This is a genomic window from Methylobacterium sp. Leaf100, from assembly GCF_001422845.1.
Taxonomy (GTDB): Bacteria; Pseudomonadota; Alphaproteobacteria; order Rhizobiales; family Beijerinckiaceae; genus Methylobacterium.
Genome location: NZ_LMMW01000001.1, coordinates 447,930 through 558,151, shown reverse-complemented (window position 1 = coordinate 558,151; position 110,222 = coordinate 447,930). Strand labels below are relative to the sequence as shown.

Annotated in this window: 118 protein-coding genes and 1 pseudogene (1 of these 119 only partly in view); 68 read left to right on the top strand and 51 right to left on the bottom strand. The window is 68.9% G+C overall.

The genetic code is table 11. The features are described 5' to 3' along the window. Window positions 1-434, bottom strand: partial view of a polyphosphate kinase 2 gene (ppk2, locus tag ASF25_RS02690; protein WP_056303058.1) — the 5' end (the start) only. It extends 490 nt beyond the left edge of the window; the window shows 434 of its 924 coding nt (coding positions 1-434); the start codon lies at window positions 432-434; its stop codon lies beyond the left edge, outside the window. Between the two features lie 234 nt (window positions 435-668). Between ppk2 and ASF25_RS02685 the strand changes: the two genes are divergently transcribed. Then, window positions 669-3,011: an Orn/Lys/Arg decarboxylase N-terminal domain-containing protein gene (locus ASF25_RS02685; RefSeq protein WP_056166256.1), complete on the top strand. Its 2,343-nt coding sequence runs from the start codon at window positions 669-671 to the stop codon at window positions 3,009-3,011. Further along, window positions 3,011-3,616: a GNAT family N-acetyltransferase gene (locus ASF25_RS02680; RefSeq protein WP_056303055.1), complete on the top strand. Its 606-nt coding sequence runs from the start codon at window positions 3,011-3,013 to the stop codon at window positions 3,614-3,616. The genes ASF25_RS02685 and ASF25_RS02680 overlap by 1 nt, the downstream gene beginning before the upstream one ends. A gap of 16 nt (window positions 3,617-3,632) precedes the next feature. On the opposite strand, the gene ASF25_RS02675 is transcribed toward ASF25_RS02680, so the two are convergent. The 3 genes from ASF25_RS02675 to ASF25_RS02665 all read right to left on the bottom strand — a co-directional run bounded on the left by ASF25_RS02675 (window position 3,633) and on the right by ASF25_RS02665 (window position 5,327). Continuing rightward, the gene (locus ASF25_RS02675) at window positions 3,633-4,448 is read right to left on the bottom strand and encodes a metallophosphoesterase (RefSeq protein ID WP_056303053.1); all 816 of its coding nucleotides are present in this window, start codon (window positions 4,446-4,448) and stop codon (window positions 3,633-3,635) included. An 8-nt stretch (window positions 4,449-4,456) separates the two neighbouring features. Beyond that, a complete protein-coding gene (locus ASF25_RS02670) occupies window positions 4,457-4,672 on the bottom strand; it encodes a hypothetical protein (protein WP_056166264.1) in 216 nt (71 codons plus the stop codon). An 85-nt stretch (window positions 4,673-4,757) separates the two neighbouring features. Further along, window positions 4,758-5,327 (bottom strand): helix-hairpin-helix domain-containing protein, encoded by a 570-nt coding sequence (locus tag ASF25_RS02665; protein WP_056263303.1) that lies wholly within the window; start codon window positions 5,325-5,327, stop codon window positions 4,758-4,760. Window positions 5,328-5,562: 235 nt separating this feature from the next. Between ASF25_RS02665 and ASF25_RS02660 the strand changes: the two genes are divergently transcribed. Continuing rightward, entirely contained in the window at window positions 5,563-7,443 is a 1,881-nt protein-coding gene (locus ASF25_RS02660; RefSeq protein WP_056166925.1) for an ABC transporter ATP-binding protein, read from the top strand. 18 nt (window positions 7,444-7,461) lie between these two features. Here ASF25_RS02660 and ASF25_RS02655 read toward each other — a convergent pair whose 3' ends face one another. Beyond that, window positions 7,462-7,911 carry a response regulator gene (locus tag ASF25_RS02655; RefSeq protein WP_056166270.1) on the bottom strand — a complete coding sequence of 150 codons (450 nt, stop codon included), beginning with the start codon at window positions 7,909-7,911 and terminating at the stop codon, window positions 7,462-7,464. Beyond that, window positions 7,908-9,041, bottom strand: coding sequence for a histidine kinase dimerization/phosphoacceptor domain -containing protein (locus ASF25_RS02650; RefSeq protein WP_056166277.1), 1,134 nt, complete (start codon window positions 9,039-9,041; stop codon window positions 7,908-7,910). Before ASF25_RS02650 ends, ASF25_RS02655 begins: the two co-directional genes overlap by 4 nt. A gap of 413 nt (window positions 9,042-9,454) precedes the next feature. On the opposite strand from ASF25_RS02650, the gene ASF25_RS02645 reads away from it, so the two are divergent. Continuing rightward, window positions 9,455-10,639 (top strand): patatin-like phospholipase family protein, encoded by a 1,185-nt coding sequence (locus ASF25_RS02645; protein WP_056263307.1) that lies wholly within the window; start codon window positions 9,455-9,457, stop codon window positions 10,637-10,639. Window positions 10,640-10,815: 176 nt separating this feature from the next. Beyond that, window positions 10,816-12,441 (top strand): ABC-F family ATP-binding cassette domain-containing protein, encoded by a 1,626-nt coding sequence (locus tag ASF25_RS02640; RefSeq protein WP_056303051.1) that lies wholly within the window; start codon window positions 10,816-10,818, stop codon window positions 12,439-12,441. Between the two features lie 194 nt (window positions 12,442-12,635). Here ASF25_RS02640 and ASF25_RS02635 read toward each other — a convergent pair whose 3' ends face one another. Then, on the bottom strand, window positions 12,636-12,764 hold the full coding sequence (locus ASF25_RS02635; RefSeq protein WP_056087800.1) for a hypothetical protein: 129 nt from the start codon (window positions 12,762-12,764) through the stop codon (window positions 12,636-12,638). 145 nt (window positions 12,765-12,909) lie between these two features. Between ASF25_RS02635 and ASF25_RS02630 the strand changes: the two genes are divergently transcribed. Continuing rightward, on the top strand, window positions 12,910-14,160 hold the full coding sequence (locus tag ASF25_RS02630) for a nucleoside transporter C-terminal domain-containing protein (RefSeq protein ID WP_056303049.1): 1,251 nt from the start codon (window positions 12,910-12,912) through the stop codon (window positions 14,158-14,160). Window positions 14,161-14,239: 79 nt separating this feature from the next. Here the strand turns inward: ASF25_RS02630 and minE are convergent, their stop codons facing one another. From minE to minC (ASF25_RS02610), 4 genes are all read right to left on the bottom strand, one after another. Further along, complete coding sequence (gene minE, locus ASF25_RS02625) at window positions 14,240-14,506, bottom strand: cell division topological specificity factor MinE (protein WP_056087796.1); 267 nt, start codon at window positions 14,504-14,506, stop codon at window positions 14,240-14,242. Next, window positions 14,503-15,318 (bottom strand): septum site-determining protein MinD, encoded by an 816-nt coding sequence (gene minD, locus ASF25_RS02620; RefSeq protein WP_056166289.1) that lies wholly within the window; start codon window positions 15,316-15,318, stop codon window positions 14,503-14,505. The genes minE and minD overlap by 4 nt, the downstream gene beginning before the upstream one ends. Window positions 15,319-15,332: 14 nt before the next feature. Continuing rightward, window positions 15,333-16,034 carry a septum site-determining protein MinC gene (gene minC, locus ASF25_RS02615; protein ID WP_056303047.1) on the bottom strand — a complete coding sequence of 234 codons (702 nt, stop codon included), beginning with the start codon at window positions 16,032-16,034 and terminating at the stop codon, window positions 15,333-15,335. 180 nt (window positions 16,035-16,214) lie between these two features. Beyond that, window positions 16,215-16,874 carry a septum site-determining protein MinC gene (gene minC / locus ASF25_RS02610; RefSeq protein WP_056166294.1) on the bottom strand — a complete coding sequence of 220 codons (660 nt, stop codon included), beginning with the start codon at window positions 16,872-16,874 and terminating at the stop codon, window positions 16,215-16,217. 454 nt (window positions 16,875-17,328) lie between these two features. On the opposite strand from minC (ASF25_RS02610), the gene ASF25_RS02605 reads away from it, so the two are divergent. The 7 genes from ASF25_RS02605 (at window position 17,329) to ASF25_RS02575 (ending at window position 24,857) form a co-directional block, all read left to right on the top strand. Then, complete coding sequence (locus ASF25_RS02605; RefSeq protein ID WP_056166297.1) at window positions 17,329-17,664, top strand: hypothetical protein; 336 nt, start codon at window positions 17,329-17,331, stop codon at window positions 17,662-17,664. Beyond that, window positions 17,661-19,181 (top strand): PepSY-associated TM helix domain-containing protein, encoded by a 1,521-nt coding sequence (locus tag ASF25_RS02600; protein ID WP_056303045.1) that lies wholly within the window; start codon window positions 17,661-17,663, stop codon window positions 19,179-19,181. The genes ASF25_RS02605 and ASF25_RS02600 overlap by 4 nt, the downstream gene beginning before the upstream one ends. Next, complete coding sequence (locus ASF25_RS02595) at window positions 19,178-19,516, top strand: DUF3325 domain-containing protein (RefSeq protein ID WP_056166302.1); 339 nt, start codon at window positions 19,178-19,180, stop codon at window positions 19,514-19,516. Before ASF25_RS02600 ends, ASF25_RS02595 begins: the two co-directional genes overlap by 4 nt. An 82-nt stretch (window positions 19,517-19,598) precedes the next feature. Further along, window positions 19,599-20,891, top strand: a complete 1,293-nt coding sequence (locus ASF25_RS02590; protein ID WP_056303043.1) for an ArgE/DapE family deacylase — start codon at window positions 19,599-19,601, stop codon at window positions 20,889-20,891. Between the two features lie 114 nt (window positions 20,892-21,005). Further along, a complete protein-coding gene (locus tag ASF25_RS02585; RefSeq protein ID WP_156368830.1) occupies window positions 21,006-22,445 on the top strand; it encodes a hypothetical protein in 1,440 nt (479 codons plus the stop codon). Window positions 22,446-22,631: 186 nt separating this feature from the next. Beyond that, a complete protein-coding gene (gene typA, locus ASF25_RS02580) occupies window positions 22,632-24,452 on the top strand; it encodes a translational GTPase TypA (protein ID WP_056166316.1) in 1,821 nt (606 codons plus the stop codon). A 135-nt stretch (window positions 24,453-24,587) separates the two neighbouring features. After that, window positions 24,588-24,857: a hypothetical protein gene (locus tag ASF25_RS02575; RefSeq protein WP_056303039.1), complete on the top strand. Its 270-nt coding sequence runs from the start codon at window positions 24,588-24,590 to the stop codon at window positions 24,855-24,857. A 103-nt stretch (window positions 24,858-24,960) separates the two neighbouring features. Here the strand turns inward: ASF25_RS02575 and ASF25_RS02570 are convergent, their stop codons facing one another. From ASF25_RS02570 to ASF25_RS02560, 3 genes are all read right to left on the bottom strand, one after another. Then, on the bottom strand, window positions 24,961-26,616 hold the full coding sequence (locus ASF25_RS02570; RefSeq protein ID WP_056303037.1) for an acyl-CoA synthetase: 1,656 nt from the start codon (window positions 26,614-26,616) through the stop codon (window positions 24,961-24,963). A gap of 124 nt (window positions 26,617-26,740) precedes the next feature. Further along, the gene (locus ASF25_RS02565) at window positions 26,741-26,929 is read right to left on the bottom strand and encodes a hypothetical protein (protein ID WP_056303035.1); all 189 of its coding nucleotides are present in this window, start codon (window positions 26,927-26,929) and stop codon (window positions 26,741-26,743) included. Window positions 26,930-26,953: 24 nt separating this feature from the next. Next, window positions 26,954-27,904: a LysR family transcriptional regulator gene (locus ASF25_RS02560; protein WP_056166326.1), complete on the bottom strand. Its 951-nt coding sequence runs from the start codon at window positions 27,902-27,904 to the stop codon at window positions 26,954-26,956. A gap of 99 nt (window positions 27,905-28,003) precedes the next feature. On the opposite strand from ASF25_RS02560, the gene ASF25_RS02555 reads away from it, so the two are divergent. Together ASF25_RS02555 and ASF25_RS02550 are read left to right on the top strand one after the other, a co-directional pair. Beyond that, window positions 28,004-28,363 (top strand): hypothetical protein, encoded by a 360-nt coding sequence (locus ASF25_RS02555; protein WP_056263322.1) that lies wholly within the window; start codon window positions 28,004-28,006, stop codon window positions 28,361-28,363. Between the two features lie 186 nt (window positions 28,364-28,549). Next, a complete protein-coding gene (locus ASF25_RS02550) occupies window positions 28,550-29,659 on the top strand; it encodes an asparaginase (RefSeq protein WP_056166331.1) in 1,110 nt (369 codons plus the stop codon). Window positions 29,660-30,170: 511 nt separating this feature from the next. Here the strand turns inward: ASF25_RS02550 and ASF25_RS02545 are convergent. The 4 genes from ASF25_RS02545 to ASF25_RS02525 form a co-directional block, all read right to left on the bottom strand. Next, window positions 30,171-31,637 carry a methyl-accepting chemotaxis protein gene (locus tag ASF25_RS02545; protein WP_056303033.1) on the bottom strand — a complete coding sequence of 489 codons (1,467 nt, stop codon included), beginning with the start codon at window positions 31,635-31,637 and terminating at the stop codon, window positions 30,171-30,173. Window positions 31,638-32,698: 1,061 nt separating this feature from the next. Next, the gene (locus ASF25_RS02535) at window positions 32,699-33,619 is read right to left on the bottom strand and encodes a bestrophin family protein (protein WP_056303030.1); all 921 of its coding nucleotides are present in this window, start codon (window positions 33,617-33,619) and stop codon (window positions 32,699-32,701) included. A 188-nt stretch (window positions 33,620-33,807) separates the two neighbouring features. Further along, a complete protein-coding gene (locus tag ASF25_RS02530; RefSeq protein ID WP_056166344.1) occupies window positions 33,808-35,784 on the bottom strand; it encodes a CoA-transferase in 1,977 nt (658 codons plus the stop codon). Between the two features lie 293 nt (window positions 35,785-36,077). Continuing rightward, entirely contained in the window at window positions 36,078-36,527 is a 450-nt protein-coding gene (locus ASF25_RS02525; RefSeq protein WP_056166346.1) for a tellurite resistance TerB family protein, read from the bottom strand. Between the two features lie 337 nt (window positions 36,528-36,864). On the opposite strand from ASF25_RS02525, the gene ASF25_RS02520 reads away from it, so the two are divergent. Continuing rightward, window positions 36,865-37,545, top strand: coding sequence for a response regulator transcription factor (locus ASF25_RS02520; RefSeq protein ID WP_056166348.1), 681 nt, complete (start codon window positions 36,865-36,867; stop codon window positions 37,543-37,545). Between the two features lie 114 nt (window positions 37,546-37,659). Here ASF25_RS02520 and ASF25_RS02515 read toward each other — a convergent pair whose 3' ends face one another. Both ASF25_RS02515 and ASF25_RS02510 read right to left on the bottom strand, forming a co-directional pair. Beyond that, window positions 37,660-39,081, bottom strand: a complete 1,422-nt coding sequence (locus ASF25_RS02515; RefSeq protein ID WP_056166351.1) for a flagellin — start codon at window positions 39,079-39,081, stop codon at window positions 37,660-37,662. A gap of 413 nt (window positions 39,082-39,494) precedes the next feature. Next, entirely contained in the window at window positions 39,495-39,800 is a 306-nt protein-coding gene (locus ASF25_RS02510) for a PilZ domain-containing protein (RefSeq protein WP_056263332.1), read from the bottom strand. A gap of 151 nt (window positions 39,801-39,951) precedes the next feature. Here ASF25_RS02510 and ASF25_RS02505 point away from each other — a divergent pair, with 151 nt between their 5' ends. The 11 genes from ASF25_RS02505 to ASF25_RS02455 all read left to right on the top strand — a co-directional run bounded on the left by ASF25_RS02505 (window position 39,952) and on the right by ASF25_RS02455 (window position 49,536). Then, window positions 39,952-40,494 (top strand): hypothetical protein, encoded by a 543-nt coding sequence (locus tag ASF25_RS02505; protein ID WP_244472870.1) that lies wholly within the window; start codon window positions 39,952-39,954, stop codon window positions 40,492-40,494. A gap of 96 nt (window positions 40,495-40,590) precedes the next feature. Next, complete coding sequence (locus tag ASF25_RS02500; RefSeq protein WP_056303029.1) at window positions 40,591-41,805, top strand: DUF1217 domain-containing protein; 1,215 nt, start codon at window positions 40,591-40,593, stop codon at window positions 41,803-41,805. Between the two features lie 3 nt (window positions 41,806-41,808). After that, window positions 41,809-42,534, top strand: a complete 726-nt coding sequence (flgF, locus tag ASF25_RS02495; protein WP_056303027.1) for a flagellar basal-body rod protein FlgF — start codon at window positions 41,809-41,811, stop codon at window positions 42,532-42,534. 4 nt (window positions 42,535-42,538) lie between these two features. Further along, window positions 42,539-43,894 carry a flagellar protein export ATPase FliI gene (gene fliI, locus ASF25_RS02490; RefSeq protein WP_056303172.1) on the top strand — a complete coding sequence of 452 codons (1,356 nt, stop codon included), beginning with the start codon at window positions 42,539-42,541 and terminating at the stop codon, window positions 43,892-43,894. 85 nt (window positions 43,895-43,979) lie between these two features. After that, on the top strand, window positions 43,980-45,206 hold the full coding sequence (locus ASF25_RS02485; RefSeq protein WP_056303024.1) for a flagellar hook protein FlgE: 1,227 nt from the start codon (window positions 43,980-43,982) through the stop codon (window positions 45,204-45,206). A gap of 108 nt (window positions 45,207-45,314) precedes the next feature. After that, window positions 45,315-46,775: a flagellar hook-associated protein FlgK gene (gene flgK / locus ASF25_RS02480; protein ID WP_056303022.1), complete on the top strand. Its 1,461-nt coding sequence runs from the start codon at window positions 45,315-45,317 to the stop codon at window positions 46,773-46,775. 5 nt (window positions 46,776-46,780) lie between these two features. After that, the gene (locus ASF25_RS02475; RefSeq protein ID WP_056303020.1) at window positions 46,781-47,803 is read left to right on the top strand and encodes a flagellar hook-associated family protein; all 1,023 of its coding nucleotides are present in this window, start codon (window positions 46,781-46,783) and stop codon (window positions 47,801-47,803) included. A 103-nt stretch (window positions 47,804-47,906) separates the two neighbouring features. Beyond that, entirely contained in the window at window positions 47,907-48,254 is a 348-nt protein-coding gene (gene flaF, locus ASF25_RS02470) for a flagellar biosynthesis regulator FlaF (RefSeq protein ID WP_056166375.1), read from the top strand. An 8-nt stretch (window positions 48,255-48,262) separates the two neighbouring features. Beyond that, entirely contained in the window at window positions 48,263-48,724 is a 462-nt protein-coding gene (gene flbT, locus ASF25_RS02465) for a flagellar biosynthesis repressor FlbT (RefSeq protein ID WP_056303018.1), read from the top strand. A 28-nt stretch (window positions 48,725-48,752) separates the two neighbouring features. Continuing rightward, a complete protein-coding gene (flgD, locus tag ASF25_RS02460) occupies window positions 48,753-49,172 on the top strand; it encodes a flagellar hook assembly protein FlgD (RefSeq protein ID WP_056166380.1) in 420 nt (139 codons plus the stop codon). Window positions 49,173-49,269: 97 nt separating this feature from the next. Further along, entirely contained in the window at window positions 49,270-49,536 is a 267-nt protein-coding gene (locus ASF25_RS02455; RefSeq protein WP_056166382.1) for a flagellar biosynthetic protein FliQ, read from the top strand. Between the two features lie 60 nt (window positions 49,537-49,596). Here ASF25_RS02455 and ASF25_RS02450 read toward each other — a convergent pair whose 3' ends face one another. Together ASF25_RS02450 and ASF25_RS02445 are read right to left on the bottom strand one after the other, a co-directional pair. Then, window positions 49,597-49,896, bottom strand: a complete 300-nt coding sequence (locus ASF25_RS02450; protein ID WP_056263352.1) for a hypothetical protein — start codon at window positions 49,894-49,896, stop codon at window positions 49,597-49,599. A 176-nt stretch (window positions 49,897-50,072) separates the two neighbouring features. Next, on the bottom strand, window positions 50,073-50,360 hold the full coding sequence (locus ASF25_RS02445) for an MTH1187 family thiamine-binding protein (protein ID WP_056303016.1): 288 nt from the start codon (window positions 50,358-50,360) through the stop codon (window positions 50,073-50,075). 162 nt (window positions 50,361-50,522) lie between these two features. Here ASF25_RS02445 and flhA point away from each other — a divergent pair, with 162 nt between their 5' ends. The 6 genes from flhA to ASF25_RS02415 all read left to right on the top strand — a co-directional run bounded on the left by flhA (window position 50,523) and on the right by ASF25_RS02415 (window position 55,234). Then, window positions 50,523-52,610 (top strand): flagellar biosynthesis protein FlhA, encoded by a 2,088-nt coding sequence (gene flhA / locus ASF25_RS02440; protein ID WP_056166391.1) that lies wholly within the window; start codon window positions 50,523-50,525, stop codon window positions 52,608-52,610. An 11-nt stretch (window positions 52,611-52,621) separates the two neighbouring features. Beyond that, complete coding sequence (gene fliR, locus ASF25_RS02435; RefSeq protein WP_056166392.1) at window positions 52,622-53,377, top strand: flagellar biosynthesis protein FliR; 756 nt, start codon at window positions 52,622-52,624, stop codon at window positions 53,375-53,377. Window positions 53,378-53,380: 3 nt separating this feature from the next. After that, a complete protein-coding gene (locus ASF25_RS02430; RefSeq protein WP_056303014.1) occupies window positions 53,381-53,782 on the top strand; it encodes a hypothetical protein in 402 nt (133 codons plus the stop codon). Window positions 53,783-53,897: 115 nt separating this feature from the next. After that, window positions 53,898-54,419, top strand: a complete 522-nt coding sequence (locus ASF25_RS02425) for a rod-binding protein (protein ID WP_082502433.1) — start codon at window positions 53,898-53,900, stop codon at window positions 54,417-54,419. Between the two features lie 11 nt (window positions 54,420-54,430). Continuing rightward, on the top strand, window positions 54,431-54,760 hold the full coding sequence (locus ASF25_RS02420) for a hypothetical protein (protein WP_056166399.1): 330 nt from the start codon (window positions 54,431-54,433) through the stop codon (window positions 54,758-54,760). 27 nt (window positions 54,761-54,787) lie between these two features. Next, complete coding sequence (locus tag ASF25_RS02415) at window positions 54,788-55,234, top strand: hypothetical protein (protein WP_056303012.1); 447 nt, start codon at window positions 54,788-54,790, stop codon at window positions 55,232-55,234. A 42-nt stretch (window positions 55,235-55,276) separates the two neighbouring features. On the opposite strand, the gene fghA is transcribed toward ASF25_RS02415, so the two are convergent. The 3 genes from fghA to ASF25_RS02400 all read right to left on the bottom strand — a co-directional run bounded on the left by fghA (window position 55,277) and on the right by ASF25_RS02400 (window position 60,177). Next, the gene (fghA, locus tag ASF25_RS02410; RefSeq protein WP_056303010.1) at window positions 55,277-56,110 is read right to left on the bottom strand and encodes an S-formylglutathione hydrolase; all 834 of its coding nucleotides are present in this window, start codon (window positions 56,108-56,110) and stop codon (window positions 55,277-55,279) included. 76 nt (window positions 56,111-56,186) lie between these two features. Further along, window positions 56,187-57,323, bottom strand: a complete 1,137-nt coding sequence (locus ASF25_RS02405) for an S-(hydroxymethyl)glutathione dehydrogenase/class III alcohol dehydrogenase (protein WP_056303171.1) — start codon at window positions 57,321-57,323, stop codon at window positions 56,187-56,189. Between the two features lie 190 nt (window positions 57,324-57,513). Further along, complete coding sequence (locus ASF25_RS02400) at window positions 57,514-60,177, bottom strand: heparinase II/III family protein (RefSeq protein ID WP_056303008.1); 2,664 nt, start codon at window positions 60,175-60,177, stop codon at window positions 57,514-57,516. A 194-nt stretch (window positions 60,178-60,371) separates the two neighbouring features. Here ASF25_RS02400 and flgB point away from each other — a divergent pair, with 194 nt between their 5' ends. From flgB to ASF25_RS02320, 16 genes and pseudogenes are all read left to right on the top strand, one after another. Next, window positions 60,372-60,773: a flagellar basal body rod protein FlgB gene (flgB, locus tag ASF25_RS02395; protein ID WP_082478753.1), complete on the top strand. Its 402-nt coding sequence runs from the start codon at window positions 60,372-60,374 to the stop codon at window positions 60,771-60,773. Beyond that, window positions 60,773-61,189: a flagellar basal body rod protein FlgC gene (gene flgC, locus ASF25_RS02390; protein ID WP_056166410.1), complete on the top strand. Its 417-nt coding sequence runs from the start codon at window positions 60,773-60,775 to the stop codon at window positions 61,187-61,189. Before flgB ends, flgC begins: the two co-directional genes overlap by 1 nt. Window positions 61,190-61,199: 10 nt before the next feature. Then, entirely contained in the window at window positions 61,200-61,550 is a 351-nt protein-coding gene (locus ASF25_RS02385) for a flagellar hook-basal body complex protein FliE (protein WP_056303006.1), read from the top strand. Window positions 61,551-61,622: 72 nt separating this feature from the next. Continuing rightward, on the top strand, window positions 61,623-62,411 hold the full coding sequence (gene flgG, locus ASF25_RS02380; RefSeq protein ID WP_056166416.1) for a flagellar basal-body rod protein FlgG: 789 nt from the start codon (window positions 61,623-61,625) through the stop codon (window positions 62,409-62,411). 125 nt (window positions 62,412-62,536) lie between these two features. Beyond that, window positions 62,537-63,034: a flagellar basal body P-ring formation chaperone FlgA gene (gene flgA, locus ASF25_RS02375; protein WP_082483590.1), complete on the top strand. Its 498-nt coding sequence runs from the start codon at window positions 62,537-62,539 to the stop codon at window positions 63,032-63,034. Beyond that, window positions 63,034-64,134 carry a flagellar basal body P-ring protein FlgI gene (gene flgI, locus ASF25_RS02370; protein ID WP_056303005.1) on the top strand — a complete coding sequence of 367 codons (1,101 nt, stop codon included), beginning with the start codon at window positions 63,034-63,036 and terminating at the stop codon, window positions 64,132-64,134. Before flgA ends, flgI begins: the two co-directional genes overlap by 1 nt. Before the next feature lie 434 nt (window positions 64,135-64,568). Beyond that, window positions 64,569-64,955, top strand: a pseudogene (locus ASF25_RS23955) (MotE family protein); the annotation flags it as partial. Then, window positions 64,955-65,671 carry a flagellar basal body L-ring protein FlgH gene (gene flgH, locus ASF25_RS02360; protein WP_056166424.1) on the top strand — a complete coding sequence of 239 codons (717 nt, stop codon included), beginning with the start codon at window positions 64,955-64,957 and terminating at the stop codon, window positions 65,669-65,671. The pseudogene ASF25_RS23955 and the gene flgH, both read left to right, overlap by 1 nt. 27 nt (window positions 65,672-65,698) lie before the next feature. After that, window positions 65,699-66,184 carry a flagellar basal body-associated FliL family protein gene (locus ASF25_RS02355; RefSeq protein WP_056303003.1) on the top strand — a complete coding sequence of 162 codons (486 nt, stop codon included), beginning with the start codon at window positions 65,699-65,701 and terminating at the stop codon, window positions 66,182-66,184. Window positions 66,185-66,257: 73 nt separating this feature from the next. Further along, the gene (gene fliP / locus ASF25_RS02350) at window positions 66,258-67,016 is read left to right on the top strand and encodes a flagellar type III secretion system pore protein FliP (RefSeq protein WP_056166428.1); all 759 of its coding nucleotides are present in this window, start codon (window positions 66,258-66,260) and stop codon (window positions 67,014-67,016) included. Between the two features lie 123 nt (window positions 67,017-67,139). Beyond that, window positions 67,140-68,834: a flagellar basal-body MS-ring/collar protein FliF gene (fliF, locus tag ASF25_RS02345; protein WP_056166431.1), complete on the top strand. Its 1,695-nt coding sequence runs from the start codon at window positions 67,140-67,142 to the stop codon at window positions 68,832-68,834. Between the two features lie 125 nt (window positions 68,835-68,959). Then, window positions 68,960-69,508, top strand: coding sequence for a hypothetical protein (locus tag ASF25_RS02340; protein WP_156368829.1), 549 nt, complete (start codon window positions 68,960-68,962; stop codon window positions 69,506-69,508). A gap of 4 nt (window positions 69,509-69,512) precedes the next feature. Beyond that, a complete protein-coding gene (locus ASF25_RS02335; RefSeq protein WP_056303000.1) occupies window positions 69,513-70,847 on the top strand; it encodes a MotB family protein in 1,335 nt (444 codons plus the stop codon). Between the two features lie 77 nt (window positions 70,848-70,924). Continuing rightward, complete coding sequence (locus ASF25_RS02330) at window positions 70,925-72,265, top strand: chemotaxis protein MotC (protein ID WP_244472868.1); 1,341 nt, start codon at window positions 70,925-70,927, stop codon at window positions 72,263-72,265. After that, the gene (locus ASF25_RS02325) at window positions 72,262-73,962 is read left to right on the top strand and encodes a flagellar hook-length control protein FliK (RefSeq protein ID WP_056302998.1); all 1,701 of its coding nucleotides are present in this window, start codon (window positions 72,262-72,264) and stop codon (window positions 73,960-73,962) included. Before ASF25_RS02330 ends, ASF25_RS02325 begins: the two co-directional genes overlap by 4 nt. Further along, a complete protein-coding gene (locus tag ASF25_RS02320) occupies window positions 73,916-74,503 on the top strand; it encodes a lytic transglycosylase domain-containing protein (protein WP_082478751.1) in 588 nt (195 codons plus the stop codon). Before ASF25_RS02325 ends, ASF25_RS02320 begins: the two co-directional genes overlap by 47 nt. Window positions 74,504-74,527: 24 nt before the next feature. Here the strand turns inward: ASF25_RS02320 and ASF25_RS02315 are convergent, their stop codons facing one another. The 9 genes from ASF25_RS02315 to ASF25_RS02275 all read right to left on the bottom strand — a co-directional run bounded on the left by ASF25_RS02315 (window position 74,528) and on the right by ASF25_RS02275 (window position 81,275). Next, entirely contained in the window at window positions 74,528-75,214 is a 687-nt protein-coding gene (locus ASF25_RS02315; RefSeq protein WP_056302996.1) for a response regulator transcription factor, read from the bottom strand. Window positions 75,215-75,702: 488 nt separating this feature from the next. Beyond that, window positions 75,703-76,176 (bottom strand): hypothetical protein, encoded by a 474-nt coding sequence (locus ASF25_RS02310; protein WP_244472867.1) that lies wholly within the window; start codon window positions 76,174-76,176, stop codon window positions 75,703-75,705. Beyond that, window positions 76,176-77,234: a flagellar biosynthesis protein FlhB gene (gene flhB, locus ASF25_RS02305; RefSeq protein WP_056166451.1), complete on the bottom strand. Its 1,059-nt coding sequence runs from the start codon at window positions 77,232-77,234 to the stop codon at window positions 76,176-76,178. Before flhB ends, ASF25_RS02310 begins: the two co-directional genes overlap by 1 nt. 68 nt (window positions 77,235-77,302) lie before the next feature. Further along, window positions 77,303-78,358 carry a flagellar motor switch protein FliG gene (locus ASF25_RS02300; protein ID WP_156368828.1) on the bottom strand — a complete coding sequence of 352 codons (1,056 nt, stop codon included), beginning with the start codon at window positions 78,356-78,358 and terminating at the stop codon, window positions 77,303-77,305. Then, on the bottom strand, window positions 78,351-78,731 hold the full coding sequence (gene fliN / locus ASF25_RS02295; RefSeq protein ID WP_056166453.1) for a flagellar motor switch protein FliN: 381 nt from the start codon (window positions 78,729-78,731) through the stop codon (window positions 78,351-78,353). Before fliN ends, ASF25_RS02300 begins: the two co-directional genes overlap by 8 nt. 79 nt (window positions 78,732-78,810) lie before the next feature. Beyond that, window positions 78,811-79,122 (bottom strand): hypothetical protein, encoded by a 312-nt coding sequence (locus tag ASF25_RS02290; RefSeq protein ID WP_056263474.1) that lies wholly within the window; start codon window positions 79,120-79,122, stop codon window positions 78,811-78,813. Next, window positions 79,119-80,072, bottom strand: coding sequence for a FliM/FliN family flagellar motor switch protein (locus tag ASF25_RS02285; RefSeq protein WP_056263476.1), 954 nt, complete (start codon window positions 80,070-80,072; stop codon window positions 79,119-79,121). Before ASF25_RS02285 ends, ASF25_RS02290 begins: the two co-directional genes overlap by 4 nt. A 2-nt stretch (window positions 80,073-80,074) precedes the next feature. Then, window positions 80,075-80,947, bottom strand: coding sequence for a flagellar motor stator protein MotA (motA, locus tag ASF25_RS02280; protein ID WP_056302994.1), 873 nt, complete (start codon window positions 80,945-80,947; stop codon window positions 80,075-80,077). Window positions 80,948-81,032: 85 nt separating this feature from the next. Further along, the gene (locus ASF25_RS02275) at window positions 81,033-81,275 is read right to left on the bottom strand and encodes a hypothetical protein (RefSeq protein WP_056302992.1); all 243 of its coding nucleotides are present in this window, start codon (window positions 81,273-81,275) and stop codon (window positions 81,033-81,035) included. 100 nt (window positions 81,276-81,375) lie between these two features. On the opposite strand from ASF25_RS02275, the gene ASF25_RS02270 reads away from it, so the two are divergent. Then, a complete protein-coding gene (locus tag ASF25_RS02270) occupies window positions 81,376-82,122 on the top strand; it encodes a YebC/PmpR family DNA-binding transcriptional regulator (protein WP_056166467.1) in 747 nt (248 codons plus the stop codon). Between the two features lie 106 nt (window positions 82,123-82,228). Further along, window positions 82,229-83,173, top strand: a complete 945-nt coding sequence (locus ASF25_RS02265) for a glutaminase (RefSeq protein WP_280137317.1) — start codon at window positions 82,229-82,231, stop codon at window positions 83,171-83,173. Between the two features lie 37 nt (window positions 83,174-83,210). Here the strand turns inward: ASF25_RS02265 and ASF25_RS22480 are convergent, their stop codons facing one another. Then, window positions 83,211-83,402 carry a DUF2735 domain-containing protein gene (locus ASF25_RS22480; protein ID WP_056166471.1) on the bottom strand — a complete coding sequence of 64 codons (192 nt, stop codon included), beginning with the start codon at window positions 83,400-83,402 and terminating at the stop codon, window positions 83,211-83,213. A 29-nt stretch (window positions 83,403-83,431) separates the two neighbouring features. Between ASF25_RS22480 and ASF25_RS23335 the strand changes: the two genes are divergently transcribed. The 4 genes from ASF25_RS23335 (at window position 83,432) to ASF25_RS02245 (ending at window position 86,416) form a co-directional block, all read left to right on the top strand. Beyond that, a complete protein-coding gene (locus ASF25_RS23335; RefSeq protein WP_156368827.1) occupies window positions 83,432-83,593 on the top strand; it encodes a hypothetical protein in 162 nt (53 codons plus the stop codon). Between the two features lie 277 nt (window positions 83,594-83,870). After that, entirely contained in the window at window positions 83,871-84,911 is a 1,041-nt protein-coding gene (locus tag ASF25_RS02255) for a glutamine synthetase beta-grasp domain-containing protein (RefSeq protein ID WP_056166474.1), read from the top strand. A 203-nt stretch (window positions 84,912-85,114) separates the two neighbouring features. Further along, entirely contained in the window at window positions 85,115-85,684 is a 570-nt protein-coding gene (gene ruvC, locus ASF25_RS02250; protein ID WP_056263481.1) for a crossover junction endodeoxyribonuclease RuvC, read from the top strand. A 156-nt stretch (window positions 85,685-85,840) separates the two neighbouring features. Beyond that, entirely contained in the window at window positions 85,841-86,416 is a 576-nt protein-coding gene (locus tag ASF25_RS02245; RefSeq protein WP_056263484.1) for a PilZ domain-containing protein, read from the top strand. Window positions 86,417-86,455: 39 nt separating this feature from the next. Here the strand turns inward: ASF25_RS02245 and ASF25_RS02240 are convergent, their stop codons facing one another. After that, window positions 86,456-87,121: a YceI family protein gene (locus tag ASF25_RS02240; RefSeq protein WP_082478748.1), complete on the bottom strand. Its 666-nt coding sequence runs from the start codon at window positions 87,119-87,121 to the stop codon at window positions 86,456-86,458. 74 nt (window positions 87,122-87,195) lie between these two features. Here ASF25_RS02240 and ruvA point away from each other — a divergent pair, with 74 nt between their 5' ends. From ruvA to bfr, 3 genes are all read left to right on the top strand, one after another. Beyond that, complete coding sequence (ruvA, locus tag ASF25_RS02235) at window positions 87,196-87,813, top strand: Holliday junction branch migration protein RuvA (RefSeq protein WP_056166485.1); 618 nt, start codon at window positions 87,196-87,198, stop codon at window positions 87,811-87,813. A 239-nt stretch (window positions 87,814-88,052) separates the two neighbouring features. After that, window positions 88,053-88,322 carry a (2Fe-2S)-binding protein gene (locus ASF25_RS02230; protein ID WP_056302990.1) on the top strand — a complete coding sequence of 90 codons (270 nt, stop codon included), beginning with the start codon at window positions 88,053-88,055 and terminating at the stop codon, window positions 88,320-88,322. Between the two features lie 62 nt (window positions 88,323-88,384). Continuing rightward, complete coding sequence (gene bfr, locus ASF25_RS02225; protein WP_056166488.1) at window positions 88,385-88,882, top strand: bacterioferritin; 498 nt, start codon at window positions 88,385-88,387, stop codon at window positions 88,880-88,882. A gap of 41 nt (window positions 88,883-88,923) precedes the next feature. Here the strand turns inward: bfr and ASF25_RS02220 are convergent, their stop codons facing one another. Beyond that, window positions 88,924-89,508, bottom strand: coding sequence for a Uma2 family endonuclease (locus ASF25_RS02220; protein ID WP_056302988.1), 585 nt, complete (start codon window positions 89,506-89,508; stop codon window positions 88,924-88,926). A 125-nt stretch (window positions 89,509-89,633) separates the two neighbouring features. Between ASF25_RS02220 and ruvB the strand changes: the two genes are divergently transcribed. The 6 genes from ruvB to tolB all read left to right on the top strand — a co-directional run bounded on the left by ruvB (window position 89,634) and on the right by tolB (window position 95,403). Beyond that, window positions 89,634-90,719: a Holliday junction branch migration DNA helicase RuvB gene (gene ruvB, locus ASF25_RS02215; RefSeq protein ID WP_200918674.1), complete on the top strand. Its 1,086-nt coding sequence runs from the start codon at window positions 89,634-89,636 to the stop codon at window positions 90,717-90,719. A 38-nt stretch (window positions 90,720-90,757) separates the two neighbouring features. Next, the gene (gene ybgC / locus ASF25_RS02210) at window positions 90,758-91,201 is read left to right on the top strand and encodes a tol-pal system-associated acyl-CoA thioesterase (protein ID WP_056166494.1); all 444 of its coding nucleotides are present in this window, start codon (window positions 90,758-90,760) and stop codon (window positions 91,199-91,201) included. Between the two features lie 190 nt (window positions 91,202-91,391). Further along, the gene (gene tolQ, locus ASF25_RS02205; protein WP_056089202.1) at window positions 91,392-92,108 is read left to right on the top strand and encodes a protein TolQ; all 717 of its coding nucleotides are present in this window, start codon (window positions 91,392-91,394) and stop codon (window positions 92,106-92,108) included. 24 nt (window positions 92,109-92,132) lie between these two features. Then, window positions 92,133-92,579, top strand: coding sequence for a biopolymer transporter ExbD (locus ASF25_RS02200; RefSeq protein ID WP_056263490.1), 447 nt, complete (start codon window positions 92,133-92,135; stop codon window positions 92,577-92,579). A 13-nt stretch (window positions 92,580-92,592) separates the two neighbouring features. Further along, window positions 92,593-93,951, top strand: coding sequence for a cell envelope integrity protein TolA (gene tolA / locus ASF25_RS02195; protein ID WP_244472866.1), 1,359 nt, complete (start codon window positions 92,593-92,595; stop codon window positions 93,949-93,951). A gap of 129 nt (window positions 93,952-94,080) precedes the next feature. Further along, the gene (tolB, locus tag ASF25_RS02190) at window positions 94,081-95,403 is read left to right on the top strand and encodes a Tol-Pal system beta propeller repeat protein TolB (RefSeq protein WP_082478747.1); all 1,323 of its coding nucleotides are present in this window, start codon (window positions 94,081-94,083) and stop codon (window positions 95,401-95,403) included. A gap of 17 nt (window positions 95,404-95,420) precedes the next feature. On the opposite strand, the gene ASF25_RS02185 is transcribed toward tolB, so the two are convergent. From ASF25_RS02185 to ASF25_RS02175, 3 genes are all read right to left on the bottom strand, one after another. After that, window positions 95,421-96,482, bottom strand: coding sequence for a nucleotidyltransferase domain-containing protein (locus tag ASF25_RS02185; RefSeq protein WP_056302986.1), 1,062 nt, complete (start codon window positions 96,480-96,482; stop codon window positions 95,421-95,423). 132 nt (window positions 96,483-96,614) lie between these two features. Continuing rightward, window positions 96,615-97,847 (bottom strand): MFS transporter, encoded by a 1,233-nt coding sequence (locus ASF25_RS02180; RefSeq protein WP_056302984.1) that lies wholly within the window; start codon window positions 97,845-97,847, stop codon window positions 96,615-96,617. Window positions 97,848-97,875: 28 nt separating this feature from the next. Then, a complete protein-coding gene (locus ASF25_RS02175; RefSeq protein ID WP_056263496.1) occupies window positions 97,876-100,032 on the bottom strand; it encodes a protein-disulfide reductase DsbD domain-containing protein in 2,157 nt (718 codons plus the stop codon). A 153-nt stretch (window positions 100,033-100,185) separates the two neighbouring features. Between ASF25_RS02175 and ASF25_RS02170 the strand changes: the two genes are divergently transcribed. Then, on the top strand, window positions 100,186-100,971 hold the full coding sequence (locus ASF25_RS02170; RefSeq protein ID WP_056166969.1) for a 3-hydroxybutyrate dehydrogenase: 786 nt from the start codon (window positions 100,186-100,188) through the stop codon (window positions 100,969-100,971). Window positions 100,972-101,017: 46 nt separating this feature from the next. On the opposite strand, the gene ASF25_RS02165 is transcribed toward ASF25_RS02170, so the two are convergent. The 3 genes from ASF25_RS02165 to meaB form a co-directional block, all read right to left on the bottom strand. Continuing rightward, on the bottom strand, window positions 101,018-101,371 hold the full coding sequence (locus ASF25_RS02165) for a CsbD family protein (protein WP_056166510.1): 354 nt from the start codon (window positions 101,369-101,371) through the stop codon (window positions 101,018-101,020). Window positions 101,372-101,441: 70 nt separating this feature from the next. Beyond that, window positions 101,442-102,122, bottom strand: coding sequence for a hypothetical protein (locus ASF25_RS02160; protein WP_082502432.1), 681 nt, complete (start codon window positions 102,120-102,122; stop codon window positions 101,442-101,444). After that, window positions 102,119-103,123, bottom strand: coding sequence for a methylmalonyl Co-A mutase-associated GTPase MeaB (meaB, locus tag ASF25_RS02155; protein WP_056302983.1), 1,005 nt, complete (start codon window positions 103,121-103,123; stop codon window positions 102,119-102,121). The genes ASF25_RS02160 and meaB overlap by 4 nt, the downstream gene beginning before the upstream one ends. A gap of 244 nt (window positions 103,124-103,367) precedes the next feature. On the opposite strand from meaB, the gene ASF25_RS02150 reads away from it, so the two are divergent. Together ASF25_RS02150 and ASF25_RS02145 are read left to right on the top strand one after the other, a co-directional pair. Then, window positions 103,368-104,408: an alpha/beta hydrolase gene (locus ASF25_RS02150; protein WP_244472865.1), complete on the top strand. Its 1,041-nt coding sequence runs from the start codon at window positions 103,368-103,370 to the stop codon at window positions 104,406-104,408. Between the two features lie 170 nt (window positions 104,409-104,578). Next, a complete protein-coding gene (locus tag ASF25_RS02145; RefSeq protein WP_056166514.1) occupies window positions 104,579-104,944 on the top strand; it encodes a hypothetical protein in 366 nt (121 codons plus the stop codon). Between the two features lie 130 nt (window positions 104,945-105,074). Here the strand turns inward: ASF25_RS02145 and flaF (ASF25_RS02140) are convergent, their stop codons facing one another. Further along, window positions 105,075-105,536, bottom strand: a complete 462-nt coding sequence (flaF, locus tag ASF25_RS02140) for a flagellar biosynthesis regulator FlaF (RefSeq protein WP_244472864.1) — start codon at window positions 105,534-105,536, stop codon at window positions 105,075-105,077. A 78-nt stretch (window positions 105,537-105,614) separates the two neighbouring features. On the opposite strand from flaF (ASF25_RS02140), the gene ASF25_RS02135 reads away from it, so the two are divergent. After that, window positions 105,615-105,878, top strand: coding sequence for a hypothetical protein (locus ASF25_RS02135; protein ID WP_056302981.1), 264 nt, complete (start codon window positions 105,615-105,617; stop codon window positions 105,876-105,878). Between the two features lie 43 nt (window positions 105,879-105,921). Here the strand turns inward: ASF25_RS02135 and ASF25_RS22470 are convergent, their stop codons facing one another. The 7 genes from ASF25_RS22470 to ASF25_RS02105 all read right to left on the bottom strand — a co-directional run bounded on the left by ASF25_RS22470 (window position 105,922) and on the right by ASF25_RS02105 (window position 110,173). Next, window positions 105,922-106,077 carry a hypothetical protein gene (locus ASF25_RS22470; RefSeq protein ID WP_156368826.1) on the bottom strand — a complete coding sequence of 52 codons (156 nt, stop codon included), beginning with the start codon at window positions 106,075-106,077 and terminating at the stop codon, window positions 105,922-105,924. Window positions 106,078-106,168: 91 nt separating this feature from the next. Further along, window positions 106,169-106,483: a hypothetical protein gene (locus ASF25_RS02130; protein ID WP_056302979.1), complete on the bottom strand. Its 315-nt coding sequence runs from the start codon at window positions 106,481-106,483 to the stop codon at window positions 106,169-106,171. Window positions 106,484-106,605: 122 nt separating this feature from the next. Further along, a complete protein-coding gene (locus ASF25_RS02125) occupies window positions 106,606-107,142 on the bottom strand; it encodes a metallophosphoesterase (protein ID WP_056263505.1) in 537 nt (178 codons plus the stop codon). 73 nt (window positions 107,143-107,215) lie between these two features. Continuing rightward, a complete protein-coding gene (locus tag ASF25_RS02120; RefSeq protein WP_056302977.1) occupies window positions 107,216-108,289 on the bottom strand; it encodes an energy transducer TonB in 1,074 nt (357 codons plus the stop codon). A gap of 4 nt (window positions 108,290-108,293) precedes the next feature. Further along, on the bottom strand, window positions 108,294-108,785 hold the full coding sequence (tolR, locus tag ASF25_RS02115; RefSeq protein WP_056166527.1) for a protein TolR: 492 nt from the start codon (window positions 108,783-108,785) through the stop codon (window positions 108,294-108,296). A gap of 185 nt (window positions 108,786-108,970) precedes the next feature. Then, the gene (locus ASF25_RS02110; RefSeq protein WP_056166530.1) at window positions 108,971-109,663 is read right to left on the bottom strand and encodes a MotA/TolQ/ExbB proton channel family protein; all 693 of its coding nucleotides are present in this window, start codon (window positions 109,661-109,663) and stop codon (window positions 108,971-108,973) included. Between the two features lie 27 nt (window positions 109,664-109,690). After that, window positions 109,691-110,173 carry a hypothetical protein gene (locus tag ASF25_RS02105; RefSeq protein WP_056263509.1) on the bottom strand — a complete coding sequence of 161 codons (483 nt, stop codon included), beginning with the start codon at window positions 110,171-110,173 and terminating at the stop codon, window positions 109,691-109,693. Window positions 110,174-110,222 lie beyond the last annotated feature (49 nt).

The window sequence follows — 110,222 nt, the reverse complement described above, 5'->3', positions numbered from 1 at the left end:
TCGAACAGCACGATCTCGCCGCCGGCGGGCAAGTGGGTCACGTAGCGCTGGAAGTACCATTGCGTGCGCTCGCGCTCGCTCGGGGCCGGCAGGGCGGCGACGCGGCAGACGCGGGGGTTGAGACGCTGGGTGATGCGCTTGATCGCCCCGCCCTTGCCGGCGGAATCCCGGCCCTCGAAGATCACGACGACGCGCAGCTTCTGAGCCTGCACCCAATCCTGCAGGCGCACCAGCTCGTGCTGGAGCCGGAACAGCTCGCGGAAATAGCGCCTGCGGTCCATCTGCGGCGCGCGTGGACCGTCCCCGACGGCATCGGCGAGGCGTTCGAGACGCTCCTCCTCCATCTCCATTTCGAGTTCTTCGTCGAAATCGTCGGCGACTTCACGGCGGATCGCCTCGATGTCGAAGGTGCCTGCCCGTTGCCCCTGATCCATTGCCGCCGTCCCGCCCGTCGCTCGAATCCCGATCGCTGGCGTTAGAGCAGGCGCGTGTGACAGTGCTGCTACGGGCGATCGGTGCGCCATCGGTCTATGGGTGATGCCGCCGGCCGCCGGCGCCGAACCCGGCCGTGTCGCCCTCGAAAAGCCGCCGCCCCTCCGCAACTGTCATCGAAGCGTCACGTCCCGTCGCGAACGGTGCGCGCCAAACACCACGGAGCCTTTTCCCGCATGGACTTCTTCCGCCGCTTCACCGTGCTGATGTGCGCGCCGAACTTCGATCCGGACGATCTCGAGGGCGTGCGCGTCCAGCAAATCCTCACCTCCATCGAGAAGCTCGGCTTCGAGGTGGTGCGGGCGCGGCGCGTCGAAGATGCGGCCATCGCGGTCCAGACCGACGCCGCCATCGGCTGCATGGTGGTGGATTGGGGCAAGCGCGGGCTGGACGGCAAGGCGGCGGCGCTCATCAACCTGATGCGGAAACGCGGGCTGGAAATGCCCATCGTGATCATGGTCCGCCGCAAGCGCCTGGAAGACATCCCCGTCGAGGTGCTGGACTTCATCGACGGCTACATCTTCCTTGCCGAAGAAACCCCCGAATACATCGCCCGCGGCCTCGTCAGCCGGGTGAAGCAATACGCCGAGACCCTGAAAACGCCGTTCTTCGGCGCGCTGGTCGACTACGCCGAGCAGGGCAATCAGCTCTGGACCTGTCCCGGCCACAACGGCGGCATCTTCTACAACCGCTCGCCCATCGGCCGCATCTTCGTCGAGCACCTCGGCGAGGCGATCTTTCGCGACGACCTCGACAATTCTGTCCTCGATCTCGGCGACCTCCTCGTCCACGAGGGGCCCGCCCTGAAGGCGCAGAAGGAAGCCGCCGTCATCTTCGGGGCGGAGAAGACCTACTTCGTCCTCAATGGCACCTCGGCCTCGAACAAGATCGTGCTGTCGGCCCTGGTGGCGGAGGGCGACCTCGTGCTGTTCGACCGCAACAACCACAAGGCCGCGCATCACGGCGCCCTGTTCCTCGGCGGCGCCGTACCGGTGTTCCTCGAGACCGATCGCAACTGCTTCGGGTTGATCGGCCCCATGTACGCCGAGGCCCTGGACGAGACGGCGATCCGCGAAAAGATCCGCACCAATCCCCTGGTGAAGGACCCCGACGCGTGGAAGCGCGAGCGCCCGTTCCGCGTGGCGGTGGTCGAGCAATGCACCTACGACGGCACGATCTACAATGCGCAGATGATCCTCGATCGGATCGGGCACCTCTGCGACTACATCCTGTTCGACGAGGCCTGGGCGGGCTTCATGAAGTTCCACCCGCTCTTCGCCGGGCGCTTCGCCATGGGCCTGAAGGGGCTGGACGAGACCTCGCCGGGCATCATCGCCACGCAATCGACCCACAAGCAGCTGGCGAGCTTCTCCCAGGCCTCGCAGATCCACACCAAGGACAGCCACATCCGCGGCCAGACCCGCCGCATCGAGCACCGGCGCTTCAACGAGACCTTCCTCGTCCACGCCTCGACCTCGCCGTTCTATCCCCTGTTCGCCTCCCTCGATGTGGGCGCGCAGATGATGAAGGGCCGCTCCGGCGTCGTCCTCTGGGACGACACCATTCGGCTCGGCATCGAGTGGCGCAAGAAGGTCCGGGCCATCCGCCGCGAGTTCGAGGAGAAGGAGGGCGATCCCCTCCGCCGCTGGTTCTTCGACCCCTTCGTGCCCGACACCGTGAAGGGCCCGGATGGCAAGGTGCCGTGGGAGAGCATCTCCACCGACGAACTCGCCAGCAACGCCAAGTACTGGGAATTGACTCCGGGCGCGGCCTGGCACGGCTTCACGCACGTGGTGCCCGATTATGCCATGACCGACCCGAACAAGCTCACGGTGCTCACCCCGGGCTTCGACCGGCGTACAGGTGAATACGCCGAGCACGGCGTGCCCGCGCCCATCGTCGCCCAGTACCTGCGTGAGAACCGTATCGTGCCGGAGAAGAACGACCTCAACTCGCTGCTCTTCCTGCTGACGCCGGGCGTCGAATCCTCCAAGGCCGGCACGCTGATCTCGGGCCTCGTCGCCTTCAAGCGCCTGCACGACGACAACGTGCCGCTCGAAGAGGCGATGCCCGAGTTCGTCCGGCGCCGGCCCAACCGCTACAAGGGCGTGCGCCTGCGCGATCTCTGCGCCGATTTCCACGCCTTCCACCGTGAGGCCGGCACCAGCGCCCTCCAGCGCAAGCAGTTCGAGCCGGGGCACCTGCCCGAGATGGTGATGACGCCCAAGGAAGCGGTCCAGCAGCTCACCCGCAACAACGTCGATTACGTGCCCATCGCGGAGGCGGAAGGGCGCGTGGCGACGACCTTGCTTCTGGTCTACCCGCCGGGCATCGGCACGGTGCTGCCGGGCGAGCGATTGGACGAGCGGGCGAAACCCATGCTGGACTATTTCAAGATGTTCGAGCGCTCCGCGAACCTGTTCCCCGGGTTCGAGGCCGAGATCCAGGGCGTGTTCCGCAACGTGGATCCGGACGGCACCATCCGGTTCCACACGTATGTCATGCGCGAGACCCGCTGATGCCGGCGCTGGCCGGCGACCCCGACCTCGTCATCCGACCCTCGTCGGATGCCGACGTGGCGGACATGGTGGACATCTACGCCCACCACATCCGGCGCGGGGTCGGCGATGTCGGCGATTTCGAGGAGGATCCGCTCCATCCGGACGACCTCAAGAAGCGCCGCAAGGCCATGCGCAAGAAGCGCCTGCCGCACCTCGTCGCCGACCGCGACGGGGTGGTGGCCGGCTACGCCTACGCGGTGCCGTTCCGCAAGCGGCCGGCCTACCGCTACACCCTCAAGCACTCGATCTACGTCCACCACGAGCACCTGCACGCCGGCATCGGCCGGCGCCTGCTGCCGGCCCTCATCGAGGCCTGCGCGGCCGGCGGCTACCGCCAGATGATCGGCTACATCGACGCGAAGAACGAGGCCTCGTTGCGCCTGCACGAAGCCTGCGGGTTCGTGCGCGTCGGGCTGCTGCCGGCGGTGGGCTACAAGTACGGCCGCTGGAGCGACAGCGTCATGGTACAGTGCGCCCTGGGCTCCGGCGCGACCGACCAGCCCGGCACCTGGACGCGTCCCGTCGAGGCGGTGGTGGCCGGCCACGACTGGATCGGCAAATAGCCGGTCACCGAGGAACCTACTCGGCGTCCCGCCAACCGCTGCCATGCCACAGCCGCACGGTCACGGTGGCGGCGCCGTCCGCGATGACGATGCGGTTGTAGGCGTTGGGTTCGGAGCCGCGCAGGCGGGTCGAGGTGGCCGAACCCGCTTGGACCGCGAGCAGATGCCCGCGTCGGCCCCGCATGACGCCCCGGTCCACCGTGTCGTTCGCAGCACCCGAGGCGTCGGCTTCGGCGAACCGGGCGTAGTGCCGGTGGAGGTGGCCGGCGAGGGTCAGTCCGACGCCCTGGCGCCGGAACGCGGCGAGCGCCAAGTCGGCGCGGCCGACGAGGCGGGCTTCCTCGTCCCAGGGCGGCGGCATGAACGGGTGATGTCCCACCACGATCCGGAACACGTGCGCCGGCATGGCGGCGAGCCGCGCCTCGGCCTGCACGATCTGGCGCCGCCGGATCTTGCCCTGCGACCAGTCGGCCTCGGGCGCCCAGGTCCGCACTGTGTTGAGGCAGACGATGCCGATCTCGTCGTCGAGATGGGTCGGCTCCGTGCTGGGCGCGATGTAGCGGCGGTAGCGCGCGAACGGCCGGAGGAAGCGCTGCACGAGGTGGAACGGCGAGATGTCGTGGTTGCCCGGCACGGCGATCCACGGCGCGTCGAGGCGTGCCAGGAAGGCCCGGGCCGCCGCGTACTCCACCCTGCGCGCACGCATGGTGAAATCCCCCGACGCGATGACGAGGTCGGGACGATCGCGGTTGAGTTCTGTGATGAGCCCCTCGACCACGGCCGGGTTCGTTCGGCCGAAATGCAGGTCCGAGATGTGGGCGAGGCGCCGCAACGCCTGTTTTATTGCTGGGCGCGGTTGATGATCGCCTGGAGCGCGCGGGCCACGGGCTCGGTGACGGTCTTGCGGTACTTGCGGTGAACCAGCTGGCCGTTGTGGTAGATGTCGTGCTCCACGTAGAGCTTCTCGCCGTCCCAGCGGACGATGTTGTCCGTCTCGGTGGTCTCCTCGACGCCGAGATCCTCGCGGAAGGTCACGCCACCGGCTTGCGCAAACATGGTCGGTCCTGGGCTCGATACGGCTGGCGTCGCCGCGGTGTCAGTGTAGGCACCCGCCGCGCCCGACGCTACCCGTCCCGCATCCTCAACGCACCGTGACCTGATCCTTGATCCGCTCGTAGGTCGCCCGGCTCAGGACGCGCTTCGACAGGAGCTGATCGACGGACGCGTAGGGCCGCTTCTGCACGATGGAGCGGCCGATCATGCCCCCGCCCTTGAGCCCGTTGAGCTCGGCGACGCTCGCGGTGTTGAGATCGGCGATGGCCATGGCGCGCGGGCCGGCATTGTCGGACGCGCTGGCGACCTCCCCTTCGCCCGCGGCGATCGAGGGCTCGAACGTCAGGGGGGCGGATGGGGCGGATCTGGCGGGCACGGACGGCGTCGGGGGCGTGGGCGTCGGTGCGAGGGGAGGGGGCATCGGAGCGGCGGATGCGACAGGGGCCTGCGGTATCGGCTGGACGGGCGCCGGGGGGGCTGCCGGAACGGGCGCAGGGTCGGCACGGCGCACGGTGCGCGGTGGATCCACCGGCACGGCCGCGGGCCCCGGATCGGGGTCGACGGTCGCGGGCGACCAGTAGCGCTGGACGATTCCAGCCAGCCCGGCCGCCACGATCAGGAGAACCACGACCCGCAGGAAGGCTGAACCGCTGAGCATTCGGTGGCGGCCTCGGATACGAGAAACGATCCCTCGTTTATCATGGGTTACAGGTCGATGCCCCGGCGCGGACGCGACGGGCGGCAATCTCCTGTCGATAAAAGCCCCTTTTGCCACCCGTCCGATCGCACGGGGATAGTCCGATCTCTCAAGGCACCGGCGCCACGGCCTGCGACAGCCCGGCACCGCCGGCCGGGATCGACGCATGGGCCCGGCCCCGCCATGGTCCGCGCCGATGCCAGCACCCCGTCCCGACCCCGCTCCCTCCACCGCGCCGCCGGACGGTGCCCTCGCCGAGCGCTTCGGCGCCCTGCGCCATCTGCCGGCCCTCGCCCGCCTCGTCTACGCCGCGAGCCCGCGCCTGCTGCCGGCGAGCCTCGCCCTGCGGCTCGCCCGGGCGAGCCTGCCCGTGTCGATGCTCTACGTGGCGAAACTCATCCTCGACGCCATCGTGGCCGAACATGCCCGACCGCACCCCATCGGCCTCGGCATCGACGCCTGGATGGCCGATCCGGCCTTGAGGCACCTCGCCGGACTCGTCGTCCTCGAATTCGGACTGGCGATCCTGTCCGATCTTCTGGGCCGTGCCAGCACCCTCGTCGACGGCCTGGTCGCCGATCGCTACGGCAACGCCGCCAGCCTCCGGCTCATGCGCCACGCCGCCGACCTCGATCTCGCCCAGTTCGAGGATGCGGCCCAGCAGGACCGCCTGGAGCGGGCGCGCCGGCAGGTCACCGGCCGCTCGAACCTGCTGTTCCAGCTCTTCGGCCAGGGCCAGGACCTCATCACCCTCGCGGCCTTCGCCATCGGGTTGGCGGCCTATGCGCCCTGGCTCATCCTCCTCGTGGCCCTGGCCCTGGTGCCGGCCTTCCTCAACGAGACGTACTTCAACCGCCAGGGCTACCGCCTCGCCTGGACACGCACGCCGGAGCGGCGACAGATCGATTACCTGCGGACGCTGGGTGCCAGCGTCGAGTCGGCCAAGGAAGTGAAGCTGTTCGGCCTCAACGGCTACATCGCCGAGCGTTACGGTGCCCTCGCGGAAAAGCTCATCGCCGACAACCGGGACCTGGCCCTGCGCCGCGCCGCCTGGGGCGGCGGCTTCGCGGCCCTCGGCAGTCTCGCCTATTACGCAGCCTATGCCACCCTGGTCTGGCGTACGGCGGCCGGACAGTTCTCCATCGGGGATCTCGCGTTCCTGGCCGGATCGTTCCAGCGCCTGCGCTCCCTCATCGAGGGCCTGCTGCAGGGGGTCTCGCAGATCGCCTCCGGGGCACAGTACCTCGACGACCTGTTCGCGTTCTTCGCCCTCGTGCCGTCCGTCCGCTCGCCGGCCTCGCCGATTCCACTCCCGAACCGTATGGTCGAGGGAATCGTCTTCGAGGATGTGGGCTTCCGCTATCCGGGCACGGATGTCTGGGCGGTGCGCCACCTCGGGTTCCATCTTCGCGCCGGCGAGGTCCTGGCGCTCGTCGGCGAGAACGGCGCCGGCAAGACGACCATCGTCAAGCTGCTGACCCGGCTCTACGACCCGACCGAGGGCCGGGTTCTCCTCGATGGACGCCCTCTCCCGGACTACGATCTCGACGCGCTGCGCGCCCGCATCGGCGTGATCTTCCAGGATTTCGTGCGCTTCAACCTCACCGCCGGCCAGAACGTCGCGGTGGGCCGGATCGAGGCCCGCGCCGACGAGGCGCGCATCGCCCGTGCGGCGCGGCGCAGTCTGGCCGACGCCGTGATTGCACGCCTGCCGCTGGCCTACGACCAGCCGCTCGGCAAGCTGTTCGCCGAAGGCGTCGACCTCTCCGGCGGCCAGTGGCAGAAGATCGCGCTCAGCCGCGCCTACATGCGCGAGGCCGAGATCCTCATCCTCGACGAGCCCACGGCAGCCCTCGACGCACGGGCCGAGTTCGAGGTGTTCCAGCGTTTTCGCGACCTCAGCCACGGGCGCACGGCGGTGATCATTTCCCACCGCTTCTCCACGGTCCGCATGGCCGACCGCATCCTGGTTCTGGATGGTGGCCGGGTCCTCGAAGCCGGCACCCATGCCGAACTGCAGGCCACGGGCGGCCGATACGCCGAACTGTTCGAGCTGCAGGCAGCCGGCTATCGCTGACGCCGTCCCGCGCCCGCGTCAGTCCCGCAGGCTGTCCATCTGCGCCCGGTAGTCCGGGGCCAGGTTCAGGCCCAGGGGCGCGTCCATGGTGGGTGGCGGATTGCGCACGCAGGCCTCCAGATACGCGATGGTATCGAGGATCACCGCTTCGCTGAAGGGTTTGGCGATCACACCGACCGCTCCCTCGAAATCCTCGGAGAAGCGCCGGGCGTTGGCGGTGACGAACACGAGCATGGCATCGGATTCGTCCCGCAGGGTCCGGACGATATCGAGGCCGGACGAGCCCCCGCGCAATTGCAGATCGACGAACACGATGTCGGGCTGGGTTTCGCGCGCCAGACGGATCGCGCCCTGTGCCGTGTCGGCGGTCCCGACGACCGCGTGACCGCAATCCTCGAGGAGAAATTCGAGCTGCATCGCGACGAGGGCTTCGTCTTCCGCGATCAGGACCCGAAGGGGTTCGCTCACGCTGTCTCCCTGCTGGTGGCGGTCTCGAGCGGCAGGCGGATGTCGATCCAAGTTCCGGGCCGCGCTCCGGTATTGGCAGGCTGCCAAGCGATACTCGCGTTCAACTGACGTGCCAAGCTTTCGATGAGGCGTTTGCCGAAGGAACGATTGCCCAGGACTTCGCGCGGCATCCCGACCCCGTCGTCGGAGATCCCGACGATGAAATGATCGCCGTCGGGTTTCACCACGATGGACAGCAAGCCCTGCGCTTCGCCCGGAAAAGCGTGCTTCAGGGCGTTGGTGATGAGCTCGTTCATGATCAGGGCGATGGGGGGCGCCTTCTCGACCGGGACCTCAACCGCTTCGAGGTCGAAATGCAGGCCGATGCCGGCCCGGCCCGAACCGCGGACAAGATCGGAGGCGAGCTCGCGGGCGAATTCGGCCACATCGAAGCGACGCACGTCCTGTGATTGGTACAGCCGCTTGTGGACCGTCCCGAGGGCTTCGATCCGGGTCAGCATCGTCTTCATCGCCTCGCGCGCCGCCGGATCGACGATGGCACGGGTTTGCATGGTCAGGAGCGAGGCGATCATCTGAAGATTGTTCTTCACGCGGTGGTCGACCTCGTGGACCAGCATGGTCTTCGCCGCCAGCGCCTCGGTCAGATCCTGTGTCCGCTTGCCGACCTCGCGCTCGAAATGTTCCTTCTCGTGCTGGATGCGCTTCTGGGCATCGACGCGTTCGGTGATGTCGAGCTGCGAGGCGAAGAAGTAGAGCAGTTCGCCCGCCTCGTTGATGACCGGGCTCATGTAAAGGGCGTTCCAGAACGTCGTCCCGTCCTTGCGGTAGTTCAGGATGTCGATGGAGATGTCGCGCCGCGCATCGACGGCCTCGCGGATCTGGCGAACGGCGTTGGGATCGGTGTCGGCGCCCTGCAGGAATCGGCAGTTGGTGCCCATGATTTCGTCTCGGCGATAACCCGAGAGCCTGAGGAAGGCGTCGTTGACGAACACGATGGGATTGTCGCCCCGGCGCGGATCGGTGACGATCATCGCCATGCGCGTCGCGCGAATGGCGGCGGCGAAGGGATCGCCCTTGCCGTGCTCAACCATCAGGTCGTCCGTGAGGTGCCAGGCGTCGTCCCGTTCCATCGTCCTGCCTTCTGCTGGAGGCCCGGGACCCCCGGGCGATCCTGTTCGTGCCGCTCGTTCTCGCTGTGCACCCGCTTGGTGTCCCCGCTTGCCGAAAGTCCCGGCGCGCGGAGCCGCAGGGTTTGCGCCTCGGGCGATGGCGCCGAACGGGTTTTCGTGACGGGTTTTCGTGGAGGCGCCAGTCCGATCCGGTTCGTAACCGTGACCGTGCACCGCTTTAAATTCGGGACGCGGGTGAAAGTTCAATCCGTCCAGTAACCTGAAGCGGCGACCACGCCTCAGGCCGCCGGCGACCGGATGTGTCCCCGATACCACGCCTCGACGGAGAAGCGAGACGGGCCGGAACACCCCAACGGCCAAGCTGGTTCTCGTGCTACGTAGATCCGGTGGGATCGGGCGGTTAGGAAATATCGATGTCTCGTCGTCTCGGGTGGTCGCGCGGCGTCCTCGCCCTTCTCCTGGCCGGTCAGCTCGGCGCCTGCGGCTCCACGCCCCGCGTTTCCTACACGGCGAGCGAGGCCGCCGCCGCCACGGTGCCGGGCATGGACCTGTCCGTGCGCGCCTACGCGGACGCGTCCGAGACGACCTTCACGGAGATGGCCGCCCGGCCCGAGAACAAGAAGGTGCCGTTCGCCTATCTCGCCCTGTCGGGCGGCGGTGGCGACGGGGCCTACGGCGCCGGAATTCTCAACGGCTGGACGGAATCCGGCAAGCGCCCGGAATTCTCCCTCGTCTCGGGTGTCTCCACCGGAGCGCTCATCGCACCCTTCGCCTTCGTCGGCCCCGAATACGACGCGGTCCTCAAGGATATCTACACGAGCGGCGTCGCCTCCACCCTGGTTCAGTCGCCGAGCGTCGCCAATGTTCTGTTCGGCTCCGGCCTGTTCGGCGATGGGCGACTGCGCGACCTCGTCCGCCGTTACGTGACGCCGGACCTCCTCGCCGCCATCGCCACCCAGCACGCCAAGGGCCGCCGCCTCCTCGTGGTGACCACCAACCTTGATTCCCAGCGCGCCGTGATCTGGAACATGGGCGCCATCGCGACCAATGGCGGACCCACCGCCCTGGACCTGTTCTCGGACGTGCTCACGGCCTCCGCCAGCATCCCGGCGGTGTTCCCGCCCCAGCTCCTCGACGTGCAGGCGGAGGGCCGTGCGTTCCAGGAAATGCATGTGGACGGCTCGGTGGTGACGCCGGTGTTCACCCTGCCGCAATCGTTCCTGCTGCGCGACGGGCGCTTCAAGGCCGGCGCGAAATCCGACATCTACGTGATCATCAACGGTCGTCTGGAGCCGGAATTCGACCTCGCGCAGAACAACACCCTGTCCATCGTCGAGCGCTCATTCACCACGGCGAGCCGTGCCCGCAGCCGGGCCACCATGGCTACGACCTACGCCTTCACCCGGTCCAACGGCATCGGCTTCAACCTCACCTACATCGACGAATCGGCGCCCAACACCACCGCGGCCCGGGGCTTCGACACGGGCTACATGCGCAGCCTCTACGAGAGCGGCTTCCAGGCCGGACGCACCGGCACGTTCTGGCGCAAGAACGTGCCGACCGCGCCCCTGCTGAAGACCGTCGCGGAAGCCCGCTGAGGCGGCACCACGCATCACGAGGGCCACCCCTGTTGGGGTCGGCCCGGGTCTCCGGAGCCGAGAACGAGGGCCACCCCTGCGGGGGTGGGTCTCGTGTCTCATGCTGCAATGCGATAGGAAGCCGGTTCCCCGTGGGTCGCTCGTGAGCCCGCGCCCCTTCGGCGAACCGTGGCTGCATGATCCAGATCGAAGACCTCACCTTCAGCGCCTGGGGCCGGCGCTTTTTCGACCGCGCGAGCGTCGCGGTGCCGCCAGGGTCCAAGGTCGGGCTCGTCGGTCGCAACGGGGTCGGCAAATCGACCCTGTTCAAGATCATCCTCGGCGAATTCCAGCCCGATGGCGGCGCGATCCTGCTGCCGAAGACCGCCCGTGTGGCGAGCGTCGACCAGGAGCACCCGGCGACGCCCATCAGCCTCATCGACACGATCCTCGCCGCCGACACGGAGCGCGAGGCCCTGAACGCCGAGCTCGAGACCGCCGAGCCCGAGCGCATGGGCGAGATCTACGGCCGCCTCATCGAGATCGACGCCGACCGGGCGCCCGCGCGCGCCGGCGAGATCCTGGCCGGCCTCGGCTTCTCCGTGGCCGACCTCGAACGCCCTATGGCCGAGTTCTCCGGCGGCTGGCGCATGCGGGTGGCCCTCGCCGCCGCACTGTTCGCCGAGCCGGACATGCTGCTCCTCGATGAGCCGACCAACTACCTCGATCTCGAAGGTGCCCTGTGGCTGGAGGCGCGGCTGAAGCGCTATCCGCACTCGGCGCTCATCATCAGCCACGACCGCGAACTCTTGAACAATTCCGTCGACGCCATCCTGCACGTGGCCGGCGAGAAGCTCGAGCTCTACACGGGCGGCTACGACGACTTCGAGAAGCGCCGGGCGGAGAAGGCCCGTCTCCAGGCCTCGACCAAGGTGAAGCAGGAGGCCGAGCGCGCCCACCTGCAGAGCTTCGTCGATCGCTTCAAGGCCTCCGCCTCCAAGGCCGCACAGGCGCAGTCGCGGATGAAGCGTCTGGCCAAGATGGAGCCCATCGCCACCACCATCGAGGAGCACGTGGCCCCGTTCCACCTGCCGTCGCCGAAGCGGCCCCTGGCGCCGCCCCTCATGCACCTCACCGGCGCCAGCATCGGCTACGGCGACGACGCGCCGATCCTGCGCGACCTCAACCTAACCCTCGACGTCGACGACCGCATCGGGTTGCTCGGCGTCAACGGGGCGGGCAAATCCACCTTCGCCAAGATGGCGGCCGGTGCCTTGTCCGTCCGCGACGGCCGGATGGTGCGCGAGGGGCGCGTGCAGGTCGGCTGGTTCCACCAGCATCAGATCGAGGCCCTCGATCCGAAGGACACGCCGCTCGCCATCATCCGCCGCGAGCGGCCCGACGACAGCGAATCCGCCCGCCGCGCCAAGCTGGCGAGCTTCGGGCTTCCCTTCGACAAGCAGGAGACCACCGTGGACGCCCTGTCGGGCGGCGAGCGGGCGCGCCTGCTTCTGAACCTCGTGGCCATGCAGGCGCCGCACCTGCTCATCCTCGACGAGCCGACCAACCACCTCGACATCGACAGCCGCCGGGCGCTCCTCGATGCGCTCAACGATTACGGCGGGGCGGTGATCCTCATCACCCACGATCGCTCGCTGATGGAGCTCGTGGCGGACCGCCTGTGGCTGGCGGCGGACAACACCGTGAAGCCGTTCGCCGGGGATATGGACGATTACGCGAAGTTCGTTCTCGACCGCACCCGCGCGGGCCAGCGCGCGCCGGGGCAGGGGCGGGAGAAGAAGGGCAAGCGCCGGGCGGCGTGAAACTGACGCTTCTTCGACCTCGAACTTCATCCTGAGGTGCCGCGAAGCGGCCTCGAAGGAGGGCTCCAGGGAACGCGGCGCCTTCTGGAACCCTTCTTCGAGGCCTCCGCTTCGCTCCAACGCCTCAGGATGAGGAGGCGGGAGGGGAACACTGAAACGCCGCCATCCCGAGGGACGGCGGCGCTTTGAAATTCCTACTTGCGCAGCAGCTTGGTGACGAGGCGGCCGATCGGGCTGCTCGACTCGTAGTTGCGCTCGTCGCGCACCACGGGGCGGTCCTCGTTGCCGAGGATCTTGGTGACGAGGCGTCCGATGAGGCTCATGGCTGGCTCCGGGTGTCGAGGGGGAGCGCCGGCGATAACGGCGCAGCTTGACCCATCAACACGCAGGTCCCGATACCTGTTCCCATGGGGCGCGCGCCGTGACGGCATCGGCCTTGCTGGCGAAGGCCGAAACACGCGAGGCCGGATGACCGACAAGCTGCTCCACGCCGGCGCGAGCCTGGCCTTTCTCCTCGCCGTCGGGATCCTGTTCTCGACCGACCGCCGGGCGATCCGCCCCCGGGTGGTGCTCTCGGCCCTCGCCCTTCAGATGACGCTCGGGGCCCTCGTGCTGTTCGTGCCCTGGGGACGGGCCGGGCTCGCGGCGGCGGCCGGCTTCGTCCAGACCGTGCTCGGCTATGGCGACCGCGGCACCGCGTTCCTGTTCGGCGGCCTCGTCGAACCCAGGATGTTCGAACTGTTCGGCGGCAGCGGCTTCATCCTCGCCTTACGCATCCTACCGCAGATCCTCTACGTCTCCGCCCTCATCGCGGTCCTGTACCATTTCGGCGTGATGCAGGCGGCGGCCCGTGCCGTCGGGTCGGTGCTGCAGCGCGTGCTCGGCACCTCGCCCATCGAGACGTTCTCGGCCGTCATCACCATCGCCATCGGCCAGAGCGAGATCGCCATCGCGCTGCGACCCTTCCTCATGGCGCTGACCTCGGCCGAACTCTTCGCCGTGATGTCGAGCGGGGCGGCCTCGACCGCCGGTACCATCCTGGCCGGCTACGCGGCGCTCGGCGTACCCATGGAGTACCTCTTGGCGGCGAGCGTCATGGCGATTCCGGGCGGCCTGCTCTACGCCAAGATCCTGGTGCCGACGACGGAGCCGACCCGCATCGTCTCCACCCACGTCACCTTCGGCGAGACCCGGGCCGTCAACGTAATCGAGGCGGCGGCCGACGGCACCCAGAAGGGGCTGGGGGTGGCCGTGTCCGTGGGGGCGATGCTTATCGCGTTCACGGGCCTCATCGCCCTGCTGAACGGCTTCGCCGGCTGGGCCGGCGGCGTGTTCGGATGGCCCGGCCTCAGCCTGGAAGGCGTGCTCGGCGCCGCCTTCGCGCCCCTGGCCTGGCTTCTGGGGGTGCCCTGGAGCGAGGCCGGCTTCGTCGGAGGTGCGCTCGGCCAGAAGATCGCCTTCAACGAGTTCCTGGCCTACGCCCGGATCTCGCCCGTCCTCAAGGACGGCAGCCTCGATCCCCGCACGGGCGCGATCCTGTGCTTTGCCCTGTGCGGGTTCGCCAACCTCACCTCGGTGGCGATCCAACTCGCCAGCCTGTCGAGCCTGGCGCCCGAGCGCCGTCCCGAGATCGCCCGGTTCGGCCTGCGGGCGATCCTGGCCGGGACCCTGTCCAACCTCACGAGCGCGGCCCTGGCGGGCCTGTTCATCGGAGGGTGAAACGCGAAATTTCCGTCTGAAATGCGAAGCGCGCGCGGAGGGCTGCACCCCGCGCGCGCTTCGAATTGTCGAGCCTGGCTCAAGCCGCCTTGCGGGCCACCAGGGGGACGGGCAGTTCGATGTCGACGCCGAGGGTCGAGACGTCCTTGCCCCGGTCCAGGCGGATCTGGACCTTGTCCTGTTCGACGATGACGTGCTTGGCGATCACCGCGAGGATCTCCTCGCGAAGAATCATCACGAGGTCGGAGCCGCCGGCATTCCCGCGCTCATGCGCGAGGATGAGCTGCAGGCGGTCCCGCGCCACCGGCGCGGACCCCCGCCGGTTGAACATCTTGCGAAGGCTCATGCCGCCCTCCGGGTGAACAGCTTGTTGAGAAGGGACTTCTTGTCCGACGGAATCGCCATCGGCACCGTATCGCCCTTGAGGCGGCGGACCGCGTCGATATAGGCCCGCGACGGGGCGCAGAGCGGGTTGTTGAGGGTCACCGGGCAGCCGACGTTGGAGGCGCGCAGGACTTCCATGCTCTCGGGGATGATGGCCAGCAGCGGGATCGAGAGGATCTCGAGCACGTCGTCGATCTTGAGCATGTCGCCCCGGTCGGCCCGGGCGGCGTCGTAGCGGGTGAGGATGAGGTGCTTCTCCATGGTCTCGCCGCGCTCGGCCTTGAGGGTCTTCGAATCGAGGAGCCCGATGATCCGATCCGAATCGCGCACCGAGGAGACTTCCGGATTGGTCACCACCACGGCGAGATCGGCGTGGCGCATGGCCAGCGTCGCGCCGCGCTCGATGCCGGCGGGCGAATCGCAGATCACCCAGTCGAACTTTTCGCGCAGCTCGTTCATGACGCGGGCGACGCCCTCGTCCGTGAGCGCGTCCTTGTCGCGGGTCTGCGAGGCGGGCAGCAGGGAGAGGTTCTCCAGGCGCTTGTCGCGGATGAGGGCCTGGTTGAGCTTGGCGTCGCCGTTGACCACGTTGATGAGGTCGTAGACCACGCGGCGCTCGGCGCCCATCACGAGGTCGAGGTTGCGCAGGCCGACGTCGAAATCGACCACCGCCACGCTCTGGCCCGCCTGCGCGAGCGCCGCACCGAGGGCCGCCGTCGTCGTCGTCTTGCCGACGCCGCCCTTGCCTGATGTCACGACCAGAATCTTGGCCATACGAGCTGTCTCCCTCAATCCAAGGATGCGAATTTGATGGCGCCGCCATCGAGCCAGATCTGCACGGCCTGGCCGCGCAGGTGGGTGCCCATGTCCTCGGCCGTGCGGACGAGGCGGTCGATGCCGAGGAGTTCGGGCTCGAACTTGCGGCAGCAGATGCGGGCGCGGGGGTTGCGGGCGGCGCCGGCGATGGCGCGCCCCCGCAGGGCGCCGTAGACGTGGATGGACCCGCCGGCGAGGATCTCGGCCCCCGAGGAGACCGAGCCCATCACGGTGACGTCACCGGTGGGGTGGACGATGGACTGGCCCGACCGCACGGACCCTTCGATGGTCAGCGAAGTCGTGGCCGGCTCCGGAGGCGTCGGCGGCTCCTCCGGCACGGTCGGGATCTCGACGGTCGAGACCCCGCGGCCCGCGCCGAGCCAGGGCGGGCGCCCCGGACCGATGAGGGGCAGTTCCGAGCCCTCGATGCCGAGGATGCGGATGCGGCGGCTGCCGAGATCGGCGAGCAGCCGGTCGAGGCCGGGGGCGTCCGGCGCGAGTGCCGCGACGTCGAGGATCAGGGCGCGCCCGTCGAACAGCGTCGGCGAGCGCTTCAGGGCCTCGTCCAGATCGGCGAACCAATCGGGAAGCGGCAGCTCCGGGGCCAGGACGAGCGCCTTGAAGGCACGGCCACGAAGCTCAACGGATCGGCGGGGAGTGGGGGCGCTGGTCACGGCGTCTCGCGATTCCTTACCAGACCATTGATGCCCGGTATGGTTACCGCTTCGTTAACGAGCCGTGTTCAAAGGATTAAAGATTGCCCCTGTCCCGGGATACCGTGATCCCCGGAGCACAGGACGGGCCCGGTGAAGGAAACAGGCTGGGCCGAAGCGGGGCGCCGGGCCGAGGCTCGCTCAGTCGAGAGCCGCCACCTTGATGGTGTCGCCCTCGAGCCGCACCTGCGCAGGCAGGCCGCGCTGGACGGGCCCGAGGTCGTCGGCCGTGCGGTAGAGGCCGTCGATGGCGATGAGTTCGGGCTCGAACTTGCGGCAGGTGATGCGTGCCTCCGGGTTCCCCGCCGCCCCCGCGATGGCCCGCCCCCGCAGGGCGCCGTAGACGTGAAGCGAGCCGCCCGCGATGATCTCGGCGCCGGACGCCACGGAGCCCATCACGGTGATGTCGCCGTCGAGGTGCAGCACCGTCTGGCCGGAGCGCACGGGCGCGTCGAGGATCAGGGAGCGGGCCGGCGCCGGTGACGAGGCCACCGACATCCGGGCCTCGGGCGCCTCGGCCTCCGGAGCCGCAACCTCCTCCACGGGGCGTCCGCCGGCCAGGGGCGGCGGCAGGCCGTCGCCCAGGAGACCGTGCGCCGCGCCCTCGATGCCCATCACGGTGACGTTGCGGCCGGAGAGGTCCGCCACGAGGGCCCGCAATCCCTCCCGGTCGAGGCCGGCGCCCGAAATTTCGAGGATCACCGGCCGCCCGACGAAGAAGGCCGGCGAGCGCCGGGCGAGGGCGTCGAGTTCCTCCAGCCATTCGGCCACCGGCGGCACCGGCGCGAGGACGAGGGCCATGAACGAACGGCCGCGAAAGCGGATCGGGGGGCGGGCGGGGTTCGACGGACTGACAGCGGAACTTGCGGACACGACATCTCTCTTCCGAGGGGAGGGGCCGCGGCCCGTTGTGAACGGAAGCCCCGAAATGGTTCTTGGCCGGCGAAGTGGTTCTCGGCCGACATGTTAACCCGGAGCGAGTCTCCGAGTGGACCTCCATTCGGACCGTCAACACGATTTGAAACGGCTTATTCCACGGCTGCGCTCTCGGTCAGAAGGAGGGCTGCGGGAGGTTTCGGCAAGGACACCGATATTCAGCAAAGCAACTTTGGAATGGTTCCATAACATACTGATTGCCCGCGTAAGTGGGAGATCGGTATAGCGGAGCGCATCCAATCTGAGACGGCAATGCGTAGCCTCGGGGCGATGGTCCCGGCCTTGCCGTCCGTGCGACCGCCGATCGAAAGTGCCGCCGATGCCGGACGAAACCGCCCTGCGAAACCCCGGTCGAGGCCTTGGCTGGCGTGTGCGTGCCGCCGTCGCCGGCCGCGTCGTGCTCGCCACCTTCGGCGGTTACGCCATTGCGGCGCTTTCCACCGCGTTCCTGTCCCTCGTGCTCCCCATGGTCCGCTCCGAGGCCGTGGCGACGGCGACCCTGCTCAGCTTCGCCGTCATGGTCGGCGCCGTGGTCTGGGTGTTCGCCGCCCGGACCCTCGTCCGGGCCGCCCTCGGCCTCGCCATTCCGGGCATCCTGCTGGGCGGTGGCCTGTGGCTCGCCCTCGCCCTCGTGGACACGGCGTCGCCGGCATGAAGCAGGGGTTCCGCCAATCCATGGCGTGGCTGCACACCTGGGCCGGTCTCGTGACCGGCTGGGTGATGTTCGCCGTCTTCGTGACCGGCACAGCGACCTACTACCGGACCGACATCTCCCTGTGGATGCGCCCCGAGCTGCGGGCCGCCGCCGTCGAGCCGGGAATCGCGGCCGAGCGCGGCGCAGCCTACCTCAAGGTCCACGCGCCGAAGGCCGTGTCGTGGTTCGTGTCCGTGCCGCACGACGACCGGCCCCTCATCGGGGTGTACTGGCTCGACAGCTTCGAGGCGCCGATCCAGCAGGCGACCCTGGACGCCGAGACCGGCGCGCCGACCACCGCGCGGGCGACGCAGGGCGGCGATTTTCTCTACCGCTTCCACTACGAACTGCAGATGATGCCCGAGGTCGGGCGCTGGATCGTCGGGGCCAGCGCCATGGTGCTGCTCGTCGCCCTGGTCTCCGGCATCGTCACCCACCGGCGGATCTTCGCGGACTTCTTCACCTTCCGGCGGGACCGATCGGCCCAGCGCGGCTGGCTCGACGCCCACAACGTCACGGGTGTGCTCGCCCTGCCGTTCCACCTCATGATCACCTACACGGGCATCGTCACCCTGGCGTTCACCCTCATGCCCTGGGGCGTCGCCTCCGCCTACAAGGGCGACGCCATGCGGTTCTTTGTGGAGACCGGGCAGACTCCGGCCTGGCGCGCCGCCGCCGGGCGCCCCGCCGAGGCCCTGCCCCTGGCACCCCTCATGGCGCGGGCGCAGGCGGAGGTGTCCGAACCCCTCGAAATGGTCATCGTCAACAATCCGGGCGACGCCGCCTCTACGGTGGCGGCTGTCTTCGAAGAGCCCAAGGGCCTCGCCCACCGCCACCCGCAGGTAGTGTTCGAGGCGGTCTCGGGCGCGGTGATCGCGCGCCTCGGGACCTTGAAGCCCGTCGCCCACGTCTTCACGAGTTTCCTCGGCCTGCACGAGGCGCATTTCGCCGGGCCCGCCCTGCGGGTGCTGTTCTTCCTGTGCGGCCTCATGGGTTCGGCCACCATCGCCACGGGCCTCGTCCTGTGGGCGGTGGCGCGAGCGCCGAAACCCGGCACCGCGCCGGACTTCGGCCTGCGCTTCGTGCGCGGCCTCAACCTCGGTACCATCCTGGGCCTGCCCATCGGAATCGCGGCGTTCTTCCTCGCCAACCGGCTCCTGCCCGTGGCCCTGGAGGCGCGCGCTACCTGGGAGGGCGGGGTGTTTTTCGGTGCCTGGGGGCTCGCTGCCGTCGTCGGTCTCCTGCGCCCCCACGACCGGACCTGGCGTGAGATGGGCACGGCCGCCGCCCTCCTGTTCCTCGCGATCCCCCTCGTGAGCGCCCTCACCACGGACCGAGGCTTCGACTTCATCGGGTTCGACGCCGCGATGATCGCCATCGGCCTCGCCCTGGCCTGGGGCGCCCGCAAGGTATCGCGGTATCGCGGTCCGGCCCGCACCCGCCCGGCCACCGCCCCCGAATCCCTGGCTCGCGCATGACCCCGTCCTCCGTCGCCCTCAATCTCGCCCTTAGCTTCGCGGGGCTCGCCGCCCTCTGCCTCGCCATGGACCGCCACCACCGGGCGATCTTCCACGGCGCCCCTTCGCGGGCACGGGCGCGGGCCCTGCGCTGGACCGGCTGGTGCGGGATCGCCGCCTCCTTCGCCGCCGCCGTGATCACGGCGGACTGGAATTTCGGACCGGTGCAGTGGATCGGGTCGCTCACGGGGGCGGCGCTGATCCTCGTCGGCCTGGTCTCGTACCGGCCGCGCTGGATCCGCCCGGCGGCCCTGGCCGCCCTGCCGCTCGCCGCCGCCGCGGCTTTCCTTACCTGAAGTGTCCTGCCTCACCTGAAGCGTCCTGCCTCGCCCGAGGCGCCGGGGCGTCCTATCGTCGGCCGATCCGACAGGAGTGCCGATGCCCCTCGACCCCGCCCTCACCGCGCGCATCGCCGCCTCCGTCGCGGCGGGATTCCCCGAGCAGGTCGCCCACACCCAGGCCCTGGTGAGGTTCGGGTCCGTCCGGGGCCATGAGGGCGCGATCCAGGATTTCGTGTTCGATGCCTATGCGGCGCGCGGCTACGCGCCGGAGCGCCTCGCCCTCGACGGACCGGCGCTGGCGGCCCATCCGGGCGCCGGACGGGTGACGGAGGCGCAGTCGCGCGCGCCCCTGGTGATCGCGACGCATCGGCCCCGCGACCCCGTCGGCCGCTCCCTCATCCTCCAGGCCCATGTCGACGTGGTGCCGACCGGCCCCGCCGATCTGTGGACCCACGCGCCGTTCGATCCGGTCATCGACGGCGACTGGCTGTACGGGCGCGGCGCCGCCGACATGAAGGCCGGTCACGCCGCCAACCTGTTCGCCCTCGATGCCCTGCGCCGCATCGGCCTCCAGCCCGCCGCACCGGTCATCCTGCAATCCGTGGTCGAGGAGGAATCCACCGGCAACGGCGCCCTGATGACCCACTTGGCGGGATACCGCGCCGACGCCGTGCTGATTCCCGAGCCCGAGGACGAGAAGCTCGTGCGCGCCAATGTCGGCGTGCTGTGGTTCACCGTGGCGGTGCAGGGCCGCCCGACCCACGTGCGCGCGATGGGCGCCGGCGCCAACGCCATCGATGCCGCCTACCGGGTCGTCGGAGCCCTGCGCGCCCTGGAGGCACGCTGGAACGCCGACAAGGCTGGCCGGCCCCACTTCGACGGCGCGGCGGACGCCATCAACCTCAATGTCGGGCGGATCGAGGGCGGCGACTGGGCTTCCTCGGTGCCGGCCTGGTGCCGGATCGCCTGCCGCATCGGCCTGTATCCGGGCGTGGCGGCGGCGGACGCCGCCCGTGCCGTCGCGGACGCGGTGGCGGCGTTCGCCCGCACCGACCCGTTCCTCGCCGCCGCCCCGCCCGTCGTCACCTTCGACGGTTTCTTCGCCGAGGGCTACGTCCTCGAACCGGGCTCGGAGGCCGAGGCGGTGCTGGGCGCAGCGCACGCGGGTGCCACGGGCCAGCCGCTCCAAAGCTTCATGTCCCCGAGCTACCTCGATACCCGGGTCCACGCCCTCTACGACCGGGTGCCGGCCCTGTGCTACGGCCCCATCAGCCACGATATTCACGGCTGCGACGAGCGCGTGAGCCTCGCCTCCGTCCGGCGCGTCACCACGGCGATCGCGCTGTTCGTCGCCGAATGGTGCGGGGTCGAGGCGATCGCGGCGGACTGATCCGGCCGACCGCCGCCGGGTGACGGCCCCGTCCGCGACGCCATGTGGACGGGTGGGTCTGCGTCCGATCGGACCCCTTTTGCCGGTCCCGCGCGCACGCTACCACTCTCGCCCGTGACACAGTTCCGCTTCATCCCCCGTCTGGTACGCCGCGCGACGCGCTTGTTCCTTCTCGCCATCGGGCTCCTGCCCCTGGCGACGCCGGGTGCGGCCCAGGCCCCCGACCCGGCCTGCTTCCCCACCGCCGGGGGCGCCCTGGAGATCTGCCGGGGCGGCGAGGCCGAGGGCGTGTTCTTCGCGCCCCGGGCCTGCGAATCGGCCTCGAACGTGCAGATCGTCCGCACCGCCGGACGCACCGGGCGGCTACAAGCCATCTACCAGGCCGAGGCGCCCATGGGTGGACGGCGCGGGGGCGAAACCTGCCCGGCGCGCCGCGTCGTCAGCCCCCTCGATGGCGGAGCCGTCCGGTCGGGCGCGATGCCCGAGCAACTCGCTACGGTCATGCCGCCGACGGAGGCGCGCCTGTGGGAACTGGCCCGCGTGGTCCGCCGCGAGCCGCGGAGCCGCCGGCGCGGACGCGAGCAGGCTCCGGTCATCGTCGAGGCGGCGCCCGAGGGGATCGCCGCGCGCCATCCCATGGTGGTGGCCGGACGCGATTGGAGCGGGGACGACTACTCCTACGTCTTCCTCCTCACCACCGTCCCGGGTCCGAGCGGAAATCGCCATGCCCTGATGCAGGCCCGCACCGCGGATTTCGAGCGTTTCGACATCCGTGGGCGAGCCGAGGACGGGGTCGCCTGGGTGCCGTTCACCCCGGAGGGCGGCAAGCGGCGCCGATCCCGGCGCGGCGGCGCCGCGCCCGCCCCCAGCGCCGTCCTCGACGAGACCGGCGCGCCCGTCGTCGGCCATTGCCCGGGCGAGGGCTTCGACCGGAACGACCTCGTCGGCTCCATCAGCGTGGTCGATCGGGTCTACCACTACTTTTACACCGACGTGCTGCCCTCCGATTGCGACGCTCCCATCGCCCGGCGCCGCCTCGGCCTCTACCTGCGCACGAGCCGGGACCTGACGGCCGACCGGCCGTGGTCGTCGGCCCGCCTCGTCGCCGAGCCCCTGCCGGGCCAGGCCCTGGTGCGCGTGGCCAAGGCCAAGGGCATGGACCGATGGGCCGTGGCCTACAGCTGCAACCGGCCGGCCAACACCATGGACGGCCCGGTGGCGGACCTCTGCGTCCAGTACACGGCCGACCTCGCCATCGGATCGCTCGCCGGCCTGACGTGGTATTCCGAGCCCGTGGCGATCATGCGCTCCCCGGCCTATCTCGGCCTGCGTTCGGGCGGCGACGGCAGCGGCCGCTACGGACGAGCGCAGCATTTCTGGATGACCGACCGCTACGGCAACCTCGACACCCCGGGGAGCTATCCGGCGAAGGCCGGCTTCATCACTTGGCTCGACCGTCTCGCCCCGGGCTACGACGAACCGGGTCCGTCCTCGGTCTTCGGCCGGCCGGTCTACTGGGGCACGTGGTCCGTGCGGCCGGTGGAGGCGCGGTGAGCCTGCCCCGAGCCCGGCTCCGCGTCCGGCGGGGAGCCGCCATGCCCAGGCTCGGAGCTCCGCCCCCTTGCCGGAACGCCCGACACCTTCTATTGCGACGCGATAGCTCGATCCCGTGACCCGGCGCAGCCGGCCGCATTCCTGCGGCCCGTCGCGTGACGGGCTCTTCTCGCTTCCGGATACCCTATGAAGCTTCGCAACATCGCCATCATCGCCCACGTCGACCACGGCAAGACGACGCTCGTCGACAAGCTGCTGTCGCAGTCGGGCTCGTTCCGCGAGAACCAGCGCGTCGAAGAGCGCGCCATGGATTCCAACGACCTCGAGAAGGAGCGCGGCATCACGATCCTGGCCAAGGCGACCTCGGTCGTCTGGAAGGACACCCGCGTCAACGTCGTCGACACCCCCGGCCACGCCGATTTCGGCGGTGAGGTCGAGCGCATCCTCTCCATGGTCGACGGCGTGATCGTGCTGGTGGATGCCGCCGAAGGCCCGATGCCCCAGACCAAGTTCGTGGTCGGCAAGGCCCTCAAGATCGGCCTGAAGCCGATCGTGGCGATCAACAAGGTCGACCGCCCCGACGCCCGCATCACAGAGGTGGTGAACGAGGTGTTCGACCTCTTCGCGGCCCTCGACGCCACCGACGACCAGCTCGACTTCCCGATCCTGTACGGCTCGGGCCGCGCCGGCTGGATGGCGACCTCGCCCGACGGTTCGCAGGAGGACGGCCTCGCGCCCCTGTTCGACCTCGTGCTCGCCCACGTGCCCCAGGCCAAGGTCGAGGAAGGCGCGTTCCGGATGCTCGGCACCCTGCTCGAGGCCAACCCGTTCCTCGGCCGCATCATCACCGGCCGCATCGCGTCCGGCACGGTCAAGCCGAACCAGGCCATCAAGGTCATGGACCGCACGGGCAAGCTCGTGGAGACCGGCCGCGTCTCGAAGATCCTGGCGTTTCGCGGCCTTGAGCGTTCGCCCATCGAGATCGGTGAGGCGGGCGACATCGTCTCCATCGCGGGCCTCGTGAAGGGCACCGTCGCCGACACGTTCTGCGATCCGCAGGTCGAGACCCCGATCCAGGCCCAGCCGATCGATCCGCCCACCGTCACCATGTCCTTCATCGTCAACGATTCGCCCCTCGCCGGCACCGAGGGCGACAAGGTCACGAGCCGCATGATCCGCGACCGCCTGTTCAAGGAGGCCGAGGGCAACGTCACGCTCAAGATCGAGGAGGCCGAGGACAAGGATTCGTTCTACGTCTCGGGTCGCGGCGAATTGCAGCTCGCCATCCTCATCGAGACCATGCGCCGCGAGGGCTTCGAGATCGCCGTGTCGCGTCCCCGCGTGGTGCTGTCGAAGGACGAGGACGGCGGCGTGCTGGAGCCCGTCGAGGAGGTCGTGATCGACGTCGACGAGGAGTATTCCGGCGTCGTCGTGCAGAAGATGTCCGAGCGCAAGGCCGAGATGATCGAGATGCGGCCGTCGGGTGGTTCCCGCCTGCGCCTCGTGTTCCACGCGCCCACCCGTGGCCTCATCGGCTATCAGGGCGAGCTCATGACCGACACGCGCGGCACCGCGATCATGAACCGCCTGTTCAAGGCCTACGAGCCCTACAAGGGCGAGATGATGGGCCGCCGCAACGGCGTGCTGATCTCCAACGACAAGGGCGAGGCCGTGGCCTACGCCATGTGGAACCTGGAGGATCGCGGCCCGATGATGATCGAGCCCGGCGCCAAGGTCTATCAGGGCATGATCATCGGCGAGCACAACCGCGAGAACGACCTCGAGGTGAACGTGCTCAAGGGCAAGAAGCTCACCAACATCCGCACCACCTCGAAGGACGAGGCCGTGCGCCTGACCCCGCCGATCCGCATGACCCTGGAGCGCTCGCTCGCCTGGATTCAGGACGACGAGTTGATGGAAGTCACGCCGAAGTCGATCCGCCTGCGCAAGACCTACCTCGACCCCAACGAGCGCAAGCGCTTCGAGCGCTCGGGTGGCGCCGCGTAACGCGCCGCACCATTGGACTGGGGAAAAGGCCGGGCATTTGCCCGGCCTTTTCTTTTTTTGCGAAACTCGCGCGCGGACAACATCGGGTGTGCCGATGTCCGTGCGACATCGAAACGCCGCAGCGGAGGTTTCGAAGTGAACCACCCCAAGCTGTCGGCGCTGCTCGTCGGCGCCCTGACCGCGATCGGTACCTTCGCCGCTGGCCTCCTGGCGTTCAGTCTCGGCATTCGCTGGCTTGCGACGGGCGACGGGGAGAAGGCCGCGTTCATGATCTGGATCTTTTCGCCCGTTCTGATCCTAGCCCTTCTAGGGAGTGCTGGGCTGGGCCTCTGGCAATCGCATCACCGTTATCGCCGCAGTCTGAATGGGCGCCATTGCGGATCGAAAAGTCCGGCGGGGTCGTGATGAGATCGACTTCGGATCGCGCGAGCGCGACCGGCTCCCCCGCCTGGAAGGTGTGGGGACACCCGTTTCACCACGTCACCGAACTCATCCGGCGGCGACCATGTCATTCGGCCTTCGCCCGCTCCCGCAAAAGATACTTCTGCACCTTGCCCGTCGCGGTCTTGGGCAAGTCCCCGAACACGATGTGGCGCGGCAGCTTGTAGCCTGCCAGCCGCTCGCGGCACCAGGCGATGAGGGCGTCGGCCTCGAGGGTAGCGCCGGGTTTGAGTTCGACGAAGGCCATGGGGGTCTCGCCCCATTTCGGGTCCGGCCGGGCGACCACGGCGGCGGAGGCGATCGCCGGGTGGCGGAACAGGGCGTCCTCGACCTCGATGGAGGAGATGTTCTCGCCGCCCGAGATGATGATGTCCTTCGCGCGGTCCTTGAGCTGGATGTAGCCGTCGGGGTGCTTCACCCCGAGGTCGCCCGAGCGGAACCAGCCGCCCTTGAAAGCGGCCTCGGTGGCGGACGGGTTCTTGAGGTAGCCGCGCATCACCACGTTGCCGCGGAACATCGCCTCGCCCATGGTCGTCCCGTCGGCCGGTACGGACTCGCAGGTTTCGGGATCGCGGATGTCGAACCCTTCGAGCACGGGGTAGCGCACGCCCTGGCGCGCCATCTTCTCGGCCCGCGCATCGGCATCGAGGGCGTCCCAGTCCTGGTGCCAGGCGTTCACCACCGCCGGTCCGTAGGTCTCCGTCAGCCCGTAGAGGTGGGTCACGTCGAAGCCGGCCGCCCCCATGGCGGCCAGCACCGCCTGGGGCGGGGGCGCGGCGGCGGTGAGGAAGGCGACCCGGTGGGGGAGGGGGCGGCGCTCGCCGTCGGAGGCTCCGAGGAGGAGCTGCATGACGATGGGCGCGCCGCACAGATGGGTGACGCCGTGCTCGGCGATCGCCGCGTAGAGCGCCCCGGCCCGCACCTGCCTAAGGCAGACATGGGTGCCGGCCACCACCGAGAGGGTCCAGGGGAAGCACCAGCCGTTGCAGTGAAACATCGGCAGGGTCCAGAGATAGACCGGATGCTGCCCGAGGTTGCCGGTGATGACGTTGCCGAGCGACAGCAGGGCCGCGCCGCGATGGTGATAGACCACCCCCTTGGGGTCGCCCGTGGTGCCGGAAGTGTAGTTCAGCGCGATCGCGTCCCACTCGTCCGCCGGCATCGCCCAATCCGCCGCCGGATCGCCCTCGGCCAGAAGCGCCTCGTAACCGAGGCTGCCGACGGCCGAGCCGTCGCCGGTGAACACCGGATCGTCGACATCGATGACGAGGGGTTTCACCGTCGCCTGCGCCAGGGCGCACGCGACCACCGTGGAGAACTCCCGGTCGATGACGAGGATCTTCGCTTCGCCGTGATCGAGGCAGAAGGCGAGGCCGGCGGCGTCGAGGCGGGTGTTCAGGGTGTTGAGCACGGCGCCGGTCATCGGCACCCCGTAATGGCACTCGATCATCTCGGGCGTGTTGGCGAGCAGCACCGCCACGGTGTCGCCCCGGCCGATGCCGCGTGCGGCCAGGGCCGCGGCGAGGCGTCGGCTGCGCGCGTAGAGGTCGGCGTAGGTCCGGCGCAGGGGCCCATGGATCACCGCGACGTGGTCGGGAAACACCCGCGCCGCGCGATCGAGGTAGCTCAATGGCGTGAGCGGCTGATGGTTGGCCGGGTTCTTGTCCAGATCCCGGTCATAGATCGAGGGTCCGGCGGCCGGGGCCGAATCGGAGGCGTTCATGGCGTGTCTCCCTTTCGGGATACCGTACCGGTCGGCCTTCGGCCGACAAGTGGCCCCCGGCCGGCAAAGGTCCTTCGGTCGACAAGGGGCCCCGGCGGGCAAGGGACGCCCCGCAAAGGGCGCGTCAGCCGCCGCCGGGATCGGTCTCGTCGTCCGGCGTGCCGCCGCCCTGGGGACCCGCGCCGGGCTTGCCGTCGGTCTTCTCGTTGGGGTCCATCACCGCGTCCGGGGCCGCGTTGGCGGGCTTACCCTCAGGGGCCTTCCGGGTGTCTTTCGCGGCATCCTGAGACGTGTCGTCGTGATCGTCGGCCATGGGCGTCCTCCTCGGTGTTCGCTCCTAACGCGCCGCACCGAAGGCGGTGCCCGGCGCCTCGGCCTCGGCAAGGCGAAGGATGGTGGCGCGCAGCCAGCGATGGGCCGGATCGTCGTCGTAGGAGGCGTGCCACAGCATCGAGATCGCCACATCCTCCAGCTCCACGGGGGCCGGGCTGACGCTGAGCCCGAGTGCCCCGGCGAAGAAGGTGGCGAGGCGCGCGTGCATGGTGGTGATCACCGGGGCGCTGCGCACGAGGAACGGCACGGCGAGGAAGCGCGGCGTCGTCACCGCCAGGGTCCGGCTCATCCCGAGTTTCGCCAGGGCGTCGTCCACCACCCCGTGGGCGGTCTCCTTCAGGCTGGTTAGGACGTGGGGGAAGCGGACGTAATCGGCGAGCGAGATCGGGGGCGTGATGCCGACGAGGTCGGCGTTGAACATGCAGAGGTAGTTGTCGCGGTAGAGCAGGCGGCGCTTATGATGCGTCTGCCCCTCCGTGAAGAAGCCGATGCCGAGGTCGACCCGGTCGGCGTCGAGCTCCTGCAGGATGCGGATGCGGTCGATGGAGCGCAGCAGCAGGCTGATCCCGGGCGCCTCCGCCCTCAGGTAGGCGAGCAGCCGGGGCCCGAGCAGCACCTCCGCGCTGTCGGGCAGGCCGATGGTGAAGGTGCGCGTGACCGTGCGCGGGTCGAACACCGCGTCGCGTCGGACCAGGGACTGCACCTGCCGCAGCAGGGTGCGGACGGGCTCGGCGAGCGCCAGGGCGCGCGGCGTCGGGCGCATCCCCTCGGGCGCCCGGGTCAGGAGTTCGTCGCCGAACAGCACCCTTAGGCGCGCCAGCGAAGAGCTCATGGCGGATTGGCCGATGCCGATGCGTGCGGCCGCGCGGGTGACGCCGCGCTCGGACAGGAGGGCGTCGAGGGCCACCAGGAGGTTGAGGTCGATCCGTGATAGATCGACATGGTCAATAGTCATTATCGATGCGTTCTGTTTGATCCATGGTGCACCGCACTGCATATCGGGTCCAGACGCAAGGGCACACCGCTTCTTGCCCACACCGCGAGACCCGACACCATGACGTTCCGGACCTTCACCGCCGCCGCCGCCCTCGCCGCCGCCCTCACGGGCACCGCTTCGGCCGAGACCATCAAGCCGCTCGATGGCGGCAGCATCAACCTCGGCGAACTCGCCGGCGTGGCCTATTACACCGCCGAGCCCAAGGGCTACCGGGTCGTCGTGACCCTGGCCCGCACGGATGCCGCCCGCGCCGTCCGCTTCGAGACCGTCCTGGCCTCCGGCCAGAGCGTGACCCTCTCGACGCCGCAGGAACGCGGCGCGGCCGCCGAGGCCGTCGAGATCAGCCGCACCGGCGACACCGTCGCCGTGTCCCGGCCACGCCCGGCTCCGACCCGGGAAGCGGCGGCCCTCGACTGAAGGGTCTCGCCGTTGCCGCCCTTCGCTCTCCCGGCCCGTCCCGGCCGGGAGAGTTTTTCGTCGATCCGGTGACAAGTCGGGCGTGCTGCACCCCGAATGGTGCCCATCGCTGTCTTTTTCACCTGGGCGCGGGTGGTTGCACGGGCCACAATAGCGGGAACACCGTCACCGACCCAGGACCGATTCATGCGACGCACCGCACCGGCCACCCTTCTGGCGCTCCTCATGGCGGGAAGCCTGCCCGTCGCCGCCCTGGAAGGCCCGGCTCCCGCCGCGCCCGGCACCACCGCCCCGGCGGCTGTGACGGCAAAACCACGCGTCGTCATCGTCGCCACCGGCGGGACCATCGCGGGGGCGGGGGCGGATGCGGCCAACAGCGCCACCTACCAAGCCGCCAAGGTGCCGGTGGACAAGCTCATCGCCGCCGTGCCGGCCATCGCGGGCGTGGCCGACGTGCGCGGCGAGCAGGCGTTCCAGATCGCCTCCGAGAGCTTCACCAACGCCCAACTCATCCAGCTCGCCAAGCAGATCTCGGCCCTGGTCAAGCGCGACGACGTCGACGGGGTGGTCGTCACCCACGGCACCGACACGGTGGAGGAGACGGCCTACTTCCTCGACCTCGTGGTGAAGACCGACAAGCCCATCGTGATGGTGGCTTCCATGCGCCCCTCCACGGCGATCTCGGCGGACGGGGCCCTCAACCTCCTCGACGCCGTCGTGGTGGCGAGCGCCAAGGAGGCGCGCGCCAAGGGCGTGCTGCTGACCATGAACGACGAAATCCAGGCCGGCCGCGACAGCACCAAGCGTGTCAACATCAAGCCCTCCGCCTTCTTCAGCCAATGGGGACCGCTGGGCATGGTGGTCGAGGGCAAGACCTACTGGTTCCGCGCCCCGGTGAAGCGCCACGGCACCACCTCCGAGTTCAATATCGACGGGATCGACAGCCTGCCCGAGGTCGCCATCGTGTACGGCTCCGGCAACATGCACCCGGAGCCCTACACCTCGGCGGTCGCGGGCGGCGCCAAGGCGATCATCCACGCCGGCACCGGCAACGGCTCGGTGGCCGGGTACCTCGTCGACACCCTGAAGGACCTCCGCGCGAAGGGCGTGCAGATCATCCGCTCGTCGCGCGTCGGCGACGGCTTCGTCCTGCGCAACGCCGAGCAGCCCGACGACAAGTACGACTGGGTGGTGGCCCACGACCTCAACCCGCAGAAGGCCAAGATCCTGGCCGCGGTGGCGCTGACGAAAACGCAGGACACGAAGGAGCTGCAGCGGATCTTCTGGGAGTATTGAGTGGCGGATGACCGGCGGTCGAGGGACGGCGGCGGACGTGCCGCTCGACACCCGTCCCCTCGATTCCGGAAGATCTCGGAGGCGGATATGGGTCTTCCGTCTCACGACGCCTGTTTTAAGATGCCAACCGGATGAGGCTTGGCGCTATCGACCTTGCGGTTTGCAACCCGCCCCACGGGCCGCTCCGTCCGCGCTCCGAATGCACCAACTCGACGTCTTCTGCCATGCTTCGGCTCGGGTTCGGGCAATGCTCGGTTCGCAAGTCCGAAGCGCTCCGTCCTGTTCCAGCTAGTTCCAGGGCACGCGCTTCGTTCATCACGAGCAGTGCTGCGAACCGACTCCACAGGTACGAACCGGCCGGATTGAGTGGTCGACCCGAAGCCGCATCGGACTTTCGTGGATTCCGATCGGCGTCCAGCAGGCCGTCGACCCGGATTGCCCTTGCTAGGCGACGGCTCGGGAGAAGCCACGTCGCGCCCTCACGCCCTGGCGCGTCAGGCAGCCTTCACAATCAGGCCGCCTTGACGGTTTGGAGGAACCGGTTGACCTCGCCTCCGAGTTGATTGGCTTCCTGCGCCAGTTCCGAGGCCGAGGCGAGGGCCCGGGCCGCCGCCTCGCCGGTCTCGCCGGCCGAGTGGGCGACGCCGCCGATGACGGCCGTGATTGCCCCGGTACCGGTGGCTGCCTCAGCCACATTGCGAATGATCTCCTGGGTCGCCGATCCCTGCTGGTCTACCGCCGAAGCGATGGCGTCCGCCGTCCGGCTCATCGTGCGGATCTGCGCAACGATCGCCTCGATGGCCGTTACCGCCTCACCGGTCGTGCCTTGAATCGCGTTGATCTGCTGCGTGATGTCCTCGGTCGCCCGGGCGGTCTGGTTGGCGAGCTCCTTGACCTCTGCCGCCACGACCGCAAAGCCCCGTCCGGCTTCCCCGGCGCGCGCCGCTTCGATGGTTGCGTTGAGGGCCAGGAGGTTTGTTTGGCCGGCAATGCCGGAAATCATTCCGACGACGTCTCCGATCCGGGCTGCGCCCGTGCTCAAAGCATGAACCAGGTGACCGGTGGCGTTGGCTTGACCCACCGCGCCCTGTGCCACCCGCGCCGATTCCGCCACCTGGCGACCGATCTCCTGAACGGAAGCGCCGAGTTCCTCGGCGGCACAGGCCACTTGGCTGACGTTGTGCGCGGCCCTCTCGGCGGCGCCGACCACGGACATGGCCCGGTCCGTCGTGCCCTCCGCCGTCCCCCGCATGACCCGGGCGGTGTCCTGCATCGCCGCCGCCGCTTGCGTGACCCGGCCCAGGATGCCGCTCACCGTGGATTCAAAGTAGTGGGCGGTCTGCTGCATGGCGGCCCGGCGCTGCGTATCCGCTCCGGCCCGCATCAGCACGGTCTCCGATTCCAGTGCCCGCATCCGCTCCATTTGCTCCCGGATCGCGCCCTCGGCGGCAGCTTGTGCGGCGAACACCGTCGCGATGGTGCGCGCGATCCAGGCCAGCACGCACGTCTCGAAGATTAGCATGACAGCATGGAGTACCACGCGTGCCGTGTCCGAGTTCTTGGCTCCACCGGGAAAGATCAGCGCCGGCATCGCGATGTTCACCGCGAGATGGTGACCGGCGATGGCGGCGGCGCAAACGACAAGAACGGTCCAGTCGCACCACGCGACCAGCACTGCCAGGCAGACGAAGAAGTACATGTGCAGGTCGATCTGCCAGAGATGCCCCGTCAGCGCAGAGATCAGGATCGCGGCCATTTGAACGAGCGATAGGCTGCAGACCAGGCGGGTGGCCAAGCCTGTCGGCGAGTTCCACCACACCAAGGTGCTGAGTCCAGCCAGGAGGCCGGCGACCACGAGGGGTACCGTCGGCGCATTTCCAGCGACCCAGGCGCTGAATGCGATGACCGGGAGATGCATCCAGAGGAGGGTGATGAGATATCGGCCGAAAATTTGCCGGAGAGAATCCAGGTTCGTCATCGCGGGCCGGGGTCCATTGCGCTGGTCAGATTCGGGAGGATGGCGTGCAGGCTGTGGCAAACTGGGCGTCTATGACGAGCCAAGCTCCGGAGGCGTAGAGGCGAGCGACAAAATCGGTCGACCCGGCCCGCACCACGAGGACATTGTCCCAGCCGCCGAGACGCAGAATGGTGCCTCTAGCCCGTGCCACGATGGCTGCTGTGTCGCGCCCAGGCGGACCAATCACAGCCACGGTGTCCGAGGTCGGGACCGCCATGACGCTGACCGGGAGAACCAGGATCGCGAGCGCCGTGCCCCAGAGGAGGAGCAAGCCTGCGCGATTGGATGATGTGACTTGTGTCACTGGCGAAACCGGATCGATTGAATATGATCTGTGTTAGTAGGGACTACGTTCTAAAAAACCGTTACGGATTGTTTTTATTGTTGAATTGTATTCGCTCGGATCTCTAGTAAATACGAATATACGCAAGACTAAGTCATTGCATTTGATCTCTTGTTTTTGTGGCGATCGATTCCACCGGAGGTTATGCTACAGGTGCCCTCGAAATAAATAACAACCGAAATTTATCGAGCCTAGATCGTATTGCGGTACCTGTTGCGAGACTTGGAATCTGACGATATCGAATTATGGTCGGACCAGGCGCGAGGCCGCGGTATTTGCCGCCTAGCATCATGCGCACTGCGTGCCGTCTCCCATTTCGCGAGTTTCTCATCGTGCTTTCCGCCATCGCGCGTCGGTTTCCGCAGCGTGATAGAAACGTCTGGCTGATACGAAGAAGCGGGACTCGTCGTACAGTTCGTCCCTGGATACCTGCACGACCCGCTGAACTATCTCGCATTCGACGACCTGCACGGACGAGCGAGGCGTCGCATTCGATCGCCGCACTGTGAACCGCTTGGTTGTGGTCGTCGCCCCGTCGACCAATGCGCCACGACGGCAAATCTGCGTCCTCAGGCCTGCATCGGCGGTGCGGCTGCCGAATGGGGACGGGCGGAATGCTATTCCTGGCTGGCGATCGAAGGGGCAGCCTGCCTCTGCCGACAACGGCGACGTCGGTCTCTCACGTCAGCCAATACCGCTCCGGCTTGAGCGCCGGAGGGGCCGGCTCGCCGAGCGCGTCGAGGACGACGCCGTCGAGGGTGTGGAGGAGCGCGTCCAACGGCAGATCGTTGGGCTCCGTGCCGAACGGCTCCTCGAGTTCGTCGCCGAGGGCATCGAGGCCGAAGAACGTGTAGGCGACGAGGGCCACGGCGAGCGGCGTCGCCCAGCCGAGGGAGGCCGCGAGGCCGAACGGCAGCAGCAGGCAATAGAGCCACGCCGTGCGGTACAGGAGCAGGGTGTAGGCGAACGGCAACGGCGTGCCGTGGATGCGCTCGCACACGACCTGCGCCTGGGAGAGGGCGGCGATCCGCTGTTCGAGGAGGCCGAACAGCACGTCCGTGAGGGCGCCGGTTCGGTAGGCCCCGGCCAGATCGGCGGTGAGGCGCACCAGCACAGCATCGGCCGCGCTCGGCCCCCGGACGAGGGCGTCGGCCTCGCTGGGCGGAAGCCAGGGGCTCGCGGCCGCGACCTCGTTTCCGCCCCGCACCTGCGCATGGAGGGCATGGGCGAACCCCGAGATCCGCCGCAGGACCCGTCGCCGCAGGTCCTGATGCTCCGGCTCGGGCAGGAGTGCGGCCAGCAGGCGGGCGATCCCCCGCGTCTCGACGATGAGCGAGCCCCAGGCCCGGCGCGCCTCCCACCAGCGATCGTAGCAGGCGCCGTTGCGAAAGCTCAGGAAGATCGAGAGGGCCAACCCGATGAGGGTGAACGGCCCAACCCCGGCGGTGATGGGGAATGCTTCGGGCCACCGCATCTCCGCCGCCACCACGGCGAGCGCCACGGCGGTGATGCCCAGAACCTTCGGCGCCACCTGCGGCAGGATCGAGCCGCGCAGGGTGAACAGGATCGTCAGAAGACCCGGACGCGAGCGGACGATCATTTTTTTGGGTGCTTCGGTGTTCGAGCGCGAGACCCCTCCCCCCGCTGCGGGGGAGGGTGGCCCGCGTGAGCGGGTCGGGAGAGGGGAGCGCTGCCCTCTGCGAAAAGGTCGCGCCCCCCCTCTTGCGGGACTTCGTCCCGGCCCGCCCGTTCCGTAGGCACCCTCTCCCGCAGGCGGGAGGGGGTTTTTTACGCCGCCGACGCGATGGCCGTGGAGGCGCGGCGGACCTTCTTGTCGAGGCCGTCCACGAAGGCGTGGGCGTCCTCCTTGCGCTCGAACACGTGCGGGGCGAGCCCGCGCCGGTTGAGGGCTTCTTCCATCTTGAGGCGCAGGAAGGCGCTCGTGGCGTAGCGGGTGGTGGTCGCGTAGTAGTTCGCCGCCAAGTATTGGATCATGCTCGCGTAGTCGTCGTAGAGGTTCTCGTTGATGCGGAACCCGTCGTGGTTGACCACGGAGTTGACCCGCTGGCCGGCCTTCTTGCAGGCGCCGACCAGAACCTTGCGCAGATCGTCGATGTCGCTCTTCACGCGGGCATGCCAGCCCTCGAGGTTGACGAACAGGATGTTGCGCTCGGAATCGTAGCTGACGCGCTCCGACAGGTTGAGGTTCAGGAGATCGGCGAGGAGCTCCATCGGCTCGTCGCGGAACAGGCGCGCATCCATGAGCGCCGGCTGCTTGATGATGGGCGTGAAGCCCATATGGGGCAGGATGTCCCGCTCGATGTCGATGCCCGGCGCCACCTCGATGAGTTCCAGGCCTTCGTCGGTGAGCTGGAACACGCAGCGCTCGGTCACGTAGATCACCGGCTGCGAACGCATCTGCGCGTAGGAGCCGCTGAAGGTGATCTGCTCCACCTGGGGCAGGAACTTCTGCGCGCGCCCCTCGGTGACGATGCGGAGCTTGCCGTCCTCGATCACCGTCTCCAGGCCGCCCACCGTGAACGTGCCGGCGAAGACGACGCAGCGGGCGTTCTGCGAGATGTTGATGAAGCCGCCGCAGCCGTTGAGGCGGCCGCCGAACATGCTGGTGTTGACGTTGCCGTGCTGGTCGCACTCGGCCAGCCCGAGGCAGGTCATGTCGAGGCCGCCGCCGTCGTAGAAGTCGAACATCTGGTTCTGGTCGATGACGCAGTCGGCATTCGTCGCCGCGCCGAAGCTCGACCCGCTGGCCAGCACGCCGCCCACCGCCCCGGCTTCCGTGGTGAGGGTGATGTAGGGCGTCACCTTTTCCTCGTTGGCCACCGCCGAGATGCCCTCCGGCGCGCCGACGCCGAGATTGACCACACCGTTGGGCGGCAGCTCGAAGGCGGCGCGCCGGGCAATGATCTTGCGGGCATCGAGCGCCATCTTCTTCATGCCGGTCACCGGCACGCGGATCTGGCCGGCGAGCGCCGCATCGTGCTGCACGCCGTAGTTCATCCGGTGCATCTCGGGCTCGGCCAACACCACGCAGTCGACGAGGATGCCGGGTACCCGCACGTCCTTCGGCAGCAGGAAGCCGTCGTCGACGATGCGCTCGACCTGGGCGATGACGATGCCGCCGTTGTTGCGCGCCGCCATGGCCTGGGCGAGGCAGTCGAGGGTGAGCGCCTCCTTCTCGAAGGAGATGTTGCCGGCGGGATCGGCCGAGGTGCCGCGGATGAAGGCGACGTCGATCTTGGTGGCGGTATAGAACAGCCACTCCTCGCCATCCACGTCCACCACCTTGACGATCTCGTCCTGCGTCAGGGTGTTGACGCGGCCGCCGCCGTGCCGCGGATCGACGTAGGTGTGGAGGCCGACCTTGGAGAACAGTCCCGGCTGGCCGGCGGCGCAGGCGCGGTAGAGCTGCGAGATCACGCCCTGGGGCAGGTTGTAGCCGGTGATCTTGTTCTCCTGGGCCGCCTTGGCGACCTTCGGCATCCGGCCGAAATTCGCCGCGATGACGCGTTTGAGCAGGCCCTCGTGGTGGAGACGCCCGGTCCCGAGGCCTTTGCTGTCGCCGGCACCAGCGGTCATGATCAGGGTGAGGTCGCGCGGGGCGCCGGTCTCGACGAAGCGCTTCTCCAGGGCGGCGTGCAGCGCCTCCGGAATGCAGCTCTGAACGAAGCCCGTTGTGGTCACGACATCGTTCTGCCGGATGAGCGCGATGGCCTCTTCCGCCGAGATGACCTTATTTTTCTTCATTGCCCCGTTCTCCTCCCCGTGCCTCCACTGTCGATGTCAGGCGGCAGGATCTATTGTGCCGGTTTCGGTGTCGTGGAAGTCTTGTTGGCTGAGCCGAGCGTAGAGGCCGCCCCTCGACTTCGCAAGAGTGTCACGGATCGTGGTGCGGTGCGTTTAAGCGCTGTTGCGCTGCACATATGCATTGTGCCCGAACTATCCCCGGGACCTGTTTCCAGGCCCTGGAGGGGCTCGGGACGGGTATCGCGGCTGGCCATGACTGGCGAAGTCGCTGATCGGCCCAAGATTATACATTATTACGCGCCGGATTGGCCTCCGAGAAGCCGGTCCTTGTCCACGCTCAGGGCCGTGGCGATCTCGGCCAGGGCGCGATGCTCGACGGCGCTGATGCCGGCCTGATCGGCGACATCGGCGGCAATGAGGAACACCGCCTCGCGCTGGCCCGCCTCGCGCCCGACGAGCCCCGCGACGTGCTGGAGGTTCTCCGCGCGGCCCGCCCGGGTGCGCGCTCGCTCCAGGGCCTCGAACAGTTCGGCTTCGAGCTTCAGCGTGTCGTAGCCCTTCTCGAGGATCGGGTTGGCCCGCATGCCCGCGAGTGCCGTCTCGACCTCCTCTTCGTCGATCTCGCTGTCGGCCAGGATGACGTTGGCGGCGGCCGAGACCGCCGCCTCCATCAGCACCCGGTCGCCGACATAGGCGGCGACGTTCTGCGTGAAGCGTCCGACGAGGTCCTGGATCAGTCCCATGATGCTCCCTGTTTCGGTTTGGCGTTTCGACTTCGTTTCGGCTTGGCGTCACGCCTTGGCGGTACCGGGTGCGGCGCGACCGCAACAGACGGCCGGACAGTGACGGGGCGCCACCCCACTTAACAAAAAATTAACCATTTTCTTAACAAAACGATACCACCAAACGGCGCCGCGTCGCGGCGGATGTGTCGAGGATAGTCCAGGTTTCGTCCGGGTTATCCAAGTGTCCGTCGACGCCGTGCGAAGTGCGATTCAAGATCAAACCGAAATCGAAGCAGATCGGGTGCACGGCTGTGCTTGGCCGGGCGAACCCGCATGCGTGGAGCGAGACGGCGTCATGTACATCGTGGTCGATGAGCGTAGCTGCGTGGCGAGCGAGACCGTTGCGGGCTTCGGCGCCCAGGGCGTCACCGCCCACAGCCTCGCGGCGGACGCGTTCCAGGCCTGGCTCGACACCGCCCCGGCCGGAGACCTCGCCGCCGTGCAGGGTTTCGTGCTCGGAGAATCCGCGAACCGGACCCGCAGCACCGCGGCGATCCGCAGCCTGTCGCACGCCCCGATCATCGCCCTCAACGAGACCCGCTCCCTGGAGCAGACCCTCGACCTGTTCACCGCCGGCATCGACGACGTGGTGCGCCGCCCGGTCCATGTCCGCGAGATCCTCGCCCGTGCCGAAGCCATCCGCCGGCGGATGGGCCGGGGCGAGGGGCAGGGCGCGGCCCAGGACAAGGCCGGCCGCCTCAAGATCCACACCGACGGCCGTGATCCCGAGATCGACGGCACCAGCCTGACGCTGCCCCGGCGCGAGCGCCACATCCTCGAATATTTCGCGCGCAACCGCGGCCGCCAGCTCACCCGCGCCCAGATCTTCAACGCCGTCTACGCCGACCACGGCAGCGACGTGGAGGAGAGCGTCGTCGAGGGCCACATCAGCAAGCTGCGTAAGAAGCTGCGCATGCGCCTGGGCTATGATCCCATCGAGGCCAAGCGCCTGGCGGGGTACACCTTCGTCGGCTGACGGCGCTTTCTGTATCCGCTCAAACGAAAGAACCCGCGCTCTCGAAGGAGAACGCGGGTTCTTTCGTTCGAGCGCGACCGTCCCCGGAGCGGAGCCCGGGGACGATGCTCGATCTTACCGGAACAGCGAGAGCACGCCCTGGCTGGAGGAGTTCGCGATGCTGAGCGACTGAACGGCCAGCTGCTGCTGGGTCTGAAGGGCCCGGAGCTTGGTGGACTCCTCTTCGATGTCGGCGTCGACCAGGATGCCGATGGTGCGGTCGTTGGCCTTCATGAGCGTATCGACGAAGCTCTTCTGACCGTCGATCTGGGTCTTGCTGGCACCGAGCTTCGTGCCCGAGTCGGTCACGGACGCGATGGCTTTGTCGACCTGTGTGATGATCGCACTGAGGCTGGTGTCACCCGCCGTGCCGACGAGGCCCGAAATGTTGATGGAGGCGATGGAGAACCCGGTACCCACGTTCACGGTATCGAGGATGCCCTGTCCGCTGGTCGTGGACGCGGCCGTGCCTTCGCCCTTTCGGGCGTCCGTCGCAGCAACGCCGGTGCCGAAACCGATCCCGAGTTTCACGCCCGCCGTGATTCCGCCATCGTTCACGGCAGCCAGGTTGAGGATGGTGAGCTTGGCGTTGGTGCCCGTGCCGGTCGCAGTGGTCTGGAAGGTCAGCCGGCCACCGGAATCGAGGGAGGCCTTGACCTTGCCGGCGAGCGGCGTCACCGCCGTGTCGGCCGCGATCTGGTTGTTGATGGCTGAAATCAACTCTTCCGTCGTCACCTTCGCGAGGTTGGATACGGCCGAGGCAAGGGTGGATTGATCGAGGCGGATGGTCGCCGTGTTGCCGTCGTCGAGGGTCAGGCTGAAGATTTCCTGGTTCTGTCCGCTGAAGTTGGCAGTCCCACGCGTTGCAACGGGATCCGCCGGACGAAATGCGGCGGTGCCGGTGAGGGACGTCGATCCAACGACGCTACCGGCGGTGCCCGTCGATACGACCGTTGAACTCGTCACATCGTAGAGCTTGATTGCCTCGACATCGATGTTGACCTTCGAGAAGTTGATCGTTCCGGTCGTGTCACGCGAGAAACCCGCGATCACGGAACGCTCGTCCTGATAGGATGCGGCGCTGGAATCCACCGAGAGCCAGTTCTGGCCGCTCGACACCGATGAGTCGGCCGTACCCTTCATCTGATTCTGAATGGCGGCGACTTCGGTCTGGACCTTGGTCCGATCCACGCCGGGCTGGAGGGCGGTCTGCAACTTGGCGCGCAGGTTCTGCAGGTTGGAAAGGACACTGTTCAGGCCGTTATAGGCGGTGTCCACCGCCGACGAACCGAGACCGAGGGAGTCCTTCACGGCGCTGAGGGAGGCGTTGTCGGTGCGCACCGTGGTGGCGATGGACCAATAGGCTGCGTTGTCGGAAGCGTTCGACACGCGCTGGCCGGTGGAGACCCGGTTGCTCGTCATGTCGATCTGCGAATTGATGCTCTTCAGGGTCGTCAACGCCGTCATCGCGGCGTTGTTGGTCAGCAGGCTGGTCATGGCGGGTGTGATCCGGGACTGAAATTCTACGGGAGTTTCTGTAATTCGGCAGTCGGCCGACCTGTCGTGAAAAGCGCCCGAAGATAAAGGTCTTCGTTCTCAAGTCACGATTCATTACATTCCGGGTTTTCGCCGGACCAGTGGGGCGACGTCATGTCTATGAACCAGATCGGTTCATCCACTGCACTCGCATCGAACTCGTGCCGGTTCCGTGGGGAGAACCGTTTGTCGATGGATGCATTCTGCGGGGAGCGCGTTAGCAAGCGCTTAAGCGCACCGGCCCGGCCCTGTGCCCGAATGCACCGTCTCACACCAAATCCGGTCGATCGCTTCGCGATGCGGATTTGGGCTTCGCTCAGGCGCCGCGCGGGCTGCCTGAGACTGTCTCCGAATGGATCATCCGGAAAACAGTCTCAGGGGGCGGGATCGCCTGCCGGTGCGAACCGCACGCCCGCGACCTCGCCCCGCTGCCAGCGCAGGCGGACCGACACCGTCCTGAGGTCGTGGGCGGCGATGACGAGATCGAAACTGTCCGGCAGGGGGATGGGTCGCGACAGCACGATCTTGGCGCCCGCCGGTGAAAGATCGCGCACCACGCAGGGCAGGAGCGTGTCCGGCCCGAGGACGATCCGGCCCTGCTGCATCACCCGGTGGCGTCGGGGCGAGCGCGGCCGTACGGTCCCGGCCCGACCCTCCGCCTCGCGCTGTCCGTCCGTCATTCGCCCTGACCCCCACGCCGCTCGCTGCGGCTATCACCCATCATCGTTAACGACTCGGCCGCATGCGCCCGGGGAGGCCGGCCGGATTAACCTTTCGTAAACCATATCCACGCAACGTTCGGGGCTCAGGAACTCCTTCGCTCCAGGCGCCATGCCCGTTCGCCTCACACCCGTGCCCGCCCATCGCCGCCCGCTCGCCGGGGCCCAGGCCCTGCGGCGCGCCCGCGACGCGGCGTTCGAGCGGGCGGCCATCGGGGTCTGCCTCGTGCTCGCCGCGGCCTCGAGCGGGTTCGCCGTCTACACCATCACCAGCGGCACCCACGACTACGCCGTGCAACGCTTCCTCCCGGCCTCCATCGGCACCTTCGCCTGGAAGAAGCCCGTCGCACCTGTGCGGACCGCCGTCCTCGATCTCGACCCGACCACCACAGGCGCGCTGCCCGATCGGCCCGCCGGCCCCGAACTCGGCCGTTCCGACCCCGCGGACCGGGCCGGACCCGGCGTCGCGGCGCGCGGCTACGTCCTGCGCCGGGTCTCCGGCGACGGGGCCTGGGTCGAAGGTCCGAACGGCCTGAGACAGATCGTGCCCGGCGCGGTCCTGCCCGGCGCCGGCCGGGTCATCTCGATCCAGCCGACGGGGGCCGGCTGGGTCGTCGTCACCTCCGAGACCATCATCGGGCCGACACGGCTCTGACCCCCGCCCCTCATCCAGGCCGGATCAAACGATGATCGCCCGCGCCGCCCCTATCCTCGTGCGCGCGCCCCGGGCCGCCGACCGGGAGACCTTCGCGTGCTGAGCACCTTCACCAACTACACGCTGATCACCAAGGACCTGACGGCCTCCCTGGCCCGCAAGGCGGCAGCGCCCGAAGTCGCGCGCGAGACGGCGTATTTCCAGGCCAACATCGGCAGCGTGACCTCCATCGACGCCTTCCTCGGCGACCGCCGCCTCTACACCTACGCCATGAAGGCGTTCGGCCTCGAGGACATGACCTACGCCAAGGCGTTCATGCGCAAGGTCCTCACCGAGGGAACGGACACGCGGGCGAGCTTCGCCAACCGCCTCGCCGACGACCGCTACGTCGCCTTCGCGCGCGCCTTCGACTTCGCGCAGGGCGCCTCCGCCACCGGCCGTGCGGGCACGATCACCGAGGCGGGCCCGACCGCCGCCGGCACCGCGCAGCTGAACGGTGCCCTCGACCTGTCCGGAACCTTCGACTTTTCCGGCACCAACGCGGTCTCGTTCCAGCTCTCCACCCGTGTCGATGCCGCGACGACGAGGTCGGCCACCATCGTCCTGTCGAACAAGACCCTGGCGTCCGTCGTCCAGAATCTGTCCCAGGTCACGGCCGAGGAGATCGCCGCCGCCATCAACGGGCAGATCGCCGCCTCGGGAGACGGCAACCTCGCGGGCAAGGTCCAGGTGGGCATCGGTGTCCGCAGGAACCTGTTCTTCGAGACCACGGCCTACGCCAACCTGGGCGCGGATGGCGTCGCGGGCGGCACCGGCCTCGCGGCCGACACCCTCTACGAGGCCGGCGGCACCAACCGGACGCTCGCGATCCGCAACGTCGCCCCGTCGGGGGCCGGGCAGACCCCCCTGGACATCGGCTTCGGCACCGATCTGCCCATGGACGCGAAAGCCAAGAGTGTCACCGAGGCCTACCTGCGCCAGACCCTTGAGAGCGATGCCGGCGCCGAGGACACCGGCGTGCGCCTCGCCCTCTACTTCGCCCGCATGGCGGGGGGCGCCACCAGCGGCTACGCGATCCTCGGCGACTCGGCCCTGTCTCAGGTGGTCAAGACCGTGCTCGGCCTGCCCGCCGGAGGAACCTCGTCCGAGGCCCTCGCCCGGCAGGCCGAACTCATCGAGAGCAAGGTCGATCTCGCGAGCTTCCGGGACCCACAGAAGCTCGATCAGTTCATCAAGCGCTTCACCGCGATCTGGGATGCGCAGAACAACACCGCGTCCGATCCGATCCTCGCGCTGTTCGGGAACGCCTGAGCCATGCAGAACGCCCTCTACGTCGCGCTCTCGGGCCAGATCGCCGTCGAGAAGCGCATGAATGCGGTGGCCAACAACGTGGCCAACCTCGCGACCTCCGGCTACCGCGCCGAGGACACCAAGTTCTCGGCCCTCCTCGCCCAGGCGAGCAAGGGCGCGATCGCCTTCGCCTCCTCGGGCGACACCTACCTCCAGACCAAGTCCGGCCCGGTGACCAAGACCGATTCCCCCCTCGACGTGGCGATCCAGGGCGATGCCTGGTTCAGCGTCGGCGGCGCGAGCGGGCCGGTCTATACCCGCGATGGCCGCCTGACGATGGACGCCACGGGGCGCCTGCGCAACGTCAGCGGCCTGCCGGTCCTCGACGCGGGCGGCGGCCCGATCCTCCTCGATCCCCAGCAGGGACCGCCGACCATCGGCCGCGACGGCAGCGTCTCGCAGGGCGTGAACCAGGTCGGCTCCATCGGCCTGTTCACCCTCGACCCCAAGGGCACCCTGCGGCGGGCGGAATCGAACGGCGTGGCTTCGAGCCTTCCGGCCCGGCCCGTCCAGGATTTCACCCGCACCGGCATGGTCCAGGGCTTCGTCGAAGGTTCGAACGTCAACCCGATCCTCGAGATGACGAAGCTCATCACCATCCAGCGCGCCTTCGAGAGCGCGGCCAACCTCACCGCCGAGACCGAATCCTCGTTCCAGGGTTCCATCCGTTCCCTGAGCCCGCAGGGCTGAGGTGATGCAGGGCGAACCCACCGAAGCCGCTGCCGGCCCGGACGTCATCGACCGGCTTGCCGCCGCCCTCGCCTCCGGGCGCGAGGCCCTGCCCCTGGTCCGGGTCGCGGGTCCGATCCAGGAAGTCACCGCGACCGCCGCCCGGGTCGGCGGCGTCGCCCCCTTCCTCAAGCTCGGCGACCGGATGGGTTTCCGGGTCGGCGGCCGCGAGCAGGTCGGCGAGGTGGTCCGCATCGATGCCGGCGGCGTCACCCTGAAGCCGTTCGAGGCGCGCATCGAGGCGGGGATCGGCACGCCGGCCTATCGCCTCGGCGACCCGACCCTGCGGCCCCATGCGGGCTGGAAGGGCCGGGTCATCGACGCGCTGGGGCGCCCCATCGACGGGCGTGGCACGCTCGTGCCGGGACCGCGCGCGGTGCCCATCGACGCTGCTCCGCCGCCCGCCATGGCGCGCGGCCGGGTCGAGGCGCCGCTTCGCACCGGCGTGCGGGCCCTCGATCTGTTCACCCCCCTGTGCCTCGGGCAGCGCATCGGCATCTTCGCGGGCTCGGGCGTCGGCAAATCCACGCTGCTCGCGATGCTCGCCGGCGCCACCGGCTTCGACAGCGTCGTCGTCGCCCTGGTGGGCGAGCGCGGCCGCGAGGTGCGCGAGTTCCTCGAAGGCCCGATGGCAGGCAACCTCGACAAGGCCGTGGTGGTCGTCTCCACCGGCGACGAGAGCCCGATGATGCGGCGCCAGGCGCCCAAGGTCGCCATGGCCATCGCCGAGGCATTTCGCGATGCCGGCGACTCCGTGCTGCTCATCGTCGATTCCGTGACCCGCTACGCCCATGCGGCCCGCGACGTCGCCCTGGCGGCGGGCGAGCCGGCGGTGGCCCGGGGCTACCCGCCGAGCGTCTTCTCGGACTTGCCGCGCCTCCTCGAACGGGCCGGCCCCGGCCGCGACGGTTCCGGCTCCATCACCGGCATCTTCTCCGTGCTGGTGGACGGCGACGACCACAACGACCCCGTCGCCGACTCGATCCGCGGCACCCTCGACGGTCACGTGGTCCTCGACCGGGCCATCGCCGAGCAGGGCCGCTACCCGGCCGTCGATCTCCTCGGCTCGATCTCGCGTCTCGCCACCGCCGTGTGGACGCCCGAGCAACGCGAACTCGTGCGTCGCCTCAAGGCGATGATGGCGCGGTTCGAGGAGACCCGCGACCTCAGGCTCATGGGCGGCTACCGCGCCGGCGAGGACGCCGAACTCGATCAGGCCATCCTCCTCGTGCCGCGCATCTACGAGGCCCTGCGCCAGGAGCCCGGCATGGCCCCGAGCGCGGACGCCTTCCTCGAACTCGCCCAATCCCTGCGGAGCTGACGCCCAAGGACGCGACCAGCCCCGCGCAAGCCATCCTGCCTTTAGTGCCGTCCAGCACGGCCCGCCGTTTCACCGAGGTCATCCCATGAGTCTCATCAGCGTCCTGCGCACCGGCGTCTCCGGCATGAACGCGCAGTCGAGCCGCATCTCGACGGTGGCCGAGAACATCCAGAACGCCGGCACCACGGGCTACAAGCGCACCGGCACCGAGTTCTCGTCCCTCATCCTCGATTCCAGCAGCACCGGCGATTACAATTCCGGCGCCGTCGAGACGGTGATCCGCCGCTCGGTCTCGGCGCAGGGCCCCGTCTCCTTCACCACCTCGAAGACCGATCTCGCCATCCAGGGCAACGGCTTCTTCGTGGTGCGCGACAGCAACAATGCCACGTCGCTGACCCGCTCGGGCAACTTCGTCGAGGACGGGCCGACGGGAAACCTCGTCAATTCCGGCGGCTTCACCCTCATGGGGTACGCGGTGGGCGAGAACGGCGAGGCGACACCGGCCCTCAACAGCACCGCCAACATGGTGCCGGTCAACGTCTCCACCCTCGGGATGAGGGCCACGGCGACCAAGGCGGCGACGATCAGCGGCAACCTGCCGGCCGACGCTGCACCCCTGGCCGCCCCCCTGTCGGATACGGTCTACACCAAGAAGACCTCCATGGTGACCTACGATCAGCTCGGCAACAAGGTCACGCTCGACATCGTCCTCGGCAAGTCCCCCACGGCCAACCAGTGGCAGGCGCAGGTCTACGTCCCGGGCAACAACACGGCCCTCGCGACCGTGACCCTGGGCTTCGATGCCAACGGCCAGATCTCCGATCCGGCGGCCGTCACGGCGGCGGTCTCCCGGTTGGCCGCCGCCAACGGCACGTCGATCAACCTCGATATGTCGAAGATCACCCAGCTCGCCGGTAGCTACGATCTCAAGGGCACCGCAGACGGCAAGGCGCCCTCGGCGGTGACGGGCTCGGACTTCGCTTCGGACGGCTCCGTCTATGCCCTCTACGAGGACGGCAGCCGCGCCCTCGCCTTCAAGGTGCCGCTGGCCAACGTCGCGAGCCCCGACAACCTCGAGCCGCGCGCCGGCAACATCTACCTGCCCACCAGCACCTCCGGCGACCTCCAGATCGGCTTCGCCGGCCTTTCCGGGCTCGGTTCCATCAAGTCGAGCGCCCTGGAGCAGTCCAACGTCGACGTCTCGTCCGAACTCACGGCCATGATCGAATCCCAGAGCGTCTACACGGCGAACTCGAAGGTGTTCATGACCGGCAACGAGCTCCTCGAGACCCTGATGAACCTCAAGCGCTGACGCGTCGGCCGGCACCATCGCGGCGGCCGGCCCCGCGCCGATCCCTGGACGTCCCGGCCTCTCCGTCCGCATCGCCTCCGACACGCCCGCTCCCTCAGGAACCCCACGATGGGCCTCTCCCTGGCGCTCAACAGCGCCCGCACTTCCCTGGCGGCCTCCGCCGCGCAGATCGCCGTCACCGCGCGCAACACCGCCGGGGCGAACGATCCGTACTATGCGCGCCGGATCGCGACGGTTGTCACGGCGGGGGGCGGAAGCGCCGTCAACGTCCTGCGGGCCGCCGACGCGGCCCTGTTCGGCCGCAAGATGCTCGCGACCTCCGAGGCCGCCGGCAGCCAAGCCGTGCTCGATGGTCTCCAGACCTTGAGCCAGACCATCGGCGACACCGATTCGACAACGTCGCCGGCCGCCCGCCTCGGTGCTCTCAACGCCGCCCTGCAGGCGGCGGCCAACAAGCCCGATTCCGTCGAGTTGGCACGCAACGCCGTCGAGGCCGCCCGCGATCTCGCCGGGAGCCTCAACACGGCCGCCGCGGCCGTCCAGACCGTGCGCCAGCAGGCCGATACGGCCATGGCGACCTCCGTGGTGCGGATCAACGATCTGCTCGTCTCCTACGAGGCGGCGAATCAGACCGTCACCCGCGGCACCGCCATCGGCGCCGACGTCACCGATGCCCTCGACGACCGCGACCGCATCCTCACCCAGCTCTCCGAGGAGATCGGCATCACCACCGCCGTCCGCGCGGGCAACGACGTGGCGATCTACACTGACAGCGGCGTGCCCCTGTTCGAGCGCGGCGCACGCAAGGTGACCTTCGAACCGACCGCTGCGTTCAGTGCCGGTTCGACGGGCAAGGCCGTCATGATCGATGGCGTGCCCGTCACCGGGGCCGCCTCGCCGATGCCCGCCCGCTCGGGCCGGATCGTCGGCCTCGCCACGCTGCGCGACGACGTCGCCGTGCGTTACGAGACCCAGCTCGACGCCCTCGCGGGCGGGCTCGTCACCGCCTTCGCCGAACCCCGCACGAACGGCACGGGACCGGCCGCCCTGATGGGCCTGTTCACGGACGGATCCGCGGGGGTCCCGGCCCGGTTGCCCGTCGCCGAGACGGGGCTCGCCGCCAAGATCCGCATCAATGCCGCCGTCGATCCCCGCATGGCCGGCAGCGCCCTCGACACCCTCCGCGACGGCGGGATGAACGGGGCCGACTACCGCAGCAACACCGGTGCCGCCGCTTATGCCGACCGCCTGCGCGGCTTGGTGTCCGCGCTCGGCGCCGACCGCACCTTCGATGCCGCCACCGGCCTGCGCACCAGCGACAGCCTGCTGTCCTTCGCCACGGGGTCGGCCGGTTGGCTCGAAGGCCAGCGCAAGTCGGCCGCGTTCCTGGCCGATTACGAATCGACCCTGCTGGCGCGCACGAGCGACGCCCTGTCCAACGCGGTGGGGGTGAACACCGACGACGAGACGGCGAGGGCGCTCGAACTCGAACGGTCCTACACCGCCTCGGCCAAACTGCTGACCCTGGTGAACGACCTTCTCAAGACCCTGATGGATGCGGTGCGATAATCGCCATGCGGATAAATGCCACCTCGACCTTGAGTCTCTGGAACGCACCGCGCACCGGCGCCCAGCGAATGCAGACGGAGATCGCACAGGGCACCAAGGAGCTCGCCACGGGCCGTCACGCCGATGTTGGCCTCGAACTCGGCAGCCGGACCGGCCTGGCCCTCGGACTGCGCCAGCAGAAATCGGAGCTTCAGGCGCTGCAGGACGGCAATGCCGGGGCGACCCTGCGTCTGAGCACGACCCAGGCGGCGCTCCAGCAGATCCAGGCGGCCGCGGATTCGACCCTCAAGACCCTCATCGGCGTACCGGTGGCGGACCGCGCGGCCGTGGTGAAGGACATGGCCGCGAGCCAGCTCGCGGCGCTGACCGCCGTGCTGAACACCGCCGCCGACGGCCAATCCGTCTTCGGGGGGACCAACACGGGGGCGTCGCCCATGACTGCCTACGGAGCCGGATCGGCGGCGAAGTCGGCCGTCGATGCGGCCTTCACCCTTGCGGGCGGCACGTCCATGAGTGCCGCAGGGATGGAGGCCTTCCTCGCGGAGGGCGGCCCCCTCGACACCCTGTTCGGCAACGGCGCCTGGAAGGCCAACTGGTCGAAGGCGTCGGATACCACCCTCGACAGCCGCATCTCCCTCAGCGAGACCGTGGAGACGTCCGCGACGGCCAATGCGCCCGCCATCCGCCGGCTCGCCATGGCCTACGTCGTCGCGTCGGGCCTCGACCTGTCGCGCCTGCCGGCCGACGTGCAGGCCGTCGCGACCGATCGGGTCGCGGGCCTGCTCGGCGAGGCGAGCAAGGGGCTGGTGTCGATCCAGGCCAATCTCGGTCGCGCGCAGGCGCGGATCTCCGATGCGAACACCCGTCTCGATGCGCAGAAGGCGCTCCTCGACAAACAGGTGCAGGCGATGGAGGGGATCGATACCGCCGAGACCAAGACGCGGATCGACCAGCTGACGACCCAGATGCAGATTTCCTACTCGTTGACCGCCCAGCTGCGTCAGCTGAGCCTGGTCTCCTACCTCTGAGGCGACCCTTTCCCGGCGCGGCGGCCTGGCCGGTGCGCGGGACACGACAGCCCCGAAACGCGACAGCGGCGCGGCGGGCCCGGACACAACGAGGCGGATTGCCATGTACCAGTTTTCCTACGCCGAGATTCTGGAAGACGCCCCCGAGATCGGCCGCGAACGCGAGCGCGCCGCCTTCGACCGGGCGCTCGATCTCATGCGCATCGCCGATCATCCGGCGGCGGCGGTGGCCGACCGGACGGCGGCGGCCGAGTTCATCCAGAAACTCTGGGCGGTCCTCATCGACGACCTCACCAGCCCCGAGAACGCCCTGCCCGAGGCCCTGCGCGCCGACCTCGTGTCCCTCGGCCTGTGGAGCATGCGCGAGTCCAATGCCGTTCTCAGCACGCCCACCCACGGCTTCTCCGCGCTGATCGAGGTCAACGCCTCGATCCGCAACGGCCTGCGGTGAGGTCCGGCATGCGCCTGTCCCTGCGCGCCGGCGAGCGGGTCTTCATCAACGGCGCCGTCCTGCGCGTCGACCGCAAGGTCTCCCTCGAACTTCTCAACGATGCGACGTTCCTGCTGGAGACCCACGTGCTCCAGCCCGAAGAGGCGACGACGCCCCTGCGCCAGCTCTACTTCGCGGCCCAGACCATGGTGATGGAGCCCGCCAACGCCGCGCGCGCACGCGACCTCTACCGGACGCTCCAGGCCGGCATCCTCGCGGCCGTGACCGAGCCGGACATCCGCGACGGTCTCGCGGCGGCGGGCGCCTGCGTCGAGGCCGACCGTCTCATCGAGGCGCTCAAGCTGATCCGCGGCCTGTACAGGGCGGAGGCGGCCCTGCTCGCCGAAGCCTCCGGCGTCGCCGGTCCGGAGCTCTCCGCCCCACCCGCGCGCGGCCCCGGCCGCGCGCCATCTCTTCCCCGCACGGCCTGAAGGCCCTCACCCCGGAGACCCGATCGTCATGGCCGTCGGAAGCAGCACCAGCACCCCCCCCACGCAGACGGCCACGGCCGCCACCGCGGCGAAATCCGCGAGCGGCGTCGCCGCCTCGATGAACGCGGACACGTTCCTGACCCTGCTCATGGCGCAGCTCAAGAACCAGGATCCGACGAAGCCGATGGATTCCACCGCCTATGTCGGTGAGCTCGCCACGTTCTCGCAGGTCGAGCAGGCGACGAAGACCAACTCCAAGCTCGACTCCCTGCTGTCCTCGAGCTTCCTCTCGCAGGCGGACCAGATCATCGGCCGCACCATCACGTCCGCCGACGGCAACACCACCGGCGAGGTCCAGTCCGTGAAGATCACGAGCGAAGGGGCGCTCGCCCGCCTCACCAACGGCAAGGACGTCCTGCTCGCCGAGGGGATCTCGCTCTCGCAGTGAAGTCCACTCACCCCACGGCTGAAATCCGTGTAGGACCGGCAACGGGCGGGACGCGTGAGCGACCCATCACGGATCACCACGCGAGAAAGGTCACCGGATGAACGAGGTCGATGCCCTCGAACTCGTGCGTGCCGCGATCTGGACGGTGATCGTCGGCGCCGGCCCGGCGATCGGCGCGGCGATGCTCATCGGCATCGCCATCGCGCTGCTGCAGGCGCTCACCCAGATCCAGGAGGTCACCCTGACCTTCGTGCCGAAGATCGTGGTGATCCTGCTCGTTCTCCTCATCACCTCGTCGTTCATCGGCGGCCAGATTTCGACCTTCGCCGAGGCCACCTACGGGCGCATCGTCACGGGGTTCTGACCGGCATCGCCGGTGCTCCCGGCGGTCTTGGCGGGCCGCTGGGCGAATACCGGTCCGGCGTCAGGAATTGTAGGTCACCAGGGCGACCACCCACGACCCGTGTTCATGCACGAGGGTATGGGCCTCGGTGTCGTTCGCCGTGGCACGATCCGGATCGGACTTCTCGATCTTGTAGACGTCGTAGCTCGCGGACTTGCTCGCGGGACCGACGTGACCGAAACCGCGGGGAGCCCGTCGGAATTGGCGGTCGAACAGACAGACCGCGTCGACGGGCGAATCGACATCGCCGGCCTGACCAAACCGAGCCGTGTCGCCGTAGACCTGTCCCGTCGCCTTTTCGATCGCGATGAAGCGCGCCATTCCAATCCTCAATGGTGACCCTGCGGCCGAGGTGGTGCCACGGAGCGCCCGCTGCAAGCGCGAGGCCTCAATTGATCGAAGAGCCATCCGGCCGCGCCGGGTGGGGGGGAAGCTCCAGCACAAAGCGCTCGGGAGGAGGCGGAAAGCGTGCTTCGCTTTCCTGCGGCACGGCGTTCCTACGACACGGCCTTCAGCTTGTCGGCCATGGACTGCACCTTGTCCCGGCGCGACGAGAACGTCATCGTGAAGAACACGCGGTCGACACCGAGTTCGGCGAGGCGGGCCTCGCAGGCCTCGGCGAGTGCGCAGATCTCGCTCAGTTCGCCCTCGATGTTGGTGCCGTTGGCATGCATCTCGGCGGTGAGCGGGCTGGCGTCGATGATCGCCTTGATTTCCCGCACGTAGGGCGAGACCGACGGTCCGACCCCCATGGGGACGATGCACAGATCCGCCACGACCTTCATGAGACGACTTTCATGGGCTTGTCTCCCGCGCGCCCGACCTTCGGACGAGGCGCCCTTCTATCACGGCCGGCCGTGCCCGGGGCGATGAAGCGGCACGCCCCCATCCCCACGCAAGCTTGAACCGCGACAAGGCCCCGTTCATTCACGGGGTAGGCATCCGCCATGGCGGCAAGCGACGCGATCGTCATCGAGCGCAAGTCCCAGCGGGATATCGGCTTTGCCGCCGGGATCATCGCCATCCTGGCGATCCTGTTCCTGCCGGTGCCGGCGATCCTCCTCGACATCGGGCTCGCCTTCTCCATCGCCCTGTCGGTGCTGATCCTGATGGTGGCGCTCTGGATCAAGAAGCCGCTCGAATTCTCGGCCTTCCCCACGGTGCTGCTCATCGCGACCCTGCTGCGCCTCGCGCTCGGCATCGCCACCACGCGACTGATCCTGGCCAACGGCCAGCACGGGGTCTCGGCCGCCGGTCACGTCATCCAGGGCTTCTCGCAGTTCGTGATGAGCGGCGACTTCGTCATCGGCATCGTGGTGTTCCTCATCCTGATCACGGTGAACTTCCTCGTCATCACCAAGGGTGCCACCCGCATCGCCGAGGTCGGGGCGCGCTTCACCCTCGACGCCATCCCCGGCAAGCAGATGGCCATCGACGCCGATCTCAACGCCGGCCTCATCGACGACAAGGAGGCGCAGGGGCGCCGCCGCGAACTCGAGGAGGAGAGCGCGTTCTTCGGCTCCATGGACGGCGCGTCGAAGTTCGTGCGCGGCGAGGCCATCGCCTCGCTCATCACCATCGCGGTCAACGTCTTCGGCGGCATCATCATCGGCACCACCCGCCACGGCATGCCGCTGGGCCAGGCGGCCGACGTGTTCACCAAGCTCTCGGTCGGTGACGGGCTCGTCTCGCAGATCCCGGCCCTGATCGTCTCGCTGGCGGCGGGCCTCCTCGTCTCGAAGGGCGGGACCCGGGGCACCGCCGAGCAGGCGGTGATGGGCCAGCTCGGCGCCTATCCGCGCGCGCTCGCCGTCGCCGCCGCCCTGATGTTCCTGTTCGCCCTGGTGCCGGGCCTGCCCTTCCTGCCGTTCATGGTCCTGTCGGGGCTGATGGCGTTCACCGCCTACGCCATCCCGAAGAAGATCGCCGCGCAGAAGGCCGTGGTCGATGCCCGGACACTCGCCGTCGAGGACCAGAAGCAACTCGCCGCCCGGGAATCCCTGTCCGTCAAGGAATCGCTCAAGACCCCCGAGATCGAGCTCTGCCTCGGGCGCCAGATCTCGGCCCAGTTCGCCACCTCGCAATCCGAGCTGTCGCATCGGGTCGCGAAGATGCGCCGCAAGTTCGCCCGCCAGTACGGCTTCGTCGTCCCCGACATCAAGCTCACGGACAGCATTGCGCTGGCTCCGAAATCCTACCAGATCCTCATCCACGGCACCGTGGCGGCGACCCAGGAGATCCGCCCAGGCCAACTCCTCGTCGTCGTCGGCGATGGACCCGTCCCGGATGTGCCGAGCGACGAAGTCCGTGAGCCGGCCTTCGGCATGAAGGCCCGCTGGGTGCTCGATTCCTACGGGGCCGAAGTACGGCGCGGCGGCTTCGAGCCCATCGACGGCGCGTCCGTGCTCCTCACCCACCTGTCCGAGGTCATCCGCAACAATCTGCCCCAGCTCCTGTCCTACAAGGACATGCGCGGCCTCCTCGACCGCCTCGACCCCGAGTACAAGCGTCTCCTCGACGAGATCTGCCCGTCGCAGATCTCGTATTCGGGCCTCCAGGCGGTGCTGAAGCTCCTGCTCTCCGAGAGGGTCTCGATCCGCAACCTCCACCTCATTCTCGAGGCGGTCGCCGAGATCACGCCGCACGCCCGCCGCGCCGAACAGATCGCCGAGCACGTGCGCATGCGCATCGCCCAGCAGATCTGCGGCGATCTCGCCGAGAACGGGACGCTCGCGGTGCTGCGGCTCGGCAGCGCCTGGGACCTCTCGTTCCACCAGAGCCTCAAGCGCGACGCCAAGGGCGAGGTCGTCGAGTTCGACATCGATCCGCGCCTCGTCGAGCAGTTCGGCACGGAAGCCGGTGAGGCGATCCGCAAGCACATGCGCGAGACCCGCAGCTTCGCCCTCGTCACCGCGCCGGATGCCCGCCCCTACGTGCGGATGATCATCGAGCGGCTCTACCCGACGCTCGCCGTGCTCTCGCACCTCGAGATCGCCCGGGGGGTGGAGATCCGGTCCCTCGGGACGATCTCGTAAGGCCACTGCGCGTGGTCGCCGGGGCACCCGAGGGCATTCTGGCCGCCTTCCTGATCTTCTGCCGGGTCGGCGGGTGCCTCCTCGTGGTGCCGGGCTTCTCCAGCCCGCGCGTGCCCGGGCAGGTCCGCCTGCTCATCGCCCTCACGGCGTCGCTGGCCATGACGCCCCTGATCCAGCCGCTGTTCCAGGGCCGGCTGGCGGCACAGGACCCGGCCACCACCCTGGCCTGGATCGCCAGCGAGACCATGACGGGGCTGGTGATCGGCTTTCTCGGACGGATCTTCTTCACGGTGCTGGAAACGGCGATGAATGCCGCCGCCACCATGGTGGGGTTCGGCGGCATGCCGGGCTCCGTGGCCGAGGGGACCGATCCGGTGCCGGCGGTCGAGGCCCTGATCATGATGGCGGCCACCGCCCTGCTGTTCGCCGCAGACCTGCATTGGGAGCTGTTTCGCGGATTGGTCGATTCCTACGCTCGCATCCCGCCGGGCGAGGGCATCGGCACCCAGGCCGCCCTGGTGCGGATCGTCGATCAGATCGGCACCGCCTTCGTGCTGGCGTTGCGCATCACCGCGCCGTTCATCGTCTACGCCGTGGCAGTGAACCTGACCGCCGGCTTCATCAACAAGCTGGTGCCGCAGATCCCGGTCTACTTCATCGCGACGCCGTTCATCATGTTCGGCGGATTGCTGCTGCTCTACTACCTCTCGAACGAGTTCATGACACAGTTCCTCATGGGTTACGTCGACTACCTGCGACGGGGTTAGGGCATGGCCGTCACCACCCGCCAGCGCCTGGAGCGCGCGCGCCGGCTCCTCACCGTGCAGGAGCAGATGCGGGGGATCGCCGAGCGCGACCTCGCCGCGACCCGGCGCGACCTCGCCCGCGTCGAGGCCGACCGCGCGGCGATGCTCACGACGCTTGCCGGCGAGACCATGCACGGCCTGTTCCTCGATGCCGCCGCGCGCCGGCTCAAGGCCCTGGCCGGGGAGGCGACGCAACTCGACGCCACCGCCACCCATCGGGCCGGGCTCGTGCGCGAGCGGGGCCTCGCCGAGAAGCGCGTCGGGCGCCAGGTCGAGGCGCTGGCCGAAACCCGCGCCCGCGAGCGCGAACGGGCCGACATGCTGGAACAGCTCGACCTGCTGGCCGCCCGTGGCGGCGCCTCGTGAGCCTTCCCGACGCAAGCCTTTCCGACGCAAGCCTTTCCCACGCAAGCCTCCCGAAAGCCACGGGGCCTATCCCCTATCGCCGACGGGCCATTCCCTTCGAAGCGTCGCGGCAGCCATGAGCATCTCCACTCCCACCGACATCGTTCTCGACGTGGCCCGGGCCGCCGATCCGGCGCGCTACCAGGAGGCGACGGCCAAGCTGTCTGCGCCGGGCGCCACCGATCCGGCCGCCTTCAACGACGCGTACCGCATGGCCGGCACGTCCGTGCACATGCCCCTCGACGCGCGCTCGACCCTCACGGCGCTCCAAACCGACAACGTGATCTCGGGCGCGGGCAAGATCGGCGATCCCTACAAGCAGTTCGAGGCCTTCGTCCTGCGCCAGTTCGTCGAGACCATGATGCCGTCGAAGGCCGCGTCGGTGTTCGGCAAGGGCAATGCCGGCGGCATCTGGAAGTCGATGCTCGCCGATCAGATCGGCACCCAGGTCGCCAAGGCCGGCGGCCTCGGCATCGCCAAGATGCTGGACGCCGCGCGTCCCCTGGAGAAGACGTCGCTGGACAAGACCGCCCCGGACAAGACCGCCCCGGACAAGATCCGCCCGGCCGGCTCGGTCGATCAAGCGACGGGCGCGTGAAAGGACCGACCATGCTGATCGCATCCCTGAAGCGGCTCGAAGCCGTCGTCGCAGCCGAGACGGAGGCGCTCCTGACCCACCGTCCGTTCGATCAGGAAGCGGTGAACCTGCGCAAGAGTCAGAGCCTCCTCGAACTCACCCGCCTGACCCGGGGCCTCGACCCGGACCAAATCGCGCCCGAGGTCGCCGACCAGCTCGCGCGCCTGAGCCGGGCGTTGAACCGCAACCAGGGCGTCGTCGGCCAGCACCTGCGCGCCGTCGAGGAGATCTCGGAGATCGTCACCCAGGCGATCCGGGATTCGGAATCCGACGGCACCTATTCCGGCCACCTGCGCCGTTGATCCCCTATCGGCACCAGGCGTGAGCGCATGAAAATCCTCTTCACCGGCCTGTGGATCTGCGCCGTCACCATCCTGTCCTGCTACGGGGCGGTGACCTGGGGCAGCGGTCTGTTCGCCAAGAAGGAGGAGCCGTATCTCGAGGGTCTACAGTACCAGAAGCTGCCGCCGATCAATGTTCCCATGGTGGCGGACGGCAAGGTGCAGGGTTACATCGTTGCGGTTCTTGTCTTCACTGCCGATGCGCGGTTGATGCACACTCTTCCGGTGCCACCCAACGCCTTCGTGGTCGACGAGACCTTCCGGCAGATCTACGCCGACCCGCAGATCGATTTCAAACGCCTGTCGCGTTACAACGTCACCCAGCGCCTCGCGGAGGTCCGCAAGGCGGTCAACGCGCGACTCGGCGCCGACGTGGTGAAGGATGTTCTCGTCGAGGAGTTCAACTTCGTCGCCAAGCGCGAAGTCCGCTCGTGACGCGAAGGTCTCCCCGGCCCTGGAGGCCGGAGAGACCAAAAACTACTTCAGGCGGGCGGCGGCCCAGGCGATGTGATCGGCCATGAAGGTCGAGATGAAGTAGTACGAGTGATCGTAGCCCTCGCGCATGTTGAGGGTCAGGGCGATCCCGGCCGTCTTGCAGGCCTCGTCGAGCAGCCAGGGGCGAAGGCCGTCGTCGAGGAAGCTGTCGGCCGTACCCTGATCGACCAGGAACTCCGGGAAGCGGTGGCCGTCCTCGATCAGTGCCGTGGCGTCGTGGGCGCGCCATGCGGCGGTGTCGGTTCCGAGGTACTTCTCGAAGGCCGGCTTCGACCATCCGGCCGTGGAGGGCTGGGCGATCGGGGCGAAAGCCGAGCAGGACTTGAAGCGGTCGGGATAGGTCAACGCGATGGTCAGCGCCCCGTGGCCGCCCATGGAGTGGCCGAAGATGCCCTGGCGGGTCATGTCGGCGGGGAATTCCTTGGCGATGAGGGCGGGCAGCTCCTCGGTGACGTAGCTCCACATCCGGTAGTTCGTGGCGTAGGGCGCCTGGGTGGCGTCAACGTAGAACCCGGCGCCGGAGCCGAACTGCCAGTTGCCGTCCTCGTCGGGGATGCCGGCGCCGCGCGGGCTGGTGTCGGGCGCCACGATGATCACGCCGTGCTCGGCCGCCGCCTTGCGGTACTCGCCCTTGTCCATGACGTTGGCGTGGGTGCAGGTGAGGCCCGACAGGTACCACAGCACCGGCACCGGACCGTTCTCGGCCTGGGGCGGCACGAACACCGCGAAGGTCATCGGACAGCCGGTGGTCGTCGCGTCGTGCTTGTAGACGCCCTGCGTGCCGCCGTGGGCGCGGGCCTTCGAGATGGTTTCCATGTGTGCTCTCCTGCTGGGGGCATGGATTTTCCCTCCCCACAAAGGGGGAGGGAGGCAGTGTCAGCCAAGATCCGTCTTAGTATACCACCACCGACCGGATCGACTTGCCCTCGTGCATGAGGTCGAAGCCGTGGTTGATGTCTTCGAGCGGCATGGTGTGGGTGATCAGATCGTCGATGTTGATCTTGCCCTCCATGTACCAGTCGACGATCTTCGGCACATCGGTGCGGCCGCGCGCGCCGCCGAAGGCCGAGCCCTTCCAGACGCGGCCGGTGACGAGCTGGAACGGACGGGTCGAGATCTCCTTGCCGGCCTCCGCCACGCCGATGACGATCGACTCGCCCCAGCCGCGGTGGCAGCATTCGAGGGCCTGGCGCATGACGTTGACGTTGCCGGTGCAGTCGAACGAGAAATCGGCGCCGCCGCCCGTGGCGTCGAGGATCGCCGCGACGACGTGATCGTTGCCGACCTCCTTCGGATTGATGAAGTGGGTCATGCCGAACTTGCGGGCCATCTCCTGCTTGTCCGGATTGATGTCGACGCCGATGATCTTGTCGGCACCGACCATCCGGGCGGCCTGGAGTACGTTGAGGCCGATGCCGCCGAGGCCGAACACCACCACGTTGGCGCCGGGCCAGACCTTGGCGGTGTAGATCACCGCGCCGATGCCGGTGGTGACGCCGCAGCCGATGTAGCAGATCTTGTCGAAGGGGGCGTCTTCGCGGATCTTCGCCAGGGCGATGGCGGGGAGGACCGTGAAGTTGGAGAAGGTCGAGCAGCCCATGTAGTGGAACACGGAGTTCGAGCCGCCCGGGCTGCCGCCGGTGGAGACGCAGGAGAAGCGCGAGGTGCCGTCCGGCATCACGCCCTGGCCCTGCGTCGCGCGGATCGCGGTGCAGAGGTTGGTGCGCTGCGACAGGCAGGACTTACAGCTGCGGCATTCGGGCGTGTAGAGCGGGATGACGTGGTCGCCGACCCTGAGGTCCGTGACGCCGGCGCCGACTTCGCGGACGATGCCCGCGCCCTCGTGGCCGAGGATCGCCGGGAATTTGCCCTCGGAATCGAGGCCCGACAGGGTGTAGGCGTCGGTGTGGCAGATGCCCGTGGCCATGAGTTCGACGAGAACCTCGCCGGCCTTGGGTCCTTCGATATCGATCGTCTCGATGGTGAGGGGCTTCTTGGCCTCCCACGCCACCGCTGCGCGCGTCTTCATACGGATGCTTCTCTTGTGCTTGGCGATCACGGGCGGCGTCGAACTGCCGACTCTTCGGCTCGCGGCATCTTGACGATGGCGATCCGAACGGCCCGAAAATCTGGGTCGTGTGATGATGGTTATGGCGCGGATATGCAACGCCTTGACCGCGCCGTGTCGCGCGGACCTGCCTTGCGCCGTTCGCTCGGGATCAGCGTCCCGCGAGCAGGCCCGACACCGCCGCCTCGGTCACGAGGCGGGCGAGGCGCGCTTCCCCGGATGCATCGGACCCGAGGATGACGCCGCCGCAGGCCCCGGTCCGGCCCGCGATGGCGTAGCGCAGGACGCTCGCCGGTCGGAGCGGCCCGCCGCCGTCCGAGACGAAGCCGCGGAGACCGCCCGGGTGTTCGTTGCAGCCGATGGCGAGGGACAAGCCCGCCGTCCGGCCCGTCAGCGCCACGGGCACGACGGAGAGTCGGGCGCGGCCGGACTGCGCCATGGCCCGGCGCGGGCCGGCCAGGGCAGCGACGATGTCGGGGCCGAAATGGACGAGGCCCTCGAACGTCACCGGCCCGTCACCGGCCGTGAACCGGTCGAGCACGGCGAGGCCCGAAAGGTCGTCGAGGAGGACGAAGACGCGGCGGTGATCGTAGGCCGGCCCGTGCACGGTGGTGGCGATGGCGCAGGCCTGGGCGCCGTCGAGGCGGATGGCCCCGGCGAGCCGGGCCGCGCCGGCCCCGGGTTCGCACCCGTCCGGCCAGGCGACGTTGTGGCCATGGGCCGACAGGATGTGGTGGCGTGCCGGCCCGGTCTCGATCTGTGCCGAGCCCCCGGCCTCGACGACCCAGCGCACGCCCTCGCTGGCATGGACGAAGGAGGTGCAGTCGCGGTGCCCCTGACCGGTGGAGGTCTGGCCCGTGAACGTGCAGGCGAAGTGGGACCAGCCCCGTCCGGGGGCATCCGAGCGGGCCGCGATCATGTCCGTCCCGGCATCCGACGGCAGGGGCGGGACACTCGCGGCGGGGCGACCGCGCGGGTCGCGGCGCTCGGCCACCAAGGTGCTTCCGGAGCGTGCCACGAGGCGCCCGATCCAGCCCGCCGCATCGCCGCCAGCGGGCGTTTCGCCGAAGGGCGGCAGGCGTCCCCCCGGATCGAGGAGGCCCGCGAGGCCCGGCAGGACCTTGGCGACCCGGCCTGAGAGAAACCCCGCGAGGCCTTCGTCGCCCACGCTCCGGGCGAGCACCCGCAGGAGGGTCGCGAGTTCGAGGCGCTGGTGGAGGGACGGCGCCGCGAAACGCCCCTCGGCGTCGAGCTGGCTCTCCACGCCGACGCGCAGGCCCGCCTCGGCGAGGCCGAGCCAATGGGTGGCCAGGGGCAGGCGCGGCAGGGCGCGGGCGACGCCGTGCAGCACCGCCGCCGCCTGAATCTGGTGTAGCGAGCGCCCGAAGGTGTTCTGGCCGACGATCTCGGCAAGGGCGAAGCCATGGCGCACCACCTCGCCCGTCAGCACCAGGGCGGCGGCACTGCCCGGCGTGCCCGCACGCCCGAGGAGATGGACGAGGGTTTCGGTTCGGGTCGCAAGGGCCGAGGGGTGCAGGGCGAGGCCGTCGGCGGGCGACCCCCACGGGTTGGCCCGCGACCACGACACGGCGAGGCCGAGGGCCGTGGCCGCTCCCCCGGGCGTCCCCGCCAGGGCGACGAGCCAGCCGAGACCCTGGTATTCGATCCGCCATGCCACCGACCGGAAGGGGTCTTCGCTCCAGTCGGGTCGCTCGGGCACCGTCCACGCCGTCTGCGAACCGAGGCGCAGGACCCGGTCGAGGCCCGTGCGCGGGGCGCCTTCACCGCGCTGGAGATCTCGCGCCAGGGCGAGCACCTGCGGGATCGCGGCCGCCTCCGGGCCCGGGCACCAGCCGGCGATGGAGGCGACGGGCAGGTCGAGGCGCTCGGCGAGGCGGGCGAGGAAGTCCGGCGCGTCGAGGGCATCGTCGCCGCACAGGTTCTCCAGGCGCAGGCGATCCTCAAGGGCGATCTCGGGAGCGGCGAGCAGTTCCGCGTCCGGGCTCCCGGCGTCCCAGGTGGCAAACCCCACTTCGACCCGCTCCGCACCCGGCACGGGGGCGAGTTCCAGGGTGAAGCGCCGGGCCTGCTGGTGCGCGGAGAGATCAACGAGGGCCCCGAGGGACGGCACCGAGATCGTGCCCGGATAGGGCGGTTCCAGCGCGGCGCCGGCGGCGTCCCGGTAGACCACGCGCGCCAGGGCCGCGTGGCTCCGCGGGACGGCCGTGAAGATCTGTCCCCGCAGGACGAGACCGCAGCCCGGCACCAGGGCATGGACGATCCAGTCCGGCTCCGGCGCGAGGCGGCGACGCACGCGCGGGGAAGGGGAGGGGCCGCCCTGGGCCAGGGTGGCCTCCGCCACCGTGAACGGGCGTGTGTTGCGCCAAGAGCGGATGGTGACGGTGATCGCGGCGGCGGGGGCCGGCAGCAGGAAGGCCAGCCGGCAGATGCCGGCGCGCAGGGCCCGGGCCTCCGCCGGCAGGTAGGCCGGTCCGGGAATCCAGGTGCCGTGCGGGTCGAGGAGGGTCCGGTCGAGGCCCGGCACGTGGTCGAAATCGAGGCTCGATCCGTCGGGGGCCAGGCAATCGATCCCCACGAGGGCGAAATCCAGGGTGCCCGCGGCGGCTTCCTCCGCGTCCCAGCCGAGCCGGAAACGCAGGCTGCACCACGCGTCGCCGGTGAGGTCGGGGAAACCGAACACCACCCGCGAAAACCGGTTCTTGGCCGGAATCCAGTGCTCGTCCTCGCCGGGGCCGACGGTCGCGCCCCCGGCATGGCGGGACGCCTGCGGGCGTCGGGCGTCGGGACCGCTCAAGCGGATCGACCGGGGACGCGGGGCGGAAACGGGACCGGCATGGGACGCCTGATGAGAGGGCTCGGCGCGTGGGCGCAGCACGATCAAGGGGAGGGTGGCACTGAGGCGCAGCCGATGACCCTGTCAAGCCGCCGGCCGGGCCACGTCGCGCGTCAGCCTGGGACAAGATTGGTTCCCTAGGAAGCGGATATCGAATGCATTCGGAGCGCGCGGTGACAGGCGTCTATCTTTTCGACCTCGCCTCGCAGCAGGCCCGGTATCTCGGCGTGCGGCAAGCGACCATCGCCAGCAACGTGGCGAACGCCAACACACCCGAATACAAGGCCCGCGATGTCGTGCCCTTCGCCGACGTGATGGCCCGCACCGGCGCCGCCGGTCTCGCGATGACGGCGAGCACCCACGTCGCCTCGGAAGAGGGACGCATCCCCACGAAGCCCGTCACGGCGGCGGACGCCTGGGATGCACTGAGCACCGGCAGTTCCGTGAGCCTCGAGCAGGAGATGCTCAAGGCCGGCGAGGTCAGCCGCGACCACGGGCTCAACATGGGGATCGTCAAGGCATTCGACCGGATGCTGAAGGCGGCGGTGCGCAGCTGATGATCGATCCCCTCGCCGCCTCGACCCGTTTCGCCAGTGCCGGCATGGAGGCGCAGTCCTTGCGCCTTCGCATCGCCGCCGAGAACGTCGCCAACGCCCAGTCGGTGGGCGATTCCCCCGGCGCCGACCCCTATTCGCGCAAGACCGTCAGCTTCTCCGCCGCCATGGACCGCGCCGCCGGCGGGTCCAGCGTCAAGCTGCGCAGCATCGGTACCGACACCAGCCCGTTCCGCATCGAGCGCGATCCGGGGAGCCCGGCGGCGGATGCCGAGGGCAACGTCAAGCTGCCCAACGTCAATGCCCTGATCGAGATGGCCGACATCCGCGAGGCCAACCGCTCCTACGAAGCCAACGTGCAGGTGATCAAGCAGGCTCGCGCCATGGTCTCCAGCATCATCGACCTCCTGAGAACGTGAGTTTGCGCCGATGATCGAAGCCCTCGCCTCGCTTTCGGCCTTCGACAGGGCCGCCGGCCTTTCCGGTCCCGCCGCCGCCGCTCCGTTGCGGCCGGCGAGCTTCGCCACCATGCCGGCGGCGTCCACGGGCGGCGCCCTGCCGGGGGCCGATTTCGGCGACGTCATGGCCCAGCTCGCCGCCGGGGTCCGCACCTCGCTGCGCACCGGCGAGGCCACGGCCATCTCGGGGATCCAGGGCAAGGCCTCGACGCAGCAGGTCGTGGAGGCGGTGATGTCCGCCGAGCAGAGCCTGCAGACCGCCATCGCCGTACGCGACAAGGTCGTCGCCGCCTATCTCGAACTCAGCCGCATGGCGATCTGAGGTCGGCGCAGCGCTTCACGACAAGAACCGGTTCCCCTTGTTCGGGCTGAGGCTCGAAGGACTCCCAAAACCATGAGAGCACTCGCCATCGCCGCGACGGGTATGAACGCCCAGCAGATGAACCTCGAGGTCATCGCGAACAACATCGCCAACCTGAACACCACCGGGTTCAAGGGCGCGCGGGCCGAGTTCACCGATCTGCTCTATCAGGCCGAGCGCCAGCAGGGCGTCCCGAACCAGGCCGGCCAGGAGCCGGTGCCCGAGGGCGCGATGCTCGGCCTCGGCGTGCGCACGGCCGCCATCCGCAACCTGCACCGGCAGGGGCCGCTCGCCAACACCGCCAATCAGCTCGACATGGCCATCAACGGGCGCGGCTACTTCCAGATCACCAACCCCAACGGCGAGATCAACTACACCCGGGCGGGCTCGTTCAACCGCAACAACACCGGGCAGCTCGTGACCCTCGAGGGCTACACCGTCGAGCCCGCCATCACGATCCCGGCCAACGCCGTCGACGTGGTGATCAACGGGTCCGGTCAGGTCTTCGCCAAGATCGACGGCCAGGTCCAGGCCCAGAACATCGGCCAGCTCTCGCTCGCCAACTTCGCCAACGAATCCGGTCTCGAACCCCTCGGAAACGGCCTCTATCGCGAGACCGCCGCTTCGGGTGCCGCCGTGGTGGGGGTCGCGGGCGACCTGAGCTTCGGCAAGATCCAGCAGGGATACCTCGAGAGCTCCAACGTCGATCCGGTGAAGGAGATCACCAACATGATCACCGCCCAGCGCGCGTTCGAGATGAATTCCAAGGTGATCCAAGCCGCCGACGAAATGGCCGGCACGGTCTCGAAGGGCATCCGCTGAGTCAGCGGACGCCGCCCATCCCGAACCCACCCCGATTCCGACGCCATCGAACCCGGCCGGCGACGGCGGACCGCCCGCGCCCCGCGCGCCCGCCGCCCGGCCCTTCACAGCGAGGCACGACCACCATGGGCCATACGACTTTCGGCGGCGGATTCGCGGGTGGCCTCACGGGCCTGGCCCTGGCGCTCGCCTGCGCCGTCCCGTTCGGCCCCGTCTCGTCCCGGGCCACCGAACTGCTCCTGCCGGTGCCCACCGTGACGATCTACGCCGGCGACGTGATCAAGCCGGGCATGCTGCGCCTCCAGGCCTACCCCGAGAGCTTCAAGGCGCGTACCGCCGTCATCGACGCGCCCATGGCCATCGCCGGTCGTACGGCGCGGCGGATGCTGCTGCCGGGCGAGCCCGTGCCCGTCAACGCCGTCGAGGATCCCCGCCTCGTGAGCCGCAACGTGGCGACGCAGATCGTGTTCGAGGAGCAGGGCCTGCTCATCACCGCCGTCGGTTCGCCCCTCCAGAACGGGGGACTCGGCGAGACCATCCGGGTGCGCAACGCCGATACGGGACGCATCGTCCTCGGCACGGTGATGGCCGACGGACGCATCCGCACCGGCTCCGGCCAGTGATGCGCCTCTGGTTCCTCGCCCTGGCGCTTGTCCTGGCCGCGCTGCCCGCCGAGGCTATGGGCACGCGCATCAAGGACATCGCCAACCTCAAGGGCGTGCGCGACAACCAGCTCGTGGGCTACGGCCTCGTCACCGGCCTGCAGGGCACGGGCGACACCCTGCGCAACGCCCAGTTCACCGAGCAATCCCTGCAATCCATGCTCGACCGCATGGGCATCAACGTCCGCGATGCGCGCCTGCGCACCCGCAACGTCGCCGCCGTGATGGTGACGGCCGACCTGCCGCCCTACACCGGCACCGGCTCGCGCATCGACGTCACCGTGACCTCCCTCGGCGACGCCACCTCCCTCAAGGGCGGCACCCTGCTGATGACGCCCCTCATGGGCGGCGACAGCCTGACCTACGCCGCCGCCCAGGGACCGCTCGCCGTGTCGGGCTTCGCCGTGGGCGGCGCGGCAGAGACCATCACGCAGGGCGTGCCCACCGCCGGGCGCATTCCCAACGGTGCGATGATCGAGCGCGAGGTGCCGGGTACCTTCCGCGACCTGCCCGAACTCGTGTTTGAACTGAAGAACCCCGACTTCAAGACCGCCACGATGGTGGCCGACGCCATCAACGCCTACGCCCTGCAGCGTTTCCGCCGCCGGGTGGCCACCGCCCGCGACCAGCGCGCCATCGCGCTCATCCGGCCGCCGCAGGTGACGCAGACCCGGTTCATCGCCGAGATCGGCGATGTCACCGTCCAGCCCGATGCGCCGGCCCGCGTCGTGGTGGATCAGCGCACCGGCACGGTGGTGATCGGACGCAACGTGCAGATCTCCACCGTGGCCGTGACGCACGGCAACCTGACCGTACGGGTGACGGAAACCCCCGAGGTGGCCCAGCCGGCCCCGTTCTCCAACGGCGTCACGGCCGTGGTTCCGCGCACGGAGGTCGCCGTCAACGAGCAGTCCGGCCGCATGGCGATCATCGGCGGGTCCGATCTCCAGACCCTGGTGCGGGGCCTCAACAACGTCGGCCTGAAGCCCAGCGACATCATCTCGATCCTCCAGGCGGTGAAGACCTCCGGGGCCCTGCAGGCGGAGCTCGTGGTTCAATGAGTTCGACGAAGGCTCTGCGAATCGCCGGCGAGGCGGCCCGGATGGTCGTCCCGGGCCACGCGCGGACGGTTCCGTCCCGGGGGCTTGCCCCGATGGCCGTGCGGATGCTGGTTTGCCTGGGGCTGCTTGCCGTGGCCTCCCTCGCTCTCGGTCCCGTGCGCGCCCAGGGCAGCAAGCCTGAAGGTGGCAAGCCTGCGGTGTCCGGCCTCAATCCCGGCCCGTTTCCGAAGTCGACTCCGGGCAAGTCCAAACTCGCCGACATCAAACCGATCGACACCAAGCTGGTCGAGTCGAAGCCGGCCGAGGTGGCGCCCGACGCCGTGCGGCTTCCCGAGGTCGCTCAGGTGGCCGAGGTCCGGTTGCCCGAAGCCCCGGCCGCGCCGGAGCCGGCCAGATCCGCGTCCGCCAATGCCACCCCCGCCAAGCCGTCGCCCTACTGCGCCAGCATCGCGGACGCGGCGGCCGATGCCCGCTTCGCCTGGCAGAAGGAGCAGCTCGCGATCCTGGAAAAGCAGGTCGACGAGCGCATCCGGCGCCTCGAGGAGAAACGCGCCGAGTACGAATCCTGGCTCGCGCGCCGTAACGAGTTCCTCGCCAAGGCCGATACCGGCGTGGTGGCGATCTACCAGAAGATGCGCCCCGACGCCGCCGCCCTCCAGCTCGCGAACATGCCCGACGAGGGCGCGGCCGCGATCCTGACGAAGCTCAACGCCCGCACCGCGAGCGCGATCCTGAGCGAGATGGAGGCGGCCCGCGCCGCCCAGCTCGCCCGGATGATGACCGATGCGGGCAAGAAAGCCCGTGAAAGCGAGAAATCCTGATGCCTGCCACCCGTCTGCGCGCCGGCTTCGTCCTGGCACTCCTCGCGCCTGGGCTCGGGGCCTGCAACACGCCCATGGCCCAACTCGGCCAGCCGCCCCTCCTCACTCCGATCGGCACGGGCCTGTCCCCGCCGCGCGAGGCCCTGCCCACCACCTTCGGTTCGCTCTCGCGCCGGACCTACCACTCGACTTGGTCGCCTTCGAGCGTCGACCTGTTCCAGGACCCGCGTGCGCGCAACATCGGCGACGTGATCACGGTGTCGATCCTCATCGACGACAAGGCCCAGTTCGGCAATTCGAGCGACCGCTCGCGCAGCCAGAAGTCGAGCCTCGGTTTCGATTTCGGCTACGGCGTCTCGGCGCTCAGCGACAAGGCGACGGCCGATGCGGGCATCCGCTCCGGCACCGAGACCAAGGGGGCGGGCAACATCGACCGGTCCGAGGTGCTGCGCCTGTCGGTCGCCGCCATCGTCACCGAGCAGATGCCCAACGGCAACATGGTGATCTCGGGTTCGCAGGAGGTCCGGGTCAACAACGAGGTGCGCGTGCTCAACGTCGCCGGCATCGTCCGCCCGCGCGACATCTCACGCAAGAACACCATCGACTACGACAAGATCGCCGAGGCGCGCATCTCCTACGGTGGGCGGGGGCGCATCACCGACGTGCAGGGCCCGAGCGTCGGCCAGCAGGTCTTCGAAACCCTGGCCCCGTTCTGACGCCCCCCTGAAGCGGAGACGCACGCGATGGCGGCCAAGGACGACATGAAGAAGGGCGGCGGCAAGGGCTGGATCGCCGCCCTGGCGCTGGTGAGCCTCGTCGCCATCGGCACCGGCGGAGGCTTGGGGATGTATCTCCTCTCCAAGGTCGAGAAGGCCGTCGACAGCAAGACGAAGGAGGCCGAGAGCAAGGCGGTGAAGGTGCTGAAATACACCGGTGATCTGGCCCTGCGCCCCGTCGGCTCCGTGGTGACCAACCTCGCCGATTCGGGTGATGCCTGGGTGCGCCTCGAATCCTCCGTGGTGTTCAAGACCGGCGCCGTCCCCAATCCCGATATCGCCCTGGCCGAGATCCGCGCCGACATCGTCGCGTATCTGCGCACGGTCTCCATGCGCCAGATCGAGGGAGCCAGCGGCCTCCAGCACCTGCGCGAGGACCTCAACGAGCGCGTCGCCCTGCGCACCAAGGGTCAAGTGCGTGAACTGATCGTCGAGATGCTGGTGGTGCAATAGCGGGCACCTTCCCTCCCCCTTGCGAGGAGGAGAGCCGCCAGGATCGACGCGGGCGCGACCAACGGAAAACCCCATGAGACGCATCACCACCCTGGCCTTCGCGGCCGCAGCGACCCTCGCCTTCACGGGCGTGGCCGGCGCGCAGTCGGCCACCGGCCTGCCGGCCCTCGATGCCCTGCTGCCGGCCGGCAACGGCGCCGCGAGCGGGCGCATCCTGCAGCTCGTGGCGCTCCTCACGGTGCTGTCTCTGGCGCCGGGCCTCCTCGTGATGGTGACGAGCTTCACCCGGTTCGCCATCGCGTTCTCGTTCCTGCGCTCGGGTCTCGGCCTGCAAAGCACCCCGGCCAACATCTTCCTCGTGTCGCTGTCCCTGTTCATGACGTTCTACGTCATGTCGCCGACCTTCGACCGGGCCTGGAACGAGGGGCTGCGGCCGCTGACCGAGAACAAGATCACCGAACTCGAGGCGATTCCGAAGATCGTCGAGCCGTTCCGCGAGTTCATGGTGGCGCATGTCCGCCCCAAGGACCTCCAGACCTTTACGGATCTCGCCAGCCGCACCATCCCGAAGGCCGAGGGCGGCGAGACCGTCGACCTGCGCATCCTGATCCCGGCCTTCATGATCTCCGAGTTGCGGCGCGGCTTCGAGATCGGCTTCCTCATCGCCCTGCCGTTCCTCGTCATCGACATGATCGTGTCCACGGTGGTGATGTCCATGGGCATGATGATGCTGCCGCCGACGGTGATTTCCCTGCCGTTCAAGGTGCTGTTCTTCATCCTCATCGACGGCTGGAACATGCTGGTGAGCGGGCTGGTGCGATCATTCTTTTAGGCGTTCCCCCAAAAGGTTCCCGTCCGGCATCGCATTTCGATGATGCGGCGCAATCTCCGCGCAAGGCAGCATCGTGAAAAGGGCTCCATCAGATCGCGGGTCTGAAGCGGAGCAGCCCACCGAATGTCCGGTCTCCAACACGCCGAACGCCTCTGGAACAACATCCTCGCCCTCGGGGGACGGCGGATCGCCGCCCTCTCGCTCATCGGCGTGGTGGTCTTCCTCGCTGTCGGTCTCGGGGCGTACTACCTCAGCCGCCCGGCCCAGGAGACGCTCTACACCGGCCTCAGCCGTGAGGATGTCGGGCGCATCGGCAGCGTCCTGAAGGACGCCAACATCCCGTTCGACGTGAGCGCCGACGGCGCCGCCGTCCTCGTCTCCTACGGCAACACCGCCACGGCCCGCATGCTGCTGGCCGAGAAGGGCCTGCCGCAGAGCGCGAAGTCCGGTTACGAGCTGTTCAACGATCTCGGCTCCCTCGGCATGACCTCGTTCATGCAGGAGGTCACCCGCGTCCGCGCCCTGGAGGGCGAGATCGCCCGCACCATCCAGGGCATGAAGGGCGTGAAAGCCGCCCGCGTCCACATCGTCCTGCCCGACCGCGGTTCGTTCCGCCGCGACCAGCAGCCGCCCTCGGCCTCCGTCGTCGTCCGGACCGAGCCCGCCGACGACGTCAGCGGCGCCCAGTCCATCCGCCACCTCGTCGCCTCGGCGGTGCCCGGCATGAAGCCCGACCGCGTCACCGTGATCGGCTCCGGCGGCTCGCTGCTCCTGTCGGGCGACGACACCAACGCCCAGCCGACCGGCAAGATGGCGACCCTCGAGAAGACCATCGGGCACGAGGTTCAGGACAACATCCGCCGGACCCTGACCCCCTACCTCGGCGTCGGCAATTTCGAGGTGAGCGTCGCCGCCCGCCTCAACACCGACAAGACCGTCAAGAACGAGACGATCTTCAACCCGGACCAGCGCGTCGAGCGCTCGACCCGGGCCGTGCGCGAGACCGAGAACGCCCAGAACCGCAACGCCGCCAAGACCACCTCGGCGGCCCAGAACCTGCCCGACGCCCGCACCCGCTCGGACGGCAACGACTCCTCCAGCAACGAGACCCAGAAGCGCGAGGATCTCACCAACTACGAGATTTCCTCGCAGACGATTCAGACGGTGAGCGACGGCTACGCCATCCGCCAGATCTCCGTCGCGGTCCTCGTCAACCGCGCGCGCCTCGCTTCCCTCGCCGGCCCAGACGCCACCAAGGCCCAGATCGACGCCCAGGTCGCCGAGATCGAGCAGCTCGTCGGCTCGGCCGCCGGCTTCAACAAGGAGCGCGGCGACAACGTCAAGGTCGCGGCCGTCGGCTTCGTCAACGACGGCCAGCCCCTGGAGGCCGTGCCGCCGCTGGGGATCATGGACGTGCTGATGCGCCAGTCGGCCACCCTCATCAACGCCGGCACCATCCTGCTGGTGGCCGGCCTGCTGATCTGGTTCGGCCTGCGCCCGGCCATGCGCGCCATCCTCGAAATCCCCGCCGCCCAGCAGGAAGAGGTTCTGGCGTTGGCCGCCGCGACGGCCGCCGCCAACGGCAACGCGGCCCTTGCCGACGGAACCGCGCCGGGGCTGGCCCTCGGGAACAGCGCCGTCGGCGCCGGCGATGTGCCGAGCCTCGCCGCGCCCGCCGGTGGTGTCGCCGGCATGATCGAGGACCTCGCCGACAAGCTCGCCCGCTCGCCGCAGAAGCGACTGGAGCAGATGATCGAGACCGACGAAGCCCAGGCCGCCGAGATCCTGAAGCGCTGGCTCCTGCGTGAGGCCGCGTGATGGCCCCCGCGATCGCCCGCCTGCTCCCCGACTTCTCCGTCCCCGCGACCGCGTCCCGCCCTCCGGCCGCATTCCCTGCGTCGGCGAATTCCGACGCGTCCGAAGGTCTTGCCGTTCTTCTGCGTGTGCCCTCGCCGGCCGTCCCCGCTCCCCCGCCGGAGGACCGGGCCGCGCTTCTCAAGGACGCCGAAGCCCGTGGCCGGGCCGAGGGGCGCACCCAGGCGCAGGCCGAGTCCGCCGCCGCCCTGGCCTTCGCGCAGGCCGATTTCGACGCCCGCCTCGCGGCGGCCCGCGCGGATTGGTGTGCGGCCGAGAGCGATCGCCTCGCTGCCGGATTCTCCGCCGCGATCCATGCCCTCGGGGGCCAGCTCACCGACCGCGTCGGAAATCTGCTGGTGCCGGTGCTGACGGCCGGCCTCCGGCGCCAGGCCGTGGACGAACTCGCCCTGACCCTCGCCCAGCTGCTCGGCGATCCGCGCCACGCCCCCGTGCGGATCGGTGGGCCGGCCGACCTCCTCGACGCCCTCGCGGGCAAGCTCGGCGCGGTGGAATCGACCGTGGCCTTCAGCCCCTCCGAGACCGTCGAGGTCACGATCCAGTCGGACCAGACTTTGATCGAAACGCAGCTCGGCGCCTGGGCCGGACTGCTCACCGCCGCCGTCGAAGGAGCCTAGCGCGATGGCTGACGATCACCACGAGATCATCATCATCAAGCGCCACGCCGACCACGACGAGGGTCACCACGGCGGCGCCTGGAAGATCGCGCTCGCCGACTTCATGACGGCCATGATGGCCCTGTTCCTGGTGCTGTGGCTCATCGGCTCCACCACCAAGGAGACGAAGACCGCCATCGCCCAGTACTTCAATCCCGTGAAGCTCGCCGACGTCACCTTCGATCGCAAGGGCGTGCGCGATCCCACCAACACCCCCGGCGAGCCGTCCCCCGAGGACGGCAAGGCCGAGGAGGCGGGTGGCAAGGGGGATGGCAAGGCAGAGGGGAAGGGCGACGGCAAGGGCGCCGATGCGGCCCCGGGCAGCCGTGCCCGCGAGGCCGCCCTGTTCCAGGACCCCTACGCGGTCCTGGCCAAGCTCGCGGCGGAGGCCGAAGCCGAATTCTCCAGCGCCGACACCGTCGCCTCCGAGACCGGCGAGCCCGGCATCCGGGGCGGCGAGGCCGCGCGCGATCCGTTCGATCCGCTCTACTGGCAGGTCGCCCCCGTGGCGAAGGCACGGACGGAGCAGCCGGGCTCCGCCGCCACGGTCAGCCCCCTGCCGCAGGAGGGCCGCCTCGACGCGCGTGCCGCGACTGCGCCGGCCAAGGGCACCGCATCGACCGGCGCGCCGAAGCCCGCGCCGATCCAGCTCGCCTCGGCCCTGCCCGAGGACGGCGAGATCCGTTTGCCCGCCCCCCTGCCGATGACCCCGAAGCCCGCCGAGGCCGCCGCGCCGAAGCCCGCCGAGGCCGCCGCGCCGAAGCCCACCAAGGAGAACCGGGAGAAGGAAAACCGGGAGGCGAACGCGGTCAAGGCCGCGGCGGACGCCGCCGAGACGGCAGCCGTCGCCGCCCTCAAGGCCGAGATCGCCAAGGCGGTGCAGACCCAGGGCAACGCCCCGGCGCCCCGTGTCGAGGTCCGGCGTACGGGCGAGGGCATCCTCATCAGCCTCACGGACGATGTGAGTTTCAGCATGTTCGGCGTCGGCTCGGCCGAGCCCCAGGCCAAGGTGGTGCGCGCCCTCGAACAGGTGGCCCGCATCCTCAAGGACCGGCCCGGCCAGGTGATCGTGCGCGGCCACACCGACGGGCGCCCGTTCCGCTCCGAGACCTACGACAACTGGCGCCTGTCCTCGGCTCGGGCCCAGATGGCCTCCTACATGCTCGTGCGCGGCGGCCTCGCCGATGCGCGCCTGGAGCGGATCGAGGGCTACGCCGACCGCCAGCCGCGCAACCCCGCCGACCCGAAGGCGGCCGAGAACCGCCGCATCGAGATTCTTCTGCGCGGGCGACCCGAGTGACATCGGTGCCGAAGGATCGCCGGGGCTCTCATAGTCGCGACGGGCTCCCTCTCCTGGAAGGAGAGGGTTGGGGTGAGGTGCGTGGCTTCTCCGGAAAGGTCGCACACCTCACCCTGTCCCTCTCCTGGAAGGTGTGGGGACCCGCGCCCGGATCGACCTGGTGGGCGAACGTGAAGCTGCGGTCGCGCCTCGCCATCGTTGCCTTGGCCATGGGCCTGTTCGCGCAGCCCCTTGCGTACGCCGCCGATTCCCACGGCGGTGGCGGACACGGCGCGGCGCCGGCCGCCCCCATCGATCCCCTGCCGGTCAAGCCCTACACCGTGCCCGTCGAGATGGTGCGGACCCTGCAATTGCTGCAGGATCGGATCGCCCAAGGGTCGGGGCCGGCGCATACGGGCCAGCGCGCCCTCCTGGCCCATGCCGAGGAGCGGATGCGCGCCCTCGAACCGGAGGCCTGGGCCGATCCGGTCAACATCCGCGCGGCCGTCACCTTCGCCCTTGGTGGCGGCGGCCCGGCGCTCCTGCGCCACATCCTCGCCTCGTCCAAGGTTCCTGCGGACAGCACGCCCCTGGTGCTCGGCTCCCTCGCCTTCCTAGAAGGGCGCGAGAAGGAAGCCCGCACGCTCCTGACGAAGATCGACGCCGCCTCCGTGCCCGTGGGCCTCGGGGCGCAGCTCGCCCTGACCCAGTCGGCCCTGGTGGTGCGCGACGACCCCGCCCAGTCGATCCGCCTTCTCGACCTCGCCCGTCTGCTGGCACCCGGCACCCTGGTGGAGGAGGGGGCGCTCCGCCGCGAGATCTTCGTCCTGGCGCAGGGCAACGACCTCGTGAAATTCGAGGCCCTGGCGATCCAGTATCTCCGCCGGTTCCGTCACTCGGTCTATGCCGGCAACTTCCGCCAGCGTTTCGCCGCCGCCCTGACCCGCCTCGATTTCGGGGCCGAAACCGGCCGTTTCGCCCGCCTGCAGGCGATGCTCGACGAGATCGAGCCCGAGGGGCGACGCGACCTCTACCTCCTCGTGGCCCGCGCCGCCCTCGACCAGGGTAAGAACGCCACCGCGATCTTCGCCGCCGAGCGCACCGTGACCCTGACCGAGCCGGGCTCCGTCGCGGCGATCCGGGCACGCCTCTACCGGGCCGCCGCCCTCGTGGTGGTGGACGGCCGGTTCGAGGAGAGCGTCGAGACCCTGCGGATGACCGACCGCAGCGTCCTCGCGGCGGCCGACCGCGACCTCCTCGATGCGGCGCTCGCCACCGCGCGGGAGATCCGCGACGTGCCGGGCGTCCCGGACGCGCCCCCGCCTGCGCCGGAGCCGTCCCGGCTCGCTGCCCGCGAACTTCCGACCACGCCCGCCATCGCCCGTGCCCAGGGGGCGATCGGCCAGATCGACGACCTGATGAGGAAGAGCGGCCGATGAACACGTTCGCTGCGATGAAGCCGGCGCCTCGTCCGGCCGAGGCCGTCGCAATCCGAAGCGGGGCGGAAGCCGTCGAGGCGTCGGCGGACGGCGTCGCCGAAGCGTTCGGTGCCGTCCTCGGCGCGCTCCAGGAGGGTCGTCCCGCCAAGGAGACGGCCGGTCGCGCGGATAGGGCCGGCGACGAGGCGGCGTCCGGCGCGGGCCCGGCTCCGGCTGAACCGGCCAACCCCCTCCTCGGCCTCGTCGTCGCCGTCGATACGGGCACCGTCCCGCAACCGCCGGCGACCACCATGGACCCGGCGGCCCTCCAGGCGCTCCTCGCGCGGGCGGTACCGGGCGCCGTCCCTGCTCCCGTCCTCGCCCCCGCCGTGGCGCCCCGCGCGACCGCTGGGTCCGACCAAGCCGTGTCCGCGCAAGGCGCGGCCGTCCCGGTGGGCGTGGCGGACCTCGCCGCCGGGATCGCTCTGGCGGCCGGGGGGAGTGGGCAGGTCCGGAGCGGCCCGGTCCAGACCGCCCCGATGCAGGATGGTCCCACCCGGGCGGTTTCGGTCGAGGCCGATGCCGTGTCGCGGACCGTTGCCGAATCCCGTCCCCAGGTGACGATCCTCCAGCAGGAGACGCATTTCGCGCCGGTGAGGCCGAGGCTCGTCGCCGGGCAGGCCGCCGCGCTCCCCGCGTCGGCGGGCCAGGCCGGCGCCATCCCGGCGCCCGTCGCCCCCGCGCCGATCCTCCCGACCCTCGCCGCCGCCGTGGCGGACGCCGTGCCCGCGCGCGAGGCGGCATTGCCCCTCGGCGCCGCCGTCGGCGCTGGTGTGGCCGCCGTTTCCGCACCGACAAGCGCCCCGGCTGCCGCACCGTCCGCCATCGACCCTACGGTGCCCCAAGCCGTTGCCCCGGTGCCCCAAGCCGGTGCTCCGGTGCCACCGGCCGGATCGCTGCCCGCGCCGTCGGCCGAGCCATCCGGCAAGCCGCGCCGGGCCGAGGCCGCACCGGCCACGACGGAGACCGCGACGGTGGCCTCGCCGACGGTCCAGCGCCTCGCCGGCCAAGCGCTTCCCGTCGAGGCCGCCCAATCGACGGCGGGAGACGTTCTCACCGCCGAGGCCGGTCCGCGCGAGACCATCGCGCCCGTCGCCACGGCGCCGGCGGGCACCCTGCCGTCCGCCGCCCTCGGCGAGCCGGTCCGTCAGGTCGCCGAGGCCGTGGCCGCCGAACTGGCCCGTCCGGCGGCCACGGCCACAACCGCCGCCGCGACGCCCGGCACCGAGGGACCCCTGCGGCTCCTCACCATCCAGCTCCGGCCGATGGATCTCGGCACCGTCCTCGTGCGGATGCGCCTGCGCGACGGCCAGCTCGAGATGAGTCTCCATGCCAGCCGCGAGGAGACGGCCGCCCTCCTGCGCCAGGACGGCGCCCTCCTCACCGACCTGCTGCGCAACTCCGGCTACCAGCCGGACACCATCACCATCGCGTCGAACGGTGCCGGCGCTCCGTCCCAGGGCGAGGGCGGTCGTCCCGGTGCGGGGACGTCGTTCCAGCCGGGTGGCCAGGGCGGCCAGGCGCAGGGGGGCGCCAACCCCGACCAGGCCCCCCGGCGCGGGGGCGACACGCATGCGGATGAGCGAGCAGACCTGACCCATGAGCGGACCCATGAGACGATTTCTTCCGGCCCTGACCGCAGCGGCCTGTACCTTTAGGGGGATCTCGGCTGCGGTCGGGACCGCCCAGGCGGGTGTTCCCCCGGTGGCGAGCACGATCTGCGAGCGTGAGATGGCGGGCGCGGCGGCGAAGCACGGCGTGCCCCTCGGCGTGCTCTATGCCGTGGGCCTGACGGAGAGCGGCAACCGCGGCTCGCTCCAGCCCTATGCCATGAACATCGCCGGCAAGGCGTACTTCGGCACCAACGCGGCCGATGTGGTGGCGCGCCTCGGCGAGGCTCAACGCAACGGCGTGAAACTCGTCGATCTCGGCTGCATGCAGATCAACCACCATTACCACCGGGCGAAGTTCACGTCCCTGGAGGGGATGATCGACCCGGCGCAGAACGTCGAATACGCCACGCGCTTCCTGAAGGAGCTGAAGGCGCGCGAAGGCAGCTGGACCCTGGCGGTGGCCCGCTACCATGCCGGGCCCAACAACAATCCCGCCCAGAAGACCTATGTCTGCCGGGTGATCGCCAACATGGTGGCGTCGGGCTTCGGCGGTTGGACGCCGGGGGCCAAGACCTTCTGTCAGTGAGCGGCGCGTGGCGGCGTCGGCGGGCTACCCGACGAAGGTGTAGCCCATGAAGCGCTTGGCCTCGATGGGGTCGAAGCCGAGCCGGGCGGAGAGCTTCTTGCGCAGCTTGCTCACGTGCCCCTCGATGACGCTCTCCTCGACGCCGTTGCTGTAGACGCCGTAGACCACGTTGTAGATCTGCGTCTTCGTCATCCGCTTGCCCCGATTACGCACGAGGCATTCGAGGATGTGCCGCTCGCGACGCGGCAGGGCCAGGACTTCGCCGTCCACCTCCGGATCGCGGCCGTCGAAGAACACCTTGAGGCGTTCCATGGGGGCGGGCACGTCGCGAGGCGGAAGGGGAGCGCCGCCGTTGACCCGGCGCCAGATCGCCTCCGACCGGGCCAGGATCTCGCGGACATGGACGGGTTTGGGCAGCACGTCGTCGATGCCCGCCTCGAACAGCAGCAGCGTCTGGTCGAGGGACCGCACGTCGCTCAGCGCGATGATCGGCGCGCGCGAGAGCCGTCGGATGGTGCCGGCACACCTGGCCCTGTCCTCGAAATCACCCAGCAGGAAACCCTGAATCGCTTCACGGTCCAGGCGCGAGGACGCCTGGAACCAATTGGCGAACTCGTCCGGTGCCAGACCGAGGGACGAGATGCCCTCCCGGTCGAAACTGGCCTTGTACCCGGCGTTCACCGATTGCCGGGTGTCGACCAAGATATACATCCATCGCCTCCGACGTCGTGATGGTCAGCCCGCCGGGCTGCCATTCTCCCCCAGTGCTCCGGTGACGTCGTTGACCGGAGCGACTTATGACCGTTCTGCCTTGGATGGCTTGCGATCGAAGAAAGATCGCGGAGCCTATAAATCCTTGCCGAGTTTCCGCTTCTGTAGTTGCGAAGTTATCGGCGATCTTCGCTCTAAAGGCTCGATGGAGATAGAGTATTTTCAATATTGCCCGGCACGAGCCGCTTTATCCAGGTCTGCGTACGATCTGTGGTTGTTCGGTACGATGTCGTCCAAAGCTTTGCGTCATCCACCGATTCGCGTCTGCCGGATCATCCATGTCTGGCGCGCCAGGACAGGTCAATGCCCGATCCCCATAGGTCAGAGTTCCATCACCCGGCATCCATGGGCGTGGGCTCCGATCAAGTCTTGGTGGAATCCTAAAAAACGACGATCTCGGAGACCGCGTGCCCCGTCGCCGAGCGCGATCAGCCCGCCAGCGGGGAGAGCCGAGCCTCGGCCAGGGCGCTCGCGAAGCCGTCGAGGCAGAAGCCGGGTCCCTCGTCCGCCAGAATGCGCTGGATCGCCACACCAACGTAGACGCCGTCGAGGACGAGCTTGAAGAACACCGTCACGGGGGCGGTGACGAACTCCATGTCGAGGACGACGGTGAGGGAGCGTCCCCAGTCGAAGCGCACGTCGGCTCCGTCGGCATAGGCGATGGTCGCTTCCTTGAAGAACGGCTCGGCCGAGGAAGCGACGAGGTCGGCGATGTTGCCGTGGCGCTCGCCCTGCACCCATCCGATCAGGATGCCGCCGTCGAGGAGGCACAGTTCCGCGATGAAGTCCCGGATCGCCGTGGCGAACACGCGCTCGGCCGCCGCGAGCACGTCCGCGGTGTCGCCCTGGTGGGGGCTGGGCACGGTGTCCGGCAGGGGGTCCAGCATGGGCAAAACGCTCATCAGCGGGCTTTCGAGAACAGGAAGAACAGGACCTGGGCCACGGCGCTATAGAACTCCGCCGGGATCATCCGATCGATTTCGACACTGTCGTACAGGGACCTTGCGAGAGGCTTGTCTTCCACCACCGGAACGCCGTTCGCCTCGGCGATTTCGCGGATGCGCAGGGCGAGGAGGTCCTTGCCTTTGGCGAGAACCAGGGGGGCCGGCTGCTCGTCGCGATTGTAGCGGAGCGCAATGGCGTAGTGGGTCGGATTCGCGATCACCAGGGTGGCGTTCTTGACGTTGGCGAGCATGCGCTTGCGCGAACGGTCCTGGGCCATGGAGCGCAGGCGCCCCTTGACCAGGGGATCGCCCTCGGCCTGCTTGTGCTCGTCCTTGAGATCCTGCTTCGACATCCGGATCGAGCGCTGCCAGCGCAGGCGCGACCACACGAGGTCGGCCGCCACGATGACGATGGTGGCGATGCTGACCACCGACACGAGGCGGATCGCCACGGTGAGGATCAGTTCGGGGATTTGGCTCGGGTCGGAGAACATGGCATTCACGGCTTTGTTGCCCTCCGAGCGCAGGAGCAGCAGGGCGACGATGGTGACGCTCAAGAATTTAAAGAGCGATTTCAGGAACTCGACCTGACCGGCCTTTCCGAAGATCCGTCCCCAGCCCTTGGCCAGCGAGATCCTGGACCATTGCGGCCGGATGCGCTCGCCGACCACGCTCGGCACGTTCTGCACCAGGGAGGCGACGAGGCTGCACCCGCCGATGATCGCCAGGATCGGGAGCAGGAATTTGGCCGCCGACAGGGCAGTGCCTTCGAGGATGCGCGCGGCGTCCTGGCTGTTCTCCAGGGCGAAATCGCGAGGGTGGTCGATGAACGTCATGAGATCGCGCACCAGGGGGGCGGTCCCGTCGCGCACCACGAGGCTCAAGGCGATGAGCATCCCGAGGATCGAGGCGAACACGGGCGCTTCGCGGGAGAACGGGACGTCGCCCTTCTCGACGGCGTCGCGCACCCGTTTCTCGGTGGCGTCCTCGGTCTTGCTCTCCTGATCGTCAGACATGCACGGGGCCGCGCAACGCGGGCGCGGTCCGGTCGGCGATGCCCAGACCCGTCATGCGGTGCGGCGCCTCAGCGGACGAGGGGCTCAACCTCGCCTCCGGCATTGATCTCGATGTCGCCGCGCCCGGCCATCTCCATGGCGAGATCCGTGATCGAGCGCCGGGCTTCCAGCACGTCCTTCTGCGCGGCCGGCTCGCCGCCGTTGAGTTCGTGCTCGACCATGCGCTTCACGCGCGCCGACAGGGCGCTCAGAACCACGGTGCGGAACTCGGCGTCCGTGCCCTTGAGGGCCATGACGAGGCGGTCGTTCGGCACGGCATCGAACAGGGTGGTGCGCGCGCGCGGCGCCAGCTTGACGATGTCGTCGAAGGTGAAGAGCAGGCCCTTGAGGATCTCCACGGATTTCGGCCTGGATTCTCCGAGACTCGTCAGCACCTCGTCGATCTGCGTGCGCTCCATCTTGTTGATGATGTCGGCCATCTTGGCGTGGGTGTCGGCCCCCGAATTGCGCGAGCCGTTGATGAGGAAGTCGTCGTGCAGCGCGCGCTGGACCGCTTGCATGATCTCGTCGACCACGGGCTTGAACGTCAGCATCCGGCGCATCACCGTGTTGCGCAGGGGCTGGGGCAGGTGGGCCATCACCTTGGCGGCGGTGGCGGGCTTGATCCGGGACAGGATCAGGGCCGCCGTCTGCGGATGCTCCTTGACGAGGGTGCTCGCGAGCACGGTCTCGGAGACCTCCGACATCCGCTCCCAGACGGACCGGGTGGAATCACCGCGCACATCGGCGAGGATCTCGGCGAGCTGGGCCGCGGGAATCAGACCGGTGAGGAGCTTCTCCACCTCCTGCACGGTGCCGACGAGGCTGCCGCCGTTGGAGAACTCGCCCGAGAACGCATCCACGATGGTGTCGAGCTGACCGGCGCTGACGGAGCCGAGCTGCATCGCCGAGCGGGTGATGCGCTTGATCTCGTCGGCCTCGAAATATTTCAGCAGGCGGCCGGCCGCCGGCTTGCCCATGGCGAGCAGCAGGGCCGCGACCTCGTCCACGGGGGCGAGCTGGCGCGGAAGGCCCGGCGGCGCTTGCGGAATCGGCACGCTGCCCACGCTCATCGGCTCAGCCATTCTGTCCGGAATCCGCCGGGCCGACGATCTCCGTCAGGGAGACGCCGAAACGGGAATTGTCCTCCTCGACCACGACGATCTCGCCACGCGCGACCACGCGGCCGTTCACGGTGACGTCGACGGGCTCGCCGACCCGGTGGTCGAGGGAGACGATGGCGCCGCGCCCGAGCTTCATCAGGTCGGCCACCGGCATGGTCGCCGAGCCGAGGACCACCTGGATCAGCACCGGGATGCGCAGGATCGAGTCGATGTTGCGGTTGTCGCCGATGCGCGCCTCGGCGGCCGGGGCCGGAGACGCCGCCGTCACGGTGGGAAATACGGGGGCGGCGCCCGCCGGGGCGGTCTCCGCGTCGTCGAAGGGGCTGTTGCTCATCGTCCGCTCGTGGAGGGGTGACGTCGTGCGTCAGGATCGGAGGCGTCGGGGATCAGAGTCGGTCGAAGGCGCGAGATGGTCAACCGCCCGGGACCCGCGCCTGCCGGGCGAGGTCGTTCGCAAGGGCCCGGCGGCCGTTCTCGAGGGCGGCGAGGGTCGTGCGCGCCTCCTCGATCTTGCCGTCGAGGGCCTCGAGGATCGCCCGCCCCTCCGTGCTGAAGCCGCGCACGGCTTCGCCCGCCTGGCTCAGGGCGTGGCCCGACTGGGTGAGGATACGGCCGTACTCGGCCTGGGTCCGGTCGAGGCGCTTGAGCTTGAGATACATCGGCACCACGCAGGCGCTCGTCGCGATGAGCGCGAGGAGCAGGATGGTGTCAACCAGAGGCGTCATGGCACGAGGCCTTCCTTCTCGGGGGCGATGGCTTCGTCGATGCGCAGGACGTAGGAGCCTTGCGCCTGCCCCATATGGCACCAGAACAGCGGCCTGTCGTTGCCCTCGAGCTTCACCCGCGTGGTCGGGGTGGCGTCGAGCCCGATGACCTGGCCGACCTTGAGTGCGGAGATCTCGCCGAGGGTCAGGGTGCGCTCCTCCAGCACGGCGCGGAGCGTCACTTCCGCCTTCTGCACCTCGGCCGCGATCTGCTGGCTCCAGATGGGATCGCGGGCCACCGATTCCCCGGTGAGCACCTTGGACAGGCTCGGGCGCATGGGGTTGATCACCGATTGCGGGATGATGAGGAACATCTCGCCGCTGCGGTTGAGCGCCTGGAGCAGGAACTTCGCTTCCACCGCCTTGTTGCCGCGCCCGCCGATGACGGCGAACTCCATACGGGTCTCGGTCCGTTCCAGGCGGAACGGTGTGGCGGCCACGAGGGAGAACGAGGATTCGAGCGCCTTGCCGACCTGCTCCAGCACGATCTGGGCGATGCGGGTCTCGATGCCGGAGAACGGGCGCTCGTCCTCCACCGGCGGCTCGCCGCCATCGGACCCCAGCAGCACCTCCACCATGGTGAAGACGAAGTCGCGGTCGAGGCCGACGAGGATGTGGCTGTCCCAGTCGGGCGCGTGGAAGAGGCCCGCGATGGCGTTGTTGTCGTAGGCATCGAGCAATTCGCCGATGCGGCCGCTCTGGATGCCGCCGAGGGAAAAGTGCACCGGCGAGGCGACGAGGTGCTTGAGGTTGTCCGAGCAGCCCGTGGTCAGGCGGTCGAACACCACGCTGAGCATCGGCAGGCGGTCGAGGGACAGGCCGCCCGCCTCGATGAGGCGTGCGCGGATGTCGGTGTTCGGCGGTTTCTGGCCGGAGGGGTCCTCCGCTGGGGGGACCTGGGGCGTATCCATGGTCAGGCAGCCTCGCGCTGGGCACCGCCGTTCACGGTGGCGTTCTCGACCTCGTCGATGGTGGGGCGGTCGCTGAGCGAGATGCCCTTGCGGCCGTGCTCGACGGCGATCTGCGGCACGGCCCCGCTCATGTACGCGAGCAGGCTCTGTTTGACGATGATGTAGACGTGGGCCTGCTTCTCGCGGATCACCTTGATCTTCGTCGCGAACGGCGCGAGCACGCCGTAGGACATGAACACGCCGAAGAAGGTGCCGACGAGCGCGGCGCCGATGAGGCCGCCGAGGATCTGGGGCGACTGGTCCAGCGCCCCCATCGCCTTCACGATGCCGAGCACCGCCGCGACGATGCCCAGCGCCGGCATCGCCTCCGCCACCATGGTGACGGCGCCGTAGGGCTTGAGCCGGTCCTTGCGGTAGCCGTTGATCTCCTCGTCCATCAGGGCCTCGATCTCGTGGGCGCGGGCATTGCCGATGAGGATCAGGCGAGCGTAGTCGCAGATGAACAGGACGAGGTCGGCGTTCTTGGCGATGGCCGGATAGGCCTTGAACAGTTCGGAATTCGCCGGGTCGTCGAGGTGGGGCTCGACCTCGTTGCGGGGCTTGGCCTTCAGCTCGCGCATGAGGGCGTGGAGGAGGCCGAGAAGCTCGAGGTAGTCCTTGCGCTTGGGCACCTTGCCGGTGAGGGCGTCCATGCTCGCCTTGCCGGAATCCACCACCGTCTTCATCGGGTTGGCCATGACGAAGGCGCCGGCCCCCATGCCGCCGATGATCACGAACTCCCAGGGCTGCCAGAGCACTTCGAGGTGCCCGCCCATGGCGACGAACCCGCCGAGCATGCAGCCGATTCCGATGACGAGGCCGATGACAATGCCCAAGGTCTCTGGCCTCCGCCGGTGTGAACGCGTGTCACGTCCTGAGCGGCGGAGGTACGGCGGCAGGCTTGTGCGGGGCTGGGACCCCTCAACGCGCGGGCGGCACGCGTTCCCGACCCTTGGCCGCCGTCGGGAACAGGACCGTCCCGGCCACGAGCCCGAGGAGTGCGGCGAGCCCGAGCCGGCCCCAGCCCGCGGGTTTCCCTCCGCGCGGCTTCGCCCGTGCTCGCGCGCCGGGCGAGGCGGTGTCGGGGCGTTGCCGGTCGTGGGCTTCGTCGAGGCTGCTCATGGAGATCAACGCCTTGGCGGCGGCCGCGTTGCCACGCCGCATGGGGCCGGCCTATAAACGCCGCCCATTCCCGATGCCGCGCGCCGTCGAGGAGGCCCTGCCTCCTCCGGCGCCGCTCCCTTTCGCGAGAGTCGATCACCCCATGGCCGGCCATTCCCAGTTCAAGAACATCATGCACCGCAAGGGCCGCGTCGATGCGGTCCGGTCCAAGATCTTCGGCAAGCTCGCCCGCGAGATCACGGTGGCAGCTAAGCTCGGCCTGCCGGACCCCGCCATGAATGCGCGCCTGCGCGCCGCCATCATCGCGGCCCGCGCCGAGAACGTGCCGAAGGACAACATCGAGCGCGCCATCAAGAAGGCGCAGAGCGCCGATTCCGAGAACTACGACGAGATCCGCTACGAGGGCTACGGCCCCGGCGGCGCCGCCCTCATCGTCGAGGCGCAGACGGACAACCGCAACCGCACCGCCTCCGACGTGCGCTCGGCCTTCACCAAGTCCGGCGGCAGCCTCGCCGAGACCGGCGCCGTCTCGTTCATGTTCGATCATGTCGGCGTGGTGGAATTCGACGCCGGGGTGGCGGATGCCGACACCATGCTGGAGGCCGCCATCGAGGCCGGCGCCGACGACGTGCGATCGGATGCAGACGGTCACGAGGTCACCTGCGCCCAGGACGCCTACGGCGAGGTCTCCAAGGCCCTCGAGGCGCGCTTCGGCGAGCCCCGCCGCACGGCGCTGGTCTGGAAGGCCCAGAACACCATCGAGGTCGACGACGAGACCGGCGAGAAGCTCCTGCGTCTCGTGGAGGTGATCGAGGATCAGGACGACGTCCAGAACGTGTTCGTGAACTTCGCCCTGTCGGAAGCCCTGATGGAGAAGCTGGCGGGCTGAACGGTCCCGTCTCGTCGCAGGGGCGGTTTCCGGATTGGCAGTTTCCGGATTGGCAGTTTCATTGCGTCGCGGTGAGACTGCCCCTTGAGCCCGCGTGAGACGCTCCGTGCCGCAAACGCCCAGCCCCGACCTGCACGCTGTCGTGCGGGAGATCGCCGAGGAGATGCGGGTCCGGCCCGACCGGGGCGAGATGGCGACCTACATTCCCGAACTCGCCCGCGTCGACGCCGGCGCCTTCGGCCTCGTCGTCATCGATGCCGACGGCACCGTCGCGTCCGGCGGCGATGCCGACGTGGCGTTCTCGATCCAGAGCATCTCGAAGGTGTTCACCCTGACCCTGGCCCTCGGCATGGTCGGGGACCGCCTGTGGCGCCGGGTCGGGCGCGAGCCTTCGGGCAGCCCGTTCAACTCCATCGTCCAGTTGGAGCGCGAGCGTGGCATTCCGCGCAATCCCTTCATCAATGCGGGCGCCATCGCGGTCACCGACGTGATCCTGTCGGGACATCAGCCGCGGGAGGCCTTGGGCGAGATCCTGCGTTTCATGCAGTTCCTGGCCGAAGATCCGAGCATCGCCATCGACGAGGCCGTGGCGGCTTCCGAGCTACGCACGGGTTTCCGCAACGTAGCGCTCGCCAATTACATGAAATCCTTCGGCGTCCTCGACAACCCAGTGGATTTCACCCTCGGCGTCTACTTCCATCACTGCGCCATCAGCATGACCTGCCGACAGCTCGCCACGGCGGGGCGCTTCCTCGTGCATTCGGGGCGGACACCCTCGACGGGTCATTCCGTCGTTTCGGCCGAACGGGCGCGCCGCATCAATGCGGTGATGCTCACCTGCGGGCATTACGACGGTTCGGGCGAGTTCGCCTACCGCGTCGGCCTGCCCGGCAAGAGCGGGGTCGGCGGCGGTATCCTGGCCGTGGCGCCGGGGCGTGCCTCCATCGCCGTGTGGTCGCCCGGCCTCGACGCCTCGGGCAATTCCCACCTCGGCCGGATCGCCCTCGAAGCGCTCACCAAGCGCCTCGGCTGGTCGATCTTCGGCGTCTGATCGGGCACTACGGTGTCCGGGTCTGGTCCGTGTCTGGTCAGGCCTTGCGGGAACGGTCCGAATCCAGCAGCGCGGCTTCGTGATAACCGCAATCGACGTACGTGGCAGGCGACTGCATCGGCTTGGCATCGACAGGCGAGCGGCCAGAATCCCGGCGCTCCGTTCCGAGGCGTCCCCCGACGGGGAAGGCATAGATCTTCGCGGTTTCACGGGTGGCGGAGGGCGTCATGGAATGGGATCTCCTTCGGAGCGAGGCTGGTGGCGCCGCTCGATCACTGTCCGCAATATAGCTCCTTCGCCGCGGAATTGCGCGGCCTGTCGCGAATAAAAGCATTGTTTGCCGGAAATATGCGCAACGGCAGGATTGCAAAAACAGCGAGCAATATTGTTCGCCCAAAGTTCACGGCGGGTCCGGGCTAGATTTTCGCGGGCCTGTCGGCTCGCGTTACTGGCGAATGATTGCCCAAGAACATGGCATGGACACGGTATGATGAATAAATCAGCAATCTGAATAAAATTTGTGCAGAAGCTGCCCGTCCCTGAGAGAAGCAAAGGCGGGGCGGGCTTCACGTCGCTCGTGTTGCTGCGAACGTGAATTGGCATAGCAAATGCTTTTGCGAGGGCGGCAGTTCCCTGGGGCGGCCGACGGTCCGCGCTTGCCGGTGGTCCGCACCGCGAACGGAAGAGAGACTTCACGATGACGAAGTACAAGCTCGAGTACATCTGGCTGGACGGCTATACGCCCGTCCCCAACCTGCGCGGCAAAACGCAGATCAAGGAATTCGACGGCTTCCCGACCCTCGAGCAGCTTCCCATGTGGGGCTTCGACGGCAGCTCGACCATGCAGGCCGAGGGCGGATCCTCCGACTGCATGCTGAAGCCCGTGCGCCACTTCCCCGACACGACCCGCAAGAACGGCGTCCTGGTGATGTGCGAAGTGATGATGCCCGACGGCGTCACCCCGCACGCCTCCAACAAGCGCGCCACCATCCTGGACGACGACGGCGCCTGGTTCGGCTTCGAGCAGGAGTACTTCTTCTACAAGGACGGCCGTCCGCTCGGCTTCCCCACCGCCGGCTACCCCGCGCCCCAGGGCCCGTACTATTGCGGCGTCGGCTACAAGGAAGTCGGCTCCATCGCCCGCAAGATCGTCGAGGAACACCTCGACCTCTGCCTCGACGCCGGCATCAACCACGAGGGCATCAACGCCGAGGTGGCCAAGGGCCAGTGGGAGTTCCAGATCTTCGGCAAAGGCTCCAAGAAGGCCGCCGACGAGATGTGGGTCGCCCGCTACATTCTCCAGCGCCTGTGCGAGAGCTACGAGATCGACGTCGAGTACCATTGTAAGCCGCTGGGTGCGACCGACTGGAACGGCTCGGGCATGCATGCCAACTTCTCGACGGAGCACCTGCGGACCGTGGGCGGCAAGGCCTACTTCGAGGCGCTCATGGCCGCCTTCAAGGACAACCTCGACGACCACATCGCCGTCTACGGCCCCGACAACCACATGCGCCTGACGGGCAAGCACGAAACCGCGGCCATCAACGAGTTCAGCTACGGCGTCGCCGACCGCGGCGCCTCGATCCGCGTGCCGCACAGCTTCGTCAACAACGCGTACAAGGGCTACCTGGAGGACCGCCGTCCCAACAGCCAGGGGGACCCCTACCAGATCGCGTCGCAGATCCTGAAGACCGTTGCCTCCGTGCCCACGGCCGCCGGGGTTTCCGCCGCCGCCTGACGCCTGCCCGATCCGGGACGCCTTTCCCGTCCCTCATGCCGAGAACGGCGCGGCCCTCACCGGGGTCGCGCCGTTTCCATGTTCGAAGGGGCGCCGGCCGTGCGCCGATGGATCGGCCGGACCGGGTTTGGAGAAACCCCTCGTTCACGGTATGTGCCTAACGCTCGACGCTGGCGCCCTCCGCGCCCCAGGGCTCCGACGCAATGACCGCTCCCGTCCGCATCCTCGGTATCGATCCCGGACTGCGCCGCACCGGCTGGGGCGTGATCACCGTCACGGGCACGAAGCTCGCCTATGTCGATTGCGGCGTGGTGACCTCGGACGGTGAGCTTCCACTGGCCCTGCGCTTGCGCGAACTGCACGAAGGCATCACCCGTGTGGTGCGGGGCTTCGCGCCCGACGAGGTCGCCGTGGAGGAGACCTTCGTCAACAAGGACGCCCAGGCGACGCTGAAGCTCGGCCATGCCCGCGCCGTCGCCCTGCTGGTGCCGGCGCTCGCCGGCCTGCCCGTGTCCGAATACGCCGCCAACCTCGTGAAGAAGACGGTCTGCGGCGCCGGCCATGCCGACAAGGTCCAGATCCAGGCGATGGTGAAGTTCCTGATGCCGAAGGCCGAGTTCAAGACCGCGGATGCCGCCGACGCCCTCGCCATCGCCGTCACCCACGCCAACCATCGCGCCTCGCACGCCCTGAAGAGCCGGCATGCCCCCGTGCCCGGCATGAGCGCGCTTGCGGCCTCCCGCATCGCCGCGGCCTTGGCCAAGGCGGGTTGATCGCCGTTCGCCGTCCGGTTCGTATCGCGTCGGGAATCGTGATTCCGGGGAGAAAAGACCGGCTTGGGGAAGAGTTGCTACAATTCTTCCTATCCCACGAGAGCGATCGAAAGACTCGCGATCCCACGATGCCCGAGGGCGGCACAAGTGAGATCGATGAGCCAACAGCACGCAAAACCCCATCATCACAAGGTGGTCGTTCCGGCCCTGTGCTGGGGGCGGGGACGCTCCGAGTTCTATGCGGTGACGGATATCGTCTCCCCGGACGGCATTCGTTTTCGTTCCGCCACAAAGCCCCTCGTCGACGAAGAACTGACCTGCAACATCCGCCATATCGGCACCGTCGAAACCCGCGTGGTGAGTATCGGCGATCGGGCCTTCATCGTGCGCGTTCTCGCGCGAATGCAGGCTATGGCGAGCGTCGCGCGCGAATTACGCCAGCTGTCCGAGCAACAGGAGGCGCCCGTCCCCGTGCGCGTCCATCCCCGCGTGACGCCCCTGGAAACGGACGTGACCATCGAGCTCACCGATGGCCGGGTCCTGCCGGCCAAGCTCCTCAACGTCTCGGCATCCGGCGTCGCCTTCACCCTCGATGCACAGATCGACATCGGCGCATCCATCACCATCGGCCGGACGGCGGCCCGCGTCGCCCGCCATTTCGACCACGGCATCGGTGCGGTGTTCGACCGGGCGTTCGCGCCCCAGGCCGTCGACCGGCACATCACCCTGTGAGCCTTGCCGGCCTCGTCCGGTACCCGGTTCGGCCGAAATTCAGGGCACGGCCTTGAACTCGCCTTCCAGGCGCAGGGTCACCTCGTCGCCCACCATCGGCAGGTAGGCGGTGATGCCGAACTCCGAGCGCTTGATCACCGCCCTTCCGTCGAAGCCGACGGTGTAGAGCTTGTCGACGGGGTGAAGCCCGGCCTGGTTGAACGTGGCGTCGAACGAGACCGGCTTGGCGACGCCCTTCAGGGTCAGGGTGCCGTTGACCCGCGCCGTGGTCGGGCTCGTGGGCTCCACGGACGTGCTCACGAAGGTCGCGGTCGGAAATTTCTGCGTGTCGAAGAAGTCCGCGCTCTTCAGATGCGTGTCGAGCCGGTCGTTGAGGCCGGTGATGCTGGGCGTTCCCACCGTGACGCTGAGGCGGCTCTTCTCCGGCGCCTTCGCGTCGAGGCTCGCGTCGGCCGCCACGTCGGTGATCTGGCCGTAATAGGTCGAGAAGCCGAGATGGCTCAGGGACCACGTGATCTTGCCGTGGGCCGGATCGAGCTTGTAGCCCCCCGGTCGCACCTGCGTCGGGTCGGTGGTCGGCGAAGGGGGTGCCGGGTCCTGCGCATGGGCGAGCCCCGGCAGCGCCAGGACGAGAACGGTGGTACTGCGCAGCACGACGGCGCGCAGGCCCGTTCGCACAGCGATGATGACGGATCCGTGCTTCATGTCGCCCCTCCAATTCCCCGGCCGCCCGGCCCTGTCCCGGGCATCGCGCCGACCCCTCTGATAAGAGACTTCGCATGATCGGCAAGCTGAAGGGCCTCGTGGATTCCTACGGAGAGGATTTCGTGATCCTCGATGTCCAGGGCGTCGGCTACGTGGTGCATTGCTCGGCGCGCACGCTGCAGCGGATGCCCGCCATCGGCGAGGCCGCGCAACTCGCCATCGACACCCATGTTCGCGAGGACATGATCCGCCTCTACGGATTCCGCTCGGACCCGGAACGCGAGTGGTTCCGCCTGCTCCAGACCGTGCAGGGCGTCGGCTCGAAGGTGGCGCTGGGCCTGCTCTCCGTGCTGGAGCCGGAGGCCCTGGCCTCCGCCATTGCGCTCGGGGACAAGACGGCGGTGGCCCGCGCGCCCGGCGTCGGCCCGCGCCTCGCCGCCCGGCTGGTGGCCGAACTCAAGGACAAGGCCCCGGCCTTCGCCCCCATCGATCCATCCGTCATCGCCCTCAACGGTGCCGTTCAGGACCGCTCCGCGCCCCAGCCCGTGGCCGATGCCGTCTCGGCCCTGGTCAACCTCGGCTACGCGCCGGTTCAGGCCTCGGCCGCCATCGCGGCCGTGCTGGCGGGCGCCGGCGAGGGCGCCGAGGCCAAGACCTTGATTCGATTGGGCCTTCGCGAACTTGCCCGCTGAGACGGAGTGGCGAAGGCCCGAGGCCGGACCGAAACCTCGTGAAAAGATGGCTGGCGCGCAACGTAATTGTCCGCTTGACGATGGCCGCCGGAATTGCCAGATCTTCCTTCTAGTACTAAGGTGTTGAAAACAAAGCAGTTTCCAATAATTCTAATGTAGCGTCCAACATGGTGGCCGGGTTGAGATTTTCCCGCCGCCCTCCCCAACGGCACGATGCCCAGCGCGAGTTTCGGTCCCGCATGATCGTCTGTTCCTGCAACGTCCTGTCCGACAACGCGGTCCGTGCCTGCCTCCATCGCGGCCCGGATTGCCCCCGCACGCCGGCCCAGGTCCAGGCCTGCCTCGGCTGCAGTCCGAAATGCGGGCGCTGCGCCCGCACCATACGCTCGATCATGCAGAACACCCTGCAAGCCGCCCTCGAGGAGGCCGGCCATGCGTGTTCGACGACTTGCGCAACGGGCTGTAGTTTGGTCAAGCTCCAAACTGCGGAGGAAGGGATCGCCGCCTGAGCGCCTGTGCGAGGCGCCACGTTCCCTTCCGGCACTGATATGCCTCAAGGGAGAATGGGCGGATGAAGGGTGATGCGAAGGTCGTCGAGTACCTCAATCGGGGGCTGCGCAGCGAACTGACGGCGGTGAGCCAGTACTGGCTCCATTTCCGCATGCTCAACGACTGGGGCTACATCGACTTGGCCAAGTTCTGGCGCAAGGAATCCATCGAAGAGATGCAGCATGCCGATCGCTTCGTCGATCGTATCCTGTTCCTCGACGGCTTTCCCAACCTGCAGGAACTCGATCCCCTGCGGATCGGCCAGAACGTGCAGGAGATCATCGAGTGTGATCTCGCCGCCGAGACCGAGGCGCGCGCCCTCTATCTCGAGGCCGCCAAGTACTGCGATTCGATCAACGACCGGGTGTCGAAGCGCCTGTTCGAGGATCTGGCCGAGGACGAGGAAGGCCATATCGACTTTTTGGAGACCCAGCTCGAGCTGATCTCCCAGGTCGGCCTGCCGCTCTACGCGCAGAAGCACATCGGCGGCCTGGAAGCCATCGCGCCGGAAGCCGAGTGATCTGACGACACGCCGCGGCGCCCAGGGCGCCGCGGTCCTGTTCAAGCCTCAAAAACACCCCAATAGGCTTCGCTCAAGGGCAGGAACGCTTGGATCGCGAAGAGTTCGAGCGTCGCGTCAAGTCCATCGATGACCCGAAAGCCGTTCCAGGCCCCGCCGACCCGGTCGTAAACTTCGATGTGCGGTCGGTCGCGTGCCACGAGGACGTAATGCTGCAGAGCCGGAAGCTGCTGGTGGATTCGCCACTTTTCAAGGCGGTCGCGTGCCTCGGTGCCGGGGGAGAGCACTTCGATCAGCACCGTGGGATTGTCGACCGAAGTGGCGCCTGCTTGGATTCCGCCGCAGACCACGAGAACGTCAGGCAACAACGCGGCGTCGAGGGGGCGGCTCTTTAGATAGAACGTCTCGGCAAACGTCTGGCAGGATGAGCCTTTCGCACGAAAGCCCTGGTGAAGGTGGCTTGCGATGTTCTGCACGATCCGACCGTGCTCCCAGCGTGCGCCGACCATCATGCGGACCACGCGCCCGCCGATCAGCTCCCAGCGCTCGTTGCGCGGCTTGTCGGCCAGCAACTCCTCGAAGTCGTCGAAACCCATCATCTCGAAGTTCGCGAAGGCGTTGCCCATCGTGCGCTTCCCTGGCGGCCACCCGCCGACGCCACGAATGTAGCGCGATCCGCGCCGGTGTGCGACATCGGCCGGGAGAACAGATGCCGGACGCCAGGCCCCGCCGGGCCCCACCGAGAGCCCGTGTGAGCAAGCTTCCCAAATCTCCGAAATCGCCGACCCTCCACCCGCTGCCGGACTCGCTCCTCACACCCGAGCGCCGCGAGGACGATCTCGAATCGTCCATCCGCCCCTTGAGTCTGGCCGAGTTCATCGGCCAGCGCGCGGCGCGCGCCAACATGAGCGTCTTCATCGAATCGGCGAAGAAGACCGGTTCGGCCCTCGATCACGTGCTGTTCGTCGGCCCGCCGGGCCTGGGCAAGACCACCCTGGCGCAGATCGTCGCGCGCGAGCTCGGGGTGAATTTCCGCTCCACCTCCGGGCCGGTCATCGCCAAGGCGGGGGATCTCGCGGCCCAGCTGACGAATCTGGAGGAGCGCGACGTGCTCTTCATCGACGAGATCCACCGCCTCAACCCGGCGGTGGAGGAGATCCTCTATCCCGCCATGGAGGATTACCAGCTCGATCTCATCATCGGCGAGGGGCCGGCGGCGCGCTCGGTGAAGATCGAACTGCCGAAGTTCACCCTCGTGGGGGCGACGACCCGCGCCGGCCTGCTGACCACCCCCTTGCGCGACCGCTTCGGCATCCCGATCCGCCTCGAATTCTACGACGTCGACGAACTCGAACTCATCGTCCGGCGCGGGGCCCGCGTGCTCGGCCTCGGCATGTCGGAGGAGGGCGCCAACGAGATCGCCAAGCGCGCACGCGGCACGCCCCGCATCGCCGGACGCCTGCTGCGGCGCGTGCGCGACTTCGCCATCGTGGCCGACGCGCCCACCGTGACGCGGGCCATCGCCGACAGGGCGCTGCAGCTCCTCGACGTCGACCCCGCCGGCCTCGACGTCATGGACCGCAAATACCTGACGATGATCGCCAAATCCTTCAACGGCGGCCCCGTGGGCATCGAGACCATCGCGGCAGCCCTGTCCGAGCCGCGCGACGCCATCGAGGACATCATCGAGCCCTATCTGATCCAGAAGGGTTTCGTGCAGCGAACCCCGCGCGGGCGCATGCTGACGCCGCACGCGTTCCGCCACATGGGCTTCCCCGAGCCCCGCCGCGATCCGGGCTCGCAGTTCGGCTTGTTTCCCGCAGATCCGGAGGCGTGAAAGAGCCGCTTCGCGCGTCGTCACAGGAGACCCGCCCCTTGAGCGAAATCGATCTCTCCGGCGTCCATCGCCTGCCCGTGCGGGTCTATTACGAGGACACCGATTTCTCCGGCTTCGTCTATCACGCGAGCTATCTGCGCTTCATGGAGCGCGGGCGCACGGAACTGTTGCGGATTCTGGCGGGCGATCAGTCGGACCTGCACCGGGATGCCGCCGGCCTGCACTTCGTCGTGCGCCGGATGGTTCTCGACTTCGCGCGGCCCGCGCGGATGGACGACCTCCTCGACGTGCGGACCTGGACCGCCGCCATGAAGGGCGCCTCCATGCATCTGGCCCAAGAGGTCCGACGCGGGGACGATCTCCTGGTCACGGCCGAAGTGGTGGTGGCCTGCGTGCGGGACGCCCGCGCGATCCGGCTGCCGGACGGACTGCGCGCGGCATTCGGTCGTGCAGCCGGACCTGCTTCCTCAACCAATCCTTAACCCTGACGGGCGCTTAAACTGTCTGACGCAAGGGCACGGTCGCACCGCAACCACGGCGCGGCACGGCCCTTACTTTCGACAGATTCGCGGACCATTGAGCGTTGAAATACCTCAAGGTTCCGGTTGACGCGCGACGACCGGCCACCGGTCCGGCGGCAGTCCCGCCCTGGGGTTTTTCAAGGATCGTGTCATGAACCCAGCCGATGCCATGCAGGCCATGCCGGCCCCCGACATGACCCTGCTGGGCCTGTTCCTGCAGGCCCATTTCGTGGTCAAGGTCGTGATGGTGGGTCTGCTGGGCGCCTCAGTCTGGTGCTGGTCGATCATCGTCGACAAGACCCTGCTGTTCCGCCGGACCAAGGCCGAGATGGATGCCTTCGAGGAGGCGTTCTGGTCCGGGCGTTCCCTCGAGGAGCTCTACCGCTCGTTCAACGACAAGCCGGCCGTCGGGCAGGGCGCCCTGTTCGTGGCCGCCATGCGCGAGTGGAAGCGCTCGTTCGAGGGCTCCGGCCGCCAGATCCAGAGCCTGTCCCAGCGCATCGACAAGGTCCTCGACGTCACCATCCAGCGCGAGGTCGAGCGTCTCGAATCGCGCCTGCTGTTCCTCGCCTCCATCGGCTCGGCCGGCCCGTATATCGGCCTGTTCGGCACGGTCTGGGGCATCATGACGGCGTTCACCTCCATCGCTGCGTCGAAGAACACCTCGCTCGCCGTGGTGGCGCCCGGCATCGCCGAGGCCCTGTTCGCCACCGCCATCGGGCTGTTCGCGGCCATCCCCGCCGTGCTCGCCTACAACAAGCTGCAATCGACGGTATCGAAGCAGCAGTCGCGGCTCGAGGGCTTCGCCGACGAGTTCTCGGCCATCCTTTCCCGCCAGATCGACGAGCGCCTGTCGCTCGTCGCCTGACCCCAGCAGAACCGAGGGACGATCATGGGCATGGCCCACGGCGCGGCACAGGGCGGGGGCGGACGGCGGCGGCGCGGCCGGCGCCAGGGCGCCATCAACGAGATCAACATGACGCCGTTCATCGACGTCGTCCTCGTGCTGCTCATCGTGTTCATGGTGGCGGCGCCGATGATGACAGTCGGCGTGCCCCTGGACCTGCCGCAATCCAAGGCGAGCCCGCTCAACTCCGACACCAAGCCGGTGACGCTCTCCATCCGCCAGACCGGACAGGTGTTCCTCGGCGAGGACGAACTCGGCGACGACAGCATCGTCCCCAAGCTCACCGAGGCCTCGAAGTCCGGCTTCGAGGAGCGCGTCTTCGTGCGCGGCGACAAGCGGGTCGATTACGGCCGGGTCGCCCAGGTGATGGCGATCGTGACCGGCGGCGGCTTCAAGAAGGTCGCCCTCGTCACCGAGCCCGATCAGAAGTAGCGGGCGCGCAGTCGTGAAGCTTCCCTTCAAGCGCAACGAACCGGGCATGTGGATCTCGGCGGGGGTTCACGTCGCCGTGCTGACGGCGGCGATGCTCACCGTCGCGGCCCCGGCCTTGCCCGATGCGCAGGAGGGCGTGCCCGTCGAGGTGATGACCGAGCAGCAATATTCCGAGCTCACCAAGGGCGAGACCGACGCCGACAAGCCCCAGCCGGACGCCAAGCCGCGGGCCGACCGCAAGGCGGACAAGGCCGAGGAACGCGAGCCCGAGAACGCCAAGGTCGATGCCCCGGCCCCCCCGAAGCGCCCCGCCGACATGAAGGTCGCGAGCGCCGAGGAGATGCCGCTGCGCGTCAACGAGCCCGACCCCGACAAAGAGGCCAAGGCGGCAGAAGCCAAGGCTGCCGAAGCCAAGGCTGCGGAGGCGAAGGCCGCGAAGGCGGAAGCGGCCAAGGCCGAAGCCGCCCGCGCCGCCAAGGCCGAGGCTGCGGCGGAGGCAAAAGCCGCCGCCGAAGCGAAAGCCGCCGCGACCGCCAAGGCGGAGGCGAAGGCGGCCGCCGTGAAGCGCGAGCAACTCGCCCAGCTCATCGAGAAGGAAGAGGCCGAGGCCGCCGCCGCCGCCAAGGCGGAGGCAGCCAAGGCCGAAGCCGCCAAAGCCAGGAAGGCCGAGGCCAAGGCCCGCGCCGAAGCGGAGGCCAAGGCCGAGAAGGCGGAAGCCGAAGCCAAGGCGAAGGCCGAAGCGAAGAAGGCCGAAGCCGAGCACCAGAAGGAAGTTGCCGAGGCGAAGGCTGAAGCCGAGGCAGCGGCCAAGGCGGACGCGGCCGCGAAGGCCAAAGCGGAGGCCGCCGCCAAGGCGAAAGCCAAAGCCTTGGCGGATGCGAAGGGCAAGGCCGATGCCGAGGCCAAGGCGAAGAAGCAGGCCGAGCTCGCCGAAAAGTTCAGCGCCGGCGATATTCGCCAACTGCTGGCCTCCAAGGCGCCGTCGCAATCCACCGGCGCCACCGGCCGCGACGTGCAGCGCACGGCCTCCCTCGGGGCGGCCTCGGGCAATTCGCAGCGCTTGTCGCCGTCCCTGCGCGAGGCCCTCGTCGGCATGCTCCAGCAACAGATCGAGCGTTGCTACGTCGCCCCCCCCGGTGCGGCGCAGGGCGTGATCCTGCCGATGCTCGACATCCGCCTGAATCCGGACGGCGGCCTGACGACGGAACCCAAGATCATGCGCGGCGGTGCCAACGCCGTCGATCGCTCCATCGCGGAGGCGGCCCAGCGTGCCGTGCGCCGCTGTGCGCCCTACAAGATCCCCGCCCAGTACGCGCCGTATTACAACGACTGGAAGGCGATCAACGCGGAATTCGAGTTTTCGCGGGTCTGATGCGCCGGCCTCCATCCGCCGATCCGGGCCGTTCCTCGGTGCCGTGAGCCCGCCCGCGCGACATCGCCCTCGCGCATGGCGGTCCCGGCGCCGCCCCGGACAGACACTCCCAGAACTTCGGACATCCCCATGCTCTCAATCCCGCTTCCGCGCCTGGCGCCCCTCCTCGCCGCCCTGGCGTTCGTGCTGTTCGGCTTGACCGGGCCGGCGCGCGCGCAGCTCAACCTGCGCATCGGCGGCGGCGCGTTCCAGCCGATGCCCATCGCGGTGACCGACTTCTCCGGCGATCCGAGCCTCGGACTCCTCGTCTCCAGCGTTGTGACGAACAATCTGCGCCGCTCCGGGTATTTCGTGCCCGTCGAAAAAGCGAAGTTTCCCGAGAGCCCCGGCTTCGATGCGGTGCCGGGCTTCGACAAGTGGCGCACGGCCGGCGTGCAGGCCCTGGTGACGGGCCGGGTCTCGCGCGATCCCTCGGGCAAGCTCAAGGTCGAGTTCCGCCTGTGGGACGTGACTTCGGGCCAGCAGATGACGGGCCAGCAATACGGCGCCGACACCGCCAATGCCCGGCGCACGGGGCACCTGATCTCGGACGCGGTCTACACCAAGATCACCGGCCTCGGCCCCTGGTTCGACAGCCGCATCGCCTTCGTGGACGAGTCCGGCTCGAAGGAGAACCGCCGCAAGCGCCTGATGGTCATGGATCAGGACGGCGCCAACGTGCGTGCGCTGACCAACGGCGACACGGCCGTGGTGGCCCCGCGCTACTCGCCCGCGACCCAGGACATCGCCTTCATGACCCAGGCGACGGGCCAGCCGCCGCGCATCCAGGTGATCAACCTCGAAACCGGCAGCCGCCAGGCGGTGGGCAAGGCCGGCTCCATGAGCACGAGCCCGCGCTTCTCGCCCGACGGCCGACGCTTGGTCATGAGCGTTCAGGAGGGTGGCAACGCCGACATCGTGGTGATGGATCTCGGCTCCAAGGCACAGACGCCGATCACCAACGGCAACGCCATCGACACCTCGCCGACCTTCTCGCCGGACGGCAGCCAGATCGTCTTCGAATCCGATCGCGGCGGCTCGCAGCAGGTCTACGTCATGAGCGCCACGGGCGGAAACCCGACCCGGATCTCGTTCGGCGAAGGTTCGGCGTCGCAGCCGGCCTGGTCGCCACGGGGCGACCTCATCGCCTTCACCCGCCAGCGCAAGGGCGGCTTCGCCATCTGCGTGATGAAGCCGGACGGCTCGGGCGAGCGCGTGCTCACGGAAGGCTTCCACAACGAGGGCCCGACCTTCGCGCCCAACGGTCAGTACGTGCTGTTCTTCCGCGATCCCGGCGGCCAGGGCGGCGGCAAGCTCTACATGGTCGACATCACCGGCAAGGTGGAGCAACCGGTGCCGACGCCGTCCTACGCGTCCGATCCGACGTGGTCGCCGCTGCTGGCGGGCAAGTAGGACCGGGCAAGTCAGGGCTACCAGTCCGGCTCGAGGCGGGGCGGCGCCAAGGCCGTATCCCGTCTCGTGGCGGCGGTCAGCAGCGTGGCCTGCTCGCGCAGGGCGCGCGGCAGGGCGGCCAGGGCCGGATCGTCGAAGCGCAGGTGCGGCAGGCGGCTGGTCACGAGACCCGCGATGAGTTTCGCCTGTGCCTGATCACGCTGCCGCTTGAGTGGCTCGCGGTCCTCGCGGCCCGCGAGCCAGAGCTTGTGGAGGGCGAACGCCCGTGGGTCGGGAACCACCATGGTCAGGGGGTAGCCGCGCGCGTCGATGACCGTTGCCGTGGCCTTTGGACTGCTCACAAGCCAGCCCAACCCCTCGATCTCCACCGCTTCGAGGTCCGTCGCCTCGGTCCCGATCCGGCTTCGCAGTGGCTTGGCCATCCAATCCTTCATCGCCGGCATGATGAGATCGACGAGGTAGCCGTCCCGGTTGACCGCCCGGAACCCGCTCCGCCCCAGGACCTCGAACGAGCGATCGACCTTTCGCAGGAGGCCCACCACACCCGTGGCCGAGACCTCGGGCGCGAGGAGCCGGAGGGAACGCCGCGCGTCGAACAGGAGATCGACATCCGCCGTCGCGAGATGCGCACCGGCGATCTGCACGCCTGCCAGCCGTTCGTAGGCGAACAGGGCATTCGTCCCCACGACCTCGATACCGGCCCCGATGAGCCCGGCTTGGTCCAGGGCGCGAAGGATACGCGCCGCGATCACGGGCAGGCGCCCGAGGTTCAGGGCGCGATTGACCGGCGCCATGGCGTCGAGACGTGCGGTGAGGCCCGCAATCCGCTCCTGTAGCTGCGCCCGTCCCTCATGGAACCCGGTGGCCATCGCCTCCGTCTCGGGTGTGCGCGGCCCGAGGGATTTCCAGGCCTCGTACCGCTTCCGGTAAAGGTAGTCGCGCCCACCCACGGTCTTCCACGACATCGAGCCCCTGTACCGTCGCGCCCACTCGCCCCGCGCCATCGCGAAGCTTGAGAACACTTGGTCGACATCGATGGTCTGCCGTGCCTGATCGCCATTCAAGTCACTGAGGGACATCGGATTATCCCTAAAGCAGGCGTTTACTGCCGCCAGAGGGATAATGACGCAACCCAAGCCGAGAAGCGACTGATTTTGCAGGGATTATCCATATTCCGACGAGAATGGTACGCGGGAGGGATAATCGGCGCCTCACTCCACCGGCAGCAGCCGGTCCCGCGCCTTGAGCGCCGGGAAGATCCGCCCCCAGGCGGCGGCCACAAGCAGCGTCGCGAGGCCGCCGAGCACCACCGCCGGGACGGCACCGATGAGGGCGGCCAGGGTTCCCGATTCGAACTCGCCGAGTTCGTTGGAGGCGCCGATGAAGACGGTGTTCACCGCCGAGACCCGGCCGCGCATGGCGTCGGGCGTCTCGCCCTGGACGAAGGTCTGGCGGACATAGACGCTGATCATGTCGGCGGCCCCCGTCACGAACAGGCAGGCCATGGACAGGGGCAGGGAAGTCGAGAGACCGAAGCCGATCGTGGCGAGGCCGAACACCCCGACGGCCTGGAGCATGCGGAGCCCGGCATGGCGCTGGAGCGGCCGGTAGGCGAGATAGACGGCGATCAGCACGGCCCCGGCCGCCGGCATGCTGCGGAGCGCCCCGAGGCCGAGGGGGCCGACATGCAGCACCTCGGCGGCGAAGATCGGCAGGAGGGCGGTGGCGCCGCCGAGCAGCACCGCCACGAGATCGAGGCTGATGGCGCCGAGCACCACCGGGTGGTCGCGGATGTAGGTGAGGCCGGCCGACAGGGTCGCCCAGGTCACCGGCGGACGTTCGGTGACGGGCGCGGGGCGGAAGCGGATGGCCGCGATGAGGGCGCTCGCGAAGGCGAAGCTGAACGCGGCCGTGCCGAACACCACGGCCGGGCCGAGGACGTAGAGGAGGCCACCCAGTGCCGGCCCGAGGATCGACGCGCTCTGCCACAGCGAGGCGTTCCAAGCGATGGCCGAACCGAACAGGGGGCGCGGCACCAGGGTCGGCAGCAGGGCCTGGAGGGCCGGGTTGGCGAAGGCGCGGCCGGTGCCGATGACCACCACGAGGGCGTAGATCGGCCAGATCGCGCCCGTGCCGTAATGGGCGAAGGCCAGGAGCCCGAGATCGGCCGCCGCCAGGGTGGCGTAGGCCAGGGACGCCACGAGGCGGCGGTCGTAGGTGTCGGCGACATGCCCCGTGACCAGGGCCGAGAGCATGGCGGGCAGAAAGCTCGCCAGCCCCACGAGGCCGAGCGCCAGGGCCGAATGGGTCAGGTCATAGACGAACCAGCCCACCGCGACGGCCTGCATCTGGAAGGCGAGGCCGGTGAGGAAGCGGGCGGCGCCGTACAGGCGAAAGTCGCCGTTGCGGAACACGCTCCAGCGCGGCGCGGAGGGTTCGATCATCGGGTCCGTCGGATCGTCGTCGGGTCGCTCAGCGCTCCTGTGGAGCCAGGGCGGCGCTGCGGGGCAGGGCGGGCAGGATCGCGAGGGCGTCCAGCACCGTCCCGGCCGTCAGGATTTGTGGGAGGACCACGGGGGCGGTCTTGCTCGCATAGAGGAGGTAGAGCGGCACGCCGCTTCGGCCGTGACGGGCGAGGAACGCGGTGATCTCGGGGTTCTGATTGGTCCAGTCGCCCTTGAGGTAGACCACGCCGCGCGCCGACAGCGCGTCGCGCACGGCTTGCGTCCCCAAGGCCGTGCGTTCGTTGACCTGACACGAGATGCACCACGCCGCCGTCATGTTGACGAAGACGGGTCGGCCCTCCGCCAGCAGCGCGTCGAGCCGCGCCTGGGTGAACGCCTCCGTGCCGTCCGCGCGCGCGACCGCGCCGGCGCGGTCGTGGGACAGGTTCAGGGTGAGGAGAGCGAGACCCGCGAGGGCGGCCAACGCCGTGCCCCGCGCGATCCAGCTCCAGGCCGGGCGGGCGCCGTGCCCGCGCTCCCAAACCCACGCGGCGAAGCCCACGAGCACGAGGCCGAACAGGGCGGCGAGCAGCCCGGACGGTCCGACCTGCTGCGCCAGCACCCAGATCAGCCACGCGGCCGTGGCGTAGATCGGGAAAGCCAGGACGCCCTTCAGAACATCCATCCAGGCACCGGGGCGCGGCAGGGCGCGCAGGGCGGCGGGCCATGCAGTCAGGACGAGGAAGGGCAAGGCGAGGCCGAAGCCGAGGCTCGCGAACACCGCCAGACCCACGGCCGGGGCCTGCGTCAGGGCGAACCCCACGGCCGACCCCATGAAGGGCGCCGTGCAGGGGGTCGCCACCACGGTGGCCAGTACGCCGGTGAAGAACGAGCCCTGCAACCCCGCGCGGCGGGTCAGGCCGTCGCCGAGCCCGGCGATGCCGCCGCCGAGATGAACGACCCCGGACAGGCTCAGACCCATGCCGAACAGGAGATAGGCGAGGGCCGCCACCACCACGGGCGATTGCAGCTGGAAGCCCCAGCCGATGCCGGCGCCCGCGCCCTTCAGGCCGATGAGCAGACCGGCCAGACCGAGAAAAGCCGCGAGCACGCCGGCCGTGTAGGCGACGCCGTGGAGGCGGACACGGGCGGGGGATTCCCCCGAATGCCGCACGAGGCTCAGGATCTTGATGGACAGGACTGGGAACACGCACGGCATCAGGTTGAGCACGAGTCCGCCCAGGAATGCGAGGCCGACGGCGCTCCACAGGGTCAGGCCGTCCTCCTCCGGCGGCATCACGGGGGCGGCCATGGTGTCGGCGGCCGGTGCGGCGAGAGCCGGGGCCTCGCCGACGGCATAGGCGCGCCGGACGGTTCCTCCGGGCGTCGCCTCGTCGAAGGTGAGCACGCCGGGAAGCGTCGCCGGCGGCGCCGCGTCGTCGGGGTTGCCCCGAACCAGCGAGAGCCGAAGGCCGGCGGAATCGATCTGCACGTCCTGCGCGGCGGCGTTCTCGATGGCGGTTTCCGCATAGGGAAAGAACGCCACCCCCGAAACGGCATCGGGCGCGAGGCCCGGCGCCTCCACCGTCAGGGTCAGGCGATCCTTCGTGGCGGCGGTCCGCACCGGCCAGGGCGACGGCACTGGCAGGGCGGCGCGGGCCTGCGCGAACAGCGCGCGGGTCTGCGGATTGGTGCCGGTGCTGGTTCCGGCCTGCGCCACCGGAAGGGCGAGGCGCAGGTCCGCCGTGCCCGGCACGCATTCCCGTTCGCAGACGAGGTAGCTCAGGTGGGCCTTGAGGGTGACGGGCTTGCCCGGCGCCAGGGCCTCGGGCGGCGTCACCTGCGCCAGCAGGACGGTCTCGCCCTCGTAGCCGAAGTTCATCAGGTGGGCGACGGGGATGCGGTGGGGTGCCGGCCAGTCGAGGGCCCCGGCCGCGAAACCCGCGGGCAATGACCAGCCGACCTCGGGCGGCAGGCCCGAATCCCCGGGGTTGCGCCAGTAGACGTGCCAGTTCGGCCGCATCACCATGCGGATACCGACGGTGAAGGGCTCGCCGGGGCGGATCGCGGCGGGTTCGGCCACGAGGCTCGCGGTGACGAGGTCGGACGGGAGCTTGAGCCCCTGGGCGGACGCGCCGGCGAGGCCGGACAGGCTGAGCGCCAGCAAGGCGAGGAACCGGATCATGACGTCCCTGTGCGTCGCCCGTGACGATGGGGCGTCGCCCGTCGCTATAGCACGCCGCGCCCGGGGCCGAGCGCATCGACTTGCCGCGCCCCATCGGGCAGGATTTTGCCAGTGATGAATGTCGCGCGTCGCTGCGCGATCCGGGAGATCTCCATGAGCCTCAAGAGCAAGACCGCAATCGTGACCGGCTCCACGAGCGGCATCGGCCTCGCCATCGCGCGGGGCTTCGCCCGGGAAGGCGCCGACGTGGTGCTGAACGGGTTCGGGTCGCCGGACGCCATCGAGACGGCCCGGGCCGGGATCGAATCCGAGTTCGGCGTGCGGGCGATCCACTCGGCCGCCGACATGACCAAGCCCGACGAGATCGCCGGCATGATCACCCTCGCGGAGGAGACCTTCGGGGCCGTCGACATCCTCGTCAACAACGCCGGCGTTCAGTACGTCTCGCCCATCGAGGACTTTCCGCCGGAGAAGTGGGAGCTCATCATCGCGCTCAATCTCTCCTCGGCGTTCTACACCATGCGGGCCGCCATTCCGGGCATGAAGAAGCGGGGCTGGGGGCGGATCATCAACACCGCCTCGGCCCATTCCCTCGTGGCCTCGCCGTTCAAGTCGGCCTACGTGGCGGCCAAGCACGGCATCGCCGGCCTCACCAAGAGCGCGGGCCTGGAACTCGCCACCCACGGCATCACGGTGAACTGCATCTCGCCGGGCTATGTCTGGACCCCCCTGGTGGAGAGCCAGATCCCCGACACCATGAAGGCGCGCGGGCTGACCGAGGAGCAGGTCATCAACGACGTGCTGCTCAAGGCCCAGCCGACCAAGGAATTCGTCACCGTCGATCAGGTCGCGGCGCTCGCGGTGTTCCTGTGCTCGGACGCGGCGAGCCAGATGACGGGCGCCAACCTCGCCATGGATGGCGGCTGGACGGCGCAGTAGGACGCTCCGGGTCGCGCCGCCCCGGTGGGGCGGCGCGTTGGACTCTTCAGCGGCGGTGGAGCAGCAGGGCGAGGCCGTAGCCGACGGCGCCCGCGAGCAGGAGCGCGATGAAGGGATTCTCCTCCACCCGCGTCTCGACGGCCCTGGTGCCATCGCGGAAATAGGCGCCGCCACGATCCTGAATGCGCTCGTAGGCGTCGCCGGCGTAGTCGCTGACGTTGTCGGCGACGTCGCGCACGGTGTCCTTGGCCTGGCCGTAGGCGTCCTGGGCGCGCCCCTGCGCCTCGCGGTAGCGCCCCTCGACGGAGTCGCGCTGTGACCCGAGGGCGTCGCCCACGGCCCCCTGCACGCGGCCGCCGAGATCCTTGGCGGTTCCGACGATGCGATCCGTGTCCACCATGATGCGTCTCCTCGTTGAGCTTCGATGCGGGTTCGATGCCGCCGGGGCGTGGCACGCCCGCATCCGACGTTCACAGAACGCCCGAGATCCGATTGGGCACCGCATCGATCGGATTTTCTCGGTGCTTCCCGCCGACAGGGTGAACCGACCGTCCCGCGAGGAGTCCGCGGGCCACCGTCACCAGGGCGGCCGCCAGGGTCTCGACGGCCGGTGCGCGCCGCAACCCGAGACGCCCGGTCGGCGGCAGGGGCGGAACGTGGACGAAGAGCACCGGGATGTCCTCGGCCAGCGCCCGGTAATACGCGGCGTTGCAGAGGTAGCGGCCGGCATCATGGGACGGGATCGCCCGGATGCCGTTGCGGCGCAGGGCCACGAGGGCCTGCGCGGCGACGTGCGCGCGGCGCTCTGACGGTCCGTCCGCCGACAGGGCGAGGCATCGCGCAATGGCCCCCGATGCGTCCGGGAATAGCCGGCTCGCCCGGTTTCGCGCCCGAAACTCGACCCGGACCCGCGTGGCGCGGCGCGCCACGCCCAGCATCAGCACGGCGGCCGGTGGCTCCGTGAGGGCGGGAACCAGATGGGTCGGAATGGCCCCATAGGTGGTGGGTAGGACGAGGAGGCGGACATCGCCGCCCGCGAGGCCGTGGCGGCGGGCGAGGGCGACGAGGCGGCGCGCCATCACGGCGCTCGGGTTCACGGGCACGCCGGGGAACGGCCCGAACCCGGTGACGAGGAGGTGGCCCCGGCTCAAAGGCCGATGAGGGTGGCGATGGCCTCGGCCCCGGCGGCGGGGGAGGATTCGCCGCGCGACACCCCGGCCTCGGCCTCGGCCGTCTGACGGCGGACTTCGGCGGACCCGACGAGGCGCTGGTGCAGGCGCTCGTGGACCAGCGCCCACATCCACTTCACGTCCTGGGCGCGGCGCTTCTTGGCGATCTCGCCCGTGGCCGTGAGCTTGTTGCGGTGGTCGACGACGCGGTCCCACATCCGGTCGAGCCCCTTGTTGTTGAGGCCCGAGACGGTGACCACGGGGGGCGTCCAGGTCGAACTCGGGGCGCTGAGGATGTGGAGGGCGGCGCGATATTCCGAGGCGGCCGCACTGGCCCGGCGCTCGCCCTCGCCGTCGTCGGCCTTGTTGACGGCGATCATGTCGGCGAGTTCGATGATGCCCTTCTTGATTCCCTGCAACTCGTCGCCGGCGCCCGGCAGCATGAGGACGAGGAAGAAGTCGGTGAGATCGGCCACCGCCGTCTCCGACTGGCCGACGCCCACGGTCTCGACCAGGATCACGTCGAACCCCGCCGCCTCGCAGAGCAGCATGGTCTCGCGGGTCTTGGCCGCGACGCCCCCGAGGGTTCCCGACGAGGGGGAGGGGCGGATGAAGGCGTTGGGATCCAGTGCCAGGCGCGCCATGCGGGTCTTGTCGCCGAGGATCGAGCCGCCCGTGCGCGTCGAGGACGGATCGACGGCCAGCACCGCCACCTTGTGGCCGGCGGCCGTGAGATTGGCGCCCAGCGCGTCGATGGTCGTCGACTTGCCCACCCCCGGCACTCCCGTGATCCCGACCCGGATCGCGCGGCCGGTCTGGGGCAGCACCGCAGCGATGAGGTCCCGCGCCACGGCGCGATGGTCGGCGCGCTTCGATTCCGCCAGGGTGATGGCGCGGGCGAGGGCAGCCCGGTCGCCGGCCAGCAACCGGTTGCGCAGGGCGTCGATGTCGAGGGCGGGCGGCGGGGATGAGGAGAGGGCCATGCCCACTTCTTGCCGGGCCGACCGGCATTCGTCGAGGGGGCGTGCCGCCTATTGCGCGACGCGCCCGCCTTTGTCCGCGCCGATGTTCGGTGTGGGACTGGGGCCACAGGCGCGCCTATGCCCGCAATCCACACGGCCCACGGCCACGTTCGCGCCGCGCCATGGTCACGATCGTCCGCGACAGGTTAGCACCGCACGACGGCCGGGTTTCCCGGCCCTCCACCGCCCAGGGTTGTCAGACCGCATGAACCGAACCATTCGGCCGACCCGACGCAGCCTCGTCCGCCTCGCTACCCTCCTGGGGCTCGCCAGCTTGGCGCCGGGCCTGTCCGGCTGCGTCACCGAGGACCTCGCCACCGGCTCGTCCGCCCCCGAGCGGCAGTCGAACATCGATGTCAGCCCCGTGCTTCTCGTCGCCACCACCCGCAAGCCGGTGGGCAGTCCCCCGAAGAGCCCGTATTTCAGCTCCGAGCGCGGCCGGGGCCTGAGCTTCGCCGAGGTGCGTCTGTCCGCACCCGACCGCTCGCTCATCGGCAAGGTCTCCTCCGTGGTCACCGGGGATTGGGGGGTCGCGGCGGTGCCGCAGATCGAGACCGGGCCGGGCGCGGCCGGTGCCTTCGCCCAGGCCGCGTTCGGCCGCGACGTGCTCATTTACGTCCATGGCTACCGCGAGAGCTTCCAGTCCGCGGCCCTCAGCGCAGCCAAGCTCTCCGACGGTATCCGCTTCCGCGGCGCCTCCGCGCTGTTCACCTGGCCCTCCGCCGCCGCGACCTTCGATTACGGCTACGATCGCGAGAGCGCCCTGTGGTCGCGCGACGCCTTCGAGGATCTGCTCAAGGCCCTGGCGAACTCGCCGTCGGGCGGCCGAATCAACATCGTCGCCCATTCCATGGGCACGCTCCTGACCCTCGAGACCCTGCGGATGCTGCGGGCCGAGGCCGGCGAGGCGGCCATGGCCCGCATCGGCGCCGTGGTGCTGGCTGCCCCCGACATCGACATCGACCTGTTCACCTCCGCCATCGAGCGCATGGGACCGGACGTGAAGAAGGTCACGGTGATCTCCTCCACCAACGACAGGGCGCTGGAGCTCTCCGGCGCCATCGCGGGTGGTATCGTCCGCGCCGGCGCGGCCGACCGCGAGCGCCTGGAGGCGCTCGGCGTGCGCGTCGCCGACGCCTCCGATTACGGCGGCGGCCTGATCAACCACGACCTGTTCCTGTCGAACCCGGAGGTTCAGGGCGTGGTCAAGCGTGCCATTAGTCGAGGTGCTGGCGGAGGCAGCTGAGCCCAGGGGCCCGTTCGGCGCGGGATGGCGGTCGGCGTGGGGCTTGGCGCGCAGGCCGTTGCCCCCTACACGGTCGGCGGCCCCGTAAGGCTGAATCGATCCCAGGGCGGCGTCCTCCGACGCCGTGCGGCCGGCGCGCCCCGCGCAACGACGTTCGAGAGGAATTCGCGATGTTCACACTCGAGATCGATGGCGTGGCCATCGCGGTCATCAACGGTTCCGAGGAGGTCGCCCGCGATCTCTTCACCTGCGACGGCTTCAAGGACGACATCCAGGCCATGAAGAGCGACGGCAAGGTGCTGTGGAACGGCACCTCTCCGCTCAAGATCCGCGCCGCCACCGAGGAGGAGACGGAGATCTTCGAGGACGCCCTGGCCGAGGATGACTCGGAAGAGGACGAGCCCTTCGAGCCGGATGCCCGCCACGCCGAGGCCGCTTCGAACGACGACGCGGAAGAGGATGACGAGGACGGTGAGGACGACGCCGACATCGTCTTCCTCGTGGATATCGACGAGGATGCGGGTCTCGACTCCTGAGGGTTTCGGCAACAACTCCAACGTGGCCGTGCCCGATTCAGGGCACGGCTCATGGGTCCTGGCCGTCAGGCTCGCCCGACGCGAACGGGCACGCGCCTCGCCGATACCCCTCTTCGGGGGACGGCTCCGCTCAGGTCCGCAGGCCGGCGGCGATGTTGTGATTGATGCTGATGAGCGCGGAAAGCTTCTCGGCGCTCGGCTCGATCAGCGTATCGATCATGCGGCGGAACACGAACACCGACAATTGCGCGATGCTGGTCTTGATCGGCTCGGGCAGCGGGCTCTCGGGTGCCGTCGCCGCGCCCGCGATGATCGTCCAGACCTTTTGATTGAAGTTGAGCGCTTCGGGGAGGCCGCCCTTCTGGTTTTCCCAGTCGGCTTGAACGGCCTGGAGGCGCGATGCGGCCTTGATCAGGACGGCGGCTTCCGCCTCGCGCGGCGATAGGGCCGTCTGTGACACCTTCGCGTAGGCACTGGCCCCGTACGACATCCTGCGTTCTCCCCGACTGCCGCGATTCGAGCCGTCCGCGACCGATGAGACCGTATGGGGTTCATTCTTAAGAGACTGTAATCCGGTCTTCGCCGCAATCACGCCGAGAAGCTTGACCAGGAAGGGCCGGTGATCGCGGGCCGGCCTCTGTCCGCGCGGCGATCGCGGGATTTCCGACCCATGATGAATTTTGTTTTCGGTACGGTGGCGGGGGCGCTGCTGGCCGGCATCCTCACCGTCGTCGCCGTGCGCCAGCCCGGCGTTCAGAGCAGGCTCGGGCTGTTTCCGGTGTCCACGGCCCCGATGCTGCCGGCTGCCCGGCCACCCGGACCATCACCGGATGCCCGCGCCAGGGACGAAGCGGCCTGCCGCAACGGGCCGGCCGAAGTCGGCAAGGCCGACATGCTGTTCAACCGCAAGCGCTTCTGGCTCGTGGCGCCTTGATCCCGGCCGACGCCGGACAGGCCTGCCTTGGAGAAGCGTTCTCTTACACGCTGCTTAGCAGAAACATCACCATGGTGGTCGCGACGGTGGTGCTGAGGAAGCCGCACAGGGCTGCCGCGAAGGACGGGCCCGTGGCATCGATCATGGCATTGGAGCCGAGGACGGAATTGGCGTTGGACTGGGTGGCCGAGACGTTCATGGGCGTGGACCTTCAGGGCAGCGAATCGCGCGCCGCTTGTTCAGACTTGTGAAACGAATGGTTCCGGGCGTGTGTGCGTGTGCGCACGCGCTCAGTCGCAGCGATTGACCTTCTTGGCGATGCGAAGGTTTCGCGCCTCAGAGCGCAGATCGATGGCGGTGACGGCCGCACCGCAATCCTCGAACGCATCCCGGGCATCGGCGTAGCGATCACCGATTTCGTCGAGGGTATCGCAGACGCGGTCGTGGCTGCCGATGCGGGCTTCCTGCCGGGCCTGGAACCGCAGGGCGTTGGCTTCCTCGACCTTTCGCTGGCCCTCGAAGCAGGCTGGCGCGGCCAGAGCCGGCACGACGGCCACGATGGTGAGTCCGATGGCGAGAAGCGGTGAAAACAGAGCGTGACGCATGGGATACCTCGGCGGCAGACGTCTCGAGGAACAGGACGTGTGCAAGGTGACGCTCAGGCTGATCCGAAGTCTTGGATCCGGCCCGCCGGTCATCCTGCGTTCATGCCCCAAGAACCCCCGATCTACGGCGAAGGTTCCGCTTTTCGGCTGCTCACTTTCCGGGCGCGGCGCGAGGCGAGGATTGTTGGAAGATCCACCGGCGTGAAGCCCTGCGCATCGACGCCCACGTCGTACTGCTTCGGGATCGGTGTCAGCTTGGCGTGCGAATGCCCGTGGAGGTCGAGGGCGCCCCGGCCCATGCCGTTCCAGGTTCGGAACGCATAATGGCACAGCACCAGGGGCCGTTCGTCCACGACGATCTCGGCATAATGGCCGACACTGGCCCAGCCCGGCGCATGCAGCGTTTCCGGCCCGTCGTTGTTGCCGACGATGAGGTGCTTCGTACCCTTGAGCGAGGTGAGGATTTCGGAGATTCGGCCCGGTGCGGGTCGCAGGGCGACATCGCCGAGATGCCAGACCGTGTCGCCGGGCGCGACGACGGCGTTCCAATTGGCGATGAGCGCCGCGTCGTGGGCCGCAAGGTCGGGGTAGGGGCGCCGGTCGATCCGCAACACGCGCGGATCGGAGAAGTGCGTGTCGCTGGTGAACCAGACGGTCATGCCGGAACGTCGCTCCGAGAAAGGCAGGGCGGTCCTCGGAAGCGAGGCGGGATCACGCCGTCCGACCCCGGGCTCAGCGACCGGGGCTGAAGCGCAGGGGCACGGTGACCGCGAGGCTGCTGATCGTGACGCCTGCCGGGGCCGCCGGCAGGGACCCGCGTACGGTCGCGAGCGCCGCACTGTCGATGGCGCCGACACCACTGCTGCTCGACAGCCCCGAACTCAGCACCTGCCCGGAACGCGACACGGTGAACCGAACCACGGCAACGCCGCCGCTGGTTCCCGCCGCCGCACTGGCGTTCATGCGACCGCGGATCGCCGAGCTGAGGGCGCCCTGCCAAGCGCGGAGCGCGTTCGCATCGTTGCCGCCGGCGGCCGCACCCGCGCTGCTCTGACGCGAGGCCGAGGCCGAGTTCTGGCGTGCGCTGCCCTCGCTCGCAGCGGCGGCGGCGCGGCGTGCGGCCTCACGGGCCGCCTTGGCCTTCGCCTCGGCCCGGGCCTCCTGCAGCGCTTCGCGGCGCTCCTCCTGTTCGGCCTTGAGCCGTGCCTCGCGGTCGGCCTTGCGCTTGGCCTCACGCCGCGCCTCGATGATCTTGGCTTGATCCGGCTTCGGTTTCACCGCCTCGACGGGCTTCGGCAGCTCCTGGGCCACGGTGGGTGGAGGGGGTGCCAGGGCCGGCGCGGTCTCGGCCGTGGACGCGATCACCTGATCCTCCGGCGGCGGCTCGTTCGCCACCTCGACGGGCGGCGTCGGAGTCGCTTCCGGCGGCTCGGCCATGGTCGTCGCCTCGGGCGCGATCATCGCCGTATCGGGCGGCGGCGGTGCCGTCGCCTCGGGCGGTGTCACTTCCGTGGTCTCCAGCGGCTTCTCCTGCTGGACCGTCTCGGGCGTCTGCACCGGATTGGCTTCGGGCGGCGCCGACACGGAGGCGGCCTGCTCGGCCGGAGCTTGGGTGTCGGCCTCCGTCATCTGCGGCGCGAGGTCGATGGTGACGATATTCTCGCCCGGGGGCGCCTTGGGCTCCGGCTGGAACAGGGTGAGGGCGATCAGCCCGGCCGCGTGCAGGCCGAGGGCGACGAGGAAGGCTGCGGCGAGACCTGACGGGCCGCGCCGATCCGGATCTCCGGTCGATGCGAGGACGCTCATGGGGCTATCGGGCCGTTCCGGTCGCGGGTACTGCGGCGGCCGGCGCAGACGGCAGGGCGCCACCGGGCGATTGGGCGATGAGCGAGACCTTGGTGAAGCCCGCCTGGCCGACGAGGCCCATCACTTCCATGATCTTGCCGTAGGGCACCTCGCGATCGCCACGCACCAGCATCACCTGGGAGGGGTCCTCGGCGGCCAGGGCCCGCAGGCGGGGCAGGATGCCCTCGGGGGTCAGCTCCTCCTTCGCGAGGTAGGGCTTGCCCTCCTTGTCGATGGAGATCTCCAGGGGCTTCTTGGCCTGAGCCACCTTCTGCGCCGTGGTCTTGGGGAGCTGTACCGGCACGCCCGTGGTCATGAGCGGGGCGGCGACCATGAAGATGATCAGCAGCACCAGCATCACGTCGACGAGGGGCGTGACGTTCATCTCGGACATCGGCGCGCCGTCGATGCCGTCGTCGTCGTCACCGCCGCCGGAGCGGATCGATCCCATGGCCATGCGTCGCCCTCCGGGGCTTCGGGCGGGCGGCCGGCAGCCCGGCGCCGCGTTCCCGCGAAATCGAAATTCGTCCGGAACCGGGATGGCCCCATGGATCGGGGGCCGCCGGTCTTCCGGGGTTCAAGGCCGGCCCGCCCGCGCGAGGCGGACATTGGTCGGTGATACGGGTCGGTGATACGGTTCGGCTATTCGGCGGCGGCGGCGCGGCTGTGAACCGTCCGGTCGCGGGCCAGACGGTTGCCGAGGGTGCCGATGGAGGAGACGAAGCTCGCCTGGACCCGTCCGATGTCGTTGATGAGCTTGTTGTAGGCCATCACCGCCGGGATCGCGACGACGAGGCCGATGGCGGTGGCGAACAGCGCCTCGGCGATGCCGGGTGCCACCACGGCGAGCGACGTATCCTGGCTCTTCGCGATGGACGAGAACGAGTTCATGATGCCCCACACCGTGCCGAACAGCCCGATGAAGGGCGCGGTGGAACCGGAGGTCGCGAGGAGCGGCAGGCCCGTCTGCATTGCCTTCAACCGCGTGGTGAGGGTCGCGCGCATGGCGCGCTCGATGCGGTCGCGGCGCTCGGCGCGCGTCTCGCTGCTATCCTGATCGCGCCACGCCTCGATGGCGGCCGCCGTGATCTGCGCGTCCATCCCCTTGCCGGATGCTTCCAGGGCGCCGCCCGAGCGCACCAGGGTGTCGAACGCCTTCGCCTGGCGCTTGGCCGCGGCGATGCGGACGATCTTCTCGAACACCACCGTCCAGCAGGCGATGGAGGCGACCACGAGCAGGATCATCACCGATTTGACGATGGGGTCGGCCTGGAGAAACAGGCCGAGGAACGACATGTCGTGGGAGACGCCTGCGGGCGCGGCGGTCGGATCCATGGGGATGTCTCTCGGTTCGGTTTCGGATCAGCGGACGAAGGGCGCGGCAGTCTTGCTGTCGGTTTCGATGCGTTCGAGGCAGGTCTCGCGGCTGGCGTCGCCGCCCTCGCAGGCCAGGACATCGTTGAGGAGCACCCGGCCGATCTTCGGGCAGGCCAGGGCCGGGAAGTCGAACAGGCGGACCATAGTCTTGCGCTCCTGCACGGGGCCGAGCTCGACGGCGAGGCGCTTCTGCGCGACACCGTCCGTGTCGAAGGCGAACAGATCGACCTTCAGGGATTTCAGGGCCGCGCCCCGGCTGTTGTCGACGAGAAGGTAGGTCCGGCAGGATTCGCCTGCGGGCTCCAGGCGGTTCAGTTCGAGCTTGAGCGAAGCGGGCTTGGTGTCCGTGCTCTTGGCTTCCTGTGCCACCGCGTAACCCGTCCAGCCGGCCAGGATGGCGGTGCCGAGACAGGCCGTCCGAACCGCATTCCGGACCTGTTCCCTGACCATGCAGCGCACTCGATCCATCACGGTTCCGTTTCCTCGAACGATGGGCGGCACCGCCGCGCCGGACTTA

Coding starts and splice junctions, on each gene's coding strand:
- ASF25_RS02685 (WP_056166256.1), top strand. CDS start 669: ATGGACTTCTTCCGCCGCTTCACCGTGCTGATGTGCGCGCCGAACTTC.
- ASF25_RS02680 (WP_056303055.1), top strand. CDS start 3,011: ATGCCGGCGCTGGCCGGCGACCCCGACCTCGTCATCCGACCCTCGTCG.
- ASF25_RS02670 (WP_056166264.1), bottom strand. CDS start 4,672: ATGTTTGCGCAAGCCGGTGGCGTGACCTTCCGCGAGGATCTCGGCGTC.
- ASF25_RS02665 (WP_056263303.1), bottom strand. CDS start 5,327: ATGCTCAGCGGTTCAGCCTTCCTGCGGGTCGTGGTTCTCCTGATCGTG.
- ASF25_RS02660 (WP_056166925.1), top strand. CDS start 5,563: ATGCCAGCACCCCGTCCCGACCCCGCTCCCTCCACCGCGCCGCCGGAC.
- ASF25_RS02650 (WP_056166277.1), bottom strand. CDS start 9,041: ATGGAACGGGACGACGCCTGGCACCTCACGGACGACCTGATGGTTGAG.
- ASF25_RS02645 (WP_056263307.1), top strand. CDS start 9,455: ATGTCTCGTCGTCTCGGGTGGTCGCGCGGCGTCCTCGCCCTTCTCCTG.
- ASF25_RS02640 (WP_056303051.1), top strand. CDS start 10,816: ATGATCCAGATCGAAGACCTCACCTTCAGCGCCTGGGGCCGGCGCTTT.
- ASF25_RS02635 (WP_056087800.1), bottom strand. CDS start 12,764: ATGAGCCTCATCGGACGCCTCGTCACCAAGATCCTCGGCAACGAGGAC.
- ASF25_RS02630 (WP_056303049.1), top strand. CDS start 12,910: ATGACCGACAAGCTGCTCCACGCCGGCGCGAGCCTGGCCTTTCTCCTC.
- minE (WP_056087796.1), bottom strand. CDS start 14,506: ATGAGCCTTCGCAAGATGTTCAACCGGCGGGGGTCCGCGCCGGTGGCG.
- minD (WP_056166289.1), bottom strand. CDS start 15,318: ATGGCCAAGATTCTGGTCGTGACATCAGGCAAGGGCGGCGTCGGCAAG.
- minC (WP_056166294.1), bottom strand. CDS start 16,874: ATGGCCCTCGTCCTCGCGCCGGTGCCGCCGGTGGCCGAATGGCTGGAG.
- ASF25_RS02605 (WP_056166297.1), top strand. CDS start 17,329: ATGCCGGACGAAACCGCCCTGCGAAACCCCGGTCGAGGCCTTGGCTGG.
- ASF25_RS02600 (WP_056303045.1), top strand. CDS start 17,661: ATGAAGCAGGGGTTCCGCCAATCCATGGCGTGGCTGCACACCTGGGCC.
- ASF25_RS02595 (WP_056166302.1), top strand. CDS start 19,178: ATGACCCCGTCCTCCGTCGCCCTCAATCTCGCCCTTAGCTTCGCGGGG.
- ASF25_RS02590 (WP_056303043.1), top strand. CDS start 19,599: ATGCCCCTCGACCCCGCCCTCACCGCGCGCATCGCCGCCTCCGTCGCG.
- typA (WP_056166316.1), top strand. CDS start 22,632: ATGAAGCTTCGCAACATCGCCATCATCGCCCACGTCGACCACGGCAAG.
- ASF25_RS02570 (WP_056303037.1), bottom strand. CDS start 26,616: ATGAACGCCTCCGATTCGGCCCCGGCCGCCGGACCCTCGATCTATGAC.
- ASF25_RS02565 (WP_056303035.1), bottom strand. CDS start 26,929: ATGGCCGACGATCACGACGACACGTCTCAGGATGCCGCGAAAGACACC.
- ASF25_RS02560 (WP_056166326.1), bottom strand. CDS start 27,904: ATGACTATTGACCATGTCGATCTATCACGGATCGACCTCAACCTCCTG.
- ASF25_RS02555 (WP_056263322.1), top strand. CDS start 28,004: ATGACGTTCCGGACCTTCACCGCCGCCGCCGCCCTCGCCGCCGCCCTC.
- ASF25_RS02550 (WP_056166331.1), top strand. CDS start 28,550: ATGCGACGCACCGCACCGGCCACCCTTCTGGCGCTCCTCATGGCGGGA.
- ASF25_RS02545 (WP_056303033.1), bottom strand. CDS start 31,637: ATGACGAACCTGGATTCTCTCCGGCAAATTTTCGGCCGATATCTCATC.
- ASF25_RS02535 (WP_056303030.1), bottom strand. CDS start 33,619: ATGATCGTCCGCTCGCGTCCGGGTCTTCTGACGATCCTGTTCACCCTG.
- ASF25_RS02530 (WP_056166344.1), bottom strand. CDS start 35,784: ATGAAGAAAAATAAGGTCATCTCGGCGGAAGAGGCCATCGCGCTCATC.
- ASF25_RS02525 (WP_056166346.1), bottom strand. CDS start 36,527: ATGGGACTGATCCAGGACCTCGTCGGACGCTTCACGCAGAACGTCGCC.
- ASF25_RS02520 (WP_056166348.1), top strand. CDS start 36,865: ATGTACATCGTGGTCGATGAGCGTAGCTGCGTGGCGAGCGAGACCGTT.
- ASF25_RS02515 (WP_056166351.1), bottom strand. CDS start 39,081: ATGACCAGCCTGCTGACCAACAACGCCGCGATGACGGCGTTGACGACC.
- ASF25_RS02510 (WP_056263332.1), bottom strand. CDS start 39,800: ATGACGGACGGACAGCGCGAGGCGGAGGGTCGGGCCGGGACCGTACGG.
- ASF25_RS02505 (WP_244472870.1), top strand. CDS start 39,952: ATGCCCGTTCGCCTCACACCCGTGCCCGCCCATCGCCGCCCGCTCGCC.
- flgF (WP_056303027.1), top strand. CDS start 41,809: ATGCAGAACGCCCTCTACGTCGCGCTCTCGGGCCAGATCGCCGTCGAG.
- fliI (WP_056303172.1), top strand. CDS start 42,539: ATGCAGGGCGAACCCACCGAAGCCGCTGCCGGCCCGGACGTCATCGAC.
- ASF25_RS02485 (WP_056303024.1), top strand. CDS start 43,980: ATGAGTCTCATCAGCGTCCTGCGCACCGGCGTCTCCGGCATGAACGCG.
- flgK (WP_056303022.1), top strand. CDS start 45,315: ATGGGCCTCTCCCTGGCGCTCAACAGCGCCCGCACTTCCCTGGCGGCC.
- ASF25_RS02475 (WP_056303020.1), top strand. CDS start 46,781: ATGCGGATAAATGCCACCTCGACCTTGAGTCTCTGGAACGCACCGCGC.
- flaF (WP_056166375.1), top strand. CDS start 47,907: ATGTACCAGTTTTCCTACGCCGAGATTCTGGAAGACGCCCCCGAGATC.
- flbT (WP_056303018.1), top strand. CDS start 48,263: ATGCGCCTGTCCCTGCGCGCCGGCGAGCGGGTCTTCATCAACGGCGCC.
- flgD (WP_056166380.1), top strand. CDS start 48,753: ATGGCCGTCGGAAGCAGCACCAGCACCCCCCCCACGCAGACGGCCACG.
- ASF25_RS02455 (WP_056166382.1), top strand. CDS start 49,270: ATGAACGAGGTCGATGCCCTCGAACTCGTGCGTGCCGCGATCTGGACG.
- ASF25_RS02450 (WP_056263352.1), bottom strand. CDS start 49,896: ATGGCGCGCTTCATCGCGATCGAAAAGGCGACGGGACAGGTCTACGGC.
- ASF25_RS02445 (WP_056303016.1), bottom strand. CDS start 50,360: ATGAAGGTCGTGGCGGATCTGTGCATCGTCCCCATGGGGGTCGGACCG.
- flhA (WP_056166391.1), top strand. CDS start 50,523: ATGGCGGCAAGCGACGCGATCGTCATCGAGCGCAAGTCCCAGCGGGAT.
- ASF25_RS02430 (WP_056303014.1), top strand. CDS start 53,381: ATGGCCGTCACCACCCGCCAGCGCCTGGAGCGCGCGCGCCGGCTCCTC.
- ASF25_RS02425 (WP_082502433.1), top strand. CDS start 53,898: ATGAGCATCTCCACTCCCACCGACATCGTTCTCGACGTGGCCCGGGCC.
- ASF25_RS02420 (WP_056166399.1), top strand. CDS start 54,431: ATGCTGATCGCATCCCTGAAGCGGCTCGAAGCCGTCGTCGCAGCCGAG.
- ASF25_RS02415 (WP_056303012.1), top strand. CDS start 54,788: ATGAAAATCCTCTTCACCGGCCTGTGGATCTGCGCCGTCACCATCCTG.
- fghA (WP_056303010.1), bottom strand. CDS start 56,110: ATGGAAACCATCTCGAAGGCCCGCGCCCACGGCGGCACGCAGGGCGTC.
- ASF25_RS02405 (WP_056303171.1), bottom strand. CDS start 57,323: ATGAAGACGCGCGCAGCGGTGGCGTGGGAGGCCAAGAAGCCCCTCACC.
- flgB (WP_082478753.1), top strand. CDS start 60,372: ATGCATTCGGAGCGCGCGGTGACAGGCGTCTATCTTTTCGACCTCGCC.
- flgC (WP_056166410.1), top strand. CDS start 60,773: ATGATCGATCCCCTCGCCGCCTCGACCCGTTTCGCCAGTGCCGGCATG.
- ASF25_RS02385 (WP_056303006.1), top strand. CDS start 61,200: ATGATCGAAGCCCTCGCCTCGCTTTCGGCCTTCGACAGGGCCGCCGGC.
- flgG (WP_056166416.1), top strand. CDS start 61,623: ATGAGAGCACTCGCCATCGCCGCGACGGGTATGAACGCCCAGCAGATG.
- flgA (WP_082483590.1), top strand. CDS start 62,537: ATGGGCCATACGACTTTCGGCGGCGGATTCGCGGGTGGCCTCACGGGC.
- flgI (WP_056303005.1), top strand. CDS start 63,034: ATGCGCCTCTGGTTCCTCGCCCTGGCGCTTGTCCTGGCCGCGCTGCCC.
- flgH (WP_056166424.1), top strand. CDS start 64,955: ATGCCTGCCACCCGTCTGCGCGCCGGCTTCGTCCTGGCACTCCTCGCG.
- ASF25_RS02355 (WP_056303003.1), top strand. CDS start 65,699: ATGGCGGCCAAGGACGACATGAAGAAGGGCGGCGGCAAGGGCTGGATC.
- fliP (WP_056166428.1), top strand. CDS start 66,258: ATGAGACGCATCACCACCCTGGCCTTCGCGGCCGCAGCGACCCTCGCC.
- fliF (WP_056166431.1), top strand. CDS start 67,140: ATGTCCGGTCTCCAACACGCCGAACGCCTCTGGAACAACATCCTCGCC.
- ASF25_RS02335 (WP_056303000.1), top strand. CDS start 69,513: ATGGCTGACGATCACCACGAGATCATCATCATCAAGCGCCACGCCGAC.
- ASF25_RS02325 (WP_056302998.1), top strand. CDS start 72,262: ATGAACACGTTCGCTGCGATGAAGCCGGCGCCTCGTCCGGCCGAGGCC.
- ASF25_RS02320 (WP_082478751.1), top strand. CDS start 73,916: ATGAGACGATTTCTTCCGGCCCTGACCGCAGCGGCCTGTACCTTTAGG.
- ASF25_RS02315 (WP_056302996.1), bottom strand. CDS start 75,214: ATGTATATCTTGGTCGACACCCGGCAATCGGTGAACGCCGGGTACAAG.
- ASF25_RS02310 (WP_244472867.1), bottom strand. CDS start 76,176: ATGAGCGTTTTGCCCATGCTGGACCCCCTGCCGGACACCGTGCCCAGC.
- flhB (WP_056166451.1), bottom strand. CDS start 77,234: ATGTCTGACGATCAGGAGAGCAAGACCGAGGACGCCACCGAGAAACGG.
- ASF25_RS02300 (WP_156368828.1), bottom strand. CDS start 78,358: ATGGCTGAGCCGATGAGCGTGGGCAGCGTGCCGATTCCGCAAGCGCCG.
- fliN (WP_056166453.1), bottom strand. CDS start 78,731: ATGAGCAACAGCCCCTTCGACGACGCGGAGACCGCCCCGGCGGGCGCC.
- ASF25_RS02290 (WP_056263474.1), bottom strand. CDS start 79,122: ATGACGCCTCTGGTTGACACCATCCTGCTCCTCGCGCTCATCGCGACG.
- ASF25_RS02285 (WP_056263476.1), bottom strand. CDS start 80,072: ATGGATACGCCCCAGGTCCCCCCAGCGGAGGACCCCTCCGGCCAGAAA.
- ASF25_RS02275 (WP_056302992.1), bottom strand. CDS start 81,275: ATGCGGCGTGGCAACGCGGCCGCCGCCAAGGCGTTGATCTCCATGAGC.
- ASF25_RS02270 (WP_056166467.1), top strand. CDS start 81,376: ATGGCCGGCCATTCCCAGTTCAAGAACATCATGCACCGCAAGGGCCGC.
- ASF25_RS22480 (WP_056166471.1), bottom strand. CDS start 83,402: ATGACGCCCTCCGCCACCCGTGAAACCGCGAAGATCTATGCCTTCCCC.
- ASF25_RS02255 (WP_056166474.1), top strand. CDS start 83,871: ATGACGAAGTACAAGCTCGAGTACATCTGGCTGGACGGCTATACGCCC.
- ruvC (WP_056263481.1), top strand. CDS start 85,115: ATGACCGCTCCCGTCCGCATCCTCGGTATCGATCCCGGACTGCGCCGC.
- ASF25_RS02245 (WP_056263484.1), top strand. CDS start 85,841: ATGAGCCAACAGCACGCAAAACCCCATCATCACAAGGTGGTCGTTCCG.
- ASF25_RS02240 (WP_082478748.1), bottom strand. CDS start 87,121: ATGAAGCACGGATCCGTCATCATCGCTGTGCGAACGGGCCTGCGCGCC.
- ruvA (WP_056166485.1), top strand. CDS start 87,196: ATGATCGGCAAGCTGAAGGGCCTCGTGGATTCCTACGGAGAGGATTTC.
- ASF25_RS02230 (WP_056302990.1), top strand. CDS start 88,053: ATGATCGTCTGTTCCTGCAACGTCCTGTCCGACAACGCGGTCCGTGCC.
- bfr (WP_056166488.1), top strand. CDS start 88,385: ATGAAGGGTGATGCGAAGGTCGTCGAGTACCTCAATCGGGGGCTGCGC.
- ASF25_RS02220 (WP_056302988.1), bottom strand. CDS start 89,508: ATGGGCAACGCCTTCGCGAACTTCGAGATGATGGGTTTCGACGACTTC.
- tolQ (WP_056089202.1), top strand. CDS start 91,392: ATGAACCCAGCCGATGCCATGCAGGCCATGCCGGCCCCCGACATGACC.
- ASF25_RS02200 (WP_056263490.1), top strand. CDS start 92,133: ATGGGCATGGCCCACGGCGCGGCACAGGGCGGGGGCGGACGGCGGCGG.
- tolB (WP_082478747.1), top strand. CDS start 94,081: ATGCTCTCAATCCCGCTTCCGCGCCTGGCGCCCCTCCTCGCCGCCCTG.
- ASF25_RS02185 (WP_056302986.1), bottom strand. CDS start 96,482: ATGTCCCTCAGTGACTTGAATGGCGATCAGGCACGGCAGACCATCGAT.
- ASF25_RS02180 (WP_056302984.1), bottom strand. CDS start 97,847: ATGATCGAACCCTCCGCGCCGCGCTGGAGCGTGTTCCGCAACGGCGAC.
- ASF25_RS02175 (WP_056263496.1), bottom strand. CDS start 100,032: ATGATCCGGTTCCTCGCCTTGCTGGCGCTCAGCCTGTCCGGCCTCGCC.
- ASF25_RS02170 (WP_056166969.1), top strand. CDS start 100,186: ATGAGCCTCAAGAGCAAGACCGCAATCGTGACCGGCTCCACGAGCGGC.
- ASF25_RS02165 (WP_056166510.1), bottom strand. CDS start 101,371: ATGGTGGACACGGATCGCATCGTCGGAACCGCCAAGGATCTCGGCGGC.
- meaB (WP_056302983.1), bottom strand. CDS start 103,123: ATGGCCCTCTCCTCATCCCCGCCGCCCGCCCTCGACATCGACGCCCTG.
- ASF25_RS02150 (WP_244472865.1), top strand. CDS start 103,368: ATGAACCGAACCATTCGGCCGACCCGACGCAGCCTCGTCCGCCTCGCT.
- ASF25_RS02145 (WP_056166514.1), top strand. CDS start 104,579: ATGTTCACACTCGAGATCGATGGCGTGGCCATCGCGGTCATCAACGGT.
- ASF25_RS02135 (WP_056302981.1), top strand. CDS start 105,615: ATGATGAATTTTGTTTTCGGTACGGTGGCGGGGGCGCTGCTGGCCGGC.
- ASF25_RS22470 (WP_156368826.1), bottom strand. CDS start 106,077: ATGAACGTCTCGGCCACCCAGTCCAACGCCAATTCCGTCCTCGGCTCC.
- ASF25_RS02130 (WP_056302979.1), bottom strand. CDS start 106,483: ATGCGTCACGCTCTGTTTTCACCGCTTCTCGCCATCGGACTCACCATC.
- ASF25_RS02125 (WP_056263505.1), bottom strand. CDS start 107,142: ATGACCGTCTGGTTCACCAGCGACACGCACTTCTCCGATCCGCGCGTG.
- ASF25_RS02120 (WP_056302977.1), bottom strand. CDS start 108,289: ATGAGCGTCCTCGCATCGACCGGAGATCCGGATCGGCGCGGCCCGTCA.
- tolR (WP_056166527.1), bottom strand. CDS start 108,785: ATGGCCATGGGATCGATCCGCTCCGGCGGCGGTGACGACGACGACGGC.
- ASF25_RS02110 (WP_056166530.1), bottom strand. CDS start 109,663: ATGGATCCGACCGCCGCGCCCGCAGGCGTCTCCCACGACATGTCGTTC.
- ASF25_RS02105 (WP_056263509.1), bottom strand. CDS start 110,173: ATGGATCGAGTGCGCTGCATGGTCAGGGAACAGGTCCGGAATGCGGTT.